Source organism: Bradyrhizobium commune (assembly GCF_015624505.1).
Taxonomy (GTDB): domain Bacteria; phylum Pseudomonadota; class Alphaproteobacteria; order Rhizobiales; family Xanthobacteraceae; genus Bradyrhizobium; species Bradyrhizobium commune.
On sequence record NZ_CP061379.1, the window covers coordinates 4653125 to 4765623 of the forward strand.

General features: G+C 63.7%; 111 protein-coding genes and 1 pseudogene (1 of these 112 cut by a window edge). 42 read left to right on the forward strand and 70 right to left on the reverse strand.

The genetic code is table 11. The features are described 5' to 3' along the window. The first annotated feature begins 118 nt into the window (after positions 1 to 118). The 6 genes from IC761_RS22050 to IC761_RS22075 all read left to right on the forward strand — a co-directional run bounded on the left by IC761_RS22050 (position 119) and on the right by IC761_RS22075 (position 4896). Positions 119 to 460, forward strand: a complete 342-nt coding sequence (locus IC761_RS22050; RefSeq protein WP_195798735.1) for a hypothetical protein — start codon at positions 119 to 121, stop codon at positions 458 to 460. Between the two features lie 230 nt (positions 461 to 690). Next, positions 691 to 978 carry an acyl carrier protein gene (locus IC761_RS22055; RefSeq protein WP_007592476.1) on the forward strand — a complete coding sequence of 96 codons (288 nt, stop codon included), beginning with the start codon at positions 691 to 693 and terminating at the stop codon, positions 976 to 978. A 10-nt stretch (positions 979 to 988) separates the two neighbouring features. Continuing rightward, the gene (locus IC761_RS22060; RefSeq protein ID WP_195798736.1) at positions 989 to 1459 is read left to right on the forward strand and encodes a 3-hydroxyacyl-ACP dehydratase FabZ family protein; all 471 of its coding nucleotides are present in this window, start codon (positions 989 to 991) and stop codon (positions 1457 to 1459) included. Beyond that, positions 1456 to 2661, forward strand: a complete 1206-nt coding sequence (locus IC761_RS22065; RefSeq protein ID WP_195798737.1) for a beta-ketoacyl-ACP synthase — start codon at positions 1456 to 1458, stop codon at positions 2659 to 2661. Before IC761_RS22060 ends, IC761_RS22065 begins: the two co-directional genes overlap by 4 nt. A gap of 16 nt (positions 2662 to 2677) precedes the next feature. Continuing rightward, positions 2678 to 3955: a beta-ketoacyl-ACP synthase gene (locus IC761_RS22070; RefSeq protein WP_195798738.1), complete on the forward strand. Its 1278-nt coding sequence runs from the start codon at positions 2678 to 2680 to the stop codon at positions 3953 to 3955. An 8-nt stretch (positions 3956 to 3963) separates the two neighbouring features. Beyond that, complete coding sequence (locus IC761_RS22075; protein ID WP_195798739.1) at positions 3964 to 4896, forward strand: lipid A biosynthesis lauroyl acyltransferase; 933 nt, start codon at positions 3964 to 3966, stop codon at positions 4894 to 4896. Positions 4897 to 5102: 206 nt separating this feature from the next. On the opposite strand, the gene IC761_RS22080 is transcribed toward IC761_RS22075, so the two are convergent. The 10 genes from IC761_RS22080 to urtA form a co-directional block, all read right to left on the reverse strand. Continuing rightward, positions 5103 to 6872 carry a phosphatase PAP2 family protein gene (locus IC761_RS22080; RefSeq protein ID WP_195798740.1) on the reverse strand — a complete coding sequence of 590 codons (1770 nt, stop codon included), beginning with the start codon at positions 6870 to 6872 and terminating at the stop codon, positions 5103 to 5105. 293 nt (positions 6873 to 7165) lie between these two features. Then, positions 7166 to 8287, reverse strand: a complete 1122-nt coding sequence (locus IC761_RS22085; protein WP_195798741.1) for a Fic family protein — start codon at positions 8285 to 8287, stop codon at positions 7166 to 7168. Positions 8288 to 8921: 634 nt separating this feature from the next. Next, positions 8922 to 10028: a polyamine ABC transporter substrate-binding protein gene (locus IC761_RS22090; protein WP_195798742.1), complete on the reverse strand. Its 1107-nt coding sequence runs from the start codon at positions 10026 to 10028 to the stop codon at positions 8922 to 8924. Between the two features lie 5 nt (positions 10029 to 10033). Next, complete coding sequence (locus tag IC761_RS22095) at positions 10034 to 11212, reverse strand: aminotransferase (protein WP_195798743.1); 1179 nt, start codon at positions 11210 to 11212, stop codon at positions 10034 to 10036. Between the two features lie 8 nt (positions 11213 to 11220). Further along, the gene (locus tag IC761_RS22100) at positions 11221 to 11547 is read right to left on the reverse strand and encodes a rhodanese-like domain-containing protein (RefSeq protein WP_195798744.1); all 327 of its coding nucleotides are present in this window, start codon (positions 11545 to 11547) and stop codon (positions 11221 to 11223) included. 157 nt (positions 11548 to 11704) lie between these two features. Beyond that, positions 11705 to 13633, reverse strand: a complete 1929-nt coding sequence (locus IC761_RS22105; protein WP_195798745.1) for a potassium transporter Kup — start codon at positions 13631 to 13633, stop codon at positions 11705 to 11707. A gap of 137 nt (positions 13634 to 13770) precedes the next feature. After that, positions 13771 to 15669, reverse strand: coding sequence for a potassium transporter Kup (locus IC761_RS22110; protein WP_195798746.1), 1899 nt, complete (start codon positions 15667 to 15669; stop codon positions 13771 to 13773). A 170-nt stretch (positions 15670 to 15839) separates the two neighbouring features. Beyond that, entirely contained in the window at positions 15840 to 16670 is an 831-nt protein-coding gene (locus tag IC761_RS22115) for an OmpA/MotB family protein (protein ID WP_195798747.1), read from the reverse strand. A 38-nt stretch (positions 16671 to 16708) separates the two neighbouring features. After that, on the reverse strand, positions 16709 to 17482 hold the full coding sequence (locus tag IC761_RS22120) for a motility protein A (RefSeq protein ID WP_195798748.1): 774 nt from the start codon (positions 17480 to 17482) through the stop codon (positions 16709 to 16711). 284 nt (positions 17483 to 17766) lie between these two features. Further along, positions 17767 to 19044 carry an urea ABC transporter substrate-binding protein gene (gene urtA / locus IC761_RS22125; protein WP_195798749.1) on the reverse strand — a complete coding sequence of 426 codons (1278 nt, stop codon included), beginning with the start codon at positions 19042 to 19044 and terminating at the stop codon, positions 17767 to 17769. A 453-nt stretch (positions 19045 to 19497) separates the two neighbouring features. Between urtA and pdxR the strand changes: the two genes are divergently transcribed. Together pdxR and IC761_RS22135 are read left to right on the forward strand one after the other, a co-directional pair. Beyond that, positions 19498 to 22113 carry a MocR-like pyridoxine biosynthesis transcription factor PdxR gene (gene pdxR / locus IC761_RS22130; RefSeq protein ID WP_195798750.1) on the forward strand — a complete coding sequence of 872 codons (2616 nt, stop codon included), beginning with the start codon at positions 19498 to 19500 and terminating at the stop codon, positions 22111 to 22113. A gap of 230 nt (positions 22114 to 22343) precedes the next feature. Further along, positions 22344 to 23945, forward strand: coding sequence for an ABC transporter substrate-binding protein (locus IC761_RS22135; RefSeq protein ID WP_195798751.1), 1602 nt, complete (start codon positions 22344 to 22346; stop codon positions 23943 to 23945). A gap of 9 nt (positions 23946 to 23954) precedes the next feature. On the opposite strand, the gene IC761_RS22140 is transcribed toward IC761_RS22135, so the two are convergent. The 5 genes from IC761_RS22140 to IC761_RS22160 form a co-directional block, all read right to left on the reverse strand. Then, positions 23955 to 24779, reverse strand: coding sequence for an SDR family NAD(P)-dependent oxidoreductase (locus IC761_RS22140; RefSeq protein ID WP_195798752.1), 825 nt, complete (start codon positions 24777 to 24779; stop codon positions 23955 to 23957). Between the two features lie 15 nt (positions 24780 to 24794). Then, on the reverse strand, positions 24795 to 25514 hold the full coding sequence (locus IC761_RS22145; RefSeq protein ID WP_195798753.1) for an RraA family protein: 720 nt from the start codon (positions 25512 to 25514) through the stop codon (positions 24795 to 24797). Positions 25515 to 25634: 120 nt separating this feature from the next. After that, the gene (locus IC761_RS22150) at positions 25635 to 26519 is read right to left on the reverse strand and encodes a CDP-alcohol phosphatidyltransferase family protein (protein WP_195798754.1); all 885 of its coding nucleotides are present in this window, start codon (positions 26517 to 26519) and stop codon (positions 25635 to 25637) included. A 77-nt stretch (positions 26520 to 26596) separates the two neighbouring features. Then, positions 26597 to 27295: a phosphatidylserine decarboxylase gene (locus IC761_RS22155; RefSeq protein WP_195798755.1), complete on the reverse strand. Its 699-nt coding sequence runs from the start codon at positions 27293 to 27295 to the stop codon at positions 26597 to 26599. Between the two features lie 84 nt (positions 27296 to 27379). Beyond that, positions 27380 to 29335, reverse strand: coding sequence for an ABCB family ABC transporter ATP-binding protein/permease (locus IC761_RS22160; protein WP_195798756.1), 1956 nt, complete (start codon positions 29333 to 29335; stop codon positions 27380 to 27382). Positions 29336 to 29534: 199 nt separating this feature from the next. Between IC761_RS22160 and IC761_RS22165 the strand changes: the two genes are divergently transcribed. Then, positions 29535 to 30140, forward strand: a complete 606-nt coding sequence (locus IC761_RS22165) for an LOG family protein (RefSeq protein WP_195798757.1) — start codon at positions 29535 to 29537, stop codon at positions 30138 to 30140. Here the strand turns inward: IC761_RS22165 and IC761_RS22170 are convergent, their stop codons facing one another. From IC761_RS22170 to cysS, 5 genes and pseudogenes are all read right to left on the reverse strand, one after another. After that, positions 30141 to 30518, reverse strand: a complete 378-nt coding sequence (locus IC761_RS22170; protein WP_195798758.1) for a VOC family protein — start codon at positions 30516 to 30518, stop codon at positions 30141 to 30143. Between the two features lie 123 nt (positions 30519 to 30641). Continuing rightward, entirely contained in the window at positions 30642 to 32243 is a 1602-nt protein-coding gene (gene cimA, locus IC761_RS22175; RefSeq protein WP_195798759.1) for a citramalate synthase, read from the reverse strand. Beyond that, positions 32240 to 32731 (reverse strand): GNAT family N-acetyltransferase, encoded by a 492-nt coding sequence (locus IC761_RS22180; RefSeq protein WP_195798760.1) that lies wholly within the window; start codon positions 32729 to 32731, stop codon positions 32240 to 32242. Before IC761_RS22180 ends, cimA begins: the two co-directional genes overlap by 4 nt. A 118-nt stretch (positions 32732 to 32849) precedes the next feature. Continuing rightward, entirely contained in the window at positions 32850 to 33074 is a 225-nt protein-coding gene (locus tag IC761_RS36250) for a CysS/YqeB C-terminal domain-containing protein (RefSeq protein WP_438265143.1), read from the reverse strand. Positions 33075 to 33140: 66 nt separating this feature from the next. Then, positions 33141 to 34475, reverse strand: a pseudogene (gene cysS, locus IC761_RS22185) (cysteine--tRNA ligase); the annotation flags it as partial. Between the two features lie 292 nt (positions 34476 to 34767). On the opposite strand from cysS, the gene IC761_RS22190 reads away from it, so the two are divergent. Together IC761_RS22190 and IC761_RS22195 are read left to right on the forward strand one after the other, a co-directional pair. Beyond that, positions 34768 to 35073 carry a hypothetical protein gene (locus IC761_RS22190; RefSeq protein WP_195798762.1) on the forward strand — a complete coding sequence of 102 codons (306 nt, stop codon included), beginning with the start codon at positions 34768 to 34770 and terminating at the stop codon, positions 35071 to 35073. A gap of 129 nt (positions 35074 to 35202) precedes the next feature. Continuing rightward, the gene (locus IC761_RS22195) at positions 35203 to 36384 is read left to right on the forward strand and encodes a DUF2865 domain-containing protein (protein WP_195798763.1); all 1182 of its coding nucleotides are present in this window, start codon (positions 35203 to 35205) and stop codon (positions 36382 to 36384) included. A 120-nt stretch (positions 36385 to 36504) separates the two neighbouring features. Here IC761_RS22195 and IC761_RS22200 read toward each other — a convergent pair whose 3' ends face one another. From IC761_RS22200 to IC761_RS22210, 3 genes are read right to left on the reverse strand one after another with little or no spacing between them, the layout of a single operon-like run. Next, positions 36505 to 38256 carry an NAD+ synthase gene (locus IC761_RS22200; RefSeq protein WP_195798764.1) on the reverse strand — a complete coding sequence of 584 codons (1752 nt, stop codon included), beginning with the start codon at positions 38254 to 38256 and terminating at the stop codon, positions 36505 to 36507. A gap of 19 nt (positions 38257 to 38275) precedes the next feature. After that, positions 38276 to 38629 (reverse strand): diacylglycerol kinase, encoded by a 354-nt coding sequence (locus tag IC761_RS22205; protein WP_027532194.1) that lies wholly within the window; start codon positions 38627 to 38629, stop codon positions 38276 to 38278. Between the two features lie 4 nt (positions 38630 to 38633). Continuing rightward, positions 38634 to 40022, reverse strand: coding sequence for a class II 3-deoxy-7-phosphoheptulonate synthase (locus IC761_RS22210; protein WP_195798765.1), 1389 nt, complete (start codon positions 40020 to 40022; stop codon positions 38634 to 38636). 181 nt (positions 40023 to 40203) lie between these two features. Between IC761_RS22210 and IC761_RS22215 the strand changes: the two genes are divergently transcribed. Further along, entirely contained in the window at positions 40204 to 41100 is an 897-nt protein-coding gene (locus IC761_RS22215; protein ID WP_195798766.1) for an alpha/beta hydrolase family protein, read from the forward strand. Positions 41101 to 41103: 3 nt separating this feature from the next. Here IC761_RS22215 and IC761_RS22220 read toward each other — a convergent pair whose 3' ends face one another. After that, positions 41104 to 42414 carry a sensor histidine kinase gene (locus tag IC761_RS22220; protein WP_195798767.1) on the reverse strand — a complete coding sequence of 437 codons (1311 nt, stop codon included), beginning with the start codon at positions 42412 to 42414 and terminating at the stop codon, positions 41104 to 41106. Next, positions 42411 to 43073, reverse strand: a complete 663-nt coding sequence (locus IC761_RS22225) for a response regulator transcription factor (protein ID WP_195798768.1) — start codon at positions 43071 to 43073, stop codon at positions 42411 to 42413. The genes IC761_RS22220 and IC761_RS22225 overlap by 4 nt, the downstream gene beginning before the upstream one ends. A gap of 226 nt (positions 43074 to 43299) precedes the next feature. Here IC761_RS22225 and IC761_RS22230 point away from each other — a divergent pair, with 226 nt between their 5' ends. The 3 genes from IC761_RS22230 to IC761_RS22240 all read left to right on the forward strand — a co-directional run bounded on the left by IC761_RS22230 (position 43300) and on the right by IC761_RS22240 (position 45378). Next, a complete protein-coding gene (locus IC761_RS22230; protein WP_195798769.1) occupies positions 43300 to 44049 on the forward strand; it encodes a COG4705 family protein in 750 nt (249 codons plus the stop codon). 122 nt (positions 44050 to 44171) lie between these two features. Continuing rightward, entirely contained in the window at positions 44172 to 44510 is a 339-nt protein-coding gene (locus IC761_RS22235; protein ID WP_246791573.1) for a hypothetical protein, read from the forward strand. Positions 44511 to 44574: 64 nt separating this feature from the next. Next, positions 44575 to 45378 carry a COG4705 family protein gene (locus IC761_RS22240; protein ID WP_195798771.1) on the forward strand — a complete coding sequence of 268 codons (804 nt, stop codon included), beginning with the start codon at positions 44575 to 44577 and terminating at the stop codon, positions 45376 to 45378. Here IC761_RS22240 and IC761_RS22245 read toward each other — a convergent pair. Together IC761_RS22245 and IC761_RS22250 are read right to left on the reverse strand one after the other, a co-directional pair. Further along, positions 45375 to 45668 (reverse strand): hypothetical protein, encoded by a 294-nt coding sequence (locus IC761_RS22245; RefSeq protein ID WP_246791298.1) that lies wholly within the window; start codon positions 45666 to 45668, stop codon positions 45375 to 45377. The two genes, IC761_RS22240 and IC761_RS22245, sit on opposite strands and share 4 nt — an antisense overlap. A 158-nt stretch (positions 45669 to 45826) precedes the next feature. After that, positions 45827 to 47311: an aldehyde dehydrogenase family protein gene (locus IC761_RS22250; protein ID WP_195804738.1), complete on the reverse strand. Its 1485-nt coding sequence runs from the start codon at positions 47309 to 47311 to the stop codon at positions 45827 to 45829. 114 nt (positions 47312 to 47425) lie between these two features. Between IC761_RS22250 and IC761_RS22255 the strand changes: the two genes are divergently transcribed. Together IC761_RS22255 and IC761_RS22260 are read left to right on the forward strand one after the other, a co-directional pair. Further along, positions 47426 to 48508: a substrate-binding domain-containing protein gene (locus tag IC761_RS22255; protein WP_195798772.1), complete on the forward strand. Its 1083-nt coding sequence runs from the start codon at positions 47426 to 47428 to the stop codon at positions 48506 to 48508. 69 nt (positions 48509 to 48577) lie between these two features. After that, entirely contained in the window at positions 48578 to 48952 is a 375-nt protein-coding gene (locus IC761_RS22260) for a winged helix-turn-helix domain-containing protein (protein ID WP_195798773.1), read from the forward strand. Between the two features lie 6 nt (positions 48953 to 48958). Here the strand turns inward: IC761_RS22260 and IC761_RS22265 are convergent, their stop codons facing one another. After that, on the reverse strand, positions 48959 to 49336 hold the full coding sequence (locus IC761_RS22265) for a hypothetical protein (RefSeq protein WP_195798774.1): 378 nt from the start codon (positions 49334 to 49336) through the stop codon (positions 48959 to 48961). A 181-nt stretch (positions 49337 to 49517) separates the two neighbouring features. Here IC761_RS22265 and IC761_RS22270 point away from each other — a divergent pair, with 181 nt between their 5' ends. Together IC761_RS22270 and IC761_RS22275 are read left to right on the forward strand one after the other, a co-directional pair. After that, complete coding sequence (locus tag IC761_RS22270) at positions 49518 to 50927, forward strand: aldehyde dehydrogenase family protein (protein WP_195798775.1); 1410 nt, start codon at positions 49518 to 49520, stop codon at positions 50925 to 50927. A 68-nt stretch (positions 50928 to 50995) separates the two neighbouring features. Next, positions 50996 to 51250, forward strand: coding sequence for a DUF2478 domain-containing protein (locus tag IC761_RS22275; protein WP_195798776.1), 255 nt, complete (start codon positions 50996 to 50998; stop codon positions 51248 to 51250). Positions 51251 to 51259: 9 nt separating this feature from the next. Here IC761_RS22275 and IC761_RS22280 read toward each other — a convergent pair whose 3' ends face one another. After that, on the reverse strand, positions 51260 to 51841 hold the full coding sequence (locus tag IC761_RS22280) for a hypothetical protein (RefSeq protein WP_195798777.1): 582 nt from the start codon (positions 51839 to 51841) through the stop codon (positions 51260 to 51262). A 163-nt stretch (positions 51842 to 52004) separates the two neighbouring features. On the opposite strand from IC761_RS22280, the gene IC761_RS22285 reads away from it, so the two are divergent. Together IC761_RS22285 and IC761_RS22290 are read left to right on the forward strand one after the other, a co-directional pair. Then, positions 52005 to 52943, forward strand: coding sequence for a LysR family transcriptional regulator (locus tag IC761_RS22285; protein WP_195798778.1), 939 nt, complete (start codon positions 52005 to 52007; stop codon positions 52941 to 52943). A gap of 101 nt (positions 52944 to 53044) precedes the next feature. Continuing rightward, entirely contained in the window at positions 53045 to 53992 is a 948-nt protein-coding gene (locus IC761_RS22290) for an AraC family transcriptional regulator (protein WP_195798779.1), read from the forward strand. A gap of 19 nt (positions 53993 to 54011) precedes the next feature. On the opposite strand, the gene IC761_RS22295 is transcribed toward IC761_RS22290, so the two are convergent. The 5 genes from IC761_RS22295 to IC761_RS22315 form a co-directional block, all read right to left on the reverse strand. Beyond that, entirely contained in the window at positions 54012 to 54596 is a 585-nt protein-coding gene (locus tag IC761_RS22295; RefSeq protein ID WP_195798780.1) for a TIGR00645 family protein, read from the reverse strand. 48 nt (positions 54597 to 54644) lie between these two features. Further along, positions 54645 to 55283 (reverse strand): TerC family protein, encoded by a 639-nt coding sequence (locus IC761_RS22300; protein ID WP_195798781.1) that lies wholly within the window; start codon positions 55281 to 55283, stop codon positions 54645 to 54647. After that, a complete protein-coding gene (locus tag IC761_RS22305; protein ID WP_195798782.1) occupies positions 55280 to 55642 on the reverse strand; it encodes a hypothetical protein in 363 nt (120 codons plus the stop codon). The genes IC761_RS22300 and IC761_RS22305 overlap by 4 nt, the downstream gene beginning before the upstream one ends. A gap of 2 nt (positions 55643 to 55644) precedes the next feature. Further along, positions 55645 to 56103 carry a TerB family tellurite resistance protein gene (locus tag IC761_RS22310; protein ID WP_195798783.1) on the reverse strand — a complete coding sequence of 153 codons (459 nt, stop codon included), beginning with the start codon at positions 56101 to 56103 and terminating at the stop codon, positions 55645 to 55647. A gap of 291 nt (positions 56104 to 56394) precedes the next feature. Further along, on the reverse strand, positions 56395 to 56775 hold the full coding sequence (locus IC761_RS22315) for a nuclear transport factor 2 family protein (protein WP_195798784.1): 381 nt from the start codon (positions 56773 to 56775) through the stop codon (positions 56395 to 56397). 224 nt (positions 56776 to 56999) lie between these two features. On the opposite strand from IC761_RS22315, the gene IC761_RS22320 reads away from it, so the two are divergent. Both IC761_RS22320 and IC761_RS22325 read left to right on the forward strand, forming a co-directional pair. After that, the gene (locus IC761_RS22320) at positions 57000 to 58229 is read left to right on the forward strand and encodes a carboxylate-amine ligase (protein ID WP_195798785.1); all 1230 of its coding nucleotides are present in this window, start codon (positions 57000 to 57002) and stop codon (positions 58227 to 58229) included. Positions 58230 to 58292: 63 nt separating this feature from the next. Continuing rightward, complete coding sequence (locus IC761_RS22325) at positions 58293 to 58475, forward strand: hypothetical protein (RefSeq protein WP_195798786.1); 183 nt, start codon at positions 58293 to 58295, stop codon at positions 58473 to 58475. A 10-nt stretch (positions 58476 to 58485) separates the two neighbouring features. Here the strand turns inward: IC761_RS22325 and IC761_RS22330 are convergent, their stop codons facing one another. Continuing rightward, positions 58486 to 58794 (reverse strand): hypothetical protein, encoded by a 309-nt coding sequence (locus IC761_RS22330; protein WP_246791299.1) that lies wholly within the window; start codon positions 58792 to 58794, stop codon positions 58486 to 58488. 345 nt (positions 58795 to 59139) lie between these two features. Between IC761_RS22330 and IC761_RS22335 the strand changes: the two genes are divergently transcribed. Continuing rightward, on the forward strand, positions 59140 to 60279 hold the full coding sequence (locus tag IC761_RS22335) for a hypothetical protein (RefSeq protein WP_195798787.1): 1140 nt from the start codon (positions 59140 to 59142) through the stop codon (positions 60277 to 60279). A 169-nt stretch (positions 60280 to 60448) separates the two neighbouring features. On the opposite strand, the gene gor is transcribed toward IC761_RS22335, so the two are convergent. The 3 genes from gor to rpiA are packed head-to-tail and all read right to left on the reverse strand — an operon-like array spanning position 60449 to position 63180. After that, a complete protein-coding gene (gene gor, locus IC761_RS22340; RefSeq protein WP_195798788.1) occupies positions 60449 to 61849 on the reverse strand; it encodes a glutathione-disulfide reductase in 1401 nt (466 codons plus the stop codon). A gap of 60 nt (positions 61850 to 61909) precedes the next feature. Continuing rightward, complete coding sequence (locus tag IC761_RS22345) at positions 61910 to 62452, reverse strand: DUF2059 domain-containing protein (protein ID WP_195798789.1); 543 nt, start codon at positions 62450 to 62452, stop codon at positions 61910 to 61912. 2 nt (positions 62453 to 62454) lie between these two features. Next, the gene (gene rpiA / locus IC761_RS22350) at positions 62455 to 63180 is read right to left on the reverse strand and encodes a ribose-5-phosphate isomerase RpiA (protein WP_195798790.1); all 726 of its coding nucleotides are present in this window, start codon (positions 63178 to 63180) and stop codon (positions 62455 to 62457) included. Between the two features lie 149 nt (positions 63181 to 63329). On the opposite strand from rpiA, the gene IC761_RS22355 reads away from it, so the two are divergent. The 6 genes from IC761_RS22355 (at position 63330) to IC761_RS22380 (ending at position 69654) form a co-directional block, all read left to right on the forward strand. After that, positions 63330 to 64043 carry an HAD family hydrolase gene (locus IC761_RS22355; RefSeq protein WP_195798791.1) on the forward strand — a complete coding sequence of 238 codons (714 nt, stop codon included), beginning with the start codon at positions 63330 to 63332 and terminating at the stop codon, positions 64041 to 64043. 133 nt (positions 64044 to 64176) lie between these two features. Further along, positions 64177 to 64650, forward strand: coding sequence for a hypothetical protein (locus IC761_RS22360; protein WP_195798792.1), 474 nt, complete (start codon positions 64177 to 64179; stop codon positions 64648 to 64650). Between the two features lie 109 nt (positions 64651 to 64759). Beyond that, a complete protein-coding gene (moaA, locus tag IC761_RS22365) occupies positions 64760 to 65794 on the forward strand; it encodes a GTP 3',8-cyclase MoaA (protein ID WP_195798793.1) in 1035 nt (344 codons plus the stop codon). A 172-nt stretch (positions 65795 to 65966) separates the two neighbouring features. Continuing rightward, a complete protein-coding gene (locus IC761_RS22370; protein WP_195798794.1) occupies positions 65967 to 66548 on the forward strand; it encodes a TRAP transporter small permease subunit in 582 nt (193 codons plus the stop codon). 28 nt (positions 66549 to 66576) lie between these two features. Then, positions 66577 to 68232 carry a TRAP transporter large permease gene (locus IC761_RS22375; RefSeq protein ID WP_195798795.1) on the forward strand — a complete coding sequence of 552 codons (1656 nt, stop codon included), beginning with the start codon at positions 66577 to 66579 and terminating at the stop codon, positions 68230 to 68232. Between the two features lie 120 nt (positions 68233 to 68352). Then, entirely contained in the window at positions 68353 to 69654 is a 1302-nt protein-coding gene (locus tag IC761_RS22380; RefSeq protein ID WP_195798796.1) for a M20/M25/M40 family metallo-hydrolase, read from the forward strand. Positions 69655 to 69780: 126 nt separating this feature from the next. Here IC761_RS22380 and IC761_RS22385 read toward each other — a convergent pair whose 3' ends face one another. The 4 genes from IC761_RS22385 to IC761_RS22400 form a co-directional block, all read right to left on the reverse strand. Continuing rightward, positions 69781 to 71145, reverse strand: coding sequence for a sensor histidine kinase (locus IC761_RS22385; protein ID WP_246791574.1), 1365 nt, complete (start codon positions 71143 to 71145; stop codon positions 69781 to 69783). Between the two features lie 61 nt (positions 71146 to 71206). Next, positions 71207 to 71881, reverse strand: a complete 675-nt coding sequence (locus IC761_RS22390; RefSeq protein WP_195798798.1) for a response regulator transcription factor — start codon at positions 71879 to 71881, stop codon at positions 71207 to 71209. 224 nt (positions 71882 to 72105) lie between these two features. After that, complete coding sequence (locus IC761_RS22395; protein ID WP_195798799.1) at positions 72106 to 73359, reverse strand: DUF805 domain-containing protein; 1254 nt, start codon at positions 73357 to 73359, stop codon at positions 72106 to 72108. Position 73360: 1 nt separating this feature from the next. Beyond that, positions 73361 to 74449, reverse strand: coding sequence for a TRAP transporter substrate-binding protein (locus tag IC761_RS22400; protein WP_195798800.1), 1089 nt, complete (start codon positions 74447 to 74449; stop codon positions 73361 to 73363). A gap of 384 nt (positions 74450 to 74833) precedes the next feature. Here IC761_RS22400 and IC761_RS22405 point away from each other — a divergent pair, with 384 nt between their 5' ends. Beyond that, entirely contained in the window at positions 74834 to 76222 is a 1389-nt protein-coding gene (locus IC761_RS22405; protein WP_195798801.1) for a YncE family protein, read from the forward strand. 171 nt (positions 76223 to 76393) lie between these two features. On the opposite strand, the gene IC761_RS22410 is transcribed toward IC761_RS22405, so the two are convergent. Together IC761_RS22410 and IC761_RS36165 are read right to left on the reverse strand one after the other, a co-directional pair. Further along, positions 76394 to 76789, reverse strand: a complete 396-nt coding sequence (locus IC761_RS22410) for a hypothetical protein (RefSeq protein WP_195798802.1) — start codon at positions 76787 to 76789, stop codon at positions 76394 to 76396. Between the two features lie 307 nt (positions 76790 to 77096). Beyond that, the gene (locus IC761_RS36165) at positions 77097 to 77609 is read right to left on the reverse strand and encodes a lipocalin-like domain-containing protein (protein ID WP_195798803.1); all 513 of its coding nucleotides are present in this window, start codon (positions 77607 to 77609) and stop codon (positions 77097 to 77099) included. 235 nt (positions 77610 to 77844) lie between these two features. Between IC761_RS36165 and IC761_RS22420 the strand changes: the two genes are divergently transcribed. Next, a complete protein-coding gene (locus IC761_RS22420) occupies positions 77845 to 79224 on the forward strand; it encodes a transposase (protein ID WP_195798804.1) in 1380 nt (459 codons plus the stop codon). Positions 79225 to 79623: 399 nt separating this feature from the next. Here IC761_RS22420 and IC761_RS22425 read toward each other — a convergent pair whose 3' ends face one another. The 5 genes from IC761_RS22425 to IC761_RS22445 form a co-directional block, all read right to left on the reverse strand. Then, positions 79624 to 80088, reverse strand: a complete 465-nt coding sequence (locus IC761_RS22425; RefSeq protein WP_210338480.1) for a cupin domain-containing protein — start codon at positions 80086 to 80088, stop codon at positions 79624 to 79626. Positions 80089 to 80427: 339 nt separating this feature from the next. Beyond that, entirely contained in the window at positions 80428 to 80772 is a 345-nt protein-coding gene (locus IC761_RS22430) for a YunG family protein (protein ID WP_195798806.1), read from the reverse strand. Between the two features lie 408 nt (positions 80773 to 81180). After that, positions 81181 to 82272, reverse strand: coding sequence for a TRAP transporter substrate-binding protein (locus IC761_RS22435; protein ID WP_195798807.1), 1092 nt, complete (start codon positions 82270 to 82272; stop codon positions 81181 to 81183). 204 nt (positions 82273 to 82476) lie between these two features. Further along, positions 82477 to 83613, reverse strand: a complete 1137-nt coding sequence (locus IC761_RS22440) for an Mrp/NBP35 family ATP-binding protein (protein ID WP_195798808.1) — start codon at positions 83611 to 83613, stop codon at positions 82477 to 82479. 53 nt (positions 83614 to 83666) lie between these two features. After that, complete coding sequence (locus IC761_RS22445; RefSeq protein ID WP_195798809.1) at positions 83667 to 84104, reverse strand: VOC family protein; 438 nt, start codon at positions 84102 to 84104, stop codon at positions 83667 to 83669. Positions 84105 to 84305: 201 nt separating this feature from the next. On the opposite strand from IC761_RS22445, the gene IC761_RS22450 reads away from it, so the two are divergent. The 6 genes from IC761_RS22450 to IC761_RS22475 all read left to right on the forward strand — a co-directional run bounded on the left by IC761_RS22450 (position 84306) and on the right by IC761_RS22475 (position 89863). After that, positions 84306 to 85178 (forward strand): NAD(P)-dependent oxidoreductase, encoded by an 873-nt coding sequence (locus tag IC761_RS22450; protein ID WP_195798810.1) that lies wholly within the window; start codon positions 84306 to 84308, stop codon positions 85176 to 85178. A gap of 22 nt (positions 85179 to 85200) precedes the next feature. Then, positions 85201 to 86478: a sodium:proton antiporter NhaD gene (nhaD, locus tag IC761_RS22455; RefSeq protein WP_195798811.1), complete on the forward strand. Its 1278-nt coding sequence runs from the start codon at positions 85201 to 85203 to the stop codon at positions 86476 to 86478. A 138-nt stretch (positions 86479 to 86616) separates the two neighbouring features. Next, complete coding sequence (locus tag IC761_RS22460; RefSeq protein ID WP_195798812.1) at positions 86617 to 88212, forward strand: sensor histidine kinase; 1596 nt, start codon at positions 86617 to 86619, stop codon at positions 88210 to 88212. 44 nt (positions 88213 to 88256) lie between these two features. Beyond that, positions 88257 to 88460, forward strand: coding sequence for a DUF1289 domain-containing protein (locus tag IC761_RS22465; protein WP_195798813.1), 204 nt, complete (start codon positions 88257 to 88259; stop codon positions 88458 to 88460). A gap of 28 nt (positions 88461 to 88488) precedes the next feature. Further along, complete coding sequence (locus IC761_RS22470; protein ID WP_195798814.1) at positions 88489 to 89043, forward strand: TIGR02281 family clan AA aspartic protease; 555 nt, start codon at positions 88489 to 88491, stop codon at positions 89041 to 89043. A 157-nt stretch (positions 89044 to 89200) separates the two neighbouring features. After that, on the forward strand, positions 89201 to 89863 hold the full coding sequence (locus tag IC761_RS22475; RefSeq protein ID WP_195798815.1) for an outer membrane protein: 663 nt from the start codon (positions 89201 to 89203) through the stop codon (positions 89861 to 89863). A gap of 57 nt (positions 89864 to 89920) precedes the next feature. Here the strand turns inward: IC761_RS22475 and dusA are convergent, their stop codons facing one another. The 21 genes from dusA to IC761_RS22580 form a co-directional block, all read right to left on the reverse strand. Further along, the gene (gene dusA / locus IC761_RS22480; RefSeq protein ID WP_195798816.1) at positions 89921 to 90880 is read right to left on the reverse strand and encodes a tRNA dihydrouridine(20/20a) synthase DusA; all 960 of its coding nucleotides are present in this window, start codon (positions 90878 to 90880) and stop codon (positions 89921 to 89923) included. A 179-nt stretch (positions 90881 to 91059) separates the two neighbouring features. Beyond that, positions 91060 to 92049 (reverse strand): dihydroxyacetone kinase subunit DhaK, encoded by a 990-nt coding sequence (gene dhaK / locus IC761_RS22485; protein WP_195798817.1) that lies wholly within the window; start codon positions 92047 to 92049, stop codon positions 91060 to 91062. A 40-nt stretch (positions 92050 to 92089) separates the two neighbouring features. Continuing rightward, positions 92090 to 92515 carry a hypothetical protein gene (locus IC761_RS22490; RefSeq protein ID WP_195798818.1) on the reverse strand — a complete coding sequence of 142 codons (426 nt, stop codon included), beginning with the start codon at positions 92513 to 92515 and terminating at the stop codon, positions 92090 to 92092. Continuing rightward, entirely contained in the window at positions 92512 to 94047 is a 1536-nt protein-coding gene (gene ptsP / locus IC761_RS22495) for a phosphoenolpyruvate--protein phosphotransferase (protein WP_368367112.1), read from the reverse strand. The genes IC761_RS22490 and ptsP overlap by 4 nt, the downstream gene beginning before the upstream one ends. Before the next feature lie 68 nt (positions 94048 to 94115). Further along, positions 94116 to 94430 (reverse strand): HPr family phosphocarrier protein, encoded by a 315-nt coding sequence (locus IC761_RS22500; protein WP_195798820.1) that lies wholly within the window; start codon positions 94428 to 94430, stop codon positions 94116 to 94118. Next, positions 94423 to 94824 carry a dihydroxyacetone kinase phosphoryl donor subunit DhaM gene (gene dhaM / locus IC761_RS22505; protein WP_195798821.1) on the reverse strand — a complete coding sequence of 134 codons (402 nt, stop codon included), beginning with the start codon at positions 94822 to 94824 and terminating at the stop codon, positions 94423 to 94425. The genes IC761_RS22500 and dhaM overlap by 8 nt, the downstream gene beginning before the upstream one ends. Beyond that, complete coding sequence (gene dhaL, locus IC761_RS22510) at positions 94821 to 95435, reverse strand: dihydroxyacetone kinase subunit DhaL (protein ID WP_195798822.1); 615 nt, start codon at positions 95433 to 95435, stop codon at positions 94821 to 94823. Before dhaL ends, dhaM begins: the two co-directional genes overlap by 4 nt. Beyond that, positions 95432 to 96439, reverse strand: coding sequence for an ABC transporter ATP-binding protein (locus tag IC761_RS22515; protein WP_195798823.1), 1008 nt, complete (start codon positions 96437 to 96439; stop codon positions 95432 to 95434). The genes dhaL and IC761_RS22515 overlap by 4 nt, the downstream gene beginning before the upstream one ends. Next, positions 96432 to 97529: an ABC transporter ATP-binding protein gene (locus IC761_RS22520; RefSeq protein WP_195798824.1), complete on the reverse strand. Its 1098-nt coding sequence runs from the start codon at positions 97527 to 97529 to the stop codon at positions 96432 to 96434. Before IC761_RS22520 ends, IC761_RS22515 begins: the two co-directional genes overlap by 8 nt. A 6-nt stretch (positions 97530 to 97535) precedes the next feature. Further along, positions 97536 to 97748 (reverse strand): hypothetical protein, encoded by a 213-nt coding sequence (locus IC761_RS22525; RefSeq protein ID WP_195798825.1) that lies wholly within the window; start codon positions 97746 to 97748, stop codon positions 97536 to 97538. Further along, a complete protein-coding gene (locus IC761_RS22530; protein WP_195798826.1) occupies positions 97745 to 98698 on the reverse strand; it encodes a carbohydrate ABC transporter permease in 954 nt (317 codons plus the stop codon). The genes IC761_RS22525 and IC761_RS22530 overlap by 4 nt, the downstream gene beginning before the upstream one ends. Further along, a complete protein-coding gene (locus IC761_RS22535; RefSeq protein ID WP_195798827.1) occupies positions 98695 to 99654 on the reverse strand; it encodes a carbohydrate ABC transporter permease in 960 nt (319 codons plus the stop codon). The genes IC761_RS22530 and IC761_RS22535 overlap by 4 nt, the downstream gene beginning before the upstream one ends. Positions 99655 to 99756: 102 nt before the next feature. Then, entirely contained in the window at positions 99757 to 101097 is a 1341-nt protein-coding gene (locus IC761_RS22540; protein WP_195798828.1) for an ABC transporter substrate-binding protein, read from the reverse strand. Positions 101098 to 101641: 544 nt separating this feature from the next. Further along, entirely contained in the window at positions 101642 to 102667 is a 1026-nt protein-coding gene (locus IC761_RS22545; protein ID WP_195798829.1) for an isopenicillin N synthase family dioxygenase, read from the reverse strand. Positions 102668 to 102748: 81 nt separating this feature from the next. Then, complete coding sequence (locus IC761_RS22550; protein WP_195798830.1) at positions 102749 to 103759, reverse strand: ABC transporter substrate-binding protein; 1011 nt, start codon at positions 103757 to 103759, stop codon at positions 102749 to 102751. Then, positions 103756 to 104289, reverse strand: a complete 534-nt coding sequence (locus IC761_RS22555) for a flavin reductase (protein WP_195798831.1) — start codon at positions 104287 to 104289, stop codon at positions 103756 to 103758. The genes IC761_RS22550 and IC761_RS22555 overlap by 4 nt, the downstream gene beginning before the upstream one ends. Next, positions 104289 to 105560, reverse strand: coding sequence for a Zn-dependent hydrolase (locus IC761_RS22560; RefSeq protein ID WP_195798832.1), 1272 nt, complete (start codon positions 105558 to 105560; stop codon positions 104289 to 104291). The genes IC761_RS22555 and IC761_RS22560 overlap by 1 nt, the downstream gene beginning before the upstream one ends. Positions 105561 to 105567: 7 nt before the next feature. Then, a complete protein-coding gene (locus tag IC761_RS22565; RefSeq protein ID WP_195798833.1) occupies positions 105568 to 106449 on the reverse strand; it encodes an alpha/beta fold hydrolase in 882 nt (293 codons plus the stop codon). 11 nt (positions 106450 to 106460) lie between these two features. Beyond that, on the reverse strand, positions 106461 to 107606 hold the full coding sequence (locus IC761_RS22570; RefSeq protein ID WP_195798834.1) for a pyridoxal phosphate-dependent aminotransferase: 1146 nt from the start codon (positions 107604 to 107606) through the stop codon (positions 106461 to 106463). 8 nt (positions 107607 to 107614) lie between these two features. Next, positions 107615 to 108394 carry an SDR family oxidoreductase gene (locus tag IC761_RS22575; protein ID WP_195798835.1) on the reverse strand — a complete coding sequence of 260 codons (780 nt, stop codon included), beginning with the start codon at positions 108392 to 108394 and terminating at the stop codon, positions 107615 to 107617. 67 nt (positions 108395 to 108461) lie between these two features. Continuing rightward, the gene (locus IC761_RS22580; protein ID WP_246791300.1) at positions 108462 to 109175 is read right to left on the reverse strand and encodes a GntR family transcriptional regulator; all 714 of its coding nucleotides are present in this window, start codon (positions 109173 to 109175) and stop codon (positions 108462 to 108464) included. A 227-nt stretch (positions 109176 to 109402) separates the two neighbouring features. Here IC761_RS22580 and IC761_RS22585 point away from each other — a divergent pair, with 227 nt between their 5' ends. The 4 genes in view from IC761_RS22585 to IC761_RS22600 are tightly spaced (at most 23 nt apart) and all read left to right on the forward strand, a layout consistent with a single transcriptional unit that may run on beyond the window. Next, positions 109403 to 110266, forward strand: a complete 864-nt coding sequence (locus tag IC761_RS22585) for an ABC transporter ATP-binding protein (protein ID WP_195798837.1) — start codon at positions 109403 to 109405, stop codon at positions 110264 to 110266. Continuing rightward, entirely contained in the window at positions 110263 to 111048 is a 786-nt protein-coding gene (locus tag IC761_RS22590; protein ID WP_195798838.1) for a class II aldolase/adducin family protein, read from the forward strand. Before IC761_RS22585 ends, IC761_RS22590 begins: the two co-directional genes overlap by 4 nt. A 23-nt stretch (positions 111049 to 111071) precedes the next feature. Next, entirely contained in the window at positions 111072 to 112088 is a 1017-nt protein-coding gene (locus IC761_RS22595) for an ABC transporter substrate-binding protein (RefSeq protein ID WP_195798839.1), read from the forward strand. Continuing rightward, positions 112085 to 112499, forward strand: the 5' portion of a protein-coding gene (locus IC761_RS22600) for an ABC transporter permease (protein WP_195798840.1). 401 nt of this gene lie beyond the right edge of the window; the window shows 415 of its 816 coding nt (coding positions 1-415); its start codon is at positions 112085 to 112087; its stop codon lies beyond the right edge, outside the window. Before IC761_RS22595 ends, IC761_RS22600 begins: the two co-directional genes overlap by 4 nt.

Genomic DNA, 112499 nt, shown 5'->3' on the forward strand with positions numbered 1-112499 from the left:
AATCTGCGATGAAAGATCATGCCAGCGCGCAGCGCACGTGCGCGTTGAGAAGATTTTCTGCAACGCCTCTGCCACGTATGCTATCTAAAATTTGCTGCTTCGGAGTGATCCCCGCACCATGAAATCCCAGCGGCCCATAACCTCGGACGACGAGCACCGGGTGCTCCAGTTCAGGCCGCGCACCTCGCCCTCGCCGGTGGTCCACCGGGGCGGCGGCATCGTGCAGCCGCTGCACGGCGCCCCCGAGCCGCTCGACCTGTCGCGTTATGAGCAGCCCCGCGCCGAGCCGGACGACTTCCGCCACCGCATGCTCGCCAATATCGCAGCACTGGCCTTCACCATCGCGCTGACCGCGATCGGGATCTGGCTCGCGGTCTCGATCGCCGATCTGCGCCGGACCCAGGACTGCGTGCTGATGGGCCGGCGGGACTGCGTCAGGATCACCACGCCCCATATCTAGGCAAGGGCACACCGCCCCCCCGGCGGAGGGGCCCGACGGGCATCCCCAGCCCCGTCCCTGACTGTCCCCTTGGGCCTGCCCGGCTCCATTGAACTCAGGGCGGCGCTCCGATATACGGGCTTTCGACCCAACCAGAGGGGGTTTGAGGGCGTCATTCGGGGCGCGATGCAGGCCCTCCGTGCCCTTCTGGAACATCCGAAAAATATTCGCAATATATCAAAGGCTTAGTGATGTCCTCCACATTCGATCAGGTCGCTACGATCATCGCTGAAACCTGCGACATCCCGCGCGACACGATCACGCCGGATAGCCATGCCATCGATGACCTCGGCATCGACAGCCTCGATTTCCTGGACATCGCGTTCGCGATCGACAAGCAGTTCGGCATCAAGCTACCGCTGGAAAAGTGGACCCAGGAGGTCAACGACGGCAAGGCGACCACCGAGCAGTATTTCGTGCTGAAGAACCTGTGCGCGCGCATCGACGAGCTGGTCGCAGCCAAGGGCGCGAGCGCCTAGTCGCGCAATCATGCAACTCGAATACTTCCACATGATCGATCGCATCGTCGACCTCAAGGTCGACGAGAAGACGATCGTCGTCGAGGCCCAGGTCCCGCAGGAGAGCACCATCTTCGAGGGGCACTTCCCGGGCTATCCCTTGATGCCCGGCGTGCTCCTGATCGAATCGATGGCGCAGGCCTCGGGCTTTCTCCTGCTTGGCGTGCTGAAGTTCGAGCGGATGCCGATTCTTGCAGCCGTCAAGGAAGCCAAGGTCCGCGGCTCGGTGTTTCCGGGCGACCTCATGACCCTCGAAGCAAGCGTAGCCCATGAGGGCTCGGGCTATGCCATGACCGAGGCCAAGATCCGGGTCGGCGGCAAGCTGCGCGCGAATTCGACGCTCACCTTCACCCTGATTCCCTTCCCCAATTCGGATATGCGCGGATACATGGACGCGGTCGCCAAGCGCGTCGGCTTTCCGCAACAGGCCGTATCGCCATGACTGAGATTGCTTCGAAGGCCGGCCAGACGGAAGTCTGGATCACCGGCATTGGTCTTGCCACCTCGCTAGGCGAGGGGCTCGACGCCAACTGGGCCGCGCTTCAGGAGAAGCGCATCAATGTCGACGAGAAGGGCTTTGCGCCTTTCATCGTGCATCCCTTGATGCCTGTTACCTTCGACAGCCAGATCCCGAAGAAGGGCGACCAACGCCAGATGGAAGCCTGGCAGCGCATCGGCGTCTATGCCGCAGGGCTCGCGCTCGACTCGGCCGGCATCAAGGGCAACAAGGACATCCTGTCGAAGATCGACATGGTGGTCGCCGCCGGCGGCGGCGAGCGCGATCTCAACGTCGACACCGGCGTGCTCACCGCCGAGGCCAAGGGGGCGAACGCACCCGGCTTCCTCAACGAGCGGCTGATGAGCGATCTGCGCCCCACTCTGTTTCTGGCCCAGCTCTCCAATCTGCTCGCCGGCAACATCGCCATCGTCAACGGTCTCGGCGGCACCTCGCGCACCTTCATGGGCGAAGAGGTTGCGGGCGCCGATGCCGCGCGCATCGCGCTGTCGCGCATCGCCTCGGGCGAGAGCGACATTGCGCTGGTCGGCGGCTCGCACAATGGCGAGCGCAAGGACCTGATGGTCCTCTACGAATTCGGCGACTTCAATCTGAAGGACAAGTTTGCCCCCGTGTGGCAGCGCAAGGACCACGCCGGCTTCGCGCTCGGCTCGGCCGGCGCTTTCCTGGTGCTGGAATCGAAGGCGCATGCGGAAGCGCGCGGCGCCAAGCCGTTCGCAAAGCTGTCGAGCGTGGTGACGGATCTCGCCCGGCGCAAGCAGTCCGGCGACATGGAAGCGACGCTGGAGAGGCTTTGGGACAAGCTGCCGAAGCGCGAGGGCAAGGGCGCGATCATCTCGGGTGCAACCGGCGCCGAGCCGGCGACGTCGGAAGAGCGCGGCTTCCTGAAGAAGCATGCCGATTTTCCGGTGCGCGCGACCGGCACGATGTTCGGTCACACCATGGAAACGCAATTCCCGCTCGGGATCGCGCTCGCAGCTCTCGCGATCTCGCGCGGCGCGCTGTTCCCGCCGAACGATTCGACCGGGACCGAGGTTGACATGCAGGGAGCGCCCACCCAGATCGTGGTGGTGGGGGCCGGACACTGGCGCGGCGAAGGCATGGCGCTGGTCGAGGCGGTTAGCTAGTTCTTTTGGGGGACACATGACTGCACCACGCGACAAGCTCGGACGTCCCGTCGTCGTCGTCACCGGCATGGGCATCACGACCTCGCTCGGCGCCGGCAAGGCCGACAATTGGTCGAAGCTCGTGGCCGGCGAATCCGGCATTCGCACCATCACGCGTTTTCCGATCGACGGGTTGAAGACGACGATGGCCGGCACGGTCGATTTCGTCAGCGTCGATCCGTTCTCCTCCACCGGCCTCTCCGAACGCATGGCCGAGCTGGTCACCCAGGAAGCGCTTGAGCAGGCCGGCATCGGCGCCAAGGGCGATTTCCCGGGCCCCCTGTTCCTCGCCGTCGCGCCGGTCGAGGTCGAATGGCCGCAGCGCCGCGAGCTCGGCCGCGCCGTCGGCAAGCCCGACTTCACCTATGACGATCTGCTGCGCATCTCCGGCGGCGGCAAGTACAACGCCTATCACCACCGCTTCATGTTCGGCTCGGTCGCCGCCCACCTCGCCGAGACCTTTGGCACCAAGGGCTCGCCGATCTCGCTGTCGACGGCCTGCGCCTCCGGCGCGACCTCGATCCAGCTCGGCGTCGAGGCGATCCGCCGCGGCGAGACCGACGCCGCGCTGTGCGTCGCCACCGACGGCACGGTCAATCCGGAAGCGCTGGTGCGCTTCTCGTTGCTCTCGGCGCTGTCGACCCAGAACGATCCGCCGCAAGCGGCCTCCCGCCCCTTCTCCAAGAACCGCGACGGCTTTGTCATGGCCGAAGGCGCAGGCGCGCTGGTGCTGGAGAGCTACGAAGCCGCGACCGCGCGTGGCGCAAAGATCCTTGGCGTGATCGCCGGCTGCGGCGAGCTCACCGATTCCTTCCATCGCACCCGCTCGTCGCCAGACGGCAAGCCGATCATCGGCTGTATGAAGAAGACCCTGGCCGATGCCGGCATGGAGCCGGACCAGATCGACCACATCAATGCGCACGGCACCGCGACGCCCGAGAACGACAAGATGGAGTACAACACGACATCGGCCGTGTTCGGCGATCTCGTCTCGAGGATTCCGGTCACCTCGAACAAGTCGATGGTCGGCCACACCATCTCGGCCGCAGGCGCGGTGGAGGCGATCTTCTCGCTGCTCACGCTCGAGCATCAGCGCATTCCGCCGACGATCAATTACGACAATCCGGATCCCACGATCCTGTTCGACGTCGTCGGCAACACCGCGCGCGACGCCCGCGTCACCGCGGTGATGTCGAACTCGTTCGGCTTCGGCGGCCAGAACGCCTCGCTGATCCTGACCCGCGAACCGGCCTGACCGGACGGATGGCGCTGCTTCCTGCGAGCACGAAGGCCCGCGCGCGGGAGGCGGCCAAATCGATCGCCGGCGGCCTGATCGGCGCGGCCACCGTCGGCATGCTGCGCACCACGCGCTATTTTGACCCGGTCAAGACCTCGGACTTTTTCGCGCGCCTCACCAGGACGATCGGCCCAAAGCTGCGCGAGCACCGCATCGGCCGCGCCAATCTCACCGCCGCCTTCCCCGAGAAGTCGCCGGAGGAGATCGAACAGATCCTGATGGGCGTGTGGGACAATCTCGGCCGCGTCGGCGCCGAGTTCGCCCATATGGACCACGTCTGGGATTACGACCGCGCGCATCCGGAGAAGAGCCGGATCGAGCTGCCGAAGCGCAGCATCGAATTGTTCGACCACATCCGTGACGACGGCAAGCCGGCGCTGATCTTTGCCGCCCACCTCGCCAATTGGGAATTGCCGGCGCTCGCCGCCGTCGCACATGGGCTCGACGCTGCGATCCTCTATCGCCGGCCGAACATCGCCTCTGCTGACCGCATCATCCAGCAGATGCGCCAGGTCAACATGGGCACGCTGATCCCGGCCGGCCGCGACGCGCCGCTGCGGCTCGGGCAGGCGCTCAAGGACGGCAAGCACGTCGCCATGCTGATCGACCAATATCTGACCGGCGGCGTCGAGGTCACCTTCTTCGGTCGCAAGACCCGCGCCAACCCGACGCTGGCGCGCCTGTTGCGCCAGGTCGAATGCCCCATCCACGGCGTCCGTATCATCCGCAAGCCCGGCTTTCGCTTTACCGCCGAGCTGACCGAGGAGATTCCGCCGGTGCGCGATGCCGAAGGCAAGATCGACATCCAGGGCACGACCCAGGCGATCACCAGTGTGGTGGAGAGCTGGGTACGCGAGTATCCCGAGCAGTGGCTGTGGCTGCACCGCAGGTGGCGGTAGTTACCCCGTCATTGCGAGCGCAGCGACGCAATCCAGGCTACACCCGCGGAGGGATTCTGGATTGCTTCGCTGCGCTCGCAATGACGACGCTGTTAGTCCCGTCGTCCTGAGGTGCGAGCTGCGCAGTGCATTTGCACTGCGCAACGAGCCTCGAAGGATGAGCAGCCGGATGCAACCGGGCCGTCGCCCCTCGAGGCTTGCAGACCTCACCGCGTCGTTGCGGCCCTGACGGCGCGGAAGAACGAGTCCTGTCCTTTGACCGCGGCGTAGAGGTTGAGCCGACCCCAGCCGTCCCAGGTGTTGCCGTCGAGCAGTGCGAAGCCGGATGGCAGCGCGGTGTTGCGCAGGATCTCGGTCCGCTGCTCGTCGGTGGCATAGGGGAAGCGGGTCAGCAGCAACACCTGCGCCTGCACCGGGACGGTCTCAGGCAACTTCATCGACGAGGCCAAGGCGAGCCCGTAGCTCATCCGGTAGGTGTAACCCCTGCTGTCGTCCGGATCGAGGTTGTAGTCGGGCTCCCGATCGTCGCGGTCATGATCGCGCCCGGCGCGACGGTCGTGGCCATCGTCGTCGTGGGTGCCGCGGAGCCGCTTGAGGCAGTCTTCCACCGTGCTCGTACCGCACGATTGCGCCAGATATTTCTGGGCCTTGGTATGGGCCTGATAGACTGCATAGGCGGAGGCGTTGGCGGAATTGGTCCAATCCAGCCGGTTGCCATACGGACCATAGAGCGCGCCGTAGATGTTGGTCGCGACGATCGCGGTCGCCTCGATACGGCCGCCGATCACGTCCAGCGGCGAATGCATGCCGGCAAGAATGCGATTGTTGCCGAGGTCGGCGGCGCGAACCAGCAGGCTTTCAAATTGCTGCGGCACCAGGAAGGCCAGACCGAGCGCCTGGTTGTAGGCGAGATTGGTGTGACCGCTGACGAAGGCGCCGTCGCCGTAGGGATTGGTGCCGTTCGCAATCTGCCAGAGCAGCGTCGGAACCTTGACCTTGGCCGAGAGCCTGAACGGACGGGGCGCCGTGCCGATGCCCGGAACGTAGTCGCCGGCGTTGAACTGGGTCGGCGTGAAATTGCCCGACGCGTCGAAGCTTCCGACGTCGGGGACCGTAATCGGATTGCCTCCATTGGCCGCCACCAGCGCCGCAGTCGCGGTGTAGCCCCGCACCCAATTGAGCGTGTTGTAGTAGGCGATCGGCACCGAGAAACTGCTGAAATAGGTCGGAACGACGAACTGCGCGGTGTCCGTGGCCGAGAGACCGGCCTTGTTGCTGACGGCATTGTAATTGCCGTAGCGCGCGTCCAGCGGGCTGATCACCCCGGCGGCGATCGACGCGGGGTTCACGACCGGCGCGGTCGAGCCCATGTAGCGCTCGAACGTGCGCTTCGGCGGCTCGGTCGAGGCGTTGTTGCGGATGGTGGTGTTGAGGAAGTTTGCGGCATCGGACAATGGCGTCGCAGTGCCGTCGCCAAAGGCCGCAAAGCCGATGGTCGCGCTGTTGAGATAGTTGATGCCGTGTGCGGACGCGTCGTAGTCCTGCAACGTGGTCGCCGGATACGAGGTGGGCGTCAGGCTCGTGGGCGGCGTCGCCGTCGTGGAAGACCCGATCCCCGTCATGAAGTACGACGTCAGAGGCCCCAACCCGTTGAGAACGCTATAGGGCTGCGCCGTGCGATCGTCATGAACCGCGGCGAGCGTTTGCGCCGGCGTGCGTTCTTGCGTCATCCTGATGACGGTCAGATAATTCTGCTCCATGACCCCCACGCCGTTCCTCAGCTTGGGATCGACGAGCATGAGACGGGTGTAGGAATCCAGCAGGTTGACGATCGTGGATCCGACCGAGGCGGTGGAGCTGTTGGTGAAATTCACCGGCGGCGTGGAAGGAATGGAGTCGGCGCGCGCCGCGGCCGGCAGCAGAGCAGCGCCGAGGGTCGCATATCTCCAGAATTTCGAAGGCGAAAAGGTTGTCATCTGAATGGGCTCCGGATCCTGGCCTGCTGAATGCACCCGGTGCTTCTGCACACGAGTGGGGATCTGCTCGACGAGCCGACACCATCCCCGCGCCTGAGGTATTTATCGATCGTTACAGTATGATAACGACGACGTTACCGCTCACATGCAAGATGGGCCGAAAGCGCGCTCCGCTCCAAGCGTGGGGGTCTGGATCTATTGCCGCGACGTAGATGGAGGGATGCGTCGTGGAAAGCTGAGTGCGCGAGCATCCCGAGCGGCGGCTGTGGCTGCATCGCAGGCTGCGGTAGCGGTCACTGCGCTGGCTCCTTGTTATCCAGTTTCAACCGGTAACGGGTATGCCGGAGTTCGCCCGTTCTGGTCAGCGCTCCTTTCGCGACAAGATCCTGGAGGTCGCGTGTCGCCGTCGCGCGCGGAGCCTTCGTAATGCTGATGTAGTTTTCGGCGCTGAGACCACCCTTGAAGCCATCGATGCCCTCCTTGAACATGCGGGCGATCGCCTTCTCCTGGCGAGCGTTGAATTGCCCACGCAGACGCTCATAGAACCTTGTCTTCGCGATATAGAAGTCGACCCGCTGATTGGTGTTTTCCTGCGCTTGGAGGGTTGTTTGGCCGAAGTACAGCAGCCAATCCGTTATCTCCATGCGCTTGTTGTTGCGCTCAAGAGCATCGTAGTAGGCCGTCCGCTTGCGTTCGATGGTAAATGCCAACGCGATCAGCGTTGGCTGACCTAGATTTTGCGCAAGCGATTTTTCTGCCAGCGCACGAGCAATCCTGCCGTTGCCATCTTCGAAAGGATGAATGCTGACAAAGTAGAGGTGCGCCATGGCGGCGCGCGTGATTGCCGGCAGCGGGTGAGCGCCATCCGGCCCGGTGTCGTTGAACCACTGGACGAACGCAGCCATCTCTCTCGCCATGGTCTCGGAAGGCGGCGCCTCAAAGTGAACCTTGCGCTGACCGATCGCTCCGGAAACAATCTGCATGGGTTCGGAATCGGCACGGTAGGCGCCTATCGTCTTGATCGCCCGATCCCCACTCATCAACATGCCGTGCCAGCCAAACATCGTCTTGCCGGTCAGTGGCGTCGCGAAGTTGAGGTACAGATCGACCATCATTTGCGCGATGCCGCGTTCGGCAGGAGACACACCGGCCTGCTGATCACCAAGGCCGAACTGGTGCCGCAACGACGACTGAACGCTGTCCCGGTTGAGGATCTCGCCCTCGATCTCTGAGGTTTTCAGCGCCTCGTCACTGATGACTTCAATGCGCAAGTTCTCCCGATCACCTTGGCTGACATGCTTGAAGGCGCCGATGAACTCGCCAGAGCGAAGCAGGAATTCAGCCTCGAGCGGCGCCAGGGCGACCGCGTCGTAGGTAAAATGTGGCCAGGTCGGCTGCTCCCAATTCCAGCGCATGAGCTATAGAATTCCCTTCTATAACTCATTATAGATGATAATACGAGCTATTAGAAAGCCCATTCCATAACTCCCGAGAGCCCGCTACGGCGAGACTGCCATCGTCGGCAGCAACCGGTTCGCCCTGTCCTACAGTTCGCAGGACACAACGAATGTACGCGCCGAGCTCGGGCGCACGCACCGACCGGCGCTTCCTCGTTGAGAACGCTGTGCTCACCCTGCGCGGCCGGAAATGAAATGGCGCAACGGTCTCTCACTCGCGTGTACCGTCGAGAGCGAGTTCTCCCACAGCACGCAGACTGACACGGTGCGGTATGAGTGGTGGGCCGCCCCTGCTCTCATGCTCGTATTGGGAGCGGCGTTTGAGCCTGATGGCGACGATGCCATTCTGCCAGTGTTTTGCCCGACGAGTCAAAGGACCGCAGGTCGATCACATCAGGCGCGTCCGGTGGCTCACTTCGCGTTGCGGGAGAGATGCTTCAGGCTTTTGCGCCTGCGGCTCGATTCACGGAAGCAGCACCACACCTTAGGCGCCGTCACCGCCGACAACACGCCAATGGCGGTTCTACTGTGCATGGGGTTGTTTTGCAGAAGATGAGTTGCCGGGGTTGATCCCGGCGCGACCGCGACGTCTCTACCGTCCCGTCTTCACCTTGGTCCAAAGCCGGTTGATGACCCGCTGCGTCGCCGGATCGCGGGCGGTGATGACGAACAGTTTTGCGAGCGTCGCCTCGTCCGGATAGATGTTCTTGTCGTTCAAAATCTTCGGGTCGACCAGCTTCTGGCTCGCGAGGTTGCCATTGGCGTAGGACAGGAAGTCCGAGTTCTTGGCGGCGACGTCGGGGCGATAGAGATAGTCGATCAGCGCGTAGGCTTCCTTGACGTTCTTGGCGTCCGCGGGGATCGCGAGATTGTCGAAGAACATCTGCGCGCCCTCCTTCGGGATCGTGTAGCCGATCTCGACTCCGCTCTTGGCCTCCGCCGCGCGCGCCCGGGCCTGCATGATGTCGCCGGACCAGCCGACCACGAAGCAGATCTCGCCGGTGGCGAGTGCGCTCAGATATTCGGAGGAGTGAAATTTCCGCACCGACGGGCGCACCTTCGCGACGACGTCGGCGGCCTTCTCGAGGTCGGCCTGCTTGGTCGAGTTCGGGTCGAGCCCGAGCCAGCTCAGCGCCGCCGGAAAGATATCGTCGGCGGAATCGAGCATGTGCACGCCGCAATCCCTGAACTTGGCGAGGTTCTCCGGCTTGAAGACGATGTCCCAGCTGTCGATCCTGGCGTCGGGTCCGAGGATCTGCTTCACCTTGGCGACGTTGTAGCCGATGCCCGTCGTGCCCCACATGTAGTTCGCGGCGTAGACATTGCCGGGATCGTAGGTCGCGAGATTCTTGGTCACCATCGGCCAGGCGTTGGCGAGGTTGGGGAGCTGCGACTTGTCGAGCTTCTGGAAGATGTTGGCCTTGATCTGGCGCTGGAGGAAATAGGCGGTGGGCACCACGACGTCGTAGCCGGACTTGCCGGCCATCAGGCGGGTCTCCAGCGTCTCGTTGGCGTCGAAGGTGTCGTAGACCACCTTGATGCCGGTCTCCTTGGTGAAGGCCTCGAGGACATCAGGCGCCATGTAGTTCGACCAGTTGTAGAAGTTGACGACGCGCTCCTCGGCGCCCGCCCCTTGCGGGAGCAACGTCAGCGCTGCGGCGATCGCGAGACCAAGGCGGGAGCGGCTGACGTTCGTCATGTCATCTACCTCTTGCGTCCGCGCACCGCGTCCGATAGCCGCTCCAGCGCGGTGTCCAGCGTCTGGTCCTTCTTGGCAAAGCAGAAGCGGACCACCGAGGTGACGGGGTCCTGCTCGTAGAACGCCGAGACCGGGATCGCCGCGACCTTGAAATCCCTGACGATCCGCCAGCAGAACTCGGTATCGCTCTCGTTCAGCCCGAGCGGCGACAGGTCCACGGTGAGGAAGTAGGTGCCCTGCGACTTCAGCACGGGGAAGCCGAGGCTTTCCAGCCCCCTGGTCAGGCGGTCCCGGCTCCGCGCCAGATCCTTGCGCATCGACAGAAAGTACTCATCCGGCTTGCCGAGGCCGTAGGCGACGGCGGCCTGGAGGTTGGGCGCGGTGGTGAAGGTCAGGAACTGGTGCACCTTGGCGGCGACGCGCAGCAGCGGCGGCGCGGCGCAGACGAAGCCGATCTTCCAGCCCGTCAGCGAGAAGATCTTGCCGGCCGAGCCGACCTTGATCGTGCGCTCGCGCATGCCGGGAATGGTGATCAGCGGGATGTGCTTGTGCTCGTCGAAGGTGACGTGCTCCCAGACCTCGTCGCAGATCGCGATGACGTCGAACTCCTGACAGTAGCGAGCCAGGAGCTCGAGGTCCTCGCGCGGATAGACCACCGCGGAGGGATTCAGAGGATTGTTGAAGAGCACCGCCTTGGTCTTTGAATTGAAGACGCTTTTGAGCATGTCCTCATTCAGCCGCCAGTGCGGTGGCTCCAGACGCACGAGACGCGGAATGCCGCCGGCCTGACGGATGATCGGCAAATAGGAATCATAGACCGGCTGGAAGCAGACCACCTCGTCGCCGGGCTGCACCACCGCCAGGATCGCCGAGGTCAGCGCCTCGGTGCCGCCGGAGGTGACCATCACCTCGCTCATCGGATCGAGCTTGAGCCCGTGCCAGTGGCCATAGTGAGTCGCGATCGCCTGGCGCAGTTCCGGCAGGCCCATCATCGACGGATACTGGTTGTAGCCGTTGAGCGAGGCGTCGGCGGCTGCGCGGCGGATATCCTCCGGACCGGGATCGTCGGGAAAGCCCTGGCCGAGATTGATGGCGGCATTGTCGCGCGCGGCCTGCGACATCGCCTCGAAGATGGTGACGGGAAGGTCGGCGAAGACCTTGTTGAGGGACGGGCTTTTCGACATCGACCCGATCAGCCACCGACCTTGCTGGGAAGACCCGCCGCCTTCCAGCCGAGCATGCCGCCGGCCAGATGCTTGTCGTAAGGCAGACCCGCCGCTTGCGCCGCGAGCGAGGCAGTCACCGAGCGCTTGCCCGAACGGCAGGCGAACACGACCTCTTTGCCGGCGGGATCGGGGATCGCCTTGGGATCGAAGGTCGAGAGCGGAACAACGACGCCGTACGGATAGGCCTCGGCCTCGACCTCGTTCGGCTCACGGACGTCGACCAGCAGATAGCGGCCTTCCGCGACACCCTTGGCGACCTCGTCCGGGGTCAGATCCTGTACCTGGCTTGTCACATCATCCTCCAACGTCCGCCCGCCTGCCGGGGGCGGCAACCTCGCCTCTCGGCATGCGAAAATCAAGCGCTACAAAGGCTTGAGCCGGGCGGCGCAAGTTAAAGCTAAATCGCAGCGACTTGAAGTGGGGTTTGAATCCCTGCCCTAGATCGTCAGCCTAGATCGTCACCTGGGTGCCGACCTCGACCACGCGGCCGGACGGGATCTGGAAATAGTCGGTGGCGTCGTTGGCGGAGCGGCTGAGCGAGATGAACAGCCGGTCCTGCCAGCGCGGCATGCCGGAATGGGCGGCGGGCTTCAGCGCCCTGCGCGACAGGAAGAACGAGGTCGACATGATGTCGAACTGCCAGCCGAGCTTGCGGGCGATCGCCAGCGCCTTCGGCACGTTGGGCGATTCCATGAAGCCGAACTTCAGCGTCACCTTGGAGAAGGTCGGGCTGATCTGTTCGAGCTTCACCCGCTCGGCCGGATCGATGCGCGGGGTCTGCGCGGTCTCGATCGTGAGAATGACGTTCTTCTCGTGAAGCACCTTGTAGTGTTTCAGACTATGCATCAGCGCGGTCGGCGCGCTGAGCGGGTCCGACGTCAGGAACACGGCCGTGCCGGGCACCCGCTGCGGCGGCCGCTTCTCCAGCATCGCCACGAGGTCGGCGAGCGGGAATTCGAGCTTGCGCGACTTCTCGAACAGCAGACGGCTGCCGCGCCGCCACGTGTACATCATCAGAATCATGAGGGCGCCGAGCGCGAGCGGCACCCAGCCGCCCTCGAACACCTTAAGCAGGTTTGCGGCGAGGAAGGTCAGGTCGAGGAACAAGAACGGCGCGATCAGGGCGGCGGCCCACAGCGGCGACCACTTCCAGGCCTTCCAGATCACGACAAAGCCCATCATGCCGGTGACCACCATGGTCCCGGTGACGGCGATGCCATAGGCGGAGGCAAGCGCGCTGGAGGAGCGGAACAAGAGCACCATCATGATCACCGCGACCAGCAACAGCTGGTTGATGCGCGGGATGAAGATCTGGCCGGAATGGGCTTCAGACGTATGGCGAATTTCGAAGCGCGGCAGCAGCCCGAGCTGGATCGCCTGGCGCGTCAGCGAATAGGCGCCGGTGATGACGGCCTGGCTCGCGATCACGGTGGCGGCGGTCGCCAGCACGACCATGCCGCCACGGGCAAAACCTTGCGGAAACAGCTGGAAGAACGGGCTCTCGATCGCACCGGGATCGCCAAGGACGAGAGCGCCCTGCCCGAGATAGTTCAGCGCCAGCGACGGCAGCACGATGAACAGCCAGGCGGTCTGGATCGGCCGCTTGCCGAAATGGCCGAGATCGGCATAGAGCGCCTCGGCCCCGGTGACCGCGAGGAAGACGGCGCCGAGCGTCACGAAGCCGATGATGCCGTGGTGGAGCATGAAGGACACGGCATAGAACGGATTGAGCGCGAACAGCACCTGCGGCTGCGCGATGATCGGACCGATCGCGGCGATCGCGATCACCGCGAACCAGACGCACATGATGGGGCCGAAGAACGCCGCGACGCGGGCGGTGCCGCGCGACTGCACGGCGAACAGGCCGACCAGGATCACCACGGTCAACGGCACGATATAGGGTTCGAACCGCAGCGTGACGTCCTTCATGCCTTCGATCGCCGACAGCACCGAGACCGCCGGCGTGATCACGGCATCGCCGTAGAACAACGCGCCGGAGATGATGCCGAGCAGGACGATGGTCGCCCCGCCGGTGCCGACCGCGCGCTGGGCCAGCGCCATCAGCGCGAGCGTGCCGCCTTCGCCATTGTTGTCGGCGCGCAAGAGGATCACGACGTATTTGAGCGTCACCACGACGATGAGTGCCCAAAGGATCAGGGACACGACGCCAAGCACCGCCGCCGACGTCGGCGCACCTTCGGCGCCGGACGCCGCGATCACCGCCTCGCGAAACGCGTAGAGCGGCGAGGTGCCGATATCGCCATAGACGACGCCGATGCTGCCAAGCGTCAGCGCGCCGAAACCTGCGGTGGTATGGGCATCGCCATGCCCATTGGCCGCCGCCGTTTCCGGGGCGGGAACTACTACGTCACTTGTCATGGGAGAGACGATGGCCTCTAAAATGCTTCACTGCACCATGGCGGAAGAGCGCGGCTTATAGTCCTGCGCTACTGGCATAGCCTAGCCCGATTCTGGGCCATCGGCATGCAAAATCTGCATAGGTCCGCCGACTGCGATCAAATAGTGACTTGGGTACCGACTTCAACCACCCGACCGGTCGGAATCTGGAAATAGTCGGTGGCATCGTTAGCGGACCGGCTGAGCGCGATGAACAGATGGTCCTGCCACAGCGGCATGCCGGACTGTGCCGACGCCTTCAGCGAGCGCCGCGACACGAAGAACGACGTCGACATGATGTCGAACTGCCAGCCCTGCTTGCGCGCGATCGCCAGCGCCTTCGGCACATTCGGCTGCTCCATGAAGCCGAAGCGCAGGCGCACCTTCGAAAACTTGTCGCTGACCTTCTCCATCCGGAAACGCTCGGACAAATCGACCCGCGGCGTGTGCGCGGTCTCGATGGTCAGGATCACGTTGTGCTCGTGCAGCACCTTGTTGTGCTTGAGATTGTGCAACAGCGCGGTCGGCACGAAGGCGGGGTCGCTGGTGAGAAACACCGCGGTGCCCTTGACGATGTGCGGCGGGCGCTTCTCGAGGCTGCGGATGAGGTCGTCCAGCGGCACCTCGATCCGCCGCGTCTTCTGGATCAGGATTCCCGTGCCGCGCCGCCAGGTCCAGATCGTCGCCGCCATCGCAGCGCCAAACAGCAGCGGCACCCAGGCGCCTTCGAGCAGCTTGAGCAAATTGGCGCTGAAGAAGCTCATGTCGACCAGGACGAAGGGCATGATCACGGCAGCCGCGGTCGCCGCGCGCCAGTTCCACAATTTCCAGATCACGACAAAGCCCATGATGCCGTCGGCGACCATGGTGGTGGAGACCGCAATGCCATAGGCGGACGCCAGATTGCTGGGGGAGTGGAACAACAGCACCAGCAGCATCACGCCGATCAGCAGCAGCCGGTTCACGCGCGGCAGATAGATCTGGCCGGCATGGGTCTCAGACGTGTAGCGCACCTCGAAGCGCGGCAGCAGGCCAAGCTGCACCGCCTGATAGACCAGCGAATAAGCGCCGGTGATCACCGCCTGGCTCGCGATCACGGTCGCCGCGGTCGCAAGCCCGACCAGCGGCAGCACGAAGTGCTCGGGCACCATGCGGTAGAAGGAGTGCTCGATTGCGGTCGGATCGGACAGCACCAGCGCGCCCTGCCCGAAATAGTTGATCAGGAGTGACGGCAGCACGAAGAACATCCAGGCCGACTGGATTGGCTTGCGCCCGAAATGGCCGAGATCGGCATAGAGCGCCTCGCCGCCGGTCACGGCGAGGAAGACGGCCCCCAATGTCACGAGACCGATCGTGCCATGCGACGAGAGGAATTGCAGCGCATAATAGGGATTGATCGCCGCCAGCACCGACGGGTCGTCGGCGATGTGAATGACGCCCAGCACCGCCAGCACGGTGAACCAGATCACCATCACCGGCCCGAACGCCGAGGCGACCAGCGCCGTGCCCTTGCTCTGGACCGCGAACAGCAGCGCCAGGATCAGCACCGTGAGCGGCACGACGTAATGCTCGAACGCGGGCGTCGCGAGCTTGAGACCGTCGACCGCCGACAGCACCGAGATCGCCGGCGTGATCATGGAATCGCCGATGAACATGGAGGCCCCGACCACGCCGAGCGCGAGCAGGAACCAGCTCCGCCGCCCGAGCGCGCGCTGGCCGAGCGCCATCAGCGAGAGCGTGCCGCCCTCCCCGTTATTGTCGGCGCGCAGCAGCAGCAGCACGTACTTTGCGGTCACGACGATCAGCAGCGCCCACAGGATCAGCGAGAGCACGCCGAGCACCATGATGCGCGTGACCGGCGCGCCATGGGCCGCGCCCCTCACCGCCTCGTGGAATGCATAGAGCGGCGAGGTACCGATATCGCCGAAGACGACGCCGATGCTTCCGAGCGTGAGCGCCCAAAAGCCCGAGGTGGCCGGCCCGTCCTGGGTCTCGGTCGATGTGATGCTCGCCGTCATGAGGGTGGAAAACGCTTCGTCCCTGGATTTGATCCCGCGCCTTTTGACGCTTCCGGCGTGCCTGTCAATTAGCAGAACATAGCAGGTGCTGCGGCAGATGCTGTGACGGCGCAGCCACGCTCATCGGCGTCGCGACAAGCAACCTCAGGTAAGATGGTAGCGCAGGGAGTTTAGGGCTTCAAGTTCGGCGGCAACGGCGGATCTTCGCGCATGAGGGTGATGGTCACGCGGCGGTTGGCGGCGAGCGACGGATCGTCGGGGAACAGCGGTTGGGTGTCGGCTTTGCCGGAGACCGCGAAGATGTGGGACGGCGGCAGGCCCTCGCGTTCGAGGATCTGGCGCACGGCATTGGCGCGGTCGGCCGACAGGTCGAAGGCGCCGTAGTCGCTGCGGGTCGGCACGAAGCCGGCCGCGGTGTGACCGGCGATGGAGACGCGCAACGGGGTCGCCTTGAGCGGGATCGCGAGCTTCTCGATCAGGCGGCGGGTGCGGTCGTAGGGCACCTTGGAGCCGTCGGCGAACATCGAACGGCCGTCCTGGTCGACGATCTCGAGATTGAGGCCTTGCTTGGTTTCCTCGAACATGACGTGCTTGGACATCTCGGTCAGCTCCGGCATGTCCTGCAACGCCTGACGCAGCGAGGCCGCGGCCAGCGCAAAATTGCGGTCGATCTTCATCTTCGCACCCTGGGTGCGGTCGCGATCCTCCTGGTCCGGCGTCGGCGTGTTGGAGGCTTCTTCGGGCTCGATGTGATCGACGTTCTTGAGCCGCGGGCGGGTCGGCAGGCCATCCGACTCGACGATGCCGGCGTAGCGCGCCTCGCTCTGGACGCCGAAGGCGTCGCGCATGGAGCCGGCGACGACCTTCAGCTTGTTGGCATCCTGGGTCGAGAACGCGACGAGCATGACGAAGAAGCTCATCATCAGGCCCATCAGGTCGGCGAAGGTCACGAACCAGCCGTGACCGCCTCCATGTGCATCGCCGCGCTTCTTCTTGGCCATCTCTCAAGTCCCGATGGGTCAGATCCCGGCGCGCGGCCCTAGGCCGGCACCGGCTCGCCTTCGGCGTGGCGGTGCTTCTCCGGAAGATAGGCCAGCAGCATTTCGCGCACCAGCGTCGGGCTCTTGGAGTCGCGGATCATCAGGATGCCGTCGATGATCAGCGTGCGGTTGGTCTCTTCGTCCAGGAGCTTGCCGTGCAGCTTGTCGGCGATCGGAATACAAAACAGGTTGGCGACCAGCGCGCCGTACAGCGTCGCGAGCAGCGCGGTCGCCATGAACGGGCCGAGCTTGGAGGGGTCGGTCATGTTGGCGAACATCTGCACCATGCCGATCAGCGTGCCGACCATGCCGAACGCAGGGGCGCAGTCGCCGACGGCGCGGTAGATCTTGCTGCCCTCGTCGAGGTGCATCAGGAAATTGTCGCGGTCGCGCTCGAGATTGTCGCGGATGAAATCCAGGTCGTAGCCGTCGGCGACGTAGCGGATGCCCTTGGCGAGGAAGGGCTCGTCGGTCTCTACTTTTTCCAACCCCACCGGGCCCTGCTTGCGGGCGATCTCGGCGATGCGGGCGAGCTCGTCGACGAGGTCATGCGCAGACAGACGGCTCATCGTGAAGGCAAACTTGGCGCCAAGCGGCAGGCCGTGCATCAGCGCCGAGAGCGGAAAGCGGATCATGGTCGCCGCGGTCGAGCCGCCGAAGATGATGATCATCGCATGCTCGGAGACGAACATGTGAAGATCGCCACCCAGCAGCATCATCGTCGCGATGACGACAATGCCCGCCACGAGGCCGACGCTCGTCATGATATCCATGGGAGACTCCAACGCGTACGCGACAACGGCCGTCCTGGCCGGTGGCGCGGTCCAACCCCGAACCGCATCGGACACCGTAATTGGCTGCCCTTAAAGCCGCGTAAAGGTTAAGTCGAGCCTGTGCGCCAGACTGGCGCAGGACGTTGAGAGGGCACCGGCTTTGCCGTCCAGCGACAGGAATCTCAAGACTTCGCTAACCATGTTGGCGGCGCGCATAGGACATGGCCCCGATGGCAGATCACTCTGCCATCGGGGCCTGTCACCGCGAAGACTGGCGTCAGGGATCAGTTCGCAGCGAAGCGCGGTGTCGAGCAGCCGCCGCAGACCCAGGGCCAGGACCAGTCGGCGACCTTGCCCTTGTTGGCTTCGACATAGGGGCTCCAGGCGTTCGGCGGCAGCGCCTTGCTCTTGTGGACGATGCTGAACTGGCCGTCGGCCTGGATCTCGCCGATCATCACCGGTTTAGCCATGTGATGGTTCGGACCCATCACAACCTCGAAGCCGGACGGCGACTTTACCTTCTGGCCGATCATGGCCTGGCGCACCGCATCGACATTGGTGCTGCCGCCCTGCTGCACCGCCTGCACCCACATGTGGAACAGGATATAGGCCGATTCCATCGGGTCGTTGGTGACGCGCTTCGGGTTCTTGGTATAGGCGCGCCATTTGGCGATGAAGGCCTTGTTCTCCGGCGTGTTGACGGACTGGAAATAGCTCCAAGCTGCCAGATGCCCGACCAGTGGCTTGGTGTCGACGCCTGCGAGCTCTTCCTCGCCGACCGAGAAGGCGATGACGGGAATGTCGGTCGCCTTGACGCCCTGGTTGCCGAGCTCCTTGTAGAACGGCACGTTGGCATCGCCGTTGACGGTGGAGACCACCGCCGTCTTCTTGCCCGTGGTGCCGAATTTCTTGATCGCGGCGACCTCGGTCTGCCAATCACTGAAGCCGAACGGCGTGTAGTTCTCCAGGATGTCTTCATCCTTGACGCCCTTGCTCTTGAGGTAGGCGCGGATGATCTTGTTCGAGGTACGCGGATAGACGTAGTCGGTGCCTTCGAGCACGAAGCGCTTCACCTCGCCGCCTTCCTTCGACATCAGATACTGCACGGCCGGGATCGCCTTGTTGTCCGGCACCGAGCTGCCATAGAAGATGTTGTAGGAGGATTCCTCGCCCTCATATTCGAGCGGATAGAACAACAGCCCGTTCAACTCCTCGAATACCGGCAGCACGGATTTGCGCGACACCGAAGTCCAGCAGCCGAACACGGCCGCGACCTTGTCCTTGGTCAGGAGCTCGCGCGCCTTCTCGGCGAACAGCGGCCAGTTCGAGGCGGGATCGACCACCACCGGCTCGATCTTCTTGCCGAGCAGGCCGCCATGGGCGTTGACGTCGGCGACCTCCATCAGCATCAAATCCTTCAGGATCGTCTCGCTGATCGCCATGGTGCCGGACAGTGAATGCAGGATACCGATCTTGATCGTGTCTTCTTCCGCCTGCGCCGGCGCGCCGAAGGCCATCAGAAGCGGGACCGCACAGATCCTGAGGTAGCGTGCAATGGACATTGCAGGAATCTCCTGTTCGAGGACGCGCTCGATTGCGGCGGGCTGCCATATGCAGCCGCTCGTCGATCGCCTGACCAAACGCTCGCACGCACATGGCCCGGCACCGAGAGCCGCGTCCTGAAATTGCGATAGCGCCATTTTCGCAGAGCCGCGTTCGGCCCGGCTGAACAGAAACTGGACAAGAGACCAGCAAACGGCCGTTTCCGCGCCAACGATTTGCGTGCGCTCCAGGCAGGCTACAGTGACAGGCGCACGCCAAGGGTCCAGTTTCTCCGCCAGCGATGGGGCCAGTTACAGACTGGACCCATCCAAGCGGGTCCGTCGCACCGAAATTGGGGCGGAGACGATCGGTTGCCCCGGAAACTGGACCCTTTCGGGTCGGTTTTCGTGCTGGCCCCCGCCTTGCATTGATCCCCGTCGTCGCACCTTCGATCACTCATTCCGATCACTTCGATGCAGTTCCTCATCTTGCTCGACAGGACAAGGCGTGAATCCCTCACCGAGCAGCTCGTGGAGCAGATCCGGCAGGCGATCGCGAAGGGACGCATCGCGCGTGGCGCGCGTCTGCCGTCGTCGCGCAATCTCGCTGACCAGCTCGGCATCTCCCGCAACACCGTGGTCCGCGCCTATGAGAGCCTGATCCTCGAAGGTCGCGCCGAGGCGCGGCCTGCCTCCGGTATCTTCGTGGCAGAACAGACCTCGGCGCCGGTAAGCCCGGGGCCTGCGGCTGGTCCGGCGCCGGAGCGGCCGCCCATCGTGCCGCCTCCGCCCACGGTCGATCTCGAGCTGAAGCGCCTGGCGGTCCGCAAGGAACGCCGCATGGCGGTCGACTTCGCGCTCGACCAGACCAATCCCGCAGTCTTTCCGCTCAAGACGTGGCGGCGTCTCGTCCAGACTCACCTTGCCCACGGTGCGACGTCACACTTTGCGGCCGCGAACGATCCTGCCGGCTCGCCGGAGCTGCGTGCTGCGATCGCCCATCACCAAAGCACCGCGCGCGGACTGTCCGTGGATGCTGCGCAGATCATCATCACCAGCGGTCGCACCGAGAGCCTGAACCTGATCGCGCGAATGGTGTTGTCCTACGATGCGCGCGTGGTGATGGAAGACCCTGGCCATCTCGGCGCCTATTTGTCGTTCCGCTCGGCCGGCGCACGGATCATCTCCTGCCCCACCGACGAGAACGGATTGGTCAGCGACCTCCTGCCAGAGCGCGGCTGCACCATGGTCTATGTCACGCCGTCGCATCAGTTTCCGACCGGCGCACTTCTGTCCGCGCAGCGGCGCAAGTCGCTGGTCGCGTGGGCGCGCCGCAACGGCAGTCTGATCGTCGAAGACGGTTTTGGCGACGAGTTTCACGACGAAGGCAAGCAGCTCGAGCCGCTGTCGCTGCTGGCGCCGGATTGCACGCTTTATGTCGGCGACTTCACCGCATCGCTCGGAAGCGGATTGAGCCTCGGCTATCTGATCGTCCCGCAGCGCTATGCCGAAGCCGCGCGCCTGACCAAGGCGGTTCTCGACGCCGGCGTTTCATGGCTCGATCAGGCGGTCCTGGCGGAGCTGCTCTCGAGTGGCCGCTATGCCTCTCATTTGCAGCGAGTGCGCGCACATTACCGCGCCGGCCGCAATACACTTGTCGCGGAACTGCGGCGCTGGTTCGGCGACGTGACGCTCGGTGGCGGCAATGCAGGCCTGCAATTGTTCTGGCAATTGCCGCCCGGCGTACCGCAGGCGCGGATCTTCGAGCACCAGGCGCGTCGCGGCCGGATCGGTGTCTACAGCCTGGACTCCGCACCCGTGCACGACGGCGAGACCGGCGACATGGCAAAGCGCGGTATCCTGCTCGGCTTCGGTGGACTGAGCGAGCGGCAGATCGAGAAGGGTATCGCAAAACTCTCCGACATCGTCGATGATGCGCTCGACGATCATCTCACCGAGATCGGCCAGCTTCTCATCGACTTGCCTCCGGACCGCCCGCCGATTCCCACCGCGCGGATCCGCGGCATGGCGGCCTCAGCAAAAAAACACGAGCCGGCTCTAACCGCGCGGCGCCCGACCAGGCCAGATTTCCAGACCCTCGCGCCATTCGAACACGGGTCTGCCATGCCGTTCCTGAAGAGCATCTACCATTATCCGGTCAAGGGATTGAGCGGTCAGCCGCTCAGCAGCGTCAGGCTCGTCAAGGGCAAGCCGTTTCCGCACGACCGTCAGTTCGCGCTCGCGCGCCCCGGCGTTCCCCTTCAGACCGGCAATCCGCGCTGGGCGAAGAAGGGCCTGTTCGTCATGCTCATGCTCGAGGAGGCGCTCGCCAAGGTCAAAACCCATCTCGACCCCGAGACGCTGCAATTCGAGATCCGGTCAGGCAACCAGACGATCCTGACGGTCAATCTCGACGAGGCCGGCGCCAAAAGCACCATCGAAGACTATTTCCACCAGCTCGTGCCGACCCTGCCGGCTCCGCCGACCCTGATCCGGTCGAAAGACGGTCACTTCATGGACAAGCCCGACAGCGTGATCTCGCTGATCAACCTCGCCACGCTGCGCGACCTGGAGGAACGCTGGGGCACCGAGATCGATCCGTTGCGCTTCCGGGCCAATCTCTATGTCGATACCGGGCGCCCCTGGGAGGAGTTCGACTGGGTCGATCAGGAGGTCAGGCTGGGCGATGTCACCTTCCGCGTCGACCGCCGCAATGGCCGCTGCGGGGCGACCAACGTCAATCCCGCCTCCGGCGTGCGCGACATGGACATTCCAGGCTCGCTGCGGGCGAGCTTTGGCCACAAGGATCTCGGTGTCTATCTTACGGCTGAGACGAGCGGCACGATCGCGATCGAGGACAAGCTGATGCGGCCGTTTACGGCGCCGAAAATGCCGGCGGCGGCGGGGAAGCTGAATGGAAGCGCAGGCCGCCGCTTCATCTGCCGCGGCTGCTACTACATCTATTCCGAGGATGCCGGCGTGCCGGGAGACGGCATCGCGCCCGGCACGACGTATCAGCAATTGCAAGAGAATTACCGATGTCCGGACTGCGGCACCGACAAGGGTAAGCTGAGGCCGCATGTGGCGTGACACCGCACGCGCTGCTGGCGCGAAAGATTTTGTCAAAGGCCGTGCGATGCGATAGCTTGCAACCAAGAGGCACGGAGTGCGCCGAAGCCATCGCTAGAAAAAGGGCAGCCGAAGCTGCCAGCACGCACTCCTTCGAGACGATTTTTTCTAAGTCATTGCTAGGACCGCGGATCGCATTGCGGCCTGCCGGATGCCGCAGATTCCGCCCGACATCGAGGATGGGGCGACACATGCATCGACGCGCTTTTCTGAAGTCTGCTGCGCAGGCGGGTACGCTGGCCGTCGCGGCCGGATTTTCTGCTCCGGCGCTCTCGCAACGCGCGGCGGCACGCACCGTTCGGCTGGTGCCGCATGCGGACCTCGCCAACTTCGATCCGATCTGGAGTTCTGCCTATATCGCGCGCAATGCCGGATTGCTGGTGTGGGACACGCTTTACGGCATCGACGCGAATTTCCAGGTGCAGCGCCAGATGGTCGAGGCCGAGGAGGTCTCGGCGGGCGGTTTGACGTGGACGTTCCGATTGCGCCCCGGCCTGAAGTTTCATGACGGCGAGCCGGTATTGGCAAAAGATGCGGTCGCGAGCGTCCGCCGGTGGGCGGCACGCGATCCGCTTGGCCAGATGATCAAGGCGATCGAGAACGAGCTCGTCGCGGTCGATGACCTCACCTTTCGCTGGTCTCTGAAGAAGCCCTATCCGAAGATGCTGCTGGCGCTCGGCAAGATCAGCACGCCGTGCTGCTTCGTCATGCCGGCGCGCATCGCTGCCACCGACCCATTCAAGCAAATCACCGAGTATGTCGGCAGCGGCCCGATGCGTTTCGTCCAGAGCGAATGGCGGCCGGGGGCATTGTCGGTCTTCGCGAAATTCTCAGACTACGTCCCGCGTCAGGAAGATCCATCCTGGCTTGCCGGTGGCAAGCGGATCTCGGCGGAGCGGATCGAATGGATCGTCATGCCCGATGCCATGACGGCTTCGGCCGCCTTGCAAAAGGGCGAAATCGATTGGTGGGAGCTGCCGCTCCCGGATCTGGTGCCAACGCTGCGCAAAAACCGCGACGTCATCGTCGACATTCAGGATCCGTTCGGAAATATCGGCGTTCTCTCTGTCAATCATCTCTTCCCGCCATTCAACGACGTCCGCGCGCGGCACGCACTCCTGATGGCCATGAGTCAGGAAGAATATATGCAAGCCTATGTCGGCAACGACGCCGGCATGTGGAAGCAGCTCCCCAGTTATCTCACGCATGGCTCGTCGCTGTATAACGAGGACGGCGGCGAGATCCTGAAAGGCCCGCGCCAGCTTGACGCCGCGAAGAAGTTGCTGGCAGAGAGCGGCTATGCCGGCGAACCGATTGTCTGCATGGCGGCGCAGGACCTCCCGCACCACAAGGCCTGGGGCGATGTCACGGTCGATCTCTTGAAGCGGCTCGGCATGACGGTCGATTATGCCGCAGTTGACTGGGGCACCGTCATCGCCCGGCGCGCTCAGAAAAAACCGCCGAACCAGGGCGGCTGGCACATCTACCACACGTCACTTTACGGGGTCGATTGTGTCACACCGACAAGCTCCTTCCTGCACGCCGACGGCAAGCTGGTCGTGAATGGCTGGGCCAACAGCCCGCTGGTCGAAACCGAGATCAACGCCTGGTTCGATGCAGCGACCAAGGACGACGAGCTTGCTGCGGCGCGCAGGCTCAACAAGGCCGCGCTGGACCACGTCGTCTATGCACCGCTCGGCTGGTATCTGCGGCACTTTGCCTGGCGACGAAGTCTTGCGGGCGTGAAGGCAGGGCCGCTGCCCCTGTTCTGGGACGTCAGCAAGACGGTGTGAAGTCCATCTCTAGGACGACAAACCCGTCAGTTTCTCGCTGAGCGCGCGCAGGCGCTTGCGCGCATTGGCATCATAGGCCTGCGGATTGGCGCGCGCCTCGTTCATGCCGTTGAAGAACAGGCCGCTCTTGCCGGCCACGTCGTCGCCCTCGACCAGATGCAGGATCGCAGCACCACCCTGCTCCACCGTCGAGATCGGCGTGATGCCGCCGGCGCGCACCATGGTGGTGTTCATGTAGGTCGCCGGGTGCAGCGAATTCACAGTGATGCGAGCGTCCATCAGCTCGGCTGCGAGATCGATCGTGAACATGATCTGCGACAGCTTGCTTTGCGCGTAGGCACGCGAGCCGCTGTAGCCTTTGGTGATCATGACGTCGTCGAAGTCGATCGGATGCTGGCCGAGCGATGCGACATTGACGATGCGCGACGGTGCAGCCGCCTTCAGCAGCGGCAGCAGCAGATGGGCGAGCAGGAAACCGGAGAGATAATTCACGGCAAAGCGCAGCTCGTAACCGTCGCGGCTCTCCTGCCGCTGCGGCCCGTCGTTCTGCGAGCCGATGCCGGCATTGCTGACGAAGACGTCGAGGCGTTTGTGATCACGGATCACGGCGGCGGCGAGCTCGCGCGTGCCGGCCACCGACGACAGATCGGCCCGATAGAAGACCGGCGCGGCATGGCCGGCCTTCACGATCGCGTCAATCAGCGTCTTCGCCCGCGCGGCGTCGCGGCCATGGATCAGCACCTGCGCGCCCTCGGCGGCAAGCCGGCTTGCGACATAACGCCCGACACCATCGGTCGAGCCCGTGATCAACACCGTCTTGCCGCGCATGTCCATGGCGTCACTCCCTGCTCAGTGGATCTCCGTCGAGCGCTTCAGCGCCGCCTTGAGCTTCTCCAGCGAGAAGTCGGGGCTGCGGGCGATCTCGAGGATCGGCGTCTCGCGACGGCCGCACAGCTCGGCGGCCTCGGGTAGATTTGCCGCGACGTCGAGCGGGATGATGATGGCGCCGTGCTGGTCGGCGTGGATCAGATCGTCCGACCTCACGGTCATGCCGGCGACGCGAACCTCGCCGCCAAAGCTCTCCGCATGCACCCAGGCATGCGATGGGCCGATCGAGCCGGCCAGCGCCTGGAAGCCCGGTGCCCATTGCGGGATGTCGCGGATCGAGCCGTCGGTGATGACGCCGAGGCAGCCGAGCGCCTTGTGGACGTTGCTCTGCACCTCGCCCCAGAACGCGCCGTAACCGACGTCGGGACCGTCGATGTCCTGGATCACCGAGATACGCGGACCGTGGCCGGTGCCGACATACTCATAATACGCGATGCGGCGCTTCGACTGCTCTTCCGGCGGCAGTGAGGATTTCAGCACCGAGCGGATCGCAACCGTGCGGGCATAGCCGACGATCGGCGGCAGATCGGGGAACGGGCAGACCAGTTGCTTGGTGGTGTAGCCGATCAGCCGGCGCTCGGGCGCCACGATCTCCATGGCGTTGCAGATCGTCGGCGTGTCATAGCGGCCCAGTGCTTCGAGGACGGAAGCGGGCAGCGGCCCGGTCACGGTATCAGTCACGGCGTTCTCTCCCAGATTGGCGGCTGATTGAGGCGATGCCGCCGGCACAGGGCCATATAGCCGAGATCGGGCTTCAACCCAACTCAGGCGCTCTCATGGCAGATATCCGCGTGCGATCGCTCAGTGCAGCCGTCCGGGCCGGTCGTCGTCGTGCGGCGGCTCGGATAAATTTGCCAATGTGGGCGCCGACGGCGGCGGCGAGACTTCGCCGCCTCCCGCTGGCGCTGTGGCCTCCAGCGCGCGCGCCTGGTCGCGATAGGATTTGTAGCCGAGCGGCAGGCAGAGCAGATACAGCGCCGTGCCGATCGACAGCACATGCCAGGGATAGGCAATCAAAAGCGCAATGAAGACAACCATCGCGACGAACGCGGGCAGCACCAGCTCGGGCGACACCCGCATGCGCTTGGTCTTGCCGGAGAACACCGGCAGCCGCGACACCATCAGGAAGGCGACCACCAGCGTATAGGCCGCCGTGACGGCCACCGGCCAGCGGCCAAGATCGAGGAACGCCGCGTAGATCGGCAACATCACGGTGATGGCACCGGCCGGCGCCGGCATGCCTGTGAAGAAATTGGCGGCGAAGGCCGGCTTGTTCGGATCGTCCAGCGTGGCGTTGAAGCGCGCCAGACGCAGGCCGCCGGAGATCGCGAACACCATCGCCGCGATCCAGCCGGCATTGCCGAGCTCGTGCATCTGCCAGAAATACAGCATCAGTCCGGGCGCGACGCCGAAATTGACGAAGTCGGCGAGGCTGTCGAGCTCTGCGCCGAACTTGGACTGGCCCTTGATCATGCGCGCGACGCGGCCGTCGATGCCGTCGAGTGCCGCCGCGAACACGATGGCGTAGACCGCGAGCGTCATCCGTCCCTCGATCGACAGCCGGATCGACGTCAGGCCGGCGCAGATCGCCAGCAGCGTGATGACGTTCGGCACCAGCATCCGCACCGGGATTGGGCGGAACCGGCGGCGGCGGATGTCGGGATCTCTCAGATCAAAGGGCGTCATGGCTCGTCCTTACCTCACAACGAGATATAGCAAGCCGTATTCCCCTCCGCCATCGCGGCGGAACCTCGACTTCATGGTTAACTGGCGCGGTAGGCGCGGTTCGGGTCGTCCGCGACGAGATCGGCCAGGATGGTCTCGCCGGCGATCGCGGTCTGGCCTTCCGAGACCAGCGCCTTGGTGCCGAGCGGGAGATAGACGTCGAGCCGCGAGCCGAAGCGGATCAGGCCGAACCGCTCGCCGGCGCCGACCGCCTGGCCCTCCTTGACGAAGCAGACGATGCGTTTTGCGACGAGGCCCGCGATCTGGATCACGCCGATGCGGCCCTGCGGCGTCGAGATCACCAGCGAGTTGCGCTCATTGTCCTCGCTCGCCTTGTCGAGCTCGGCGTTGATGAACAGGCCGGGCCGGTAGGCGATGCGGTCCACCCTGCCCGCCACCGGGCTGCGGTTCACATGGCAGTTGAACACGCTCATGAACACCGAGATGCGCGGCAGCGGCCGGTCGCCGAGGCCGAGCTCGGCCGGCGGCAGCGCCATGGTGATCATCGAAACCCGGCCGTCGGCCGGCGACACCACGAGCCCGTCGCGCACGGGCGTCACCCGCACGGGGTCGCGGAAGAACAGCGCGCACCACACCGTGATGATGGTGCCGATCCATCCCAAGGGCGACCACAGCCAGAACAGGACGAGGCTTGCCAGCGCAAAGCCGCCGATGAAGGGATAGCCCTCCTTATGGATCGGCGGGATCTGGCGCTGGATCGAATCGAGAATGGACATCGCTATCTGCCGCTCGGGGGTTGATGGCGCGGGTCGTCTCGCGCGGTGGGCTTGTTTAGGCCAGAGTGGGGACCGGAGACAAGGTCACTCGGCCGCCGCCTGCGCCGTGAGAGCGTCCTCGACCGGCGGCGGCTCCCGGTTCGGGGCTTCGTTGCCGTCAGCCATCTGCGCCAGCTTTTCGCGTGCCGCCTCCGCCTCGCGCTGCCTGTTCCACATGCTGGCATAGAGGCCGCCCAGCGCGAGCAGCTTGGCGTGGGTGCCGCGCTCGGCGATGCGGCCCTGGTCCAGCACAATGATCTCGTCGGCGCCGACGATGGTCGAGAGCCGGTGCGCGATCACGAGCGAGGTGCGGTTCTTCGCCACGCGGTCGAGCGCGCCCTGGATCTCGTGCTCGGTGTGGGTGTCGAGCGCCGAGGTCGCCTCGTCCAGCACCAGGATCGGCGGCGCCTTCAGCACGGTGCGCGCGATCGCGACGCGCTGCTTCTCGCCGCCGGACAGCTTCAGCCCGCGCTCGCCGACCTGGGTCTCGTAACCCTTCGGCGCCATGCGGATGAAATGGTCGATCTGCGCCAGTCGCGCCGCCTCTTCGACTTCGGCATCGCTGGCATCCCAACGGCCATAGCGGATGTTGTAGCGGATGGTGTCGTTGAACAGCACCGTATCCTGCGGCACCATGCCAATCGCGGCCCGCAGCGAATCCTGCGTGACATCGCGGATGTCCTGGCCGTCGATCAAAATCTTGCCGCCGGAGACGTCGTAGAGACGAAACAGCAACCGCGAGATGGTCGACTTGCCGGCGCCGGACGGGCCAACGATTGCGACCGTCTTGCCGGCCGGCACCTCGAAGCTGATGCCTTTCAGGATCGGCCGCGCCGGTTCATAGGCGAAGCGCACGTCCTCGAACCGCACGGTGCCTGACGGGATCGCCAGCGGCTTCGCATCGGGCGCGTCCTTGATCTCGGCCTCGCGTCCGATCACGCCAAACATCTTCTCGATGTCGATGATCGCCTGCTTGATCTCGCGATAGACCATGCCCATGAAGTTCAGGGGCTGGTAGAGCTGGATCATCATCGCGTTGACCAGCACGAAATCGCCGACCGTGTTGGTGCCGTTGCGCACACCAATCGCGCACATCAGCATGGTCGCCGTCAGCCCCAGCGTGAAGATCACGGCCTGACCGGTGTTGAGCACGGCGAGCGAGGTATAGGCATGGATGCTCGCCTCCTCGTAGCGCGCGACCGAGCGATCGTAGCGCTGCGCCTCGCGCGTCTCGGCACCGAAATATTTCACCGTCTCGTAGTTGAGCAGCGAGTCGATCGCCTTGGTGTTCGCGTCGGTATCGGAATCGTTCATCTTGCGGCGGATACCGATCCGCCATTCGGTCGCGATGTAGGTGTAGAACATGTAGACCGCGACCGTGATCAGGGTCGCGACCACGTAGCGCCAGTCGAACTGCCAGAGCAGCACGGCGAGCAGCAGCGAGACCTCGACGATGGTCGGGATCAGCTGGAGGATCACCATGCGCACGATGACCTCGATACCCTCGCGGCCGCGCTCGAGCACGCGCGTCAGGCCGCCGGTCTTGCGCTCGAGGTGAAAGCGCAGCGAGAGCTCGTGCATGTGCACGAAGGTGATGGTGGCGAGCTTGCGCACCGCATGCATGGCGACGCGGGCAAAGATGCCGTCGCGCCATTGCGTCAGCACCGCCATCACGATGCGCATCACGCCATAGCTCGCGGTCAGGAGCAGCGGCGATGCGATCACCCAGAGGTGCCAATTGGCGGCCTGCACCGGCGCGGTGTTGGCCCCGGTCAGCGCGTCCGTTGCCCATTTGAAGCTGAACGGCACCGTCAACGTGATCAGCTTGGCGGCGAGCAGCAACACCATCGACCAGACCACGCGCATCTTCAGGTCGACGCGGTCACCGGGCCAGATATAGGGCCACAGATGCGCCAGCGTGCCGATGAGGGTGGCCCGCTCCGGCGGCCCGCCGGCAGACGCGGGCACCTCGGTGCCGTGGGACGAGTGAGGTTGGTTCATCAAGAAGCCTGGAGCCCGCCGGATGCGGGCGTGTTGCGATTAATGATTTTCGCTCGTCATATAGAAGCTTCCGGGGGCGAGCGCACCCCGCCAGATGGCGAATCTCCGATTGTTTGTCGTCATTTACCGGTAGATTTCCGGGAGCTCCGAATCAGCGATTGGGCTTGACGCCCCTTCGCTGCAATGCATCATGGCACCAATGAGCACGATCAAAACCGTCTGTGTCTATTGCGGCTCCGGCCCCGGAACCAATCCCCGTTTCATCGAAGGCGCCAAGGCGTTGGGCAAGGCGCTTGCCGAGAGCAACATCCGCCTGGTCTATGGCGGCGGCTCCGTCGGCATGATGGGCGCGGTCGCGGACGCCGTCCTCGACCATGGCGGCCTTGTGACCGGGATCATTCCCGACTTCCTGCGGACGCGCGAGAATGCGCTGACCCGCGTGCAGGAGATGATCGTCACCCCCGACATGCACGAGCGCAAGCGGCTGATGTTCGAGCGCTCCGACGCCTTCGTGGCGATGCCGGGCGGCGTCGGCACACTGGAAGAGCTGGTCGAGCAATTGACCTGGAAGCAGCTTGGCCGTCACGCCAAGCCGGTGCTGCTCGCCAATATCGACGATTTCTGGGAGCCGCTGTTCACCTTGCTGTCGCACATGCGCCAGACCCAGTTCATCCGCGCCGGCTTTTCGGTCGACATCCTCAAGGCGGATCGCGTCGAGGAGATTTTGCCGAAGCTGAAATCGGCCGCCGCGCAGATCGCCGAGTCGGAAACGAGGCTCGCCCCGGAAGTCGCGCGCAAGCTGTAATCACTCCTGCGGAAACGTCACCGCCTCGATCCGGTTGCCGTCGGGATCGACGACGAACGCCGCGTAGTAACGCACGCGGTCATGCGGGCGCAGGCCCGGCGCGCCGTCGGAGGCGCCGCCGCTCGCAAGCGCTGCCGCGTGGAATGCGTCGACCTCGGCCGTCGTCTTCGTCCGCAGGCAGATGTGCACGCCGCTCTCGGGCGGCACGCGTGGCATGGCCTCGCGCAGATTGATCCAGAATTCCGGATAGGCCTTGCCGAAGCCGACCGTGCTCGGCCGCGTGACCAGGCGCGCGAGCCCGAGGGCGGCGAGTGTGGCTTCATAAAAGCGCGCGGAGCGATCGAGATCGCTGACGCCGACGGAGATGTGGTCGATCATGCCCTTGCCCTCTCCTCCTTGTCATTGCGAGCGCAGCGAAGCAATCCAGGCTGCCACCCTCGGAAAGACTCTGGATTGCCTCGCTGCGCTCGCAATGACGGTGCCTGTAGCACCGCCCGTCCCCTACGCCGGCGGCGCACCCGACTTCACGAGCTTGTAGATCACCGAATCCATCAGCGCCTGGAACGAGGCGTCGATGATGTTCGGGGAGACGCCGACCGTGGTCCAGACATCGCCGTTCTCGTCCTCGCTCTCGATCAAGACGCGCGTGACCGCCTCGCTGCCGCCGTTGAGGATGCGGACGCGGTAGTCGATCAGCTTCAGGCCGTCGATATATTTCTGGTACTTGCCGAGATCCTTGCGTAGCGCGACGTCGAGCGCGTTGACGGGGCCGTTGCCCTCGGCGGCCGAGATCAGGCGTTCGCCGGCGACATCGACCTTCACGACCGCGAGTGCGACGGTGACGCGCTCGCCATGCGAATTGTAGCGCTGCTCGACATTGACGTCGAACTGCTCGACCTCGAAATAGTGCGGCACCTTGCCGAGCGTGCGGCGCGCCAACAGCTCGAACGAGGCGTTGGCGGATTCATAGGCGTAGCCGGCCGCCTCGCGCTCCTTCAATTCCTCGACCAGCCGCGTCAGTTTCGGATCGCTCTTCTCATAGGCGATGCCGGCGCGGTCGAGCTCGGCGATGACGTTGGAGCGCCCGGCTTGGTCCGACACCAGCACCTTGCGGTGATTGCCGACCGTCTCCGGCGTCACGTGCTCATAGGTCTGCGGATCCTTCAGCACGGCCGAAGCATGGATGCCGGTCTTGGTGACGAAGGCGCTCTCGCCGACATAGGCTGCATGCCGGTTCGGCACGCGGTTGAGCATGTCGTCGAGCGTGCGCGAGACCTTTACGAGAGTTGTGAGCTTCTCCGGCGTGACGCTGATCTCGAAGGCGTCGGAAAATTCGGCCTTCAGCTTCAAGGTCGGGATCAGCGAGCAGAGATTGGCGTTGCCACAGCGCTCGCCAAGCCCGTTCAGCGTGCCCTGGATCTGCCGCGCGCCCGCGCGGACCGCGGCCAGCGAGTTCGCCACCGCCTGCTCGGTGTCGTTATGGGCGTGGATGCCGACATGATCGCCGGGAATGTGTTTTGTGACCTCGGTGACGATCGCCTCGACCTCGTGCGGCATGGTGCCGCCATTGGTGTCGCATAGCACCACCCAGCGCGCGCCGGCCTCATAGGCAGCCTTGGCGCAGGCGAGCGCGAAGCTTGCGTCTTCCTTGTAGCCGTCGAAAAAATGCTCGCAATCGAGCATGACCTCGCGGCCGGCGGCTTTCGCGGCCGCAACGCTGTCGCGGATCGAGGCGAGGTTTTCCTCCTGCGTCGTCTCCAGCGCGACACGCACCTGATAGGCGGACGATTTGGCCACGAAGCAGATCGCGTCGGCCTTGGCCTCCAGCAGACCGGCGACGCCGGGATCATTGGACACCGAGCGCCCGGCCCGCCGCGTCATGCCGAAAGCGGTGAAGCGCGCATGATTGAGCTTCGGCCTGGCGCCGAAGAACTCGGTATCGGTCGGATTGGCGCCGGGATAGCCGCCCTCGACATAGTCGATGCCGAGCTCATCGAGCATCGCGGCGATGATCTGCTTGTCGGTCAGCGTGAAATCGACGCCGTTGGTCTGCGCCCCATCGCGCAGCGTGGTGTCGAACAGATAGAGGCGCTCCTTGCTCATTGCGGTGCTCCGAGCGTCTTCTTCATGGTGGTGTTGGCGAGCCATTCGTCGTTGATGGTGACGCTGTTGCGCTGCTGGGCCGTGTAACCGCGCTTGGCAAAAAAGCCCTGCGCCGTGTCGCTGGCATCGACCGTGAGAGCCGCAGCGCCACGGCCGCCCGCGAGTTTTTCCAGCGCGTCGACAAGCAGGGTCGCGACGCCCTGCCGGCTCACGGCCGGATGCACATAGAGCATGCGGATGTGATCCTGGCCGCGCAGCGAGGCAAAGCCGACGGGCGAGCCGTCCAGCGTGGCAATCAACGTCAGGTCGGATGCGAGGCGCTTGCCGAACTCCTCGTCCTCGGCCGCCGCCATCCAGGCTTGCTGCTGCGCCTCGCTGTAGTCGTCGCCGGTGAGCTCGCCGATGCTGGCGGTGAAGATCGCGGCCAGCATCGGAACGTCGGCCGGCAGAAACGGCCGCAGCGCGGGTTTCGGCAAAGTCTGTCCCATCGTCTTCACCACATCCCACAGAGTTTCAACACCACGGCCACGGCGGCTGCAAGCAACAAGATTTTCAGCGCGATTTAACAGAGCCAATTCCTCGGAAAGGGTCTATCGGGCGGCCTCATCAAACAATCTCGCTCTTTGGCTCCCCTGTGTGGGGATCTTTGAAGTCACGGAGGGTTATGCCCATTCCCGCAAGCTCACTCCGAAGGCGGTCGGATTCGCGGAAGTCCTTCCTCGCTCGTGCTTCGTTTCTTAGCTCGATGAGTTCTTTAACTCTCGTATCAATATCCTGTCGATTGCCGAAAATTAATACGATCTTGCCCTTATCGTTGACGTCAACCCTCACGCTGCTGTTTTCTATCTCAGATCTAATTGACTTGATGACTTGAGGCGGAGCTGTGTTCGCGTAGGCAGCCCGCAGAGCTTGAATGCGGCTAGCATTCTTGGATACGGCTTCACCCGATCCTGCGCCGATTCCAGTATTTATCTGACTGAAGTATCCGGGCTTAGCCAAGTTGCGAAAACCCATGAATCGGCAAGAGGCCGCGAACTCTAGTATCTGATCTCCCGTGCCTCGCTTTGCGCGACCATAAAGCTCACGCAAAAAAGTTAGCGCGTTTGATGTATCGAGATCGTCGGCTAGTATTTCAGCGATCGCAGTCGGCTCTGGAAACACCGCGTCGGACCACGTATACCGAGATTGAAGTAGATACGCCCAGTCCTCTAGTTCAGCATTGGCCTGAAAGGCCCGTGCTTCGGTCCAATCGCTTGGCGATCGGTAGTGGGTCATGAGCATCTGCAAGCGCAATACGTCGCCCGGCCACTTCTCAAGTAGATCTCGAATAGTCACGAAGTTGCCGTCGGACTTCGACATCTTCCTTCCTTCGACCTCAACGAAGCCATTGTGCATCCAGAAGTTTGCCATTGTGCCGGTGCCATGCGCGCACCGCGACTGGGCAATTTCATTTTCGTGATGTGGAAAGATGAGATCTAAGCCGCCGCCGTGAATATCGAACACATCACCAAGATAAGCTGCACTCATAGCCGAGCACTCGATATGCCACCCCGGCCGTCCTCTTCCCCACGGACTTTCCCAGCCCGGCTCATCTTCCGATGACTGCTTCCACAGCACAAAGTCCAGCGGACTCTTTTTGTGTGCATCGACAGCGATGCGTGCACCTGGCCGCATCTCATCGAGATTTCTACCTGATAGCGCGCCGTAGTCGGGCATTGATCGGACATCGAATAGAACTTCGCCACCAGCCTCGTATGCATGACCTCGCTCGATCAATTGCTTGATCAAGGTCACCATGTCTGCCTTTCCATCGGAGCGAGGCAGCACGAAATCGGTAGCGCGAGGTTCATACGTCGGTGGTTCGCAGCCCAGCGCTTTGACGTCCGCATGAAATTGCTCTGCCGTCTTCTCTGTAACCCTACGGATCGCCTCGTTCAGAGAGATGCCAGGATAGTCTTTCGCCGCGCGGTTGTTGATCTTGTCATCCACATCGGTGATGTTGCGGACGTACGTAACTCTCGTCTGGCCTTTGCCGTCGTCCCAGACGCCCTTCTTCGCGAAGAAACGTAGCAACCGAAACAGCATGTCGAACACGATTACGGGACGAGCGTTGCCGATATGGGCAAAGTCGTAGACCGTCGGTCCGCAAACATACATGCGAACATCCTCCTGCCTCAGCGGCAAGAAGGTACGCTTTGTTCTCGTCAGCGTATCGTAAAGACGCAATTCCATATGGACACCCGTCGGCTGTTGGCCGGGCGTCCGAGGCTCTCAATGGTTTTGAGAAAAGACGGCTCCAGCCAGCGAATCGCTAGCTCGTAATCTCGCGGCAAATAATGCAGATGGCGAGGAGACCGTTCATGCGGCGACATATGGGCTATGAGGTGCCCCCTCGTCAAGAGAGCCGCGAAAAAGCCGCCTAATGTCCGCAAAGCGCGGCCGCCCTGCCTTGATGGTTCATGATCCTTAACCATTTGAGCCCATTCTGGAACCGGCGGTTCTCCTTTTTGCCCCAGGTGTTTTCATGCGATCCTTGCTCGCGCTCATTTCCTGTGCCTCCATCATCGCGACATCCAGCGCCTTCGCCGAGACCCGCGTCTTCATCATCGCCAACCAGGCGGACGGCTATGGCGTCGACCAGTGCCTGGCCAAGGGCGAGAAATGCGGCGCGCAGGTCGCCCGCACCTACTGCCAGTCGCGGGATTTTGCCCAGGCCTCGGCCTTTCGCCGGGTCGATCCCGACGAAATTACCGGCTCTGTCCCCAAATCCGGCGCAAACTGCTCCCATGGCCATTGCGACGAATATATTGCAATCACCTGCCAGCGCTGAATTCGCTCGGAACTGGCGGACCTTAGGACCCATCTTCGGCCCCTGAAACGACGTGACGATGCCGCAGGAAGCGGCTATTGGAGGGCGCGCTTCGGCCCCCAAATCGCACGTGGCCGTGACCTCGCTAGAATGGCGGATATGCCTGAATTTTTGTCTCTGTCCCGTTCCCGCTCCCTGCTTGCTTGCGCTGTGCTCCTGAGCACGGCCGTGCTTGCCAGCGACGCTGTTGCCCAGGCCGGCCCGCCCGGTGCGCCGCCTCCGCCCGCACAGGGCGGGCTCGGGCCGAACCCGATGTGCTCGCGGCTGGAAGGGCAGCTCGCCGCCCTCGACCGCGGCGGGAGCAGCGACCCCGCGCGCGACGACCAGATCCGCCGCTACCAGGATTCCCAGACCCGTCAGCAGGCCGAGCTCGATCGCGTCACCATGCAGGCCAAGCGCATGGGCTGCGACTCCTCCGGTTTCTTCTCGCTGTTCAACGGCCAGTCGGCGCAATGCGGTCCGGTCAACACCCAGATCCAGCAGATGCGCGCCAATCTGGACCAGATCACCGGCAATCTCGAGCGCTTGCGCGGCGGCGGTCCCGGCGGCGGTAACGATAACCAGCGCCGCTCGGTGCTGGCCGCGCTGGCGCAGAACAATTGCGGTCCGCAATATGCCAACGCGGCGCCGCCGCAGGGCGGTAACTTCCTGAACAATCTGTTCGGCGGCGGCAACAACGCCAACAATCCGCAAGCCGTGCCGCCCTCCGATCTCGGCCCGCAGTCCGGCACCTATCGCACCGTCTGCGTGCGCACCTGCGACGGCGCCTATTTCCCGATCTCGTTCGCGACCGTGCCGGCGCGCTTCCCCGACGACGAGAAGACCTGCAAGGCGTTGTGTCCGGCGGCCGAAGCCGTGCTCTACGCCCACCGCAATCCCGGCGAGGACATGAGCTCGGCGGTCTCGATCAGCGGCCAGCCCTATACGTCGCTGCCGACCGCCTTCAAATTCCGCAGCGAGTTCAATCCGTCCTGCTCCTGCAAGGCGGCCGGCCAGAGCTGGGCCGACGCGCTGAAATCGGCCGACGACAAGGCCGCCGTCGAGCAGCAGGGTGACATCATCGTCACCGAGGAGAGCGCCAAGAAGATGCAGCAGCAGCGGCTCAACAAGGGCGCGCCTGCGACGACGGCCAAGAAAGGCGCGGCGCCGGCTGCCACGACGGCCACCGCGCCGGCTGCAACGCCTCCGGCCGATACGGCCCCCACGGCCACGTCGGAGAACAAGCCGATCCGCTCGGTCGGCCCGACCTTCCTGCCGCAGCAGCAGAAGTGAGGCTGCTCGAAGGCGACTGTAGGGTGGGCAAAAGCGCGTAGCGATGTACCCACCGTTCTCGCCGCGATCGGAAAAGAAGTGGTGGGCACGCTTCGCTTTGCCCACCCTACTCCGATAAACTCACCCCTCGAACGCGTCGATCGAGGCGCGGCTTCCACGCGAGACCAGCGTCTCATCCGGCGCCGGCAGCGGCTTACCCTCATCGCGAAAACGGTTGGTGATGGGATAGCGGCGGTCGCGGCCGAAATTTTTCCGCGTCACCTTCACGCCGGGCGCGGCCTGGCGGCGCTTGTATTCGGCGACATTGAGGAGATGGTCGATGCGGGTAACGGTGTCGCGGTAGAAGCCGGCAGCGATGATCGCCTCGAGCGGCTCCTCGCGTTCGACCAGGCGCTCGAGGATGGCGTCGAGCACGTCGTAAGGCGGCAGTGAATCCTGATCGGTCTGGTTCTCGCGCAGCTCCGCCGTCGGCGGCCGCGCGATGATATCAGGCGGGATCACCTCGCCGGCGGGCCCGAGCGCACCGGCGGGCTTCCACGCATTGCGTAACGCGGCCAGCCGAAACACCTGCGTCTTGTAGATGTCCTTGATCGGATTGAAGCCGCCATTCATGTCGCCATAGAGCGTGGCGTAGCCAACCGACATTTCCGACTTGTTGCCTGTCGTCACCACCATCAGCCCGGTCTTGTTGGAGATCGCCATCAACAGCGTGCCGCGGGTGCGCGCCTGGAGATTTTCCTCGGTGATATCTAGCGGCAAATTCTTGAAAATGCCGGACAGGATGGTCTCGAAGCCGCTCACGGCTTCTGCGATCGGCAGCACCTCGTAGCGGATGCCGAGATGACCGGCGAGCTCGCCGGCGTCTGCAATCGAGTGGGGTGCGGTGTAGCGATAGGGCAGCATCACGCCATGCACCTGGTCGGCGCCGAGCGCATCGACGGCGATCGCTGCGCAGAGCGCGGAATCGATGCCGCCGGAGATGCCGAGCAGCACGCCGGGAAAGCCGTTCTTGGCGACGTAATCGCGCAAGCCGAGCACGCAGGCCGCGTAATCGGCCTTGTCCCCGTCCGGTTGCTCCACGATCGGACCCGAGCAATGCCAGCCGCCGCGACACCGCTGCCAAAGCAGCGTTGTGACGTGCTCCTCGAACGCCGGCAGCTGGGCCGCGACGGTCAAATCGCCGTTGAGCGCGAAAGATGCCCCGTCGAACACCAGCTCGTCCTGGCCGCCGACCTCGTTGAGATAGACCAGCGGCAGCCCGCTTTCGGTGATGCGGGCCACCGCAACGGACAGCCTCAGATCGCCCTTGTCGCGCCCGTAAGGCGAGCCGTTCGGCACCACCAGGATCTCCGCGCCGGTCTCGGCCAGCGTCTCGACGACGTTCTCGTAGTCCTCGGACTCTTCGAGCCAGATGTCCTCGCAGATCGGCACGCCGATCCGCACGCCGCTGATCGTGACCGGTCCGGACGGTACGCCACGGGCGAACAGCCGCTTCTCGTCGAACACGCCGTAATTCGGAAGGTTGGCCTTGAAGCGCAGCGCCGCGATCCGCCCCTGGTCGAGCAGCGCGCAGGCATTAAAGAGCTTGCCTTCCTCGACCCAGGGCGTGCCGATCAGCATGGCGGGGCCGCCGTCAGCCGTTTCGCGCGCGAGCTGTTCGATCGCCGCGCGGCAAGCGGCCTGGAACGCGGGCTTGAGCACCAGGTCCTCCGGCGGATAGCCGGCAATGAACAGCTCGGGAAAGACGACGACGTCGGCGAGATCAGCCCGCGCCTTCTCGCGCGCTGCGCGCGCTTTTGCGGCGTTACCTTCGATATCGCCAACGCTCGGGTTGAGCTGCGCCAGCGTGAGCCTGAATTCGTATTCCGTCATGCGCTCGATCTCGTTGCGCTTAGAGGAACCCCAGCCGCTCGATGATGGCGATGATCCAGAACGCGCCGGCCATCAGCAGCGCAACGCCGACCGCGGCCGAGCCCATGTCCTTGACCCGGCCGATCTGCTTGTCGTGATCCATGGTGAGCCGGTCGGCGAGCTTCTCGATCGCGGTGTTGAGCAGCTCGACCACCAGCACGAACGCAACCGAGCAGACCAGCTCGACCGCACGCGTCGCGCTCGCGGCGACGAACCATGCCACCGGCACCGACAGGATCAGCGCAAAGATCTCCTCGCGGATGGCCTGTTCCGAGCGGAACGCAAAGGCCATTCCGTTGCGGGAATTGATCGTGGCCTTCCAGATGCGCAGCAAGGTCCTACAGCCCCGCTGCGGCCGGCATCGGCCGGGCCTTGCCGGCGCGTTCCTGCTTGAGCAGCTCAGCGACCAGGAAGGCCATGTCGATGGATTGCTCGGCATTGAGGCGGGGATCGCAGACCGTGTGGTAGCGGTCGTTGAGGTCCTCGTCCGTAATGGCCCGGGCGCCGCCGATACATTCGGTGACGTCCTGGCCGGTCATCTCCAGATGCACGCCGCCGGCGTGGGTGCCTTCCGCGGCGTGGATCGTGAAGAACGACTTCACCTCCGACAGCACGCGGTCAAACGGCCGCGTCTTGTAGCCGGTGGTCGAGGTGATGGTGTTGCCGTGCATGGGATCGCACGACCAGACCACCACCCTGCCCTCGCGCTTCACCGCGCGGATCAGCCCCGGCAGGTGGTCGGCGACCTTGTCGGAGCCGAAACGGTTGATCAGCGTCAGCCGGCCCGGCTCGTTGTCGGGGTTGAGCACGTCGATCAGCTTCAGCAGCTCATCCGGCTTGAGCGACGGGCCGCACTTCAGCCCGATCGGATTCTTGATGCCGCGGAAATATTCGACATGGCCGTGATCGAGCTGGCGGGTGCGGTCGCCGATCCAGATCATGTGGCCGGAGGTCGCGTACCAGTCGCCGGTGGTGGAATCGACGCGGGTCATGGCTTGCTCGTAGCCGAGCAGCAGCGCCTCATGGCTGGTGTAGAAATCAGTGGCGCGCAGCTCGGGATGGCTCTCGAGATCAAGGCCGCAGGCGCGCATGAAGTTCAGCGCATCCGAGATGCGGTCGGCCAATTCCTTGTAGCGGCGGGACTGTGGGCTATCCTTGAGGAAGCCGAGCATCCACTGATGCACGCTGCCGAGATTGGCGAAGCCGCCGGTGGCGAACGCTCGGAGCAGGTTCAGCGTCGCGGCCGACTGGCGATAGGCCATCAGCTGGCGCTGCGGATCGGGCACACGCGCTTCCCGGGTGAAGGCGATGTCGTTGACGATATCGCCGCGATAGCTCGGCAGCTCGACGCCACCCACCTTCTCGGTCGGCGACGAGCGCGGCTTTGCGAACTGGCCGGCGATGCGGCCGACCTTCACCACGGGGACCGCGCCGGCATAGGTCAGCACCACCGCCATCTGGAGCAGCACGCGGAAGAAGTCGCGGATGTTGTTGGCGCCATGCTCGGCAAAGCTCTCGGCGCAGTCGCCGCCCTGGAGCAGGAAGGCGTCGCCGGCTGCAACGCGCGCCAGCGCCTTCTTCAGGTTGCGCGCCTCGCCGGCGAACACCAGCGGCGGAAAGGTCGCAAGCTGCGCCTCGACGTCGGCCAGCGCCTTGGCGTCGGGATAATCGGGCACCTGTAGCACCGGCTTGCTGCGCCAGGACTCGGGCGTCCACCGCTCGGACATCGCACTCTCTCCGTGAAGCAAAAAGCACAACCTGATCTGTGGGTTGCGAGGGCCGCCTTATACACAGGCTGGCCGCTTGCCGCCAGTTGTAAATCCATTTCGCACTGCAAACCCTTGCGGGGAAAGCCAAATTCGCATTTGCTTGGAAGCGGCAAGGAAACTGGCAGGACACCGGCTGCCCATGGATGCGGCGCGCGACGACGTTTTCATCGACGAGATTAGCTTCCCGGCGACCGACGGGTATGTGCTGACCGGCACACTGTTCCTGCCGCGCGGCGCCAAGCGGCATGCGGTCCTGATCAATTCGGCGACCGCCGTGCCGCGAAAAATCTATCGCGGCTTTGCCTCCTATCTCGCCCATCGCGGCTGTGCGGTCCTCACGTACGACTATCGCGGCATCGGCGATTCCCGGCAGCCGGCGATGGTCGGTTACAACCAGCCGAAATCGCTGGTCGGCTTCAAGGCCTCGATGTCCGACTGGGCCGCGCTCGACGTCACCGCCGCGGTGCGCTGGATGCGGGAGCGATACAACACCCTGCCCTTCGCCTATGTCGGCCATTCCTTCGGCGGCCAGGCGCTCGGGCTGCTCGACAACAACACCGAAATATCGCGCGCCGTGTTCGTGGCCTCGCAGGCGGCGACCTGGCAGCTGATGACGTCGCCGGAAAAATATCGCGTCTACGCCTTCATGAATTTCGTCGGCGTGCCGCTCGCCCACGCGCTCGGCTACGCGCCGGGCTGGGCCGGCATCGGCGAGGATCTGCCCAAGGGCGTCTTCCTGCAATGGGCCAACTGGGTCTCGAGCCCGCGCTATCTGTTCGATTCAAAGCTGCCGGCGCTCGAGAATTTTGCAAAGTACAAGGGCGAGTTGCGCGCGCTGTGCTTCTCCGACGACCCCTGGGCGACGCGGCCGGCGGTCGAGCTGCTCACAAGCGGTTTCACCGCGATCAAGCCGGAGCTGCTGACCGTGAAGCCGTCCGACGTCGACGCCAAGGCGATCGGCCATTTCGGCTTCTTCCGCCCCGAGCATCGCGACACGCTGTGGCGCGGGGTCGCGGAATGGATCCAGGGGGAATGAGCGTCACGTACCGGCCGCGGGAAATTTGACGACAACGCGCAATCCGGTTCGCCGGGGCTCAATGACGTTCGCCGCTTCAATCGTCCCGCCGAGCCGATCAACGATGCGCTTGACGATCGATAGCCCAAGACCAACACCGTCGCCCTCCGGACGCTGACCGCGGAAGAACGGCTCAAATATCCGGCCGATCTCGTCGGCGGCAACGCCGGGCCCGGTGTCCTCGATCTGGAGGACAGCCGTCGCGCCGTCCTGGTAAATCGCCACATCGATCTTGCCCCCCTCCGGCGTGAACCGAAGCGCATTGTCGATGAGGTTACGGATCATGGCCGTGAACATGACGAACGCGCCGCACACCAGAACGGACTCGGCTCGGTCGAAGCCGAGATCGATGTCGCGGCTGATCGCCTCCTGCAACAGATCGGCGATAACCCCTCTCGCCGCGCGATCAAGCTCCATGACCTCGCCTGGCGCGCGGTCAGGCGGCGTTGCGTCATGCCGAGCCAGCGCCAGCAACTGCTCCAGAAGATGCTTGCTGCGGCGCATGCCCTGCCGAAGCACGGCAAGGCGCTCGCGCGCCGCAGGCGGCAGCTCGACCCGATCGAGATTTTCGGCTTGCAGGCTCAGTGCCGTCAGCGGCGTCCGCAGCTCGTGCGCGGCGTCCGCAATGAACCTGCGCTGCTGCTCCATCATCTCATGCACGCGCCGCAACAGGCCGTTGATCGAGGATACGAACGGATTGAGTTCGCTCGGGAGATCGCGAAGCGGGAGTGCCGTCATGTCATCGGCGGGCCTAGCATCGAGCTCGTCTGCGAGATGCACCATCGGGCGCAGCGATCCCGCGACGACGAAGGCGATCACCAGCATCAGGCAAGGGATCAGCGCCGCAATCGGAAGCACGGTGCGGAACGCCATGTCGCCCGCGATCTCATCCCGAACCCCCGTGCTCTGCGCCACTGCAAAGCGGCTGCCGTCGGACCGCGTGCGCAGCACGACGCGGACCGGCTTGCCCTTTCGCGCCGCATCGCGCATCCCGTCCTGGAGCCGCCACAGCTGGCGCTCCTCGGGCGTGCCCTGCGGTGTCTTCCCCAGCTCAATCAGCCAGACCTCGGCATCCTCATCCACACCATGGAGATCCTGAGCACCGGTGAGACCACCGCTCTGAACCAGGCCGGCGATCTGGATCAGCACCGAGTCCTGAGTCTCGATGGCTTCGTCGAAGGCCCAGCGATGCGCAAAGACGCCTCCCGCGAGGCCGGTCAACAGGACGACCGCCGTCAAGCTGACGAACAGCCGGCCGCGCAACGACCTGATCATGACGGGCGATCCACCATCCACCCCATGCCGCGGACGTTGCGGATCGCCTCGGCACCGAGCTTCCTGCGGATGGTGTGGATCAGGAATTCGACCGCGTTGCTCTCGACCTCCTCGTTCCAGCCATAAAGCTGGCGCTCGAGCTCGCTCCGCGACAGGATGGCGCCGGGCCGGGTGAGCAAAGCCTGGAGAAGAGCATACTCGCGCGCAGTCAGGATGGCCGTTTGACCAGACAGCGAGGCCTCGCGTGTTGCCGGATCGAGACTGAGCTTGCCGTTGCCAAGCAGGGCAGATGCGCCGCTGCCTTCGCGGCGAAGCACGGCACGCATTCGCGCCAGCAGCTCGCGAATCTCGAACGGCTTGACGAGGTAGTCATCAGCGCCGAGATCGAGGCCCTCGATCCTGTCGTCGACGCCGTCTCGCGCGGTGACAATAATGACGGGACATTTGCAGCCATCCGCGCGCAGCCGACGCAAGATGTCACGGCCGTCCGCGTTCGGCAGACCAAGATCGAGCAGCAGCACTTCGTAGGACTCGCTTTCGGCCGCAAGCAGCGCGGTCTCGCCATCCCTGACCCAATCGACGGCATAGGCGGCATCTTTCAGCGCCTGCTCGACGGCGGCGCCGACCATCCTGTCGTCCTCAATCAGCAGAACCCGCAAGACCCGATCCTCAAAACGGCCGAGCCATCCGGCCGTCAAAATCATGCCCATTCCGACTTAGCGCAGAGTTAGGGAGCCCCAGCAGGCCCAAATTGCGGCGAACACCGCCCTCGCCCGAAATTCCTCACCCTAAGCCGCGCCTAAGTCGGCGGCACGATGGTCCTGCATCGCTACGACCTTGGGAGATTTTGGCGTGCCGCAATATTCAGGCCTTGGCGCAACGCGAATGCTGAACAAGGTTCCGGAGGTCACCGCGATCTTCTGGGCCATCAAGATCCTCTCGACCACAGTCGGCGAAACCGGCGCCGATTATCTCGCGGTGCATGTCGGCCTCGGCGCCGGCCGGACGGCGATCTGCATGACCGGACTGCTGATCGCCGCATTGCTCCTGCAACTGAGGCGCCGTGCCTATGTGCCCTGGATCTACTGGCTCACCGTCGTTCTCGTCAGCATCGTCGGGACGCAGCTCACGGATCTCTTGACCGACAAGCTCGAGATCAGCCTCTATGTCAGCACCGCGGCCTTCGCCGGCGCGCTCGCGGCAATTTTCGCAATCTGGTACGGCGTCGAGCGCACGCTGTCGATCCACAGCATCGTCACGACGCGGCGCGAGCTGTTCTACTGGACCGCGATCCTGTTCACCTTCGCGCTCGGCACGGCCGCCGGCGATCTCGCGACCGAAGCGCTCGGTCTCGGCTTTCAGCTCGGCGTCGTCGCCTTCGGCATGCTGATCGTCGCGGTGGCGGCTGCGTACGCCATCGGCGGCAATCCCGTCCTCACCTTCTGGCTCGCCTATATCCTCACCCGTCCGCTTGGCGCCTCGCTTGGCGACCTGCTGTCGCAATCGCGCGACTATGGCGGAATGGGCCTCGGCACGGTCCAGACCAGCATCGTCTTCCTGACCGTGATCGTCGGCCTCGTCGCCTGGGTGACGTTCGAAGGCGATGACGCTCGCCGGACAGATCCGGCGCAATAGCTCCAACCCCGGACTTCAACGCTGCCTGCACGGACGCAGGAGCCCACACGGAGAACCACATGATGAAAACGATATCATCCATCGCGGTCTGCCTGCTGACGACTTTCATCAGCGAGCCGAACATGCATGCGAGCCAGCACATCACCTTCGTGCCCTTGTCGCAGGCCGCGACAGCAAAGCTCGGTGATCTCACGCCGTTCCGCAGCATCGTCGTCGATGTCGCGGCCCTGATCGACAAGGGCGACCTGCCCGGCGCCAAGATCCGGATCAAGGACCTCGAGACCAGATGGGACGAGGCCGAAGCCGGCCTGAAGCCGCGCGCGGCGGCCGACTGGCACACCGTCGACAAGGCGATCGACCGCGCGCTGGAGGCCCTGCGCGCGGGCACGCCGGATGCTGCCAAGTGCAAGCAGGCCGTCACCGATCTGCTCGCTGTCATGGATGGCGTCGCCAAGACCTGACACCTCCGCGCCGTCATCCCGGTCAGCCGCGGACCACCGCGGCTGACTCAGCAATGAGGACATTATGGACGATCGTACGAAGATCAGCGTCATCAGCGACAGCAAGGTCCCGGAGGTCACGCTCGGCTTCTGGATCATCAAGATCGCAGCCACGACTCTCGGCGAGACCGGCGGCGACACCGTCACCATGACCTTGAACTGGGGCTACCTCGCCGGCACCTGCTTGTTCCTGGCGGCGATGATTGTTCTTGTCGCGGCACAAATCCGCGCGCGAAAATTCCATCCGGCGTTGTACTGGGCGACCATCGTGGCATCGACCACCTTCGGCACGACCATGGCCGACTTCGCCGACCGCTCGCTCGGCATCGGCTATACCGGCGGCTCGACGCTGCTGCTCAGCTGTCTCGTGCTGGTACTCTGGCTCTGGTATCGCGCCGAGGGGACGATCTCGGTCGACAGCGTCGGCACGCCGCGGGTCGAGGCGTTCTATTGGGGCGCGATCACCTTTTCGCAGACGCTCGGCACCGCGCTCGGCGACTGGATCGCCGATACCGGCGATATGGGTTATCGCGGCGGCGCGCTGATCTTCGCCGGCGGGCTTGCCGTTATCGGCGCTCTCTATTTCTGGACCCGGGTCTCCCGCGTCACACTGTTCTGGGCGGCCTTCATTCTGACGCGGCCGTTGGGCGCGACCGTCGGCGATTTCCTCGACAAGCCGCTCGACCATGGTGGGCTCGCCTTGAGCCGGCCGCTGGCCTCCGCCGTGATCGCGGCGTTCATGCTGGCCTGCCTGCTGCTGATCCCGCAACGCGCCTGGCAGCACCCGGGCGATCACCAGGCGGCCGAGAAGGCCCGCGAGGTCGCCTAGCGAATGATCGTGGTTAGCGACGAGTAACGCTTGGCCGGCTTGGCGTCGCTGGCAGAGAATTGCGCAAAGGCGTCGCTGATGCGCACGGCCGGCGGCGTGTCGCCGGCGAAGCGGAATTCCTTCGGCTGCGGTGCGTAGAAGCTGGCGCTGTAATAGGCGTCGTCGAAGCGTGCCTCGCCGACCCCGAACAATGAGTCGCAGACGAACAGGAGCGCATAGACTCCCGCGACCGCCACGACGATCTCCTTGAGAACCGACATGTTGATGCCCCACCCTTTTGCGGGAAGCATGCATGTCGGTTCCAAAGCCGAGGTTTAAGGCGCCGCGGGACTTGTCCCCAGAGTTGACCGCTCCTGAACGGAATGCAGACAATCTTATCGATCCGGAAAAGAGAGCCCGCCTGACCGGGCGGATCAGGCGGGCTCCAGGCTTGGCCGCTCGGGAGGTATCAGACGGCCAGATTCATCCACACGGCCTTCGGCTCGGTGAAATTGTCGATCGCGGCGGTGCCGTGCTCGCGGCCGAGACCGGAGTCGCGCTCGCCGCCCCAGGGCAGGCGCACGTCGGTATAGCCATAGGTGTTCATCCAGACCGTGCCGGCCCGCGCGCGCTTGGCGAAGCGCTGGAGCTTGCCGATGTCGCGGCTCCAGACGCCGGCCGCGAGACTGTAGGCCGTGCCGTTAGCGATCCGTAAAGCATCAGCTTCGTCCCTGAACTTGATGACGCTGACGACGGGGCCGAAGATTTCTTCCTGCGAGATCCGCATCTCGTGCTCGACGCCCGCGAACACCGCGGGGCTGATGAAATAGCCGCGATCGCCGACCTTCTCGCCACCGGTGACGAGGGTCGCGCCCTCCTTCCGGCCGATGTCGACATAGTCGAGGATCGACTTCATCTGCTTCTCGGAGATGACGGGACCGAGCGCCGTCTTGCGGTCGAGCGGATCGCCGATCCTGAGCGACTTCGCGCGCGCAGCCAGCCGCTCGACGACTTCGTCATAGGCCTTCTCCTGCACCAGCACGCGCGAGCCGGCGGAGCAGACCTGGCCGGCATTGAAGAAGATGCCGGAGGCGGCAGCCTTGGAAGCGGATTCGAGATCGGCATCGTCGAAGATCACGTTGGCCGACTTGCCGCCGAGCTCCAGCGAGACGCGCTTGAAGTTGCTGGCCGCGCCTTTCATGATTCCGCGGCCGACGCCGGGCGAGCCCGTAAAAGTGACCTTGTCGACATCGGGATGATTGACCAAGGCGTCGCCGACGACGCGGCCGGGTCCGGTGACGACGTTGAAGACGCCCTTCGGCAAGCCGGCCTCAAGCGCGAGCTCGGCGATGCGCAGCGCCGACAGCGAGGTCAATTCGGCCGGCTTCATCACCACGGTGCAACCGCAGGCGAGCGCCGGTGCGAGCTTCCACATGCCGATCATCAGCGGGAAATTCCACGGCACGATGGCGGCGACCACGCCGACCGGCTCGCGCACGGTGTAGGTCAGGGCGTCGTCGCGCACCGGCACGACGTCGCCGCTGATCTTGTCGGCCCAGCCGGCGTAGTAGGTCAGCGTGTCGACGGCGGACGGAAAGTCCTGGCGCAGCGTGGCCGAGATCGGCTTGCCGGCGTCGATCGACTCGATCTCGACGATCTCGTCGGCATGCTGCTTCAACAGCTCCGCCCAGCGCATCAGGATCTGGCCGCGCTCGGAGGCGCGCATCGTGCGCCACGGGCCTTCGAACGCCCGGCGCGCCGCGGCGACCGCATGCTCGACATCGGCCTCGTTGCCTTCGGCGACGGTGGCGATCACCTGGCCGGTTGCCGGATTGAGGGATTTGAAGGTACGGCCCGAGCTCGCGGGCACGCGGCGGCCGTCGATCAGCAGGTCCTGGGGCCGGGCCATGAACTCGGCGGCGGGGGAGCGCGCAAAGTCATATGCAACTGACATCATATTTACTCCGTTTCTGGTATACCAGATTAGGCGTCCTTTGGCGGGAGTAAATATGATATGGTGTTCCGATGGACGCCTTCATATATGAATCGGACTTCATAAGGAAAGCCGATGCTCCAGATCGAGATCGAAGCCGTTTGGCGGTTTCGCCGGGAGGGCAGCCCGCGCACGGCGGTGGTCATGCTCGGGGTCCTCAATGAGATCCGGAAGACCGGAAAGATCTCGAGCGCGGCCACCGACGCCCACCTCTCCTACCGCCACGTCTGGAATCTGATCGAGCAATGGTCGGAATTCTTCGGCACACCGCTGGTCGAGACCCAGCGCGGCAGAGGCACCAAGCTCACCGCCTTCGGCGAGCGGCTGGTGTGGGCCGGCGAGCGCATGCAGGCCCGGCTCGGCCCGCAGCTCGACAACCTCGCGCAGGAACTTGCGAGCGAGATCAAGCCGTTCCTCGAGCAGCGGCCATCCGTGATCCGGGTCCATGCCAGCCACGGCTTTGCGGTCGCAAAGCTGCGCGAATTCCTCGACCGCGAGCCCGGCATCGGCGTCGATCTGCGCTATGTCAGCAACCAGAATTCGCTGGTCTCGCTGGCGCAGGGCGCCTGCGACCTTTCCGGCCTGCATCTGCCACACGGCGCGCTACGCGCGCAGGGCATCAAGACGGCGCGCGAATGGCTCGATGCGCGCGAGGACCGCGTGATCAGCTTCGTGACGCGCGAGATGGGGCTGATGGTCGCGCGCGGCAATCCGCTTGGCATCCGGTCGATCGAAGACCTCACCTCGCCAAAAGTGCGGTTCGTCAACCGCGATCACGATTCCGGCACGCGCCTGCTGTTCGACCAGCTGCTCGCCGCGCAACGCATCGACGAAAGCCGCATCAACGGCGCGCAGCAGATCGAGTTCACCCACGCCGCCGTCGCTGCCTATGTCGCAAGCGGCATGGCGGATGCGAGCTTTGGCGTCGAGGCCGCGGCCAGGCAATTCGGCCTCGATTTCATCCGGATCCTGACCGAGGATTATTTCTTCGTCTGCAAGCGCGCGTTCCTCGACACCGAGCCGATGCAACGTATCCTCGAGATCATGCGCAGCGCCGATTTTCGCAGCGCCGTGGCGAGCCTGCCCGGCTACGTGCCGTCAGACACGGGCGATGTCACCGGCGTGAAGGCGTTTTTGGAGATGCACGCCGTGCGCTGATGTGTTCACCTTGTCCGCAGCGGGCAGGAGTGGCAATCTCTCTCTCGCAACTGGCCAAGAGAGCCGACCATGTCGCGCGCGAGCGCCAAATCGCTTCCCCAATTGAGCCTGCGGATCGACCTCGACGGCGAGGATCGGATCGGGCCCGGCAAGATCGAGCTGTTGGAGCAGATCCGCGAGCACGGCTCGATCTCGGCGGCGGGCCGCGCCATGGACATGTCCTACAAGCGCGCCTGGGATCTCGTCGACGAGATCAACCGCATCTGCGGGCATGTCGCGGTCGAGCCGCAGGCCGGCGGCAAGAACGGCGGCGGCGCCATGCTTTCCCCCTTCGGCGAAGCGCTGGTCGCGCGCTACCGCAAGATCGAGCGCGACGCCGCGCGTGCCGTTCGTAAGGAGCTGGAAGCGCTCAAGAGCGACATCGTCCGTTCCCGCAAGTCCTGAACGCCCTCAATTCGGCCGCACCGTCACTTCGGGCATCGGCTGGGTCAGGGCCTCACCCAACAGGCTCTGTTCGGCCTTCGGGATCGAGAAGCGGACCTTGAAGCCGTCCTCGGTCTCAAGCGTAATGATGCGCTGGGTCGTGTCGATGGATTGCTCCAGCACCCAAGATGCCAGAGGGTAGGCGTAGCGCAGGCTCTGGTCGCCGTAGCGGGCCTTCAGCGCCGCCTCGAGCAGCCCGGGCAGGGTCATGATCAGCGCTCCGACCTGGTTAAGCGAGACGCTGACGGCGGCGGGATTGCCCGCGACGTCCTCGAAGCCCAGCGAGATCGCACCGCCATCGGCCGCCACCTCGCAATTCGTGAGCGACCTTACCTTGATTTCCATCGCCGATCCCGGAACGCACTTCCGCTATATCCATCACGATATATCGATATGTCGCCCAGCGTCCAGCCGCTTTTTCTGGAATTGATCGAGCCGGCCGCCATGGCCGGGCGAGCGGGATCGTGATATACATCTCGATATAACGAGGCCCGAACGGCCCGTTCTTCAAGGGAGCGCAAAGCCAATGAGTGACTACAATCTTCTCATCGACGGCAAGCTGGTGCCCGGCGACCAGACCATGCCGGTTCTCAATCCCGCGACCGAAGAGGTGCTGGCGCAGTGTCCGCGCGCCTCGAAGTCGCAGCTCGACGCGGCCGTTGCCGCGGCGAAGGCCGCCTATCCCGCCTGGGCCGCAACGCCGATGGAAGAGCGCCGCAAGGTCGTGATCGGGATGGCCGACGTGATCGAGGCCAATTCGGGCGACCTCGCCCGCATCCTCACCGCCGAGCAAGGCAAGCCGCTGGCGGATGCCACCGGCGAAGTGCTCGGCATGGCCGCTTTCTTCCGCTATCTCGGCTCGCTCGAATTGCCGATGAAGGTGATCGAGAACTCCGGCGACCGCAAGGTCGAGGCCTATCGCCGCCCGCTCGGCGTCGTCGGCGCCATCATTCCCTGGAACTATCCGCTGCTGATCCTCAGCTTCAAGCTGCCGTCGGCGCTGCTCGCCGGCAACACGCTGGTGGTCAAGCCCGCCCCGACCACGCCGCTCGCCACGCTGCGCTTCGCCGAACTGATCAAGGACGTGGTGCCGAAGGGCGTGCTCAACTTCATCACCGACGCCAACGATCTCGGCGGCGAGATGACCAAGCATCCCGACATCCGCAAGATCTCCTTCACGGGCTCGACGGCCACGGGACAAAAGGTGATGGCGAGCGCGGCGCAAACGCTCAAGCGCATCACGCTCGAGCTCGGTGGCAACGATGCCGGCATCGTGCTCGACGACGTCGACCCGAAGAAGGTCGCGCCCGGCATCTTCGAGGGCGCGTTCCAGAACTCCGGCCAGGTCTGCCTCGCCATCAAGCGGCTCTATGTGCACGAATCCGTCTATGACGAGCTCTGCAACGAGCTGGTCGCGATCGCCAGGAACACGGTGGTGGACGATGGCTCCAAGCAGGGCACCAAGCTCGGGCCGTTGCAGAACAAGATGCAGTACGAGAAGGTCAAGGCGTTCCTCGAGGACGCCCACAAGAACGGCAAGGTGGTTGCCGGCGGTTCCGCGATGGACCGCCCCGGCTATTTCATCGAGCCGACCATCGTGCGCGATATCCAGGAAGGCTCGAAACTGGTCGATGAGGAGCAGTTCGGGCCGGTGCTGCCGCTGATCAAATATTCCGACAAGGATGACGTGATCCGCCGCGCCAACGCCACGACCTACGGCCTCGGCGCCTCGGTGTGGTCATCCGACATCAAGCGCGCCCACGAAGTGGCAACCAAGCTCGAGTCCGGTACGGTCTGGATCAACAAGCATCTCGACATGGCACCGCACATCCCGTTCGGCGGCGCCAAGCAGTCGGGCATCGGCACCGAATTCGCCGAGGAAGGCCTCGCCGAATTCACCCAGCTCCAGATCATCAACGGCCCGCCGGCGGCCTGATCCAAAATCCGGGGTCGCCGCAAAATCGCCGCGGCCCCGCTCTCTTTGCAACGAAGCAGGGGCGAACCATGTTCGATGCGCAATGCGATCTCGCTGCCCTCGTCTACGAGCCGCATCGGGATCCCGATGCCGTCCTGCGCAACTTCGCGGCGGATCTGAATGTGCACGGCTTTCGCGTCGTCGGCATGGTGCAGGCCGGCCAAGCGGCATGTGCGTCAAGCTCCGCTGCGATCGTGATGCGCTGGAAACGTGGTGGCAGGGCGTCACGGCCGGAGACCCGCAACCCGAGATCGGATCACATCCGACGGTCTGCGAAATTCTGAAATAGGCGGTCAGATGACCGGCTCGTCCTTCAGCGCCGCAATCACCTGCTCGCCCGGCGCGGTCAGGCGATAGGTCACCAGCGGCCGGCTCGACGGCGGCTTGCGGTCGATCTCGACGATGTAGCCGCGCACCATCAGCGCTTCAAAACTGCCGTAGTAGCCGTACATGCTGATCTGGTTCTGCTTGAGCACCTTGAATTCGCGCAGCAGACGGATCTCGTTGCCAGAGAGCAGCGAACGGCGGACGCGCTGAACGAAGCTCGCACGCTGCTCGAACCAGGCTTGGTCGGGCAATTCGCGCGCGGCAGGCAGCGCATCGCGTTCGCAGGGGCGCGCCTCGGCCGCTGTGGCGTCGACGATGGCCGCGGGCAGCGCCGGCATGCTGCTGCCGACCGCTTCCTTGGCAACGTCGAGCAATGCGATTGGCCAGCGCCGCTTGTTGTCGACCAAAACCGGCGGCGGCACGACATTGTCGCGCACCAATTGCTCGAAGCGGCCGGCGGTCACGCCGACATAGGCGGCCGCACGACGGCGATCGACCAGACGGGCGCCCTGCGCGGGCTCAAGCTCGCAAGCAATATTGTCGTCCACCGCAAAAATCCCCTGCCCACATCGTTATGGGCGCGCTGCCGCGCGGGCCCGGCAGGCCCGTCAGCACATGACATTACGGTGAAAATAGCGCTCTCAAAAGGCAGAGAATTTCGTACAGCTTGCTGCCGTTTCGGCAGCGGCTATAGTTCGCCCCGGGGGTCTCATGCGATTTCATTCACCGTCCATCCAGTACTTCCATGCCGTCCGCCGCGCCGGCTCGATCCGGGCTGCGGCACGGGTCCTCAATGTCGCCTCGTCCGCCGTCAGCCGCCAAATTCTCAAGCTTGAACAAGAGGTTGGATCACCCTTATTCGAACGAACGGCGCGCGGCCTGACGCTGACGACGGTCGGCGAGATGCTGGCCCGGCATGTCATGAACGTGCTCCAGGACCTCGACCGCTTCCGCTCGGACGTCGCATCCCTGTCCGGCGCCTGGCACGGCACCATCAGCATCGCCTGCATCGAGTCCCTCACGAAATCGGTGTTGCCGGACTTGATCGCCTCGCACCGCGGCCGGGCCCGGCGCGTCAGCTTCACCACCGAGGTGATGGGATCCTCCGACGTGCTGGAAGCGCTGAGCCGCGGCGAGGCCGATATCGGCATTGCCATCGCGCTCAGGCATCCACCCGACCTGCGGCAGGTCGCGCTGAAGCGCTTTCGTCTAGGCGCGCTCGTTGCGCGCGAGCATCCGCTGGCACGCCGCAAGACGGTCACACTGCCGCAATGTCTCGCCTTCCCCGTCATTCACGCGCTGCCGGAGCTGTCGATCTATCATCTGCTCCAGCCCCTGATCGCGCAGCTGCCGGAGACGCCGGAACCCGCGATCCAGGCCAACTCGATCGACCTGATGCGCGAGCTCGCCGCGCGCGGGGTCGGCGTCGCGTTCCAGACCCAGCTCGGCATCGGCCGTCTGTCGCGCGACAGCCAGCTCGTGTTCCTGCCGCTCGACAATGCTGGCAGTCCAGTGTGGTCCGACCTCGGCATCTATGTCCGCGCCGAGCGCACCCTGCCCGCCTTCACCGAGTCATTTCTCCAGGAGCTCGTGCGCGAGCTCGGCGAGCGCGAGCGGCGCGAGAACGCGGCCTACCCGCAGGTGGCATGATCAGGCGCCGCCGTAGTTTCCCGGAATTGGGCCGATGCATGGTCGTCTGATACCTATCGCCGATTCAGACCATTCACCTCTGACACCGCCAGGATCCCGAAATGCCGGTACGTCGGCTGAAACCTTCGCGAATCCTCGGCATCGAGCGCTTCTCGGATTTCGGCGAGTTTCGCGCCAACGAGGTGCTCGGCCTCGGCACCTCGACGCCGCTTCGACCGCGCGAATTCTCTCTGACCCGTGCCATCCTGCCGCTCCAGGACGGGCTGTTCGTGCTCCAGCGCTCTTTCGCGCGGCGCCTCGACGTCGATATCGGCACCGATCGTGGCATCGGCCTCGTCGTCCCGTTCACCTATCATTCCACCACCAACGGCCGCGAGATCGACAGCTCGACGGTGAACGTCGTCCGCGGCAGGGTTCCGATCAAGTGCGTCGAGGACCACCCCAACACCTACCTGATGATGCGGTTCAACTCGGATATGCGCCATCGCGGCTGGGCCGATTACGACAGCGGGCTCGGCTTCTTCCGTTCGCATGAGGCGCCCATGACGCGCCTGCGCGCCGTGATCCTGAACATGTTTTGCCTGGCTTCCGAACTCAACGATCCCAGGCAGTTCGATGCGCTCAGCCGGCCGATCGAGGAGACGCTGCTCGCCTGCCTCGACGACACCCTGGTGCCGGTGGACGGGCTCGCCGCGCGACGCGGATCGTTCGACAAGCATCGCAAGCTGGTCGCGCGGCTCGACGAAGTGGCGGCAACCTTCGGCAGCCGCCCGCTCTACAGCGAAGACCTGGCCGCCACGCTCGGCGTCTCCGTGCGCACGCTCCAGACCGCGACGAACGCCGTGCACGGCATGAGCCTGCACCACTATCTGCGGCTCAAGCGTCTCTGGGCGACCCGCATCCAGCTCATGACCGGAAGCGCCGGCGTCAGCGTGAAGGCCGCAGCGCTGGGCAACGGCTTCTGGCACCTCGGCGATTTTTCGCGCGGCTACAGGCTGGCATTTGGCGAGACGCCGTCGGAGACGCTGGCTCGGGGCCGCCGTTTCTGACCTCAATCCATCGCGCGCGTCAGCCGTGCCCGTTCTCCTTGCGGTGCGCATTGTCGGCGAGACGATCGACCCAGGCGATGCCGATCGCCGAGATGATGAAGGTCAGGTGGATCAGGACCTGCCACATCACGCCGGTCTCGGTGAAATTGCTGCGTGTGGTGCCGAGATTGCCGGCTTCGATGAAGGTCCGCAGCAGCGAGATCGAGGAGATGCCGACGATCGCCATCGCGAGCTTGATCTTGAGCACGCTGGCGTTGACGTGGCTCAGCCATTCCGGCTCGTCGGGATGGCCGCGCAAATTCAGGCGCGAAACGAAGGTCTCATAGCCGCCGACGATCACCATCACCAGGAGGTTCGAGATCATGACGACGTCGATCAGCCCGAGCACGATCAGCATGATCTGCTGCTCGCTCGCGTCAAACGAGTGCGCAACCAGGTGCCAGAGCTCCTTGAGGAACAACAGCACATAGACGGCCTGCGCGACGATGAGGCCGACATAGAGCGGCAATTGCAGCCAGCGCGAGCCGAAGATCAGCTGGGCGAACGGGCCGATTTGCGGCCGCGGCGCGCAGAGCGCCGAAGGTGCTTTGGGTTCGGACGTCATTGATTACTCCGGATTGCGGGTAACAGAGCTTGCCTCAGAGATCTGGCTTCAGAGACTTGCAATGACCGGCGCGAGCGCGAGCGAGCCGCGATAGATCATCTCGAAGGCGACGTAGACGATGATGGCGAGACCGACATAGGCGATCCAGCGTTGCCTCTGGAGCACGCGGCCGAGCAGATCGGCGGCAACGCCCATCAGCGCGACCGACAGCAAGAGGCCGAAGGCAAGGATGTAGGGATGCTCGCGCGCGGCACCTGCGACGGCGAGCACGTTGTCGAGCGACATCGAGACGTCGGCCGCAACGATCTGCGCCGCCGCCTGGCCAAAGGTCTTGCGCTGCGCCGATGCGCGGCTCGCGCCGCCGCCATGGCTGAACGCAAGCTCGCCCGCATGCGCGGCCTGTTCGCGCAGCTCGCGCCACATCTTCCAGCACACCCACAGCAGCAGCACGCCGCCGGCAAGCAGCAGGCCGATCACCTGGAGCAGCTGGGTCGCGACGCCGGCGAAGGCGATACGCAGCACGGTCGCCGCGACGATGCCGACAACAATGGCGCGGCGGCGCTGCTCGGCCGGCAGGCCAGCGGCGGCAAGACCGATGACGACGGCATTGTCACCGGCGAGCACGAGGTCGATCAGAACCACCTGGGCGAGCGCAGTCAGCGCCTCGGCGGTGATGAATTCGGTCATGATTGATCATTCTTCGGCGCGGCGGGATGGAGCCAATGCGGCTTGCGTCGCTCGATCCAGTCGAAGACTTTTGAGCGGGACGCACGCAGCGCCGTCACGTCCTCGGCGAGCAGCGCGAGGCCCAGCGGCAGCATCCAGATGCCGAGCACCGGCAGGAAGGACAGCACGCCGCCGACGACGAGCAGCGCGCCCGAGGGAATCCGGACCCAGCGGCTGGAGGGTTGCAGGAGGTAATCGACGGTGCCGGCAAGGCGCGGCGGCAGCCGATGAACGAGCGCGGCGAGGCGCGGGTCGCCGCCGGCAGGCTTGCCGGCGGTGCCCTCGGATCCCGTCCCGTGCCCGTCCGAGGCTGCGCTCATGCTCACTCCTCGGAGGCAGCGCGCGCAGCTGCGCCGACCGGCTTCGCGCGCGGCAGCACCAGTGTCAGCAGGCGCAGCAGCTTGATCGCCTGCACTTCATGCGGATGCACGTCCTCGTCGGCGGCCGCGACGCGCTCCGACAGCTCCATCAGATGTGAGGAGAGCGAGAGGTTCGCGACCGGCCGCAACGTGTCGATCACGACATTGGCGAAGTCGGGCTCCTCGAGCCGCTCGGCAAGCTCGTCGAACATCGCAAACAACCGCTCGTCCGGAATGTGCGGCGCCAGCTGGCGGTCCCTGATGAAGCGGATCACCTCGTCGCGCTCGACCGGCGAGACGCGCCGGTCGGCGACGGCAACGAGTGCGCCCGCAATCACCAGCGCCACCGCAGCCTGCTCGTTGAGGCTGGACGGTTCGGTGATCTCGATTTCCATCGGGTTTGAGTATTTGGCGTCAGACATCGTTGCTCCTCAAGCTTGGGAATTGGCCGCACGAGGCTTGCGATGGGGACGATTTGGTCGGAGGAAACAGAGAAGGCCCGACGATCGGCCGATCCATCGCATTCGCGCGGGACAGGTCATCCGACATCGCGAGGTTTGACCGACATTGTCGGCGTCCTCGCCAGAGGGGCCCGGATTCTTGTTCTCCTCAAAAATAACGGCAGGATTGGCGGATTCAAGGCGATAAGACTGCGACCAGCCGCCGCATCGGTTCCAAGTTGCCAATGCGGCCGTGGGTTTGCTTGCGGCGATCTACCCCAACCGCTCGACGAGATGCGCGCGCGAGGGACCGGGCTCAAACCGGTCGCCGAAATATTGCGTTTCGTGGGCGACCAGCCCGTCGCAAAATTCCATGATGCTCACAACGTAGGACGGCACACCGTCGTAGGTCAGGACGAACTCGCTGACCCAGAGATCGCCGCCACCTAAGATGCGCCGGATCGTGAAGCGCTTCTTGTTCGGCTGCACGGAACGGCTTTCCTGAATGTTTCGCCGGCCATGAATCCGCTCGCCCGATTGCGGATAATCGAGCACGGCGTCGTCGCGATAGATGTCGTGCTCGGCCTCGAAATCATCCGCGTCCGACGCCTGCCAATGGCGCTGCAGCGCCGCGCGCTTGGCTTGATCGTCCATCTCGATCTCCGATCTCGGTTGCGCCGATTCTAGCACCGAAGCTCGTCCTGGTCGCGCTTGCCGAAACCATGATGCATCTCACGACACATTTCGGGCAGGATCGCGCGCGTCCGAACGCGCAAAATTGTTCCGTTCGCGCCGGCAATTTCCAGTGCAGCAGACGCGGAACCCGCCCCCGTCAACCGGATTAATGCCGGCAGGCATTAGCTTTGGCCGGGTGGCATATGACATTCGCATCGGACGTTTTGAAACAGCTGCGACTGGAGGCTTCCGACGACAAGCAGCATCTCGTCATTCGCTCGGCCGGCGGACGCGGCCAGGCGACGGACTATTCCTTCGGCATCGAGGAGGAATATTTTCTGGCCGATCGCCGCACCTTGGAGGTCGCGATCGAAACGCCGAACGCTTTGTTCGAATCGGCGAACTGGTCGACCGGCGGCCAGGCCACGCGCGAGATGCTGCAATCCCAGCTCGAGGTTGCCACCAACGTCCATGTCGACGTCAACGATGCGCGCGAGGAGCTGCGCTTCCTCCGCCGCGAGGTCGCCAACGTCGCCGCGCAATATGGCTTCGTCATCATGGCCTGCGGCACGCACCCGACCGCGGTTTGGCGCATGTCGCAGCCGAGTCCGAAGCCGCGCTACGAAGAGATGATCGAGGACCTCCGCAGCATCGGCCACCGCAACATGATGTGCGGCATGCATGTGCATGTTCAACTGCCCGATTCCGAGACGCGCGTGGCGGTGATGCGGGCGATGCTGCCGCATCTGCCGCTGTTCATCGCACTGTCGGCGTCATCGCCGTTCTGGAATTCGCACAAGACGGGATTGAAGGGCTACCGGCTGGCAGCCTATTCTGAGCTGCCGCGCACCGGCCTGCCCGAACTGTTCGAGAGCAAGCGTGACTACGACGCCTATGTCGGCGCGTTGCAGCGCTCCGGCGTGATCCCCGACGAGAGCCACATCTGGTGGGCGATGCGGCTGTCGATGAAGCACCCGACACTCGAGCTCCGCGCGCCCGACACCTGCACCTTCGTCGACGACGCCATCGCCATCGCCTCGCTCTACCGCTGCCTGACGCGGCGCCTCTATCAGAGGCCGCATCTGTCGAAGGAGGTCACCGCAGTCGAACGCGCGATTGCGGTGGAGAACAAATGGCGCGCCCAGCGCTACGGCACCGATTGCATCTTTGCTTCACAAGACGGGCCGGTGACGATCGCGGAGCAGCTGTCGCGAATCATCGACGATATCGCCGACGATGCCACTGCGCTGGACTGCACCACCGAGGTCGAGCACTGCCGCACGATCGTGGCGCGCGGAAGCTCGGCCGAATTCCAGCTGCTCGCCTATCGCGAGAGCGGAGACGACATCGCGGCCGCGTCGCGATGGATCGCGGCCTCGACGCTATCCGAGACGCGCGCAGACGCGGGACGCCACGCGCAGGCGACGTCGTAGCGCCCGCGCAAGCTTCTCCGACGAAAACCTCATCCCTGAACCTGCTACGTCACAGAGGAATGCATGACTGACATCACCTGGTGCGCCGGTTGCGGCCACAGCCTGGTCCCGATCCTGCCCGAGAAGGGCCACGCGCCGAGCTGCTTCTGGTGCGAAGGCGTCGACGCGCAGACCATGGAGATGGCGAAGTGGGCGGATAGCCCGGCCGGCAAGCCGGACTTGTCCGCACCTCAGGCTTTTGATTGAGCTCTCCGCGTCAAACCCTCGCCACCACGCGTGGACGGAACACGGAATCGACAGTCGGGACCGGCGCAGCAACCAGTTTTCGCGCCGACCGGCGCCGCGGGATGAAGAAGCTGCTCACGACGATCGGCTCGTTGTCGCCGAGCGCGGTCCGCTCCTTCACCAGCCCGCTCATCACCGAGCGCATCTTGATGACCTCCTGCGCCACGAAGCTGCAATCCTCGTCGCGGTTGATCTGCTCATGCATGATCGCCTCGGCCTCGCGCATGCTGACGCGGAGCGCGCGAATGGTTCTGCGGATGTCGTTGATGCGGTTGTCCATGACTGCCTCCATCTCGGTCGCAACATAAGAACAAATCATGAACGTATTGTCAACCGGCCTGACGGCTCTCCGCCGGTCTGCCGTCGGCGCAAATTGCACGCGCACCGGCGTGGCTTGCTGACAAATTAGACACGTCGCGCCGTTGTCCCGGAAGCGCGATGCCCAGATGCAGCGTCGGACGATCAAGGCCAGCGGCCGAACTAACCTCCGGTGCAACCACCGGATTTTTTCCTGAACGAGCTCGCCGCATCGACGCACCCGGCCTGTTTGCTGGCCCGCAAACGAACTGGCCCAAAATTCGCAAAGACGTTCTCAAGCTGGCAATGGCGCAGAGCGGAGAACGTCATGAACGTGCATGCTGCGGGCGATCTCAAGATCACTGGCCTCACCCACCCGAACGGTGCGCCGCTCCGCCTCAACACCCAGGATTTCGTCGCGATCGACCGCGACAAGAATGCGAAATACGAAGCGACCTACCGGCCGCAGGCGCTCTACAACCGCGCCAACGAAGGCTTTCACGCCAACAACGAAACCTTCCTGCTGCACGAAGTCGCGACCAATTTGCCGATCTACCTCCCCGACACGGGCCCGACCGATTTCCACCTGCATCTACCGCCGGGCGGCTTTCAGCTGGTGCTGGTCACCTCGGGCGCGTTCACCTTCGACTATGACGGGCGCTGGTACAATGTCGGCCCCGGCGCGGTGATGCTGCAAAGCGCGATCGTGCACCGCCAGCTGTTCTACACCTGGTCGGGACTGTCGACCGAAGAGAACCTGAAGACGCCGCAGACGGTGGTGCCCGATCCGATCTCGATGGGCTACTCCGGCAAATTCCTCGAAGCCTTCATCACCGATCCCACGACCTTTCCGAACCCGACCATCGTCGGCCCGGATCAGATCAATGAAGACGAAACGCCGCGCGTGGCCTGGAGCCATCCGCTGCATGATCGTCCCGCCGATGCCGGCTTCTGGCTCCAGGATCCCTTGGCGCTGGATGCGCTCTACAAGCCGCTCACCGACGGTTCGGTCAAATCGGCCCTGCCGGTCTACGTGCGCGATATCGGCATCGAGATTCCGAGCGGACATCTCGTCACCGGCCACATCATCGCAACCGATCCGCGTGGGCACGCACTCTTGCCGAAGAGCACGTCTGCCGCCGCGGACGCGAAATGGTTCGCCAGGGGCGAGGTCGTGATCTATCGCGTCATTCGCGGCACGGCCGAATTCAGGAAGAAGGCTGGCGAGACTTTTGAACTCTCCGCTGGCGACGTGGTGACGGCGGGCAAGGATTCGATCAGCCTCGTTGGGCTCGGTGAGAACACCCAGGTCCTTCGGCTCGGCCTGCTCAAGGGCATGAACGACCTTCGCAGCTGGACGCCGACGCAGCGCGACGAGATCGACGGCCTCGCTGGCCAGATCATCACGCAGAAGGACGTTCGTCCCTTGCGTACTGAAGGCCAGCCGGTTGGGTATCTGTACGGCTAAGGCACAGACTTGCGGCCATCCTTCGAGACGCCCGCCTGCGGCGGGCCCTCAGGATGAGCTCGCGCTTTGCGGCGAGATTATCGACCCTCATGGTGAGGAGCCCGCCAAAGCGGGCGTCTCGGACCATGCAGGCCGAGTTCGTCCGGCGCTCCGCCCAACCTATGCGCAGCTACTCCGCCGCCTGACGCACATGGCGCGCGGTCGGCGTGCGCATCGTGACGAGCTCCTCGGCCGCGGTCGGATGCAGCGCGATCGTGGAGTCGAAATCCGCTTTCGTCGCCTTCATCTTCACCGCGATCGCGACAGCTTGCGTGATCTCGGCCGCGCCGTCACCGACGATGTGGCAACCCAGCACGCGTTCGGATGAGCCGTCGACGACGAGCTTCATCAGCACGCGGGTGTCGCGCCCGGACATGGTCGCCTTGATCGGGCGGAACGTCGTCTTGTAGATGTCGACGTGGCTATATTGCGCGCGCGCTTCAGTTTCGGTCAGACCAACCGTGCCGACCTCCGGCTGCGAGAACACCGCGGTCGGGATGGTGGCATGATCGACCTTCACCTCGCGCTTGCCGAACACGGTATCGGCGAAGGCATGGCCCTCGCGGATGGCGACCGGCGTGAGATTGTGACGGTGGGTGACGTCGCCGATCGCATAGATATTGTCGACCGAGCTCTTCGAGAAACCATCGACCGCGATGCCGCCGTTCTTCGGATTGATGGCGACGCCGGCCTTCTCCAGCCCGAGATTGGCCACCGCCGGATGCCGGCCGATCGCGAACATCACCTGGTCGGAGGCGAGGCTCGAACCGTTCGACAGATGGGTGGTGAATTCCTCGCCATTGCGATCGACATGGCGATCGACCTTGGTCACCGTGCAGCCGGTGAGGATGGTGATGCCCTGCTTCTCCATCTCGCTGCGAACGTGGGCGCGGACATCCTCGTCAAAACCGCGCAAGATGTTGTCGCCGCGATAGATCACGGTGACGTCGGAGCCGAAGCCGGCAAAGATGCCGGCGAACTCCAGCGCGATGTAGCCGCCGCCCTGGATCACGATCCGCTTCGGCAGCTTTTTGAGATGAAACGCCTCGTTGGACGAGATTACGTGCTCGATGCCGGGAATCGAAGCGCCATGGTTGGGCGCACCGCCTGTGGCGATCAGGATGTATTTTGCGGTGATCTTCCTGTCGTTCTCGAGCAGGCGGACGGTGTGCCTGTCCTCGATCACCGCGCGACTCTTGACGATCTGCGCGCCCGACTTCTCGACATTGGTCGTGTAGGCCGCTTCCAGCCGCGCGATCTCCTTGTCCTTGTTGGCGATCAGCGTCGGCCAGTCGAAACTCGCGGGCGGAACGGTCCAGCCGAAGCCGGCGGCATCCTCGAGCTCGTGACGAAAATGCGAGCCGATCACGAACAGCTTCTTCGGAACGCAGCCGCGGATCACGCAGGTGCCGCCCATGCGGTACTCTTCCGCGATCATGACGCGGGCGCCGTATCCGGACGCGATGCGGGCGGCACGCACGCCGCCCGAACCGCCACCGATGACAAAGAGGTCGACGTCGAATTCAGCCATTGTCCTCTCCGACCTCTTTCAGGAATTCCCGGTCAGGTATTCCTTGCTAGATAGGTATTGTCAGATTTCCTTGCCACGCTTGCGCATCTCGGCGCGGAAGGCCCCCATCACGGTCTCGGAGAAATCCTGGGCCCAGGAGTTCATGAAGGCCATGCTGAGCCCGATGGCGCGCGGCTCGGCGTTGATCAGCTTCTGTCCGAGCGGCGACTTGTAGAAGACGACGAGGTCCTTCAGCTCCTGCTCGGTGAACTCGCTGGCATAGATCTGCGCCATGCCTTCGCCGATCTCGTTCTGGCGGCCGGTGAGTTGCTGTTCGACGATCGGGGCGACCTCGTTGAGGTCCTTCTGATAGTTCAGATTCTGCTGGATCAGCGCGATCTTGGTCTTCTGAACCAGGCCCGGCACAGCGCCGGCATACATCGCGCCGGCATTCTTGATCTGCAAGATCTCCTTGGCCGCAGCGATTGCCGCCGGAGTGGATTTGGGGGGCGCTGCCGGCGCGGCCTTTTGTGGCGCTGCCTGCTGCGCCATGGCCGGAGCGGCCGACAGGGCCAGCCCCACAGCGAGGGTCGCGGCCGGCAAGAATTTCAAAACGCTCTTCATTCCTAGTCTCCTTTCGGCTTTCGCCGTTCAATCACGCGAATTCCCTCGCCACCCGCCAGAACGGCCGAGCTGGCCAAGCCGATGAACAGCCCGTGCTCGACCACGCCGGGGATTGCGCTCAATGCCGTCGCAAGATGAGGCGGATCCGCGATCTTTTCGAGCTGGGCATCGACGATCCAGTGGCCGCCATCGGTGACGAAAACGTGGCCATCCTTGTCGTCGCCCTTGGCCTTGCGAACCGCCATTTGCCCGGAAACGCTGCACGCCGCAAACGCCTTCTCGATCGCGCGGCGCGTCGCCCCGAGCCCGAACGGGATGACCTCGATCGGCAGCGGAAAGCGGCCAAGCATCGGCACCCATTTGCTGTCGTCGGCGATCACGATCATGCGATCCGAGGCGGCCGCCACGATCTTCTCGCGCAGCAATGCCCCGCCGCCGCCCTTGATCAGGTTGAACTCGGGATCGATCTCGTCGGCGCCATCGACGGTCATGTCGAGATGGTCGATCTCATCCAGCGTGGTCAGTGGCACGCCGCAGCGCTCGGCATCGAGACGCGTCGCCTCGGAGGTCGGCACGCCGATCACATTGAGGCCGGCGCGGACGCGCTCGCCGAGCAGCTCGACGAAATGCTTGGCGGTCGAGCCGGTGCCGAGCCCGAGCTGCATGCCGTCGCGCACCTCTTCCAGCGCGCGCGCCGCCGCCTGCCGCTTCAACTGGTCCATGTTCACGTTTGCGTCCGCCTCTGGATTAAGGGTGTGCCGCCGGTACCGTTTGCGGCGGCCTATGTAGCCTCGTTTTCCTCGCGGGAACAGGCCTATAAGGTGATCTTATGGCCCCGCCCCTTGCGCCGGCCGGGCCGGACCGATAGCGCTTCCCCATGACCTCCCCTAACAAGACTTGCCCCTACACCCTCGTCTTTGATCTCGACGGCACGCTTGTGGATACGGCGCCCGACCTGATCACCGCGCTCAATCACGTGCTGGACCGCGAGGGCCTGCCGCCGGTGCCGATGGCCTCAGCCCGCAACATGATCGGAGCTGGCGCCCGCAAGCTGATCGAGCGGGGGCTGGAGGCCGAGGGCCGCGCCGTCATGCCCGCGGACATGGACCGGATGACGGCGGATTTCATCGCCTATTACGCCGAAAATATCGCCGTCGAATCCCGCCCCTTCGAGGGGCTGGAGGACGCGCTCGACCTGTTCGCTGCGCAGGGCCATCGGCTGGCGGTGTGCACCAACAAGCTGGAATGGCTGTCCAGGCGGCTCCTGGACCAGCTCGGCATGACCCGCCGGTTCGCAGCAATCTGCGGTGCCGACACGTTTGGGGTCCAGAAGCCCGATCCGACCATTTTTCGGGAGACGGTCGCCCGGGCCGGCGGGCGAGTTGCGGCCAGCATCATGGTCGGCGATGCCGGAACCGATGTTGGGGTCGCCCGGCGGGCCGGGGTGCCCGTGATCGGGGTCAGCTTTGGCTATACCGACGTGCCGATCGCCGATCTGAAGCCGGACCGGCTGATCCATCACATGCGCGACCTGCCGGACGCGGCCCGTAGCCTGATGACGGCCTCCGTCCTCGACAAGGCACTGAAATAACTACATAAATATCACTAAAGCCTGCGTTAACCATCTATTAACTATGCGCGCGCCGCCGGTTGCCTGGGGAAAACGACGCTCCTAAGGTCGCTTCGGGGAATGTGGCGGTTCGTCGCAGTAGAAGTGGATGGTCATGCGTCGTGTCATCGCGATTGCGTTAGCGGCAGCGAGCTTAGGCGGCTGCTCCTCGATGTCCTGGGACATGTTCAAATCGGCCCCGCCGACTGTCCAGGTCCGGCTCGAATCCAGCCCACCGGGAGCTGATGCCAGCACCTCGCTCGGACCGGGCTGCAAGACCCCCTGCTCCGTCTCGGTTCCCGCCCCCGACGCGCCGTTCACGGTCACCTACACCCTCAACAAATACTTGCCGGCCAGTGTGCCGGTGAATGTGATCAAGAATCCCGGCAGCTTCACCACGTCGGCAACGGCCACCACCGATCCGAACCCGGTGTTTGCTGAGCTTCAGCCGGCCGTGCCGCCGAAGCCCGTGAAGAAGAAGCCGCACCGCCCGAAGAAGCCCAAGCCGGCCGCAGCCGCGCCGGCCGACGCCGCAGCACCTGCCGCAGGCGGCTCACCGTTCCCCGATCCGAACGCGGGCAAGCGCTGATCTTCCGTGCACTGCACGATTGTCCTCGTGGCATACCATGCTTACATTGCTTCCAGCGCGCTGTTGAAGCAAAGGTGCGCACGTCGCCGTAAGTGACAAGGCCTTTTGTATGAACGGATCTTCCGCGAGCCCTCTCGCCTCGTTGTCGAGCGCTATGACCGATCCGTTCGGGCGGACCATCTCGTATTTGCGTGTCTCCGTCACCGACCGCTGCGATCTGCGCTGCTTCTATTGCATGTCGGAAGACATGACGTTCCTTCCCAAGGCCGATTTGTTGACGCTGGAAGAGCTCGACCGGCTCTGCTCCGCCTTCATCGCCAAGGGCGTGAAGAAGCTGCGGCTCACCGGCGGCGAGCCGCTGGTCCGCCGCAACGTGATGTCGCTGGTGCGCTCGCTGTCGCGGCATCTGTCGAGCGGCGCGTTGCGCGAGCTGACGCTCACGACCAACGGCACCCAACTCGCAAAGCACGCGCAGGAGCTTGCCGATTGCGGCGTCCGCCGCATCAATGTCTCGCTGGATACGCTTGATCCCCGAAAATTTCGCGAGATCACGCGCTGGGGCGAGATCGACAAGGTGCTGGAGGGCATCGAGGCCGCGCGCGCTGCGGGCCTTGCCGTGAAGATCAACGCGGTGGCGCTGAAGAACCTCAACGAGGACGAGCTCCCCGATCTGATGCGCTGGGCCCATGGCAAGGGCATGGGACTGACGCTGATCGAGGTGATGCCGATGGGCGAGATCGGCGCAGGCCGCATCGACCAGTATCTGCCGCTATCGCTGGTGCGCGCGCGGCTCGCCCAGCAATTCACGCTGACGGATCTGGCCGAGAACACCGGCGGGCCGGCGCGCTATGTCAGCGTCGCCGAGACCGGCGGCAAGCTCGGCTTCATCACGCCGATGACGCATAATTTCTGCGAATCCTGCAACCGCGTCCGCATCACCTGCACGGGCACGCTGCACACCTGCCTCGGCCACGAGGATGCCTCGGATCTGCGCAAACCGCTGCGTGCATCGGACGACGACACCCAGCTTGCCGCTGCGATCGATCGCGCCATTGGGCTCAAGCCCAAGGGCCACGATTTCATCATCGATCGTCGCCACTCCCGCCCCAGCGTCTCCCGGCACATGAGCGTGACCGGCGGCTGACATTGGGCGGCCTGCGGCCCTATTCCCCTTAACTATCAACAAACTTCCGATTGACTGGCGGCACCGCCGCTGGTTTTGTGCGGCTGCCTTAAGCCTTCGCGGCGGGACAAGCCGACGCGCCTAGTCGGCGCAGACCCAGGATGGCAGGCAAAAATCGGGGGAGGACCTATCGTTGCAAGCGCTCCTAAAGCTGAGCCGTGGGATCGACGCGTTCACACGTTGGACGGGCAAGCGCCTGGCTTGGCTGATCCTGGTCGCCGTGATCATCTCGGCCGTCAACGCGATCGTGCGCAAGACGTTCGATACCTCGTCCAATTCCTGGCTTGAACTGCAGTGGGTGCTTTTCAGCATCGTCTTCCTGCTCTGCTCGCCATGGACCTTGCTCGACAACGAGCACATCCGGATCGACATCTTCAACAGCATGATGCCGAAAAAGGCGCGCAACATCGTCGACGTCATCGGCCATTTGGTTTTCCTGCTGCCGCTGACGGTCGTGATGATCATTACCGGCGTACCGTTCTTCGAGCGTTCGTTCCAGATCAACGAGCAATCCGGCAATGCCGGCGGCCTGCCGCAATGGCCGGCCAAGTCGCTGATCATGATCGCCTTCGCCTTCCTGCTGGTTCAAGGCGTTTCCGAACTGATCAAGCGAATCGCGGTGATGCGCGGGCTGATCCCCGATGCTCACGAGTCGCAGGTGAAGGCGATCGAAGCCGAGGTCGAGCACCTCGTCGAAGCGATCGAAAAGAAGTGACCGCCAGCGGCGTTTTTCGGGGGGATCTATGACCGCGTTTCTCATCGCCAATATGGCGCCGATCATGTTTGCGTCGCTGGTCGTCGTGCTGTTGCTCGGCTATCCCGCAGCGTTTTCACTCGGCGCCGTCGGCCTCATCTTCGCAGTGATCGGAATCCAGCTCGGCGAATTCCGCCCGGACTTCCTGCAAGCCCTGCCCGAGCGCGTCTACGGCGTGATGAACAACGACACGCTGCTCGCGATTCCGTTCTTCACCTTCATGGGCCTGGTGCTCGAGCGATCCGGCATGGCCGAAGACCTGCTCGACACCATCGGACAATTGTTCGGCACCATTCGCGGCGGCCTTGCCTATGCCGTGGTGTTCGTCGGCGCGCTGCTTGCCGCGACGACCGGCGTGGTCGCGGCCTCCGTGATCTCGATGGGCCTGATCTCGCTGCCGATCATGCTGCGCTACGGCTATGACAGGCGCATGGCCACCGGCATCATCGCGGCGTCCGGTACGCTGGCGCAGATCATCCCGCCCTCGCTCGTTCTGATCGTGATGGCCGACCAGCTCGGCAAGTCCGTCGGCGACATGTACGAAGGCGCGTTCATTCCGGGCCTGGTGCTCGCCGGACTCTATGCCGGCTACGCCTTCCTCGTCACCCTGATCTTCCCGAAGGCTGCTCCGGGCCTGCCGAAGGAAGCGATCGGCTTCCGCGAGGACAATGGCGACCGCGGCCTGCGATCGCTGGGCGTGTTGTTTCTGGCGAGCTGCGTGTTCGGCTGGTTCATGATGCGGAATTCGGAGACGCACGGCGCCGATTACGTCGTGCTCAGCATGTTCTTCGGCATCCTGTTCGCCTTCTTCGTCGCCGTGTTGAACTGGATCACCGCTCGATTCCTCGGCTTCCGTTTCCTCTCGAAGATGGCGCAGCAAACCACCTTTGCGATGGTGCCGCCGCTGTTCCTCATCTTCCTCGTGCTCGGAACGATCTTCATCGGCCTCGCCACACCGACCGAAGGCGGCGCCATGGGCGCAGCCGGCGCCCTCATTCTCGGCGCCATGAAGCGGCGGCTGTCCTGGGACCTGGTCCGCCAGGCCACCGAATCCACGGCGAAGCTGTCCGCATTCGTCGTCTTCATCCTGGTCGGCGCGCGCGTGTTCTCGTTGACCTTCTACGGCGTCAACGGCCATGTCTGGGTCGAGCATCTCCTGACCTCGCTGCCCGGCGGCCAGATCGGCTTCCTGATCTTCGTCAACGCCTTCGTGTTCGTGCTGGCGTTCTTCCTCGATTTCTTCGAGCTCGCCTTCATCGTGATCCCGCTGCTCGGACCCGCGGCCGAGCATCTCGGCATCGACCTGATCTGGTTCGGCGTCATTCTCGGCGTCAACATGCAGACTTCGTTCATGCATCCGCCGTTCGGATTCGCGTTGTTCTATCTGCGCTCGGTCGCACCGAAGGAATCCTACCTCGACCGCGTCACCGGCAAGCGCATGGAGCCGGTCACGACCGGGCAGATCTACTGGGGCGCGGTCCCGTTCGTGGTCATTCAGATCATCATGGTGCTGCTGGTGATCACATTCCCGTCGATGGTGATGCACTACAAGGGCGTGCAATCGAACATCGATCCCAACAGCATCAAGATCGAGATTCCGCAGATCGAACTGCCGCCGATCGATTTCGGTCAGCCCAAGCAATAGCGGTCATCGCCCTCGCATCATGTTCCGGCCAAGCGGAACATGATGCGCGCGACGGCCCGGGTGACAAGCGTCGGAAACACAGGCATACCGGGCCATCCTCCAGCCTATGGACCGCCGCGCATGTCCCGATCGCACCCTGCTCCGTCGCTCATCGCTCTGTTGATCGCATCGCTCTCGCTGGCATGCACCGCAACAATGGCGCATGCCGAGCCCAGCGCCAATGTCATGGCCGATGTCCAGGCACTGGCACAGAAGGAGCAGCAGCCGCTGCTCGACACGCTGCGCGATCTCGTCGGCATTGAATCCGGCAGCAAGGACGTCGAGGGCCTGAACGTGATCGCCGGGCGCGTTGCCGACCAGCTCAAGCAGCTCGGCGGCACGGTGGAGATCCTGCAACCCACCGACATCTATCGCCTCGACGACACGCCCGAGAAGATCGGTCCGGCCGTGCACGCCACCTTCAAGGGCACCGGCAGCAAGAAGATCATGCTGATCGCTCACATGGACACGGTGTACCTGAAGGGCATGCTGAAGGACCAGCCGTTCCGCATCGACGGAGACAAGGCCTACGGCCTCGGCATTGCCGACGACAAGCAGGGCGTCGCGCTCATTCTCCACACCGTGGCGATGCTCCAGAAGCTCAACTTCAAGGACCACGGCACGCTCACGGTGCTCACCAATGGCGATGAGGAGATCTCCTCGCCCGGCTGGCGCGGCACCATCACCAAATTCGCCTCCGACCAGGACGTGGTGTTCTCGTTCGAAGGCGGCGGCACCGATGGCATGCTGCGGCTCGCCACCAGCGGCATCGGCTCGGCCTATCTCACGGTGCAGGGCAAGTCATCGCATGCGGGCTCGCGGCCTGAGGGCGGCATCAATGCGCTCTACGAGCTCTCGCACCAGGTGGTTCAGATGAAGGATCTGTCCAAACCCGAGCAGGGCCTGAAGCTGAACTGGACCGTCTCCAAGGCCGGCACCAACCGCAACGTGATCCCCGCCGAGGCCACCGCCCAGGCCGACGCGCGGGCGCTCAAGGTCTCGGATTTCGACGAGCTGGAGAAGGCGCTTCAGGAGAAGATCAAGCATCGGCTCCTGCCCGATTCCAGGGTCGAGCTGAAATTCGAGGTGCGTCGCCCGCCGCTCGAAGCCAACGACGCCTCGCGCCGCGTCGCCGCCTACGGCAAGACGATCTATCAGGAGCTCGGAATGCCGCTCAACGTCGTCGAGAAGGCCACCGGCGGCGGCACCGACGCCGCCTTTGCCGCGCTCAAGACCAAGGGCGCGATCGTGGAAGGCATGGGCCTGTCAGGCTTCGGCGCGCATTCCAACGACGCCGAATATGTGAAGCTCGACAGCATCGTCCCGCGCCTTTACCTGACCACGCGCATGATCATGGATTTGTCCAACGGCAAGCTAAAATAGCGGCCCGCGTACTTCCTTCCCCCCTTGTGGGGGAAGGTGGCGCGAAGCGCCGGATGAGGGCTATCTCTCGGCGAACTCAATTGCGTGAGATGAACGCGCGGAGAGAACCCCTCACCCGTCTCGCCGCTATCGCGGCGAGCCACCCTCTCCCGCAAGGGGAGAGGGTGCAGCGGCGGTGCCGCGCCAGTTCTTCTCGACGACCGACGCACCCGCCTCCGCCAGCCTGAACCGCAGCGTGAACTCGGCGCCGCCGCCGGCGAGGTTCTCCACCGCCACCGTCGCGGCGTGATCGTCCGCGACGCCGCGCACGATCGACAGCCCCAGGCCCGCACCATCGGAGCGCTGGCGGTCGCGGCGCCAGAAGCGCTGGAAGATCAGCTCGCGCTCGGCCTCCGCAATGCCCGGGCCGCAATCGCGCACGCGCACCACACCGTCATCGCCGACCTCGACATCGACGGCGGTGTCCTTCGCGGTGAACTTGATGGCGTTTTCGGCGAGGTTGAACACCGCGCGCTGCAGCATCACGGAATTGCCGTGGATCAGCACCGGCGCATCGCTGCCCCTCAGCGCGATGTCCTTGTGCTGGGCGATCGCGAACGGCGCGATGGCGCCGACCACCTCGGCGCACACCGCGCGCAGATCCGCGGTCTCGCCGGGATCGAGCACCAGCGTGTCGAGCTCGGCGATCTCAAGCAGCTGGGCGACGATCCGGCTCATGCCCTCGATGTCGGCATGCAGCGCCTCTCTTGCCGTGCCGTCGCCGAGCGTCTCGATCCGCGTGCGCAGGATCGCCAGCGGCGTGCGCAGCTGGTGCGCTGCGTCCGCGGTGAACTGGCGTTGCACGCGAAAACCGTCTTCCAGGCGGTCGAGCGCCTGGTTGACGGCGGTGACGAGCGGCATGATCTCGCGCGGGATCTGCTCGGTCGGCAGGCGGATGTCGGTACGCGCCGGTCCGATATTGCTCGCCTCCTCCGAGGCCTGCCACAACGGCGCGAGCGCGCGGCGGAAGATGATGATGTCGGTGGCAAGCAGGATCAGCAGGATCGGGATCGTGATCCACCCCACCCTGCGGAAGAAGTTCGAGATGATGTCGTCGATGATGACGTCGCGATGCGCCAGATCCTCGGCGACCTGGATGCGCACCGTCTGGCCTTCGATGACCCGGGTGACGCCGGCACCTGAAATGGTCTCGGACAGGCGCGGCGCCGTCACGGTCGTGCCGACCTTCCTGTGCGAGGAGAACAGCAACCGCCCCTCGCCGTCGCGGATGTCGTACTGGTAGCGGCCGTAAGCGTCCGAATAGAGCCCGCGCAGACTGTCGGGCAGATTGAACGCGAGCGTGCCGTCCGCCTGCGGCACGATGCGCTCGGCAAGCACCTCGGCCTGGGCGCGCATCGCGTCGCGATGCAGCTGGTCGACCTCCGAGTTCAGCAGCCAGAACAGGACCAGCGGCAGGAAGATCGCCACCACCGCGACCGCGACGATGTGCATGAACACGATGCGCGAGATCAGCGATTTGAACGTCGGCCTGGCGAATGCCCCGGCAGCCACGCTATTTCTCCTCGGCCATCATGTAGCCGACGCCGCGGATGGTGTGGATCACGACCCTGGCGCCGTGCTCGGTGAGCTGCTTGCGCAGCCGCGAGACATAGACCTCGACCGCGTTGGAGGCGACCTCGCCCTCGAGCCCGAAAATGTGGTCCTCGACGTTCTTCTTCGGCACCACCCGCCCCTGCCGCCGCAGCAGGATCTCCAGCACCGAGGTCTCGCGCGACGAGATGATCCGCGGCTTGTCGTCGACGAAGATCTGGCGGCTCTCGGTGTCGTAGACGAGATTGGCGAGCGACAGCGAGCGCCCGAGCAATTGGCCCGGACGGCGCAAGATCGCCTCCAGCCGCGCCACCAGCTCCTCCATCGCGAACGGCTTGGCGAGATAATCGTCGGCGCCACTGCGCAGGCCCGTGACGCGGTCCTGCAAGCCGCCCCGCGCGGTCAGCACCAGCACCGGCAAGGGTTCCATCTGGCGGCGCAGCTCGCGCAGCACCGACAGGCCGTCGCCATCGGGCAGGCCGAGGTCGAGGATCATCGCGGCATAGCTGACATTGTGCAGGGCCTCGCGCGCCTCGGTCGCGCTGCTGACGGTATCGCTCTCATAGCCGGCCCCAGCGAGCCCGGTGGCGACGAGCCGCGACAGCTCGGCATTGTCCTCGACGATCAGGAGACGCATGGCACTTCCGCCGGATGGTCCGGTGCAATCACGCGGCTCGTGCCGCATTATTGCTGTCTTCCACCATTCGCCTCGTTTCGGCCAGTAAAAAGGCGGGTCCCACCCGCCGTTTCGTCCCTCTGTCAGGTTCGCGTAAGCTGGCGAGGACGAAGGTCCCCGTCAGGTTACAAGACCAGTCGCCGATGCTGTAGCAATCGAAAGCATGGCCGGCACACCTCGCAATTCTAGGCCGGCAGGTAGCTGCCGTCGGGTGGGATGACAGGTGGCCCATAGGGATTGTCGGGGTCGCCGCCACGCTTCGACAGAAGCCGGACCAGCAGGACGAGGCAACCAAGCCCCTGCACGGCTGGAAACAGCGTGAATGGATTGACAAGCATGATGGCGATCATTTGCGGATTCACCACCATGGGAAGGACGGCGAAAACTGCCATCAGTGATGTCAGGCCGAACGGGAAAAAGGCAATCCACCAGCCTCTCTGATTCAGATCGTGAAGACGCCTGATCGTCGATGCCGTCAGGAACATGTTCACGAACACGCTGGCCAGCGCGGTCACCGACATGATCACGCTCGCGAGCATCGGCACCGAATGTTCGCCGGGCCGGACGAATCTCGGCACGCTTAACGGGATGAAAAAACTGAGAACGATTGTCGATCCAAGAGCAATTGCCAGGTGCAGTGCGAAGGTTCGACGGTCGAGGCGACCCTCGCAGCTGGTGGCAAGATGCGCAAATCTCAGAATTGGGTTCGCGCTGCGCACGAGGTAATCACCGCTTGGGAGCACGGCAAGCAATGCGCCAAAGGCAAATTCGATCCAGAATGGCGGTGTCATGACCGGCGACGTCGCAGCCGCCAACGGCCAAACCATCAGAAAGCCGTTCGCGACGGCAAACAGGAGCAGCATCCAGAGCGGGCCGAACGGGAAAACCAGCAGCCATACACCTGAGAGACCGAGTTCGCGCAAACGTCGTCTGGTGAAGAACACGAGCGGTCCGCCAGCGATGACAAGACCAATGCCGAGCAGCAACGGGCGCAGCAGCGAGCGCAATATCGCCAGCGCCGGATCCGGACCTCCGGCCACCGAGGCTCCGATGATCTTGCCCGCCGTGAAGGGCAGGACCGCAATCACCGCGGATGAGATGACGAGCGCGACCAGGAAGGCAAACCGGCCAGATCGTCCGTGCCACAAATCTGAGAGCGCCATGGGCGTGCTGTCCTCAACTGTCTTGGCTGCTGAACGGAGATCAGAGCGTTCCTGAACGGCGAGAGCTGGTTCGAACGCGCCGCAAATGGCAGAGCGGACCGCACGCTGCGACCGATTCCATTGCGAAATCGTAAAGGTTGCACCTACGATTTCACACTCGCCCTGGGCGGGGTCGAAAAGTTTTCGGATCGCGGCACAGATGGTTAATGTCCATTGATTGCGGCACGCAAAAAGCCCCGGAGCTTTCGCTCCGGGGCTTTCGTAATACAGATGCAACTCAGCTCTGCGAGTGACGCGCCATGAAGATGTCGTAGCCGACCTCGGCGACCTGGAACCAGGCGTAGCTGTCGCCGGTGAATTTGGTGAGGGACTCGTACACCTTCTTGAAGTTGGGGTTGGTCGCCGAGACCTCGTCGTGCAGCTCCTTCGCCGCCCTGTAGCAGGCGTCCATGATCGGCGGCGAGAAGGCGTGCAGCTTGGTGCCGTTGGCGAGCAACTTCTTCAGCGCCATCGGATTGGCCTGATCGTAGCGCGCCATCATGTAGTTGTTGGCGTAATGGCCCGCCTGCGTGAGCGCGCTCTGGTAATATTTCGGCAGCGCGTTCCATTTGTCGAGATTTACGAAAGCGAGCAGCATCGGGCCGCCTTCCCACCAGCCGGGATAGTAGTAGTGCGGCGCGATCTTGTAGAAGCCGAGCTTCTCGTCGTCATAGGGGCCGACCCATTCGGCGGCGTCGATGGTGCCCTTCTCCAGCGCCGGATAGATGTCACCGCCGGCAAGCTGCTGCGGCACCGTGCCGAGCTTCTGGAGCACGCGGCCTGCGAAACCGCCGATGCGGAATTTCATGCCCTTGAGATCATCGGGCGTGTTGACCTCTTTCCTGAACCAGCCGCCCATCTGGCAGCCGGTGTTGCCCGCGAGCAGCGAGACGACGTTGTAGCTCTTGTAGAACTCGTTGAGCACTTCGCGCCCGCCACCCAGCATGTACCAGGCCTGGTTGATGCGCATGTTGGGGCCGAACGGCACCGACGAGCCGAAGGTGAAGGTCGGGTCCTTGCCGAAATAGTAGTACGAGGCGGTGTGGCCAATTTCGCAGGTGCCGTTCTGCACGGCGTCGAGCACCTGGAGGCCCGGCACGATCTCGCCGGCCGCAAAGGTCTGGATCTGGAATTTGTTGTCGGTCGCCTCAGCGACCATCTTGGCCATCATCTCGGCACCACCATAAAGCGTGTCGAGCGATTTCGGCCAGCTCGTCGGCATACGCCATTTGATTTCCGGCATCGACTGCGCAATCGCGGGAGCCGCGAGCGTGGCGGCACCGGCCGCACCAAGTCCTGTGACCTTGATGAAGTCTCTTCTCTTCATGATTTCCTGCCCTGATGGATGATGGACTGTAAAGCCTTCTTGCCGAGGCTTGGGGCCAGCATGACGCAACGCCCGGCCGAATGCCATCGTCATCGCACTGCGGCATGGAAAAAGGCCGGCCCTCTCAGCGCTAGCGCATAACTCCATCCACGCGTCGTTGCTTCGCTGCGCTCGCAATGACGGTGACCCTGACTACGCCTTGAATGCTTCGTCCCGCCGATTTGCCGCGACGCGTCAAACGCGCCTTTCGAATTCTCCTTCGAACTTCTCTTCCCGTTCGATCGCCCAGAGCGTGTACCGTTGTACACTTATCGTCATTGGTAGTATCGTTCGTTCGGGCCTGGGGCGCGCAATGGCAACTAAATTCCCAAGGGGAGGATTAGCATGTCTAGAAACTCGCGGGCCTATGTCTATGCCTCTGCGGCAGCTGGGCTATTGTCGGTTGCGTCTACGAGTTCGTTCGCCGCGCCATGCACCGGTCCGGGGGCGCCGACCACCACACAGACGAAATGTCTGACGGCGATCCAGATCCCCGGAATCCCGCTGCAATCGTTCGACATCAGCTGGGTCAATCCGAAGCGCGCCGAAATGTATTTCGCCGATCGCTCCAATGCCGGGATCGAAGTCATCGATACAAGGAGCCTGACGTGGAAGCGGTTGCTGCCCGGCTTCGTAGGGGCTGTCCACAATGCCAACGGCACCGTCAACAACAACATTTCAGGACCGGACGGCGTCGTGAGCCATGGCCGCTGGTTGTACGCGGGCGACGGCGACAGCACTCTCAAGGTGTTTGATCTCGATGGGGCTTCGACCGCCGTGGCCAGCATTGCGACCGGCGGAACCACGCGGGTGGACGAAATGGCCCTGACATCGCATGGCAAGCGGCTGCTCGTGGCCAATAACGCCGAGGATCCCCCCTTCGCGACGCTGTTTGCGGCAAACGGGAACGCCGCCAAGAACCACGTCAGCATCATTGCCCGGATCATTGTTGATCAGGCGATCATCCCCGCGGGTGCCGGGCTGTCGCTCGAGCAGCCGAGTTGGGACCCGACGACGAAGCGCTTCTTCAACTCGATACCGATCATCGCCAACAACCCGGCCGGATGCAATTACGGGCAGCTGTCCGGGCCGATCACCTGCCACGGCGGCGTCCTCGTGATCGATCCGAAAACCGTGACGGGGCCAACCACGCAACTCGGTGCATTCGATCCGGCAACCAACACCGGCGTCATCGCGCTCAATGGCTGCTCGCCGAACGGGTCCACGGTCGGTCCGGACGACAGGATCCTGCTCGGCTGCACGCCGCAGAACAATCCGAACGACGTGATCCAACTGGTGATCAACTCGGTCAACAAGAAGCAGACCCCCATTGCCAACATCACCGGATCGGACGAGGTATGGTTCAACTGGGGCGACGACCGCTACTACACGGGGTCAAGCCGAAACTGCAAGGCGTTCCCGCCCCCCGGCGGCAACTGCGCCGCCGTGAGCCAGCAGCAGGCCGTGCTCGGCGTCATCAATGCCAGATCCAACCAGCTGATCGAGACCATTCCGCAAAGCTCCAACTCGCATTCGGTGGCGGCCGATTCCAAGCGCAACCTGATCTTCGTTCCACAGGTTGCACCGGCGTCGGTCGTCATCGGCGGCGACACGACCTCCGTTGGCGCAGGCCTTTGCGGCCAGGCCACCAACGGATGCGTCGCGGTCTTCCAGCACAAGATCGAGGGCAAGGATGACGACGACGACCGCGACGACGACGAAGCGGAATTCTGAGAGCCGACGCGACTGGGAACTCAGCGCTTCAGTTGACGAATGCATCACGACGAGAGGCCGGGCAAAGCCCGGCCTCTTTCAGCAGCTCGGGAGTGCCTTGTCGAAGTGCCTCGCCGCGGCGAAGATCCGCGATCGCGCCGCCACGCCGACGGACCACTAATCCGCGCGCGGTCAGTCGGTGCGCCGGACGTGCTTCGCCGGATGGGTCGGCGGCGTATACACGGTCGCCGGCACCGCGTTCGGCGATGACGCGCCGAGCACGACCACCTCGAGCCCGTCGCTGCGGGTCTCGATAAAGTAGTTGTAGCCATCGAGCACATGCGCCACGACGCGGCGCAGCGGGCCCTCGAACGTCGCGGTCACGCTGTCGCTTCCCGCGGAGATGCGGTAGCGGAGCGCAAAGCGCTCGCTCAACGCCGCGAGGATCTCGTCAATTGTTGCATTGTGCGCCTCGACGCGCACGTCGCCTGCCTGTCCTTGCACACGAACTTCGGCACGGAGGGAATTGACCGGAAGCGCCGAAAAGATCACCCCGGCGATCAACGCAGCAGGCTTGAGGCTTCGCATTGGCGGGTTTCCCCTTGCCAAAAAACCCTAGCACCGGCCGGACCGGTGTCAACGCGGGATGAAAAGGAACCGTCAGCGCGACGACGGTCGCGCCCTGCCGCAAGGCATGCTCCACTTCCGAGTTGGATCAAAAGCGGTCTATCGCCTCGGAGCGACCCAACAACAGCTGAGGGCCACCAGCGGCGATCACGCTCGGGCCACGCTATGTCCGGTTCATCCCGACGAGCCGGCCTAAGCATCGACCATGCGGTCTTCGGCAATGGGCCAAAAAGCAGACGAACGCGCCGACGAACGGGTTCTCAGATCGTCATTTCGCCCGTTTGAATACTAGCTCCAACGTGATGCCCGCCGGGGTGCGTGGATTTGTAAACTTCAATTCTTCGTCGGTGATCGATCTCACGATCCGACGTTGATTTGGTGTTCCGACCAAGTTCGGAAACGAACTCGTCTCGATGTTGACGTGAATCGTCTTCGCGCTCTCGTCCACTGTGTATGTCCCAGTGTAGGCAACGACACCTGACGCAATAGCCATGGCCTCGTCGGGGGAGGGACGCGCAGAGTCGCCCGATGCATACTTTGGAGCGTCGGAGCGGACAGTAATGAAATGGAAGCGACTGTCTGCGGTATAGGTGACAGCGCCTTGTAGCTTTGGTCGCTCTACGGCACTGCCATCCTCACGGGTCCCGGTGCTGGACACGTAAATCCAAGTGCCCACCAACTGGTCTCTCAGAGACCTTCCTTGAGCAATGCTACCGTCCGGGAATGCTACAGCCGAAATCAACGCCGCCGCACAAAGTCCAACTGCACAACGCCTGTTCATGGGGCGCCCCTGCTTTTTGCCAACGCCGGCAAGATTACTCGGCACTCCGATTGCCAGCAATGGGTCACAAGCGGCGATCACGCTCAGGCGGAGTGATGTCCGGTTAGTCCCAGTGAGGCGACCTACGGATCGGTCAGGCGGTCTTCCGCAACGGGCCGATTTTGTTGCAGAACCCTTGAGGAGCGGAGCAAACCGTGATTCCGTGAGGTGAAGCGGCCATCGACGGAGCGTTTCGATGATGGGGCGGTGCAAGAGTGAGCAGGGTCAGCTGTTCTATGCGTTCGACCTCGAAGCCGTAGTACCGGACGACCATCAGGTTCGGCAGATTGCGGCAGTTCTCGATCTCTCGTGGGTGCGCGCAGAGCTTGCGCCGCACTACTCCAACACTGGTCGGCCATCGGTCGATCCGGAGTTGATGATCCGGATGCTCATCCTCGGATACGTATTCGCGATCCGCTCGGAGCGAGCATTATGCCGCGAGGTCCAGCTCAACCTCGCATATCGCTGGTTCTGCGGTCTTGGCATAGAGGACAGAATCCCGGATCACTCGGCATTCACGCGCGCCCGCAACGAGCGCTTTCGCGATCATGATGTCTTTCGTCACGTCTTCGAACATGTCGTCGTTTCGTGCATCAAAGCTGGCCTTGTCGGCGGCGATGGTTTCGCCGTCGATGCCAGCTTGATCGCGGCGGACGCCAATAAGTGCCGCTCGACCCCGGGCGACAAATGGAGCCACGACATCGACCCGATGAGGGCCAGGCGCGCCGTTCAGGACTACCTTGCCAATCTCGACGATCCGGCATGGGGTCGTGCGACCGACGTCGTGCCGAAGTTTGTCGCGCCGTCCGACCCAGCCGCGCAGTGGACTGGCGCACTGCGCAGCGCCGCGTTCTTCGCCTACGCCGACAATTACCTCGTCGACATCAAGTTCGGTATTATCATGGATGTCGAAGCGTCCCGGGCGATCCGCCAGTCCGAGGTTGGCGCATCCCAGACGATGATCGAAAGGACTGAGAAGACGTTCGGCATCAAACCCGACTGGCTCGTCGCGGATACGGCCTACGGCGCGGCCCAAAATCTCCACTTCCTGGTCGATGTGAAGGGGATCGCGCCCCACATCCCGGTGATCGACAAGTCAAAGCGCGACGACGGCACGTTCAGCCGCGACGATTTCATCTATGACGAGGCGCGCGATCAATGTATCTGCCCCAGCGGCAAGATCCTGCCGCGCTCAAGTGGAGCACGCGGACCACGCGGGGATGACGCTATCTCGTATTTCTCGCGCGTCGCCGATTGCCGCGACTGCCCGCTCAAGTCCAAATGCTGCCCAAACTCGCCTAGCCGGAAGATCACACGCCACGTGCATGAGGCAGCGCGCGATGTCGCCCGCGCGATCGCCAAGACGCCTGCCTACGATCAGACCCGACGAGATCGCAAGAAGGTTGAGATGCTGTTTGCGCACCTCAAGCGGATTCTGCGGCTCGGCCGCCTGAGGCTGCGTGGCCCGGCCGGCGCGCGGTTCGAATTTACGCTTGCAGCAATCGCTCAGAACCTTCGTCGCTTTGCCAAGCTGGCGCTCCATCCACCCAACACGGCCGCACCGTGCGTTGCGTAAGTGGCGTCCGTCGCGTTGGTTGCGTCAAACATCAGTGCCCGGGGGCGTATCCGCAGCCCATGCCGGGCAGGCGGCCGAGAGATCGCGAGCCCAAATTTTCAGATCTCGGCCTCGGCTGAGAGCGTCGATCCTACCGACTTCTGCAACAAAATCGGCCAACAGCAGAAGTGTCGTCGAGTGTAAACGGGGACGAGCGGTTGGGACCGAAGCGCTCACCCTTTTTCTATTTCGAAGCTGGAGCATACTCCAGCAGGCCGCTGCGCGGAGTCTTCCCCCGTGAGGTTGGTCAGGCCCGGCACCGGCTTACGGACGGCGTCCGGGCCGCTCCAATGGGATCATCTTCGTTGGAGCAGAAGCGGCCCAGCGTGTTAGCTCTTTTGGGAAAATGCTCGAGTTCGCCTACTTGTATTTTGTACCATATTTGAGACTGATCGCGTCGATTTGCTCCCGCGTCAATTCCCTTCGCGGCTCGCCGGGTCGATTGCAGGTTTCGCGGAAGAACGCATCCAAGCCGGTGGGCGTGACGATCCAAAGGAGCAGCAGCTCACTGTCCGGGTTCGCGAATCCGTGCCACGAGTTCTTCGGGATGAATATCGTCGAACCCTTCTCGAAGGGATGACGCACGTCGTTGAGTATAAATGTTCCGCTTCCGTCTAAAACGTAGAAAGCTTCGTCCGAGTCAAAGTGTATGTGGATCGGAATGCCAGCCCCTATGGGCACCTGCTGAGTGCCGCAGGCCACATTCTTGGAGCCTTTGATGGGATCAACCTTAATGATGATACTGCCTGGATTACGATAGTGAATGAGATGTTCGCCCTCGGCTACGCCCAGCACGTATCCATGCGCTTCGGTTTGAGCTTTCACTTCACCCTCCAGTAACGTGCGAGACGCCAATACCTAGCCATGCCGACCAAGGAATGATCGCCCGCCTTTTCGGGAAATGCGAGCATAGCTCTTTAATGGGCCAAATGTCTCAGTTGGGTCAAAGGCTGCCGTCGGGCTCTTGTGAGCTGATGTCTGCTATCGGCTGCGAGCGCGCTCGATCAAGTTTCTTCCACGCGTAGCGGCACAACTGTCCCGGCGACATGAGTTGTTCCGGGCCAATGGCCCCAAACGACTTTCGCGTCGAAATCCCTGCCGCGACAACAAACATCTTTCACGTCGCCCACCACAGGCGTGGCATTGGTTGATACGGTCCAACCTTCACCTGACATAGTACTCCTGAAACGCCGCTCTGAGTTCGGCCAGTCGGTCGTTCGTTGCGCCCAGCTCTGCGTCGGCCCGATTTGCGTGCAGGTCCGCGTAAACGATCGGCTGATCGAACTGGCTCACCGTGAAGTCGTAGCTGCGGTCTCCGATCCGATTGTAAAAATGGTCGCCGGCCGGCAGCGGCGTCTTCAGCAACTCGCCACCGAAGAGTTCGTGAACGAGCAGCGACGTGACGTTGCATTGCCCCGCCGCGGGATTTTCCGACGTCCACTGGCTCGCTGTCGACAGCGACCATGCCTTGCGCAGCGCGCGCTGAACGTCATCGGGATCGAAGCTCATCGTCACCTCCAGCGATCGGCGCCATGCGACAATTTCGGATTATGCGATTATCGCATTCTGCTCCTGTTTTGCCCGACAAGTCAAACGGCTGCGTAGCTCGGCTGAGCCCAACGCTATCGGCCCGTCATTGCGAGCGCAGCGAAGCAATCGAGAATCTTCCCGCGGAGGGACTCTGGATTGCTTCGCTGCGCTCGGAATGACGATGTGGGAACATGATTGCCGCTTCCGGCCGAATTGCCGCGACGCCTCAAACTGTTAGCGGCAGCCGCAGCGCAACTTGCCGTCACCCCGCGTCTACTGTGCATGGGGTTGTTTTCCACTTTTTGTCGTGACACCCGGATGCACCAATGAAAAAGCCCGGCCTCGCGAACGAGGCCGGGCTCAATCGTCTTGCGACGTTGCGAAAGATCAGCCGCGGGTGCGCGAGCGGATCATGAAGGTGTCGAAGGTGTACTCGGCGACCTGCCACCACAGATATTCGTCGGAGCGGTAGGCCTGCATGGCGTCGATCGACTTCTTGAAGTCGGCGTTCTTGGCCGAGATCTCCGCCCACAGCTCGTTGGTCGCCTTGAGGCAGGCCTCGAGCACTTCGTTGGTGAAGGGACGAAGCTGGGTGCCGCCGGCGACCAGACGCTTCAGCGCCGCCGGGTTCTGCATGTCGTAGCGCGCGGCCATCCAGCTGTTGGCGTTGGCCATCGCGTTGGTGAGAATCGCCTGGTAGCTCTTCGGCAGCGAATTCCACTTGTCCAAATTGGCGAAGGCGTGGACGGTCGGCCCGCCCTCCCAGAAGCCCGGATAGTAGTAGTACTTCGCAACCTTGGCGAAGCCGAGCTTCTCGTCGTCGTAGGGGCCGACCCATTCGGCCGCGTCGATGGTGCCCTTTTCCAGCGCCGGATAGATGTCGCCACCGGCGAGCTGCTGCGGCACCACGCCGACCTTCTGGAGCACCTGGCCGGCGATGCCGCCGATGCGCATCTTCAGGCCGGACATATCCGCAACGGTCTTGATCTCCTTGCGGAACCAGCCGCCCATCTGGGTGCCGGTGTTGCCGCAGGGGAAGCCGATCACGTTCGACTTCTTGAAGAACTCGTTGCCGAGCTCCATGCCGCCGCCCTGGTACCACCAGGAGTTCTGCTGGCGCGCATTGAGGCCGAACGGCACCGAGGCGTAGATCGCCCAGGTCGGATCCTTGCCGACATAGTAGTAGGAGACGGTATGGCTCATCTCGACCGTGCCGCTGGAGGTCGCGTCGAGCGCCTGGAGGCCGGGGACGATTTCGCCGGCCGCGAACACCTGAATCTGGAACTTGTTGTCGGTCATCTCGGCGACGTACTTCGCCACCTGCTCGCCGCCGCCATAGATGGTGTCGAGCGACTTCGGGAAGCTCGACGTCATGCGCCACTTGATCTCGGGCGAGGACTGAGCAATCGCCGGCGAGGCCACCGCGGCGGTCGCCGCCGCGCCTGCTGCCGACACTTTCAAGAAATCACGACGCTTCATCTTCAGGTCTCTCCTTGCTGGGGTGTTTCCCCTGACTTCCTCTTTGCTGCCGCTCATTCCGGCGACGCGCTTTGGGCCGCGTCGAACCGAAGGGGGCTTCGCTGCCGTGGGCCTTTAACACGGAAGCCCCCAATCCGAAACGCGACATTGGCATGACGGGGCTCTACGAAAGTCGCATGTCCCCAACGGGCTGGCTGGAAAGGCTCAAGCGGCGGCGATGACGCCCTTGAGCTGGTCCCGGACCTGTCCCGCAATGGCGCGATAGATCGCCGCATGGGGACCGTCCGGCTCGCTGTCGACCACCGGGCTACCGGCATCGGAGGTGACGCGAATCGCCATGTGCAAGGGGATCTCGCCCAGGAACGGGACCCCGAGCTTCTCGGCCTCGTGGCGCGCTCCGCCATGGCCGAAGATGTCCGATTTCGTGCCGCAATGCGGGCACTGGAAATAGCTCATGTTCTCGACGATGCCGAGCACGGGCACATTGACCTTCTTGAACATCGCAAGCCCCCGGCGCGCATCGATCAGGGACAGGTCCTGCGGGGTCGAGACGATCACGGCGCCCTTCAGCGGCACGTTCTGCGCAAGCGTCAGCTGGGCGTCGCCGGTTCCCGGCGGCATGTCGACGACGAGCACGTCGAGGCTGCCCCATGCAACGTCGCGCAGCATCTGCGTCACCGCCGACATCACCATCGGACCACGCCAGATCATCGCGGTCTCTTCCTCCACGAGGAATCCGATCGACATGATGGCAAGGCCGAAGCGCTTGAGCGGGATCATCTTGCGCTCGCCGTCGAGCTCCGGCTTCGCGTGCAGCCCTGTCAGCCGCGGCACCGAGGGGCCGTAGATGTCGGCATCGAGCAGCCCGACCTTGAGGCCGAGGTCGCGCAGGCCGAGCGCCAGATTGAGCGCGGTGGTCGATTTGCCGACGCCGCCCTTGCCGGAGGCCACCGCGATCACAGCGGTGACGCCCGGAATCTCGGACTGCCGCGCCATCGGCGACCCACCGCCCTGCGGCGGCTTGTGGGCATGGACCGGCTGCACGCCCGGCGTACCGCGGCTTGGTGTTGGCGGCGGTGGCGGCGTGCTACCAGCCTTGCGCTCGGCGGTCAGCGCCACCATCACGGTGGTGACGCCGGGAATGGCGCGCACGGCGGCTTCGGCCTCGGCCCGGATGGATTCCCAGGCCCGCGCCTCGGCGGCATCGACATTGATCGAGAAGAACACCTTGCCGTCGGACGCGCTGATCGCGCTCAGCACATTGGCATTGGTGAGCGCGACCCCGCGGGGCGACTTGATCCTGGCGAGGCTGTCGAGAACCTGTTGCTGCGTCACGCTCAAAGCGCATCTCCTGAAGTTCAAGATGCCCCATTAGAGCGGAAACGCAGAAAAGGCTACTGCCTGCCAATATCGCCAGCCATCTCGGCGGGCGCGGCCCCCTGCTCCATCGCCGCCTCGTAATTGAGCTCGATCATGACGCCATTGGGGTCGTGGACGAAGATCTGCCAGAGGTCGCCGCCGGGTACCTGGCGGGAGTCGAATTTCATGCCCTTCGCGGCCAGCCGCTGCCTCATGCCGTCAAAACCGCGGCTGACGAAGGCGACATGGTGGACCACGCCGGAATCCGGCTTCTGCGGCTCTGGGGTCGGGGAAATGTCGACGAGGTGCACCACCGCCTTGCCCTCGCTGTACATCCAGGCCCCCGGAAAGGCGAAATTCGGCCGGGCGCCTTTTTCGAGGCCCAGCACGTCCTCGTAGAAGCGGACTGTCTCGGCCAGATTCCGGGTCCGGATGTTGAAATGATCGAGCACGCCAACGCTCACGCCGCCCATGCCTTCGCTCCCTTTTGATGCGGGTCGTTATTCGAAGCCCCTAGCACCCCATCCTAGCACAGGCGGCCGCCAAACGAAGCCGTTGCCCTCCGGCCTCAAGGGTTTATGGTGCGCCCGTTCCCCTTCAAGCGGAACCTCAGGACCCCCGGCTGGCGACCCTCGCCCGGCTGCAACCGTAAAACTCAAGCTACGGACACACACATGGCTAAAGTCGCTTTCCTCGGTCTCGGCGTGATGGGCTTCCCCATGGCCGGACACCTCGTGAAAAAAGGGGGCCATGAGGTCACCGTCTACAACCGCACCGCGGCCAAGGCGAAGGAGTGGGCGGACCAGTTCGGCGGCAAGACCGCGGCGACCCCGAAGGCCGCGGCCGACGGCCAGGACTTCGTGATGTGCTGCGTCGGCAACGACAATGATCTGCGCGCGGTCACGATCGGCCCCGACGGCGCCTTCGCCGGCATGAAGAAGGGCGCGACCTTCGTCGATCACACCACCGCCTCCGCTGAAGTCGCCCGCGAGCTCGATGCGGCCGCGACCAAGGCCGGCTTCAAGTTCATCGACGCGCCGGTTTCCGGCGGCCAGGCCGGCGCCGAGAACGGCGTGCTGACGGTGATGTGCGGCGGCGCCGAAGACGCCTATGCCGGCGCCGAGCCGATCATCACCGGCGCCTATGCGCGGATGTGCAAACTGCTCGGGCCCGCCGGAAGCGGCCAGCTGACGAAGATGGTCAACCAGATCTGCATCGCAGGCCTCGTGCAGGGTCTCTCCGAGGGCATCCATTTCGCCAAGAAGAGCGGCCTCGACGTCGCCGCAGTGATCGAGACCATCTCGAAAGGCGCCGCGCAATCCTGGCAGATGGAGAACCGCTACAAGACCATGAACGACGACAAGTACGATTTCGGCTTCGCGGTCGAATGGATGCGCAAGGACCTCTCGATCTCGCTCGCCGAAGCCCGCCGCAACGGCGCCAATTTGCCGGTGACCGCGCTGGTCGACCAGTTCTATGCCGAGGTCGAGAAGATGGGCGGCAAGCGCTGGGACACGTCGAGCCTGCTCGCGCGGCTTAATCGCTGATGGCTGACGGATTGACCCCGCCTTGCTGATCGCGCTCGCCGCCATCTTTGTTGCCGCTTATGCGGCGATCGCGCTCGAGCATCCGATCGGGATCAACAAGAGCGCGTCCGCGCTGCTCGCCGCGGGCCTGCTCTGGACCATCTACGCCATGGCAACGGGCGACCCAACGCTGGTCGGCCACAAGCTCGACGAATCCGTCGCCTCGACCGCGCAGATCGTGTTCTTCCTGATCGGCGCCATGACCATCGTCGAGGTGATCGACGCACATGATGGCTTCGAGGTCATCACCGCGCTGATCCGCACCACGAGCCAGGTCACCCTGATCTGGCTGATCGGCTTCGTGACGTTCTTCCTGAGCGCGATCCTGGACAATTTGACGACCACCATCGTCATGATCTCGCTGATCCAGAAGCTGATCGCCCGCCGCGACGACCGCCTGCTGTTCGCCTCCCTGATCGTCATCGCGGCGAATGCGGGCGGCGCCTGGACCGTGATCGGCGACGTCACCACCACCATGCTGTGGATCGGCGGACAGATCTCGCCGCTGAAGATCATGAGCGCGGTGTTCCTGCCCTCGCTGCTCAATTTGCTGGTGCCGCTCGCCTTCATCAGCATCTCGCTCAAGGGCAAGACGATCGCGGCGCCGTCGAAGGACAACGGGCTGCTCGCGGTCGACCGGTTCGAGCGGAACCTGATGTTCTATCTCGGGCTCGGCACGCTGATCGCGGTGCCCGCGTTCAAGGCGGTGACGCATCTGGCGCCCTTCATGGGCATCCTGTTCGGGCTCGGCCTGCTCTGGCTGGTCGGCGAGATCATGCATCGCCACAAGGATGAGCATGTGCGCCAGCCGCTCACTTTGGTGCATGCGCTGACGCGGATCGACATGAGCTCGGTCGTGTTCTTCGTCGGCATCCTGCTCGCGGTCGCCTGCCTCGAACATGCCGGCCTGTTGTCCCTGCTGGCCAAATGGCTCGATGCCACGCTCGGCCGCCAGGAGATCATCGTCGTGGTGCTCGGGCTCCTCAGCGCCATCATCGACAACGTTCCGCTGGTGGCCGCGACCATGGGCATGTACGACCTCGCGCACTACCCGTCCGACAGCTTCATCTGGGAGTTCATCGCCTATTGCGCCGGCACCGGCGGTTCGATCCTGATCATCGGCTCGGCCGCGGGCGTCGCCGCGATGGGGCTCGAGCGGATCGAGTTCCTCTGGTACGCCCGCCGTATCGCAGTGCCGGCGCTCGCCGGCTATCTGGCCGGCGCGGTGGTCTATGTGGCGCAGCACGCGTGGCTGCATTGAACGGCGCCGGCCGGAACCAAATTAACTCCGGGTTAACGTAATTCTTTAGCTCCTTAAGTCACCTCTTAAGGATTTCTTGCCAGAGATAGACAATGCAGAAGGCCCGCGTCCGACGCGGGCAGGAATCGTTGTTGCTTGATGAGTAACCCCGCTGAAAAGCCTGAAGTTGTGCAGCTTCCGGCCGAACCGGTCAGCGCTCCGTCGGCGAGCAGCCGAAGGGCTGCGGCGCAGCGGGTGCGCGAGGCGCGCGACAAGTTAACGTCGACCAGCGGAACCCGGCCGGCGTTCGACGCCGAGCTGTTGCGCCAATACGCCCAGACCCGGCTGTCGGCCTCCTATGTCGTGATGCTGCTGGTGGTCGCCACCGGCGTGCTGTTCGGATTGTGGATGCAGCCGATCCCGGCCGCGGCCTGGACCGCCGGCATGCTTTGCATCCACGGCGCGATGATCCGCAGCTGCCAGCGTTTCCTGGCCGAGCCTGCCTCGCCCACTTCCGTGCGGGCCTGGCGCACCCGCTTCGTCGTGCTCGACCTGCTCTATGGCCTGTGCTGGATGGCGATCCTGATCCATCCCGTGCTCGACATGGTCACGGAAACGCTGATGATGTTCTTGATGCTGCTGGTAATCGCAGTATCGAGCATGCTCGCCGCCAACCTGCCGATCGCGGCCCTTGCCGCCACCGCGCCGGTCGCAGCCGCGATGGCGATGAGCTTTGCGATGAGCGGGTCGCTGGACAATTACATCCTGGCAGCGCTGGCGCTCGCGGCCGAAGGCTACTTCGTCTTGTTGGCACACCAGCTGCACTCCTCGACCTTCGCGACGCTGGAGGCGCGCGCGGAGAAGGACGCGCTGATCGGCGAGCTCGAGCAGGCCAAGGCGATCTCGGATGAAGCGCGCCATCGCGCCGAATCCGCCAACGTCGCCAAATCGCGCTTCCTCGCGCAGATGAGCCACGAGCTGCGCACGCCGCTGAACGCGATCCTCGGTTTCTCCGAGGTGATGAAGAGCGAGATTTTTGGCGCGCATGCCGTGCCGGTTTACAAGGAATACTCGGCGGACATCCATAATTCCGGCGTGCACCTGCTCAACCTCATCAACGAAATCCTCGATCTGTCGCGGATCGAGGCCGGCCGCTACGAGTTGAACGAGGAAGCGGTGTCGCTGGTCGGCATCGTCGCCGACTGCCATCATTTGATGAAGCTGCGCGCTTCCAGCCGCGGCATCACGATCCACGAGGTGTTCGAGCAGGCCATGCCGCGGCTCTGGGCCGACGAGCGCGCGATCCGCCAGGTGGTGCTCAATCTGCTCTCCAACTCGATCAAGTTCACCCCGCAGGGCGGCGATATCTGGCTCAAGGCGGGCTGGACCGCGTCGGGCGGACAATATCTCTCGGTGAAGGATTCCGGCCCCGGCATCCCCGAGGACGAGATTCCGGTCGTGCTCGCCTCGTTCGGCCAGGGCTCCAACTCGATCAAATCGGCCGAACAGGGCGCAGGCCTCGGCCTGCCCATCGCGAAGAACCTGATCGACCTGCATGGCGGCACGTTCACGCTGAAATCGAAGCTGCGCATCGGCACCGAGGTCATCGTCACCTTCCCGCCGGAGCGCGTGATGAGCGCGCTGGCGCCGCTGTCGGAGGACGCCCCGCCGCTTCAGCCTGACGTTGCCGCCGTCCCTGACGAGAAGCGCCGGCCGCGGCACAAGCCGATCATGAGCGCAGGCACGGGTTCCTAAACACATGCTTGCACACCTGCTCGACAATCCCCCACTATGTCCGGATGAGCAAAGAAACGCCGTGCGTCGCCGTCTGCATGATCGATCCCAAGACCAAGCTGTGCTTCGGCTGCGGCCGCACGCTGCCGGAGATCGCGCGCTGGCACGCAATGGAGAGCACGGGACGGCTCGCATTGATGGCGCTGTTGCCGGCGCGCATGGCGGACGCGGGATTGCAACCGATCGCGGGATCGCCCAAGCGCGCCTGAGCGGCCTGCGCGCATCCGGAGGCGCGCGATGATCCGCTTCCTGCTCGTTCTCCTCATGCTCGCCGGCACCGCCGGTGCCGTCGTCGCCTATGGCGATCCCGACCAGATCGCGCGCGCGAGCAACAAGGTCTCGCACATGTTCCGCGGGCAGAGCGCCGCGCCCGCCCCCGCCGTGCAGATCCAGCGCGGCCAGGGTGGCGAATTCGCGCTGCGCGCCAAGATCAACGGCGTCGCCGCGCCGATGGTGATCGACACCGGCGCGACGTCCGTGGTGCTGACCTGGGAGACAGCAAAAGCGATCGGGCTGCCGCTCGATATGCTGGAATATGACGTCGATCTCGAAACCGCAGGCGGCCACACCAAGGCGGCGCGGCTCACGATCGACCGGCTCGCCGTCGGCCATCTCGTCGAAAAGTCGGTGCCGGCCCTCGTCGTGCCGCGTGGCCTGATGAAGACCAATTTGCTCGGCATGAGCTTCCTCGACCGCCTGGAGAGCTGGGGCGTGCGTTCGGATACGCTGATGCTCACCGGTTATCCGGAGCTGCAAACGAGCCATCGCCGCCCACGCACGACAGTCGATTAACCGACATCACATCCGCAACGATCGCCGAACCTATACCAAGTGTGGCATTTCCGCTATTTACAAACCGCCTGGTCGGTTTATAGATAGCGCCATCCCGGTTAGGGGTTGGACAAGCGCTGCTCTCCGCCGGAAGCGGCCAAGTGGGAGATCGAGAGTCATGATTGCGAGAGCCGCCTTACACCGCGCGAAGTGCGCCCTGCCCCTTGCGACGGCCCTCGCCGCAGCCAGCGCGAGCGCTGCGGACCTGTCTCCGCGCTACGCAGCGTCTGCCTATACGGCGCCGCAGCCGGTCTATTCCTGGACAGGACTCTATGCCGGCCTCAACGCTGGCTACGCCGAGAGCAGCGACAATGCCGTCAACAATCTCGCAGGCGTCAGCGGCGGCAAGGTCAAGGGCGCCATCGGCGGCGTGCAGATCGGCTACAACTACCAGCTCTCGCCGATGTTCGTGGTCGGCATCGAGAATGATTTCGAGGGCGGAGACCTGAAGAACCACGACACGCTCAACAGCGCCGCGGTGAGCCTGCCCTTGTACATGACCGGCCGCGCCCGCGCCGGCATCGCGACGATGGATTCACGCCTGCTGTTTTTCGGCACCGCGGGTCTTGCCACCGGCGAATTGAAGGACGGCGGCCTCAACAAGATGAAGATGGGCTGGACCGCAGGCGGCGGCGTCGAATGGGCGTTCCTGCCGAAATGGTCGGCCAAGGCCGAGTATCTCTACACCGAGTTCAAGCACGACAACCTTCCGGACTGGAACGCCGCGAAATTCCACAGCTTCCGCGTCGGCGTGAACTATCATTTCGACCTGTTCCGCTGAGCCTGATCGACGAAGAGCCGGATCTTGCGTTCCGGCTCTTCTTCGTCGCGCGCGAAGCTAAGCGGCAGCCTCTGCCGGCGCACGCGTACCGACGTGCGCGATTGCGTCGCGCAACGCCTCGATGCCGGCGCCCTGCTTCACGCCCTGCTCTGCGAGATGACGGCGGAAGGCGCGCGCACCGGGCACGGCGTGGAAGGCGCCGACGAAATGCCGCGTGATCGCATGCAGCCGCGTGCCGCGCGCGAGTTGTTGGTCGATATACGGCATCATCGCCTCGAGTGCGCCCTGCATGGTCGCATGCGGCGCCGTCTCACCGAAGATGTCATCATCGACGGCGAGCAGCCGCCACGGCTCCTGATAGGCGGCACGGCCGAGCATCACACCGTCGACGTGGGCGAGATGAGCCTTCGCCTCGTCGATGCTCAGGATGCCGCCATTGATGATAACAGGCACGTCTGGCATCGCGCGCTTGAGCCGATAGACGCGGTCGTAGTCGAGCGGCGGGATGTCGCGGTTCTCCTTCGGCGATAGACCGTTGAGCCAGGCCTTGCGGGCATGCACGATCAATGCGTCGGAGCCCGCGGCGACTACGGCGCGCGCGAGCGTATCGAGCGCCATCTCGGGATCCTGGTCGTCGATCCCGATGCGACACTTCACGGTGACGGGTACGGTGACCGCGGCCTTCATCGCAGCGACGCCGGTCGCGACAAGCTCCGGCTCCGCCATCAGGCAGGCGCCGAAACGGCCGTCCTTCACGCGATCGGACGGGCAACCAACATTGAGATTGATTTCGTCATAGCCAAAATCCTCGCCGATCCGAGCCGCGAGCGCGAGCTGGCGCGGATCCGAGCCGCCGAGCTGAAGCGCCACCGGATGCTCGCTCGCATCAAACCCGAGCAGCCGCTCCCGATCGCCATGAATGACGGCGCCGGTCGTCAGCATCTCCGTATAGAGCAGCGCCCGCCGGGTCAGGTGACGGTGGAACACCCGGCAGTGCCGGTCGGTCCAATCCATCATGGGGGCTATGGAAAATTTCCAGCGTGAAATCAAAATCTTAGCCTGCGACGAGTGCGGTGCGATCGCTCTTGTAATACCGGTCTTGGGGTTTCGCAAATGCATCAAGCAGACGAGGCGCCGCAAGGATGACGCCGCGGGCCTCGACGCTATCCGCGCCGAGCGTTGAAATTTGGAGCCTGTCAGATCCCCCAACGCAGAGCTGCTGTCTGCACCGGGGCATCCCACAATCGCGTTGCGTTGCTATCGAGCACAGATACGGTGATCGAGACACCGGCCATGTCCAGAGATGTGACGTAGGAACCGGTCAGGAAACGCGTCGCCGTTATTCCTGCGCGATCCAAAATCCGCTTGGCGGCATTGACCATCAGATAAAGCTCGATCAAAGGCGTCGCGCCGAAGCCATTAACGAGAAGCACGACCTCGCTGCCCTTGCTGGGCTCGAGATCCTTCAGGATCGCTTCAACCAGCTCGGCGGCAATCGCATCGGCAGAAGCCAACGGCACCCTGCGACGACCGGGCTCGCCATGAATGCCGACGCCCATCTCCATCTCATTGTCGGGCAACGTAAAGTTTGGCCGTCCAGCCGCCGGTACGGTACATGGCAACAAGGCAACGCCCATCGAGCGTGTACGCCGATTGACCTCGTCGCCGAGAGCCTTAAGCGCCGCAAGGGACATCCCGGTCTCAGCCGCGGCACCGACCATTTTTTCCACGATCAATGTTCCAGCGACGCCGCGACGGCCGGTGGTGTAGGTCGACTTTTCGACCGCCACATCGTCGTTCGTCACCACGCTTGCAACCTCCCGGCCGGCCATCTCGGCTGCCATGGTGAAATTCATCACATCGCCTTCGTAGTTCTTGACGATGAACAGCACGCCAGCGCCGGTATCGACGGCTTCCGCAGCCTCGATCATCTGGTCGGGTGTTGGCGAGGTGAAGACCTGCCCGGGGCAAGCCGCGTCAAGCATGCCGAGACCAACAAAGCCCGCGTGCAGCGGCTCATGCCCGGAGCCGCCTCCCGAAATCAGAGCGACCTTGCCCGGCTTCAATTCGCGGCGACGCACGAATTTGCGCTCGGGACCGAGCTGAAGGAGATCGGCGTGCGCCGCAGCCAGGCCGTCCAGACTTTCTTCGAGTATCGTATCGGTGCTGTTGATCAGCTTTTTCATGAGCGTCCTCCCCGTCTGGTCCAGAGTTCAAATCAACGGCCTAACCCACGCTTTCTGCGAAACGCGTGAGCTGCGCGGCGAAATCCGCGATGAGCTGTTCCAGCGCACGATTCTTCTTGTCATCCCCGAGTTCGGGCACGGTCACCGAAATGATACGCGTGCGCGCTTCGCGGTGGGGTGCGCGCAGTCTCCCAGGATGGGCGCGGCCATACGCATCCAGAAACGCCGAACGCTCGGCGCTGGACAGATGGCAGATCTCGAAGATGACGGCGACATGCTTCGCAGGAATCGGCACCAGATAGGCCGGATTGGTGATCTGACTTATGAAGGAGCGATTCTTGCCCAGCGCGGCCGCAAGCTTCAGCCGCGTCCCCGAGGGCCTGTTGTCGAGCACCCGTCGCAGGATGACCTTGTATTCCGCGACGTTTTTGTCACCGGGCATGCCGTCGCCGACGTCGTCCTTCATGCATCAACCTTTGCGATAGCGGCCTTCAGCCGTGCGACGGCAATCGGCGACACCGAGAGAGTCGTCAGTCCGGTCGCGAGCAGCGCCCTCGTCAGATTGGTATCGGCCGCAGCGTCGCCGCAGAGCGAGACCTCGACACCACGCTTTAGCCCGGCCTCGACGGTCGCTTCTATCAATGCCAGCACGGCTGGATTGCCGGTATCGTTGAGGTCGGCGACCGCGCCAATGTCGCGCGCCGCCGCCATCGTGTACTGGGTCAGGTCGTTCGAACCGATGGAATAGAATGCAGCGGCGAAATCCACGGCGCGGAGCGCCGCCGCGGGGATCTCGACCATGATGCCGAGCGGCGGGCGAACACAGGCAATTCCTTTCGCATGGAGGGCTGCGAACTCCGCGCCAAGCATTTCGTTCGCGCGGTCGAATTCGGACGGGACCGCAACCATGGGCAACATCACTTTCAGCGTCCCGTGAACAGCCGCACGGCAAAGCGCGCGGAGTTGCACGCGAAACACCTCCGGCCGCGCCAGCGAGAGGCGGATCCCACGCAGACCGAGAAACGGATTGCTCTCGCCATCGACCGTCACACCTGCAATCGGCTTGTCTCCGCCTGCATCAAGCGTGCGGATCGTCACCGGCTTGCCCTGGGCCCAGACCAGAATATCCCGATAGACCCGGTATTGCGTTTCCTCGTCCGGCAGGCCGTGAGACGTCTCGAACAGGAATTCCGTGCGCACCAGGCCGATGCCGTCGCAAATCGCGGGATCGAGGTTCGCAAGATCCTCGGGCGCGGCGACATTGAGCAGAACCGCAATCCGCCGACCATCGGCAACAAAGGCAGGTGCAAGGCTGGCGGCTTCGGCGGCGGCCAGCGCAGTCCTTGCGGCCGTCATGCGGCGCTCAAAGAGCCGTACGGTCTCCGGCTCCGGATCGAAGATGACACGTCCTGCATCGCCGTCTACCAGCGCCAACGCCGGCGGCTGCCCTTTCCATGACAACGGGCCCAGCCCGACGACCATCGGCGCCCCCCGCGCCCGCGCCAACATGGCGACATGCGACGAAGGCGAACCACTGGCGAGCGCGATTGCGCCGCCTTGCGACCAGTCGGTCGCAAGGAAGACGGACGGCGTGAGGTCGTCAGCCGCAACAATCGAGCCACCGGCGATTCCGGCGACCGTGTCCACGCCGCCTAGATGCGCGAGCACGCGATCGCGGATGTCGACGATATCGACGGCGCGGGCACGGAAATATTCATCTTCGGCCGTGCGATAGCCCGCGATCTCTGCGTCGAGCGCCTGACGCCAGGCATGGTCGGCGGAGATCCCCGTCGAGATGACCTCATACGCCGCATCTGCCAGCGCCTCGTCTTCAAGCATGGCCGCCTGGAATTCGAGAATCTCCGCCGCCTCGCCCTGAATCGTCTTGATCAGCCCGGCAACCTCCCCCCTCGCGCCTTCAATGGCCGCTCGCAGCGCCGCCGCTTCCTGCGCGGGATCCTCGCTCGCAATTCTCCCGGCCACGGCCGCAGTCAGCATGGCGACCGGACCGATCGCGAGACCCGGCGACGCAGCGCGGCCAATGAGTTGGATCTCGCCCACCGCCGTCAAGCCTCGCCGAAACCGTCGTGTACAAGCGCAAGCACAGCCGCAAGCGCCGCCTCGCCGTCGGGCCCGGTGACGCGGAAGTACAGCGTCGCCCCCTGCGGCGCTTTCACGCGCATCACCTTCACCGGGCTTTTGGCGTCCGTCCAGGGACCGTCTCCGGCGAGGGCAAGCTCGATCTTTGCGACAAATCTCTTCGCGCACTGCGTGAGCTTGACCGATGGCCGCGCATGAAGACCGACTTTGTTGACGAGAACCGCCGAAGCGGTCAACGGCATCGAGGTCTCACCTGCCCGGCCGGCATGGGCATCATGCATAGAATTCCTCCGCGCTACGCTTGACGGCGGCAAGCGACGAACCACCCGAAGACTCCGTCGCCGCAATCACGGCCCCTTCGACCACCGGGGCATTGCAGACGACGACGCGCGCCCTGCGATCTTCGGCCAGCATTTCCACCGCCATCTCGGAATTTGTCTCCGCCCCACCAAGGTCGACGAGCACGGCTACGCCAGCCGGCGACCATACCGTCTCGATCGCCGCGAGGATTCCAGCAACATTCGTGCCGAGCCCTCCATCGACATCGCCGCCTGTCCAGGCCAGCGGCACTGCGTTGCCTACCATCTGGCGCACCATATCCGCGGCCCCTTCGGCTATCTTGGGCGAATGTGAAACGATGACGATTCCGACGTTTCCGCGATTTGGACTGTTCATGACCTTGCCTCGAATTCCAATGCTTTGATTGCGGCGTCGATCAACAGGGACGCTGAGCGCGAACCGGGGTCCATGTGACCGATGGAACGCTCGCCGAGAAACGAAGCCCGGCCACGAATGGCGAGCATCGGCATCGTGCGGTCGGCCGCTTGCATCGCTTCCGCAGCAATTGCCGTCGCATCGCCCCCGGCAGCCAACACCGCGTGCACGGGCACCAGAACATCCAGCAGGGTTTTCTGCCCCGCCTCCGAGCGCCCGCGTGCCTTCACGGCATTGATCGCCATATCCGTCGCCGCAACCAAATCTGCGCGTGTCGGCTGCTCCGGAAGCGCCTTGCCCAATTCCATGAAGAACGTACCGACCAGCGGCCCCGAGGCCCCGCCGACCTTCATGACCAGCGTCATTCCGATCGATTTCAGCATCTCAGGCAGGGACTTGTCCGCAAGCCCTGGCAATGTCGCGAGCACTGCCTCGAAGCCGCGCTTCATGTTCAACCCATGATCGCCGTCACCGATCGCCTGATCGAGACTGGTTAGTTCGTCGGCATGCTGGATCACCGCTTCCGCGAGCGCTCGCACCAGCTTTTCCCGGGAGGCTCGATCGAGACTCATGCCGCCACCCGCTTGCCCGCCGCATCGAAGAACAGCGGCTTGTTCAGCCGCAGCGACACCTCATCCCCGACGTCCAAAGTCACCTCGGGCTCCGCCAGTGTCACGACTGGTTGGCCACGGAGATCCAGGTGGAGATGGCTCTGGTCGCCGAGATGTTCGACCCGCGTGACCGTCGCCGACACGTCCCCGCCATTGCGCGTGATGGCCAGGTGCTCGGTACGGGCGCCAATGGTCCTGGCGCCTGAGGGCGCGCCGGCAAATAGATTGGCGGGCAGCAGGTTGATCATCGGCTGGCCAAGCCGCGCGGCGACATGGGCGTTGACCGGATTCTCGTAGATCTCGCGTGGTGTCCCGATCTGCATCAGTCGCCCGGCCTCCATCACGCCGATACGCGAGGCCATCGTCATCGCCTCCGTCTGATCGTGGGTGACGTAGAGAATCGTCGCGCCGAGATCGCTCTGAATGCGCTTGAGCTCGAGGCGCATTTCACCGCGGAGCTTGGCGTCGAGCGAGGACAGCGGCTCGTCCATCAGATAGATCGAGGGCGAGCGCACCAGAGCTCGGCCAATCGCCACGCGCTGCATCTGCCCGCCCGACAACTGCGTCGCCTTGCTCTGTAGCTTGCTTTCGATATGGAGAAGACGCGCAACCTCCTCGACCTTTGTTCGAATTTCGACCTCCGGCAAGCGACGGGTCGGCGCACGCAGTGCAAAGGCCATGTTCTCGAACACGGTCAGATGCGGATACAACGAATATTGCTGGAACACGAAAGCGACGTCGCGATCGGCCGGCGCGTCGCTGCTCACATCGCGTCCGCTGATGCGGATCGAACCGCTGTCGGGTGTCTCGAGTCCTGCGACCAGGCGCAGCGTCGTCGTCTTGCCCGTACCCGTCGGACCCAGCAATGCAACGAATTCGCCGTCTCCGATGGTGAGGGACAGGTCGACGACAGCCTCCGTCTCGCCAAACGCCTTGGAGACCGCCCTGATCTCGACTTCAGCCATGCGCGCCTCCCTCATGCAATGCGGTGCGGATCGCCCGGCCCGACCCCTGGTCGAAGATCGACAACGTGTCGGGCCGAAAGTCGAGCCCGACATTCGAACCGACTTGGAAGGAAAAGCTGGCCGGCGAGCGCGCCTTGAGCGCACCGTAAGGCGTCGTCACCGTCACAATCTGGGTGGTGCCGAGATATTCCGACCCGTAGACCTCACCCCGCACCATGCCCCGATCGGCAAAACGTACATGCTCGGGCCTGACCCCGAGCACAAGATCGCTCTCCGCCAACGCTTCTCGTGCGGTGGGGATAGCGACATCGCGATCGCCGAGCCGGACCGCCTGCGCGCCGGCTTCAAGACTGCCGCGAAACGGCAGAAAATTCATCGAGGGCGAACCGATGAAGTCCGCGACGAAGAGCGATGCGGGCCGGTCATAGATGTCGCGCGGGCTCGCGATTTGCTCGACCACGCCGTTGTTCATCACCGCGATCAAATCCGCCATCGCCATGGCTTCCAATTGGTCGTGCGTCACGTAAACCGTTGTCGCACCGAGCCGATCATGCAGTGCGCGCAATTCCTGGATCATCGCCTCGCGCATCTCGGTATCAAGCGCTCCGAGGGGCTCGTCCATCAGGAAACACTTTGGCTTGCGAACGATCGCCCGGCCAAGCGCCACGCGCTGCCGGTCGCCGCCGGTCAGCGTCGAAACCGACCGATCGAGGAGGTGAGAGATACGCAGGATCCGCGCGGCCTCCACCACCCGCCGGTCGCGCTCCGTGGCTCCGATTCCCTCGCATTTGAGCGGAAAGCCGATATTGCGCCGGACATTCATATGCGGATAGAGCGCAAACAGCTGGAACACGAAGGCAATGTCTCGCGCAGAGGCACGGTTCATCGTCACATCCTCGCCGCCGAGCCTGATGGTGCCCGACGTCGGCAATTCCAGTCCTGCAATCATGCGCAGCGTTGTCGTTTTACCGCAGCCGGATGGCCCGAGCAGGCAAAGGAATTGCCCGTCAGCAACCGTGAAGCTCGCGTCCCTGACCGCGTGAAACTCGCCAAAGGATTTGTTGAGCGCTTCGACCTTGATCTGCGCCATCCCGCGTTACTCCCTGACCTTCGAGACGATCGTGAACATCACCGTCCCAAAGAGAGTGACCGCGAAAGACAAGGAATAGAGCGTGAGAAAGAACGGCTGCATCAGCATGACCACGCCTGCGGCGATGATCGCTGTCGCGACAGCCTCCAGCGGACCCCGTCGCAAAACTTGGCTCGCCAAGCTGCGGCGCTGCATGGGCGTGTTCGCGTCGAGGGTCATTTGCGGACAGCTCCAAAGGTGATGCCACGCAGAAGATGCTTGCGGAGCAGCACCGTGAACACGACGATCGGCACGAGAAAGATCGTTGTACCGGCGGCCACCGCCGGCCAATCCTGACCACCTTCACCGATGATGATCGGAATGAATGGGGGCGCGGTCTGCGCGTTGCCGGAGGTCAGAAGGACCGCAAAGGCGTATTCGTTCCACGCGAAGATCAGGCAGAAAATCGCCGTTGCCGCGATCCCCGTCGTGGCTTGGGGCAAAACCACCTTCACGAAGGCCTGAAAGCGCGTATAGCCGTCGATCATTGCCGCTTCTTCGTACTCGCGCGGGATTTCGTCGATGAAGCCTTTCAGAAGCCAGACGGCGAGCGAGACGTTGACCGAGGTGTAGAGCAGGATCATCCCGAGCCGGGTATCCGACAGCCCGACAGTGCGGTACATCAGGTAGATCGGGATCGCGACCGCGATTGGCGGCATCATTCTGGTCGACAGGATGAAGAACAGGAGGTCGTCCTTCAGAGGCACGCGGAACCGCGAAAAGCCATAGGCCGACAGCGTGCCGAGGGCGACCGCGAGCACCGTCGAACCAAAGGCGATGATCAGCGAGTTGATGAAGCGCGGTACATAGTTCGACGGTCCGGCGACAACCATGTTGCGGCTGCGTGCAATCTTGTCACACAGCCCCTGCGGCGGGCCCAGCGTCCGGATAAACTCCCGGGTCTGGCGCGAGCGTGTCGTAAAGACATTGCAATAGCCTTCGAGAGACGGCTTGAAAAAGACCTTCGGCGGATAGGAGATCGCATCGTCAGGTGACTTGAAGGACGTCAGTACGATCCATACCAGCGGAACCATCGTGATGATGGCATAGAGTATGACGAGCAGGCCGGCAAAGCGGCGCGTGCCGGTCGACGGTTCGACGACTGAATGAGCCGTGTTCGCGGCACTCATCGGCTTTTCACCCGGTTCAGCGCCTTGACGTAGATGTTGGCGAGGCCGAATACCGTCACGAACAAAATGATCGCGAAGGCCGAGGAATAGCCGGTCCGCCAACTCTCGAACGCCGCGCGCTTGAGGGTGATGGAAGCGACTTCGGTGGTCGAGCCCGGACCTCCTCCGGTCAGGAGGTTGACCATGTCGAACATCTTGAAGTTCTCGATACCTCGAAAGAGCACCGCGAGCATGATGAACGGCAGAGCCATCGGCAGCGTGATCGACCAGAACTGCCGCCAATTCGACGCGCGATCGACCTCCGCCGCCTCATAAATGTAATCCGGGATCGAGCGCAGCCCGGCCAGGCAGATCAGCATCACGTAAGGCGTCCACATCCAGGCATCGACGATGACGATGGCCCAGGGACTGAGGGTCACGTCTCCCAGCATCTGGAACGACGAAGCGTCGCGCCCCGTGAAGAAGGCGACCACGTAGTTGAACAACCCGATCTGCGGCTGATAGAGAAATGTCCAGAAATTGCCGACGACCGCCGGTGAAAGCATCATCGGCAGCAGGATGATCGTGGTCCACAGGCCGTGGCCACGAAATTTCTTGTCGATCAGGAAGGCAAGGCCGAATCCGAGTACAGTCTCGATCAGCACGGTCCAAACCACGAAGTGCGCGGTGACCTGCATCGCTGCCCAGATGTCCGGATCGGTCAGGATCGACTGATACCAATCGGTCCCCAGCCATATCGTCGGCGCGTTGGGCCGATTGGCGCGGTAGTTGGTGAACGATAGGTAGATCGTCCACACCAGCGGGAAGATGTTGATTGCGAGGAGCAGCACGATCGTCGGCGTTATGAATATCCAGGCAAGCGTCCGGTCGGAGAGGCCTCGGATACGACGTATCACGCCTGACCGAATCGGAACGGCCCGATAGGTAATCTGCGACGAGGTACTCAAATCGTTCATGGCGTTGATTGGTCCTGGCGTCGAGATCAGCGGCTATGCGACGCCTGCGGGGTCCACCGAAGAGGGTCTGGAGCGCGCCCAGGCGCGCTCCAGACGGTTGTCCTAGAACTTCTTGCCTTCTTCCTTGAAGATCGCCTTCCAGTCTTTCACCAGACCGTCGAGCGCTTCCTGCGCGGTGCCCTTGTCCGCCACGACGTAGTCGTGCACGCGCTTCTGTTCGGCTTGCAGGAGTTGTGCGTAGGAGGGCTCGGCCCAGAAGTCGACTACCATTCCCATCGACTTCAGAAATTCGCCGGCGAACGGCGCGCTGCTCGGGAAGCTCGGGTCATTCAACACGGACTTGGCACAGGAGTAGCCGCCCAGCGCCCACCACTTCTTCTGCACGTCCCCGCCGGAGAACCATTTGATGTATTGCAACGCCTCGCCCTGGTTCTTTGAGTAGGAAACGACCGAGATCCCCTGCCCGCCGAGTTGCGTCGCCTGCGTCGCGGGGCCGGCCGGGTTGCTGAAAAAGCCGATCTTGTCTCCACCGACGTTCGGATCCTTGTACAGGCCCGGGAAGAAGGCGAAGAAGTTCATCTGGAGCGCGACCTGGCCCGACTTGAACGCATCGAGACCTTCGGACATGTAGGAGTTGGATGCGCCGGGCGGCGTGCAGCACTTGTAGAGCTCCTTGTAGGCCTCGAGCCCCTTCACGGCGCTGGGCGAATTGACGAACCCGTCCATTGAATACGGCTTCTTCGGATCCTGATATTGGAAGCCGTAGTCATAGAGATAGTTCGAAACGCCCATGGTGATGCCTTCCGAGCCACGCTCGGTATAGATCGAAGCGCCATAGACCTTCTTGCCGTCGATCTCGCGGCCCTGGAAGAATTTTGCGATGTCATGCAGTTCATCGAGTGTCTTCGGCACGGCGAGATCGCGGCCGTATTTGGCCTTGAAATCCGCCTGGATCTCCGGCCGCGCAAACCAGTCCTTGCGATAGGTCCAGCCCACCGCATCACCCATGGCGGGGAGCGCCCAATAGTTCGGGCTGTTCTTCGGCCACTCCGAGTACCCGACCACCGTCGCCGGCATGTAGTCGTCCATGCTGATTCCTTCCTTCTTGAAGAAATCGTTGAGCTTGACGTACTGACCGTTCTCCGCGGCGCCGCCGATCCACTGAGAATCTCCGATGATGAGATCGCACAACGAGCCATGCGAATTGAGCTCATTCAGGAAGCGGTCGGCATAATTGGTCCACGGCACGAATTCGAACTTCATGCCGATACCGGTCTTGGCGGTGAAATCCTTCGACAGTTCGACCAGGGCGTTGGCGGGGTCCCACGCGGCCCAGCACAGCGTGATGGTCTTGGCTTGCGCGTGCGCCGACGTGACTCCGACGCCGAGCGCAGATGAGAGAACTCCGAACGTAGTAAGAAGCGCCTTTACAGTCTGTCTCATAACGCTTTCCCTCCCAGTGGGGCCGGCCATCGACATGGCGCGACTCTCCAACCCGCTCGAATGCTTCGAGCAGAGCGATACAGTCCTTCACGGGCTGAACGACCAAACGGACGTTTCCTCGTGCCCGCCGGAATTCTTAGGGATTCAGGCAAGCTCGATTTGTTTAGTGAACCATGAGATACTAAACATTGCAAGCGCGCTCTTCCGAGGAGGAGTTTAAGCGCCCAAATGGGCGCAAGCCGACGGCGCAAACAATTTGCAGGTTCTCATTTTTGAAACCTGAAAGCGGTGCGTAAAAACGGCGTTCTAAGATTCGCCTTGGTATTCGCGATCGCCGAATGGACCGGCCGGTGGCGGGCACACTCAGCCGCAGGTCGTCCGTTCGGAGTGGTGGGCACGGCCAAGATAAATCAGGTTCTCCGTCGAGCCAGTCTGCAGCGAAGGGCTTGTGTGCGCCGCCGCCGCGACCAGTCGTTGAAGGGCAACGTCAAATATCCGGCGCATCGAAATACCGGCCGGCAGCGTCCACCGACGAAGAGTGACTTCAGCCGGATCGCGCACTTGCCTCCGGTGCCTTTGTCATGTTCTGCGCCTTCATGTGCTTCGACAGGTAGAAATCACCGAACCTGACGGGGGGATATTTCTCGCCTTTGCCGTAGAACGATGTGACACACCGGATTTCCGCATCGACATTCGGATTGTGGAAGAAGGGAACGCTGAGTCGCCCGAGCTTCATTGCTTCAGGAGGCGGGTTGGCCACACGATGAAGATTGGAAACCCACTCGTCGTTGGTCCACCTCATCATGAGGTCGCCGACATTGCATACGAAGGCATCGCTGCGAGGATGGACATCGACCCAACCGCCGTGGCGCAGCTTGACCTGCAGGCCACCGGGGACGTCATCGCCTTTCAAGATCGTCAGCGTATCGTAGTCCGTGTGCTCGCCGGCGCGAAGCTGTCCGAGCGCAGGCATTTGCTCTTGGGGCGGATAGTAGATCGCGCGCATGGTGCTGGTCGCCTGGTTCACCTTCTCGTCGAAGAAGCCATCGTCGAGTTTGAGCGCGCGCGCGAATAGACGCAGGATGTGCACTGCAAGCCTGTCCATCTCACAGTAATAAGCCTCAAATGCGGCCCGGAACCCGGGACGTTGCTCCGGCCAGGAATTGGGAAAGAAGAACAGCTTCTCCTGCGGCGTTCCGACGATAGCGGACGGAGCAGGCTTGACAGGCCCCATGGCGAAGCTCTCCTGCAAGTCTGGCGGCGTTTCCTTACCCATCGAAAATGCCAACCCGCGACTGCCGACGTGGCTGTAGCCGCGACTGATCTTTTCGGGTGGCTGCGGTGTTTTCAGCTTCTCCTCCAGCGGCAACGCGAAATAGTCCTTTGCTTCGCGCTGGAGCACCGCGACGACGTCGTCGGGCACGCGATGACCAATCACCGAGAAGAAGCCGATCTCCTCGCAGGCGCGTCGAATCTCGGCGGCCACCCGGTCGCGTCCCGCTTCCCCCGGATCGAACGATGGGGCAAGATCGATTGCCGGAACTTCAGTCAACTCGCCTTTTTGAGACACGGACATTCTCCATTGCGGTGGTTGCAAGACTGGTGTCGTTGGATCGCGCTCGCTTCGTTGTCGGCTCTCAAGCAGGCCGGGTCAGGCCTGCCGCTCGGACAGAGGTATCGACTGGAGAGGGGCCAGGCTGAAGGCCTTGTCGAGTTCCACGGGCTTGCCGATGACTTTGGCTGCGAGGAAGAAATCGTGCGCCGACCGGATTGCCGTCATATCGAGCCACAGCAACCCTTGCTGAGGAGCCGATCCGGCAGTCAGCAGGCGCTTGTTCTCCCGAATCGAGAACTCCTGATGGGCTCGGTCCAGCGTCGGGGCTATTTTCAGGAGCGTATCGACAGCGCCGGCCGGATTCGCGAACACCTCTTTCCAACCCCTGATAGATGCTCTCAGCAGAGCGGCAGCCATGGCCGGATTGTCTCGCATGATCTTTTCTGACGTGATCAGAGTGTCGCGCGGGACGGTTATGCCCTGATCCTCGGCGACAAAGGTGCGAAGATTCTCGCGACCGAGTCGTTGCGCGATCGTGTAAAGCTCGTTGTAGACAGTCGCGGCGCAGACATCGACGTCGCCATTTGTAAAGGGAGTTACGCTCACCTGCTGCGGCTGGATGTTCACGTCCTCCGCAGCCAAACCGGCCTTCGCGAGCATGCCGGCCAGAACGTAGTTCGCCCCGGTAAACCACGCCACGACACGCTTGCCCTTCATGTCGCGCAGGGTCGCGACGGGACCATCCTTGCGAGCAACGAACACAAAGGGCGTGACCTGGTGCGCAAGACCGAAACACACAACGGGCATTCCCTTGTCGCGCGCCACGAAGACGCTGTCGGTACCACCCGACAAGCCGAATGTGTCGGCCTCTGTAGCCACCAGATTTTCCGTCAGGAGATTCGGTCCACCCGGAACGATCTCCAGATCGAGCCCCTCCTCCCGGTAGAAGCCTTTTTCCACGGCGACGTAGTAGCCTGCGAAAGACCCCTGAGGCAGCCACTTCATGCGAATGGTCGCCTTTGTCGCCGCTCGAACGATCGCAGGTGAAAATGACCACGCCGCAGCGCAAAGGCTGGATGCGATCATAGCGCGTCTGGTAACCGTCATCTTCGCTTCTCCATCAGGGGGACACAATGATTGGGGTCTTGCTGGCTTGCGCGCACGACGTGATATCTTCGATTGAAATAGATCAGGTTGTCGGCAAGATTCGATCGCTTCAGCGCGACGACGCTGCAGAACAGAACGTCATGCGTGCCTACGTTGGCGACCTCGGAGATCCGGCAGTCGAAGGCGGCGGTGCAGTCGGCGAGAACGGGCGCTCCGGTCTCGAGGGTGGACCACACCCCGGCTCCGAAACGCTGATCGGCCGGGACACCGCTTCCGAAGAGGCGCGACAGCGCTTCGTGATCGGCAGACAGGACATTTACACAGATCACGCCGTTGCCCAGCACGCTCGCGTGGGCAGAAGATGAGCGATTCAGGCACACGAGCAACGTGGGAGGATCGTCGGTCACACTACAGACCGCGGATGCAGTGAAGCCCGCGCGCCCTTCGGCGCCATCTGTCGTGACGATATTGACCGCCGCACCGAGACAGGCCATCGCGTCGCGGTAGTCCTGACAGCCGATCATCGTCATCAATTTCCTCGGGTCTTGCCAGCAAAGGGCGTTAGAGCGAACGCAAGCTCGCGCAGCACCTGTGCAAGCACGGACGCACCGGCAGCAACATGATCGGGCTCGGCCCATTCGTGCTCGACATGGCTCGCGCCGTCCCGGCAGGGAATGAATACCATCGCCGACGGGCAGACTTTGGCCAGATGACGCGCGTCGTGACCGGCAGCCGACAGGATGTCCGTGGCCGGAAATTCCTGCTCGCGTGCGGCCTGCGCAATCAGCTCGCGCAAGCGCGGATCGAACGCGTTCGAGGGCGCGTCGACCAGCGGCGTCACCGCAACTGAGCACGGCGGCGCGTGCTCGCCGCAGAGCGCTGTGATGCGCACGCCCGCCGCATCAAGTACGGAATTGTCCGGATGGCGCAGATCGATGCTGAAGATGATGCGCGATGGCACCACCGACGGCGCGTTGGGCTGGACGGAGAGCCGGCCAATCGTGAACTTGATGTCGGGATCGATGGAACCGATCTCTTCGTGAAGCGCTGTTGCGATCCGCGCAAAAGCCGCAAGCGCATCCCGCCTCTCTTGCTGCGCGAGCGTGCCTGCGTGTCCCTCGGCCCCCTCGACGACCACCTGAAAGGTCTTTTTGCCCTGGATGCCGGTGACGACGCCAATCGTGCGGACGGCTGCTTCCAGCAGCGGTCCCTGCTCGATGTGCAATTCGAGATAGGCGTCGACCGCGAAGCCGAGCGATCTGTGCGGCAGATCGGGAAACGCCGCGTGGAGGCGATCGAGCGCTTCGCCGACACTGATGCCGTCCGCGTCGCGCGCAACACGGATAGCCGCCATGTCGCGCTCACCTGCAAAGGCTTCGGAGCCCATCATGCCCGGCGCGAAGCGCGAGCCCTCCTCGTTCATCCAGGCGACGACGATCAGATCGCGTGCCGGCCGATCGCCTTGTTCTGCCAGCGAGACGGTTGCTTCGAGCGCCGCCATCACACCGGCCGCGCCATCGAATTTGCCGCCAGTCGGCTGGCTATCGAGATGGCTGCCGAGCAGCAGCGGCGGCGCAGCGCGGTCGCGACCGGCCAGCGTCAGGAACAGGTTTCCAGCGGCATCCGTCGACGGCGTCAAACCTGCGTCGAGTCCCCAGCCGATGACACGTCGCCAGGCGGCGATCTCGCCATCGCTCAACGCCTGCCGGTTGACCCCGCCTGCCGGCGTCGCGCCGATCTCGGCGAGCGCCATCAGACGATTCCAGAGCCGACCGGCATTGATCAGAGGCTGAGTTGCCATCGTCTCTCTATTTCGTGCGCATGATCTGACCCGGCAGCGCGCGCGGATCGCGCGGCAGCCAGTGTCCGGCTTCGACCTGAGCGATGAACTCGGCCAGCAGCGCGTTGAACGCCGCCGGTTCTTCCAAATTGAGGGTATGGCCGGTCTTGGGAAAGACCGACAGCCCGCAGGCCGGAATCGTCTTCTTCAGGAAGATGCCGGGCTGGAGGCAGTGATCGTCCTCGTCGCCGACGACAACCAGCGTCGGCACCATCATCGTCTTCAGCCCGTCCTCGAGATCATAGAACGATGGCCGCCGTGCCTGGACGCCGCGCATGGTGTTGGCGGCGCCGCGATCTGAATGAGTCGCGAGGCGATCGGCAAACTCCCGCCAGCCGCGCGGATCCTTGTTCTGGAACTGCACGCGGCTCGCGCCGAGGGCATAGACCTTGGAGAATTCCTTGGCGCCCTGCTTCTCGAAATTGTCGGCAACTTCGAGGGAGACGCCGCGAAAATACTCCTCGAACTCCTTCTCGCAACCATAGCCGGCGCCGGCCACGGTGAGCGACAGCGCGCGCTCGGGCGTGCGCAGCCCGAAATGCACCGTGCAGAAGCCGCCCATCGAGAGACCGACAATGTGCGCCTTCTCGATCTCGAGTGCATCGAGTACGGCGACGGCGTCGTCCGCGGCGATCGCCTGCGAATAGGCCTCCACGCCGTCAGGCACGTCCGACGGCGGGTAACCGCGCGCGGCGTAGCTGATACAGCGATGGCGGCGGCTGAAATATCGGAGCTGCGGTTCCCAGCTGGCATGATTGCCGCCGAATTCGTGGATGAAGAGAATCGGCGTGCCCTCGCCCACCTCTTCCACATGGAGCTTCATGCCGTCCTTTGTCGTGATCATGGTCATCGGCATCGTCCCTAGAATTGCGGCGGCAGGTCGTTCAGCGTACGCGCCTGCGCGACCATATCCGGCAAGAGCGTGCAGAGCTTTTCGACCCATGCTTGCGGCACCGAGGTGCTGATCTTCACGAAACGGTCGCCGAAGCGCTGGGTGTGATAGGTGCCCTGACGGATCATGATGCCCTGGCGGCGATAGCATTCGACCAGCGCCTCCGGGCGGATGCCGGCGGCGACTGTTTCCAGCACCAGGAAGTTTCCGTGCGACGGCATGATCGGCAGCGCCAATCCCTCGATCGCGGCGGCAGCCTCCTGGATCATCGCCTTGTTGGACCGGTCGACGCTGCGAACCTTCTTCATCCATTCGGCCTTGACCGACAGCCCCGCCTGCGCCGCGCGCTGGGCGATGACGCTCGCGCCGAGCACGCTCGTGGAGGTCTGCGCCAGCTCCTCGAACAGATCGGGCGCGGCGACGAGCGCACCGATGCGCAAACCGGCGAGCCCGAGCCATTTGGAAAAGCTGGTCGAGACGACCGTGCCTTTCGGGGCAACATGCAGCGCGGGCGTGTGCCCATCGGCGAAATCGCGATAGGTGCAGTCGTGCACCAGCAGCGCGCCGCAATCGCGCGCGATTGCCGCAAAGCTCTCGATCTCCTCACGGGTATAGCGGATGCCAAGCGGATTGTTGGGATCGACGAGGTAGACGATCGCGGTGCGCTCGTCGACATGGGCCTTCAATGCCTCGGGCGTCAGGCGATAGTTGCAGGCGGGATCGTAGATCGGAATCTCGATCACCTCGGCGCCCTGCTGGCGCGCGAACAGGCACGGCCATTTCCAGGTCGGATCGGTCGTCACCAGCGTCGTGCCCGGCTTGCAGCGTGCGCGGCAGATCATGGCCAGCGCGTTGACGCCGCCCTCGGTCACCAGCGCCTCTGCGCCGGGCGTGCCGAGGTCGGCGACGATCGCCTCGCGCAGCGCCTCGAAGCCGAGCGGCGGAGCATAGGCATTGAACTCGCCGGCCTCGATCGAGCGCAACATCGCCTCGCGCACGGCCGGATGGCTCTCGATATGGTTGGTGTTCTGACCGAGCCAATAGAGCCCCGGCGTCGCCGAGAGCTCGTCGAAATAGCGGTTGCGGACCAGTGCCGCGGCTTGAGGCTTCGACATCGACCGCCTCAGATCACCGAGCCGCGCGCAGCGATGCCGCCATCGATCGTGACCACGGTGCCAGTGATGTAGCCGGACCGGGGCGAGGACAGGAACGCGACGAGATCGGCGACCTCTTCGGATGTCGCCGGACGCTTGCCCGGATATTTGTCGAACAACTCCTCCCAGCGGCTCTCGTCGCCGAGCATGTCGATCGCCTTGCGCTTCATGATCTTGAGCATGCGGTCGGTCGCAACCGGACCCGGATTGACCGCGACGACGCGGACGCCGTGATCGAGGCTGCGGCCGCCGAGCGCCTTGGTGAAGGACATCAGCGCGGCGTTGCCGGTCGAGCCCGCGATATAGCTCGCGTCCCAGTTCTCGCCGGAATTGCCGATGATGTTGATGATGACGCCGTCCTTGCCCTTCATCCGCGGATAATAGAGACGCGACAGCGTGATGTAGCCGAACACCTTGAGATCGAAGCCGCGCCGCCAGGCGGCGTCGTCGAGGATTTCCAGCGAGCCGGCCGGGATGTCGCCGGCATTGTTGATGAGGATGTCGATGTCGCCGACCTCTGCCGCGAGCTTCTCCATCGCGGCCGTGCTCGACAGGTCGAGCGCGTGGATCGTGATCTTCACGCCATGGCTGGCTTCGAGCTGCTTCTTGGCCTCGAGCATCGCCTCGCCGTTGCGGGCGGCGAGATGCAGGTGACACCCCTCCGCGGCGAGGAGCTCGGCCACCGCAAGTCCAATTCCTTTCGACGCGCCGGTGATCAGGGCGGTCTTGTTCGTCAGCTTCAGGTCCACTCCGGGTCTCCAGGATGCAAGCTAGATATACAAGGTCTAGCAATTTGCATACCAAGAGCCGGACGGTTCATTCGAAGGCGGCCAGGAAGTCCAGGAGGTTGTCGCCGAGCAGATTGACGTGGTCGCGCATGGCACTGTGGGCCCGCTCGGGATCATGGGCCAGGATCGCCTGCATGATCGCCTCGTGCTCGCGAATGGTGTCCGCGATCCGGTTCGGCATGCGCGTCACCCGGCGGCGATAGGCCGCCACCTGGTTGCGCAGCTTGCGAGTCTGATCGGCCAGGAAGGCGTTGCGCGAGGCCTCGTAGATGGCCTCGTGGAATTCCTGGTTGATGTCATAGAAGACGTCTATATCGCCGGTTGCGCCGGCGGTTACAAGGCGCTGATGAATCTTACCTATTTCATCGCCCCAGGCCTGTGAAACGCGCCGGGCGGCAAGCCTGGCGCAGAGCCCTTCGAGCTCGGCCATGACTTGAAACATCTCGATCAAGGCCTGGGCTTTGATGCTGCGAACCGTTGCCCCCAGCCGCCCGCGCAGCTCGACCAGATTGTTGGCGGCCATCAGACGGAACGCCTCCCGCACCGGCGTGCGCGAGACACCGAAGCGCTGGGCGATCTCCTGCTCGTCGAGCCGGCTGCCCGGTTCGAGATGACCGGCCGCGATCGCGCCTTCGAGCTTCTGGCGCAGGCTCTCGGCGAGCGTCATGCCAGGGCTTGCCGTCAGGGATTCGTGCCCGCTTTTCGCGCGCCTGCCTCCAACATGTGCTCCAATATCAGCCATCATGTTTCTCCGATACAAGAATAAGTATACAACTCGGCACCCATCCACCAACAAAGCAGCCAAATCCCAGCCGCGCCTCTGCACGATTCGGGCATATTCGTCGCAGCTCTCGCAAGTCTTATGCCTGATTTGCCCAGAAAACGCACTGGCACACGAGTTGCTAAGAGATTTCGACGTGGTCCGCTCTCGTATGCGAATGGCGGCCGCCATTATACAAGGACATGCTGGTGCAGGCCGCTCGCCTCCCCGATCTCGAACCGACCATCGAAGCTGCGCAGGTTGATCCGAAGCCTGAGCCGCTGCTCGAGCTGCGCGCGATCAACAAGACTTTTGGGGCGGTCGCGGCGCTGTCCGGACTTCAGGCGAGCGTCGCCCCCGGCGAGTTCGTCACCGTCGTCGGACCCAGCGGCTGCGGCAAGAGCACCCTCTTCAACATCGTCGCTGGCCTCGAGGAGCCCGACGCCGGCGGCATCCTGCGCTTCGAGGGCAAGAGCTGCCATGCCGCCGACCTGCTCGGTCGCGTCTCCTTCATGCCGCAGCGTGACCTGCTGTTTCCCTGGCGCAACGTCGTGGACAACGCCATCCTCGCGCTCGAGGTCGAGGGCATACCGCGCGACCAGGCGCGCGCCAAGGCGCTGAAGATGTTGCCCGAGTTCGGCCTCGCCGGCTTCGAGAAGCAATATCCCAATCAATTGTCGGGCGGCATGCGCCAGCGCGTCGCGCTGATGCGCACCTTCCTGTTCGAACGCGGCCTGATGCTGCTGGACGAGCCGTTCGGGGCGCTCGATGCGCTGACGCGCGCGATGATGCAGCGCTGGCTGCTCGACGTCTGGCAAAAATACCGCCGCACCATTCTCTTCATCACCCACGACGTCGACGAGGCGATCTTCCTCGGCGATCGCGTGCTGGTGATGACCGCACGTCCCGGCTCGGTGAAGCTCGAACAAATCGTCGACCTCCCCCGCCCGCGCCGCCCCGAGATCGTCACCTCCCCCGAATTCGTGCGCCTCAAGCGTACGCTGCTCGATGCGATCGAGGAGGAAAGCATGAAATCGTTCCAATCCGCCATCGCGCAGGAGAAGCAGCAATGAACGCGATGTCAGCGAGAGAACCCACGCCGCGCAACATCGCGCCAGCGGAATGGGATGCCCGGATCAAGCTCGCGGCCTGTTATCGCATGGTCGCCAGGCTCGGCATGGACGACCTGATCTACAATCACATCTCCCTGCGCGTGCCCGGGCACGACGATCAGTTCCTGATCAATCCCTACGGGCTGCTGTTCGACGAGATCACGGCCTCGAGCCTGGTGAAGATCGACACCGAGGGCAACAAGCTCGACGACACGCCGCAGGCCGTCAACGTCGCAGCCTTCGTCATCCATGCCGCGATCCATACCTCGAACCACGACGCGGCCTGCGTGCTGCACACCCATTCCGACGCGAGCGTTGCGGTGTCCGGCCAGGAGAAGGGCCTGTTGCCGCTCAGCCAGTTCGCGATGCGCTTCTACGACCGCCAGGCCTTCCACGACTACGAAGGCGTCGCCATTGACCTCGACGAGCAGGTCCGCCTCGTGCGAGATCTCGGGCCGCACAAGGTCATGCTGATGCGCAATCACGGCATCCTCACCGTCGGCCGGACGCCGGGCGAGGCCTTCATGCTGCTCTATTATTTCGAGCGCGCCGCGCGGATCCAGCTCCAGATGCAGGCAGCCGCCGTAGCCGGCGCAAAGCTGGTGATGCCGCCACATGAGGTCTGCGAGAAAGCCGCGCGCCAGTTCTGGGAATTGCAGGGCGACATCCTGGTGCCCGGCGAACGCGAATGGCCGGCACTGATGCGCCAGCTCGATCGCACCGATTCATCCTATCGCAGTTGATTTTCACCGTCTGGAGCATGACCATGTTGAGCCGCCGCCACGCCGTCTCCGTCCTCTCCGCGCTCGCATTGGCGACCGGCTCGCTCGTCGCGGCCGCGCCCGCAGCTGAGTTGCAGAAGGCGAGCCTGCGCCTGAAATGGCTGCCTCAGGCGCAGTTCGCCGGCTTCTACGTCGCGGCGGCCAAGGGCTACTACAAGGCCGAGGGCATCGACCTCACCATCAATCCCGGCGGGCCCAATCTGCTCACCGAAAACCTGGTCGCGACCGGCGCCGACACGTTCGGCCTGTCCGGCGGCACCGACAGCGTGTTCGCCGCCCGCGACAAGGGATTGCCGATCGTCTGCATCGGCATATCGCACCAGATTACGCCGTTCATCTTCGTCACCCGCAAGGACGGACCGGTGAAGACGATCCAGGATTTCAAGGGCAAGACCGTCACGACCTGGTTCACCGGCGCCAACCATGTGCTGAACGGCATGCTGGCCAAGGAAGGCATCAAGCCGGATGACCTCAAGATCCAGCCGCAGCAGGTCTCGGTGACGCCCTTCGTCGACGGCAGCGTCGACGTGATCACGGCGACCTATTACAACGAGTTCTACACCATCCAGTCGCGCATGCCGAAGGACAGTCTGAAGACCTTCGTCGCCGAGGATTATGGCATCACTTTCCCGCGCGACACGCTGATCGCAGCCGAGGCCACCGCCAAGGAGAAACCCGAACTCGTCAAGGCTTTCCTGCGCGCCTCGCTGAAGGGCTGGAAGGACGCCTTCTCGGATCCCAAGGGCGCCGTCGACACTGTGATGGCTGTCGCTCCCACGCTTGACCGTGCGCAACAGGAGTTCATGCTGACCGAGGTGAAGCGACTGATGACGGCCGGAGCTGCGGCAAAGAACGGCATGTTCTGGATCGATGCCGATGCGGTCAAGACCGCTCACGACTTCTTCCTGAAGTATGGCGTGATCTCCAAGCCGCTCGATCTCGCTGCCGCCTATGACGCAAGCTTCATCCAGAGCGTTCCGCTGGCGGACCGGATGCCGTGAGCAGCCCATCGGCGACATCGCTTGGTGAAGCCGGCGCGGCAGCGCCGTCGATGGCGATACCGGCTTCGCTGCGCAAGGTGATCCGGCTCCTGCTGGGTCTCGCCATCGCGGCGGCGATCTGGGAAGGCGCGGTACTGCTGTTCGGCATCCGGCCCTATTATTTGCCGCGCCTCAGCACGATCCTGCTGGCGATGGCGGCCACGCCTCGCGCTTATGTCGACGGCTTCCTGCGCACGCTCGCCGAGACGCTGATCGGCTTCGCCGCCGGTGGCGCGTTCGGCGTGCTCGTGGGCGTCGTGTTTTTCCGCGTCCGCGCGCTGCGCGAGATGATTTTTCCGATCTTCGTGGTGTCGCAGACCATTCCGGTCATCGCCTTCGGCGCGCTGGTCGTGCTGTGGTTCGGCAACACCC

What these genes read in the sequence shown, in the direction of transcription:
- IC761_RS22050 (WP_195798735.1), top strand. Translation starts at nt 119, where the DNA reads ATGAAATCCCAGCGGCCCATAACCTCGGACGACGAGCACCGGGTGCTC.
- IC761_RS22055 (WP_007592476.1), top strand. Translation starts at nt 691, where the DNA reads ATGTCCTCCACATTCGATCAGGTCGCTACGATCATCGCTGAAACCTGC.
- IC761_RS22060 (WP_195798736.1), top strand. Translation starts at nt 989, where the DNA reads ATGCAACTCGAATACTTCCACATGATCGATCGCATCGTCGACCTCAAG.
- IC761_RS22065 (WP_195798737.1), top strand. Translation starts at nt 1,456, where the DNA reads ATGACTGAGATTGCTTCGAAGGCCGGCCAGACGGAAGTCTGGATCACC.
- IC761_RS22070 (WP_195798738.1), top strand. Translation starts at nt 2,678, where the DNA reads ATGACTGCACCACGCGACAAGCTCGGACGTCCCGTCGTCGTCGTCACC.
- IC761_RS22075 (WP_195798739.1), top strand. Translation starts at nt 3,964, where the DNA reads ATGGCGCTGCTTCCTGCGAGCACGAAGGCCCGCGCGCGGGAGGCGGCC.
- IC761_RS22080 (WP_195798740.1), bottom strand. Translation starts at nt 6,872, where the DNA reads ATGACAACCTTTTCGCCTTCGAAATTCTGGAGATATGCGACCCTCGGC.
- IC761_RS22085 (WP_195798741.1), bottom strand. Translation starts at nt 8,287, where the DNA reads ATGCGCTGGAATTGGGAGCAGCCGACCTGGCCACATTTTACCTACGAC.
- IC761_RS22090 (WP_195798742.1), bottom strand. Translation starts at nt 10,028, where the DNA reads ATGACGAACGTCAGCCGCTCCCGCCTTGGTCTCGCGATCGCCGCAGCG.
- IC761_RS22095 (WP_195798743.1), bottom strand. Translation starts at nt 11,212, where the DNA reads ATGTCGAAAAGCCCGTCCCTCAACAAGGTCTTCGCCGACCTTCCCGTC.
- IC761_RS22105 (WP_195798745.1), bottom strand. Translation starts at nt 13,633, where the DNA reads ATGACAAGTGACGTAGTAGTTCCCGCCCCGGAAACGGCGGCGGCCAAT.
- IC761_RS22110 (WP_195798746.1), bottom strand. Translation starts at nt 15,669, where the DNA reads ATGACGGCGAGCATCACATCGACCGAGACCCAGGACGGGCCGGCCACC.
- IC761_RS22115 (WP_195798747.1), bottom strand. Translation starts at nt 16,670, where the DNA reads ATGGCCAAGAAGAAGCGCGGCGATGCACATGGAGGCGGTCACGGCTGG.
- IC761_RS22120 (WP_195798748.1), bottom strand. Translation starts at nt 17,482, where the DNA reads ATGGATATCATGACGAGCGTCGGCCTCGTGGCGGGCATTGTCGTCATC.
- urtA (WP_195798749.1), bottom strand. Translation starts at nt 19,044, where the DNA reads ATGTCCATTGCACGCTACCTCAGGATCTGTGCGGTCCCGCTTCTGATG.
- pdxR (WP_195798750.1), top strand. Translation starts at nt 19,498, where the DNA reads ATGCAGTTCCTCATCTTGCTCGACAGGACAAGGCGTGAATCCCTCACC.
- IC761_RS22135 (WP_195798751.1), top strand. Translation starts at nt 22,344, where the DNA reads ATGCATCGACGCGCTTTTCTGAAGTCTGCTGCGCAGGCGGGTACGCTG.
- IC761_RS22140 (WP_195798752.1), bottom strand. Translation starts at nt 24,779, where the DNA reads ATGGACATGCGCGGCAAGACGGTGTTGATCACGGGCTCGACCGATGGT.
- IC761_RS22150 (WP_195798754.1), bottom strand. Translation starts at nt 26,519, where the DNA reads ATGACGCCCTTTGATCTGAGAGATCCCGACATCCGCCGCCGCCGGTTC.
- IC761_RS22155 (WP_195798755.1), bottom strand. Translation starts at nt 27,295, where the DNA reads ATGTCCATTCTCGATTCGATCCAGCGCCAGATCCCGCCGATCCATAAG.
- IC761_RS22160 (WP_195798756.1), bottom strand. Translation starts at nt 29,335, where the DNA reads ATGAACCAACCTCACTCGTCCCACGGCACCGAGGTGCCCGCGTCTGCC.
- IC761_RS22165 (WP_195798757.1), top strand. Translation starts at nt 29,535, where the DNA reads ATGAGCACGATCAAAACCGTCTGTGTCTATTGCGGCTCCGGCCCCGGA.
- IC761_RS22170 (WP_195798758.1), bottom strand. Translation starts at nt 30,518, where the DNA reads ATGATCGACCACATCTCCGTCGGCGTCAGCGATCTCGATCGCTCCGCG.
- cimA (WP_195798759.1), bottom strand. Translation starts at nt 32,243, where the DNA reads ATGAGCAAGGAGCGCCTCTATCTGTTCGACACCACGCTGCGCGATGGG.
- IC761_RS22180 (WP_195798760.1), bottom strand. Translation starts at nt 32,731, where the DNA reads ATGGGACAGACTTTGCCGAAACCCGCGCTGCGGCCGTTTCTGCCGGCC.
- IC761_RS22190 (WP_195798762.1), top strand. Translation starts at nt 34,768, where the DNA reads ATGCGATCCTTGCTCGCGCTCATTTCCTGTGCCTCCATCATCGCGACA.
- IC761_RS22195 (WP_195798763.1), top strand. Translation starts at nt 35,203, where the DNA reads ATGGCGGATATGCCTGAATTTTTGTCTCTGTCCCGTTCCCGCTCCCTG.
- IC761_RS22200 (WP_195798764.1), bottom strand. Translation starts at nt 38,256, where the DNA reads ATGACGGAATACGAATTCAGGCTCACGCTGGCGCAGCTCAACCCGAGC.
- IC761_RS22210 (WP_195798765.1), bottom strand. Translation starts at nt 40,022, where the DNA reads ATGTCCGAGCGGTGGACGCCCGAGTCCTGGCGCAGCAAGCCGGTGCTA.
- IC761_RS22215 (WP_195798766.1), top strand. Translation starts at nt 40,204, where the DNA reads ATGGATGCGGCGCGCGACGACGTTTTCATCGACGAGATTAGCTTCCCG.
- IC761_RS22220 (WP_195798767.1), bottom strand. Translation starts at nt 42,414, where the DNA reads ATGATCAGGTCGTTGCGCGGCCGGCTGTTCGTCAGCTTGACGGCGGTC.
- IC761_RS22230 (WP_195798769.1), top strand. Translation starts at nt 43,300, where the DNA reads ATGCTGAACAAGGTTCCGGAGGTCACCGCGATCTTCTGGGCCATCAAG.
- IC761_RS22235 (WP_246791573.1), top strand. Translation starts at nt 44,172, where the DNA reads ATGCATGCGAGCCAGCACATCACCTTCGTGCCCTTGTCGCAGGCCGCG.
- IC761_RS22240 (WP_195798771.1), top strand. Translation starts at nt 44,575, where the DNA reads ATGGACGATCGTACGAAGATCAGCGTCATCAGCGACAGCAAGGTCCCG.
- IC761_RS22245 (WP_246791298.1), bottom strand. Translation starts at nt 45,668, where the DNA reads ATGCTTCCCGCAAAAGGGTGGGGCATCAACATGTCGGTTCTCAAGGAG.
- IC761_RS22250 (WP_195804738.1), bottom strand. Translation starts at nt 47,311, where the DNA reads ATGTCAGTTGCATATGACTTTGCGCGCTCCCCCGCCGCCGAGTTCATG.
- IC761_RS22255 (WP_195798772.1), top strand. Translation starts at nt 47,426, where the DNA reads ATGCTCCAGATCGAGATCGAAGCCGTTTGGCGGTTTCGCCGGGAGGGC.
- IC761_RS22260 (WP_195798773.1), top strand. Translation starts at nt 48,578, where the DNA reads ATGTCGCGCGCGAGCGCCAAATCGCTTCCCCAATTGAGCCTGCGGATC.
- IC761_RS22265 (WP_195798774.1), bottom strand. Translation starts at nt 49,336, where the DNA reads ATGGAAATCAAGGTAAGGTCGCTCACGAATTGCGAGGTGGCGGCCGAT.
- IC761_RS22270 (WP_195798775.1), top strand. Translation starts at nt 49,518, where the DNA reads ATGAGTGACTACAATCTTCTCATCGACGGCAAGCTGGTGCCCGGCGAC.
- IC761_RS22275 (WP_195798776.1), top strand. Translation starts at nt 50,996, where the DNA reads ATGTTCGATGCGCAATGCGATCTCGCTGCCCTCGTCTACGAGCCGCAT.
- IC761_RS22285 (WP_195798778.1), top strand. Translation starts at nt 52,005, where the DNA reads ATGCGATTTCATTCACCGTCCATCCAGTACTTCCATGCCGTCCGCCGC.
- IC761_RS22290 (WP_195798779.1), top strand. Translation starts at nt 53,045, where the DNA reads ATGCCGGTACGTCGGCTGAAACCTTCGCGAATCCTCGGCATCGAGCGC.
- IC761_RS22295 (WP_195798780.1), bottom strand. Translation starts at nt 54,596, where the DNA reads ATGACGTCCGAACCCAAAGCACCTTCGGCGCTCTGCGCGCCGCGGCCG.
- IC761_RS22300 (WP_195798781.1), bottom strand. Translation starts at nt 55,283, where the DNA reads ATGACCGAATTCATCACCGCCGAGGCGCTGACTGCGCTCGCCCAGGTG.
- IC761_RS22305 (WP_195798782.1), bottom strand. Translation starts at nt 55,642, where the DNA reads ATGAGCGCAGCCTCGGACGGGCACGGGACGGGATCCGAGGGCACCGCC.
- IC761_RS22310 (WP_195798783.1), bottom strand. Translation starts at nt 56,103, where the DNA reads ATGTCTGACGCCAAATACTCAAACCCGATGGAAATCGAGATCACCGAA.
- IC761_RS22315 (WP_195798784.1), bottom strand. Translation starts at nt 56,775, where the DNA reads ATGGACGATCAAGCCAAGCGCGCGGCGCTGCAGCGCCATTGGCAGGCG.
- IC761_RS22320 (WP_195798785.1), top strand. Translation starts at nt 57,000, where the DNA reads ATGACATTCGCATCGGACGTTTTGAAACAGCTGCGACTGGAGGCTTCC.
- IC761_RS22325 (WP_195798786.1), top strand. Translation starts at nt 58,293, where the DNA reads ATGACTGACATCACCTGGTGCGCCGGTTGCGGCCACAGCCTGGTCCCG.
- IC761_RS22330 (WP_246791299.1), bottom strand. Translation starts at nt 58,794, where the DNA reads ATGGACAACCGCATCAACGACATCCGCAGAACCATTCGCGCGCTCCGC.
- IC761_RS22335 (WP_195798787.1), top strand. Translation starts at nt 59,140, where the DNA reads ATGAACGTGCATGCTGCGGGCGATCTCAAGATCACTGGCCTCACCCAC.
- gor (WP_195798788.1), bottom strand. Translation starts at nt 61,849, where the DNA reads ATGGCTGAATTCGACGTCGACCTCTTTGTCATCGGTGGCGGTTCGGGC.
- IC761_RS22345 (WP_195798789.1), bottom strand. Translation starts at nt 62,452, where the DNA reads ATGAAGAGCGTTTTGAAATTCTTGCCGGCCGCGACCCTCGCTGTGGGG.
- IC761_RS22355 (WP_195798791.1), top strand. Translation starts at nt 63,330, where the DNA reads ATGACCTCCCCTAACAAGACTTGCCCCTACACCCTCGTCTTTGATCTC.
- IC761_RS22360 (WP_195798792.1), top strand. Translation starts at nt 64,177, where the DNA reads ATGCGTCGTGTCATCGCGATTGCGTTAGCGGCAGCGAGCTTAGGCGGC.
- moaA (WP_195798793.1), top strand. Translation starts at nt 64,760, where the DNA reads ATGAACGGATCTTCCGCGAGCCCTCTCGCCTCGTTGTCGAGCGCTATG.
- IC761_RS22375 (WP_195798795.1), top strand. Translation starts at nt 66,577, where the DNA reads ATGACCGCGTTTCTCATCGCCAATATGGCGCCGATCATGTTTGCGTCG.
- IC761_RS22380 (WP_195798796.1), top strand. Translation starts at nt 68,353, where the DNA reads ATGTCCCGATCGCACCCTGCTCCGTCGCTCATCGCTCTGTTGATCGCA.
- IC761_RS22385 (WP_246791574.1), bottom strand. Translation starts at nt 71,145, where the DNA reads ATGCACATCGTCGCGGTCGCGGTGGTGGCGATCTTCCTGCCGCTGGTC.
- IC761_RS22390 (WP_195798798.1), bottom strand. Translation starts at nt 71,881, where the DNA reads ATGCGTCTCCTGATCGTCGAGGACAATGCCGAGCTGTCGCGGCTCGTC.
- IC761_RS22400 (WP_195798800.1), bottom strand. Translation starts at nt 74,449, where the DNA reads ATGAAGAGAAGAGACTTCATCAAGGTCACAGGACTTGGTGCGGCCGGT.
- IC761_RS22405 (WP_195798801.1), top strand. Translation starts at nt 74,834, where the DNA reads ATGTCTAGAAACTCGCGGGCCTATGTCTATGCCTCTGCGGCAGCTGGG.
- IC761_RS22410 (WP_195798802.1), bottom strand. Translation starts at nt 76,789, where the DNA reads ATGCGAAGCCTCAAGCCTGCTGCGTTGATCGCCGGGGTGATCTTTTCG.
- IC761_RS36165 (WP_195798803.1), bottom strand. Translation starts at nt 77,609, where the DNA reads ATGAACAGGCGTTGTGCAGTTGGACTTTGTGCGGCGGCGTTGATTTCG.
- IC761_RS22420 (WP_195798804.1), top strand. Translation starts at nt 77,845, where the DNA reads ATGATGGGGCGGTGCAAGAGTGAGCAGGGTCAGCTGTTCTATGCGTTC.
- IC761_RS22430 (WP_195798806.1), bottom strand. Translation starts at nt 80,772, where the DNA reads ATGAGCTTCGATCCCGATGACGTTCAGCGCGCGCTGCGCAAGGCATGG.
- IC761_RS22435 (WP_195798807.1), bottom strand. Translation starts at nt 82,272, where the DNA reads ATGAAGCGTCGTGATTTCTTGAAAGTGTCGGCAGCAGGCGCGGCGGCG.
- IC761_RS22445 (WP_195798809.1), bottom strand. Translation starts at nt 84,104, where the DNA reads ATGGGCGGCGTGAGCGTTGGCGTGCTCGATCATTTCAACATCCGGACC.
- IC761_RS22450 (WP_195798810.1), top strand. Translation starts at nt 84,306, where the DNA reads ATGGCTAAAGTCGCTTTCCTCGGTCTCGGCGTGATGGGCTTCCCCATG.
- IC761_RS22460 (WP_195798812.1), top strand. Translation starts at nt 86,617, where the DNA reads ATGAGTAACCCCGCTGAAAAGCCTGAAGTTGTGCAGCTTCCGGCCGAA.
- IC761_RS22465 (WP_195798813.1), top strand. Translation starts at nt 88,257, where the DNA reads ATGAGCAAAGAAACGCCGTGCGTCGCCGTCTGCATGATCGATCCCAAG.
- IC761_RS22470 (WP_195798814.1), top strand. Translation starts at nt 88,489, where the DNA reads ATGATCCGCTTCCTGCTCGTTCTCCTCATGCTCGCCGGCACCGCCGGT.
- IC761_RS22475 (WP_195798815.1), top strand. Translation starts at nt 89,201, where the DNA reads ATGATTGCGAGAGCCGCCTTACACCGCGCGAAGTGCGCCCTGCCCCTT.
- dusA (WP_195798816.1), bottom strand. Translation starts at nt 90,880, where the DNA reads ATGATGGATTGGACCGACCGGCACTGCCGGGTGTTCCACCGTCACCTG.
- dhaK (WP_195798817.1), bottom strand. Translation starts at nt 92,049, where the DNA reads ATGAAAAAGCTGATCAACAGCACCGATACGATACTCGAAGAAAGTCTG.
- IC761_RS22490 (WP_195798818.1), bottom strand. Translation starts at nt 92,515, where the DNA reads ATGAAGGACGACGTCGGCGACGGCATGCCCGGTGACAAAAACGTCGCG.
- ptsP (WP_368367112.1), bottom strand. Translation starts at nt 94,047, where the DNA reads ATGCTGACTGCGGCCGTGGCCGGGAGAATTGCGAGCGAGGATCCCGCG.
- IC761_RS22500 (WP_195798820.1), bottom strand. Translation starts at nt 94,430, where the DNA reads ATGCATGATGCCCATGCCGGCCGGGCAGGTGAGACCTCGATGCCGTTG.
- dhaM (WP_195798821.1), bottom strand. Translation starts at nt 94,824, where the DNA reads ATGAACAGTCCAAATCGCGGAAACGTCGGAATCGTCATCGTTTCACAT.
- dhaL (WP_195798822.1), bottom strand. Translation starts at nt 95,435, where the DNA reads ATGAGTCTCGATCGAGCCTCCCGGGAAAAGCTGGTGCGAGCGCTCGCG.
- IC761_RS22515 (WP_195798823.1), bottom strand. Translation starts at nt 96,439, where the DNA reads ATGGCTGAAGTCGAGATCAGGGCGGTCTCCAAGGCGTTTGGCGAGACG.
- IC761_RS22520 (WP_195798824.1), bottom strand. Translation starts at nt 97,529, where the DNA reads ATGGCGCAGATCAAGGTCGAAGCGCTCAACAAATCCTTTGGCGAGTTT.
- IC761_RS22525 (WP_195798825.1), bottom strand. Translation starts at nt 97,748, where the DNA reads ATGACCCTCGACGCGAACACGCCCATGCAGCGCCGCAGCTTGGCGAGC.
- IC761_RS22530 (WP_195798826.1), bottom strand. Translation starts at nt 98,698, where the DNA reads ATGAGTGCCGCGAACACGGCTCATTCAGTCGTCGAACCGTCGACCGGC.
- IC761_RS22535 (WP_195798827.1), bottom strand. Translation starts at nt 99,654, where the DNA reads ATGAACGATTTGAGTACCTCGTCGCAGATTACCTATCGGGCCGTTCCG.
- IC761_RS22540 (WP_195798828.1), bottom strand. Translation starts at nt 101,097, where the DNA reads ATGAGACAGACTGTAAAGGCGCTTCTTACTACGTTCGGAGTTCTCTCA.
- IC761_RS22550 (WP_195798830.1), bottom strand. Translation starts at nt 103,759, where the DNA reads ATGACGGTTACCAGACGCGCTATGATCGCATCCAGCCTTTGCGCTGCG.
- IC761_RS22555 (WP_195798831.1), bottom strand. Translation starts at nt 104,289, where the DNA reads ATGACGATGATCGGCTGTCAGGACTACCGCGACGCGATGGCCTGTCTC.
- IC761_RS22560 (WP_195798832.1), bottom strand. Translation starts at nt 105,560, where the DNA reads ATGGCAACTCAGCCTCTGATCAATGCCGGTCGGCTCTGGAATCGTCTG.
- IC761_RS22565 (WP_195798833.1), bottom strand. Translation starts at nt 106,449, where the DNA reads ATGACCATGATCACGACAAAGGACGGCATGAAGCTCCATGTGGAAGAG.
- IC761_RS22570 (WP_195798834.1), bottom strand. Translation starts at nt 107,606, where the DNA reads ATGTCGAAGCCTCAAGCCGCGGCACTGGTCCGCAACCGCTATTTCGAC.
- IC761_RS22580 (WP_246791300.1), bottom strand. Translation starts at nt 109,175, where the DNA reads ATGGCTGATATTGGAGCACATGTTGGAGGCAGGCGCGCGAAAAGCGGG.
- IC761_RS22590 (WP_195798838.1), top strand. Translation starts at nt 110,263, where the DNA reads ATGAACGCGATGTCAGCGAGAGAACCCACGCCGCGCAACATCGCGCCA.
- IC761_RS22595 (WP_195798839.1), top strand. Translation starts at nt 111,072, where the DNA reads ATGTTGAGCCGCCGCCACGCCGTCTCCGTCCTCTCCGCGCTCGCATTG.